The 115,343-nt window shown below is 49.5% G+C and carries 105 protein-coding genes and 1 riboswitch (2 of these 106 only partly in view); of the genes, 15 read left to right on the top strand and 90 right to left on the bottom strand.

What is annotated here, in order from left to right; translation table 11 throughout:
- A protein-coding gene (locus KJS63_RS09355; protein ID WP_068619053.1) for an ArsR/SmtB family transcription factor crosses the window boundary here: on the top strand, positions 1-233 show its 3' portion. Its footprint begins 685 nt before the window's first position; 233 of the gene's 918 nt are visible here — the last part of the coding sequence; the start codon falls outside the window, past its left edge; its stop codon occupies positions 231-233.
- Between the two features lie 131 nt (positions 234-364).
- Here the strand turns inward: KJS63_RS09355 and KJS63_RS09350 are convergent, their stop codons facing one another.
- From KJS63_RS09350 to KJS63_RS09290, 13 genes are all read right to left on the bottom strand, one after another.
- Positions 365-1,498 carry a sn-glycerol-1-phosphate dehydrogenase gene (locus KJS63_RS09350; RefSeq protein WP_213618839.1) on the bottom strand — a complete coding sequence of 378 codons (1,134 nt, stop codon included), beginning with the start codon at positions 1,496-1,498 and terminating at the stop codon, positions 365-367.
- 16 nt (positions 1,499-1,514) lie between these two features.
- Complete coding sequence (locus KJS63_RS09345; protein WP_213618838.1) at positions 1,515-3,185, bottom strand: ribulokinase; 1,671 nt, start codon at positions 3,183-3,185, stop codon at positions 1,515-1,517.
- Between the two features lie 39 nt (positions 3,186-3,224).
- Positions 3,225-3,914 carry an L-ribulose-5-phosphate 4-epimerase gene (gene araD, locus KJS63_RS09340; RefSeq protein WP_068619058.1) on the bottom strand — a complete coding sequence of 230 codons (690 nt, stop codon included), beginning with the start codon at positions 3,912-3,914 and terminating at the stop codon, positions 3,225-3,227.
- Positions 3,915-3,995: 81 nt separating this feature from the next.
- Complete coding sequence (locus KJS63_RS09335; RefSeq protein WP_213618837.1) at positions 3,996-5,081, bottom strand: GntR family transcriptional regulator; 1,086 nt, start codon at positions 5,079-5,081, stop codon at positions 3,996-3,998.
- A 71-nt stretch (positions 5,082-5,152) separates the two neighbouring features.
- Positions 5,153-6,643 carry an L-arabinose isomerase gene (araA, locus tag KJS63_RS09330; protein ID WP_213618836.1) on the bottom strand — a complete coding sequence of 497 codons (1,491 nt, stop codon included), beginning with the start codon at positions 6,641-6,643 and terminating at the stop codon, positions 5,153-5,155.
- A 239-nt stretch (positions 6,644-6,882) separates the two neighbouring features.
- Positions 6,883-7,926, bottom strand: coding sequence for a sensor histidine kinase (locus tag KJS63_RS09325; protein WP_068619063.1), 1,044 nt, complete (start codon positions 7,924-7,926; stop codon positions 6,883-6,885).
- A complete protein-coding gene (locus KJS63_RS09320) occupies positions 7,923-8,597 on the bottom strand; it encodes a response regulator transcription factor (protein ID WP_213618957.1) in 675 nt (224 codons plus the stop codon). The genes KJS63_RS09325 and KJS63_RS09320 overlap by 4 nt, the downstream gene beginning before the upstream one ends.
- Positions 8,598-8,599: 2 nt before the next feature.
- Positions 8,600-10,381, bottom strand: a complete 1,782-nt coding sequence (locus tag KJS63_RS09315) for an ABC transporter ATP-binding protein (RefSeq protein WP_213618835.1) — start codon at positions 10,379-10,381, stop codon at positions 8,600-8,602.
- Between the two features lie 103 nt (positions 10,382-10,484).
- Positions 10,485-11,195, bottom strand: coding sequence for an MgtC/SapB family protein (locus KJS63_RS09310; RefSeq protein WP_213618834.1), 711 nt, complete (start codon positions 11,193-11,195; stop codon positions 10,485-10,487).
- A 205-nt stretch (positions 11,196-11,400) separates the two neighbouring features.
- The gene (locus KJS63_RS09305; protein WP_213618833.1) at positions 11,401-12,027 is read right to left on the bottom strand and encodes an FMN-dependent NADH-azoreductase; all 627 of its coding nucleotides are present in this window, start codon (positions 12,025-12,027) and stop codon (positions 11,401-11,403) included.
- 249 nt (positions 12,028-12,276) lie between these two features.
- A complete protein-coding gene (gene metE / locus KJS63_RS09300) occupies positions 12,277-14,568 on the bottom strand; it encodes a 5-methyltetrahydropteroyltriglutamate--homocysteine S-methyltransferase (RefSeq protein WP_213618832.1) in 2,292 nt (763 codons plus the stop codon).
- 141 nt (positions 14,569-14,709) lie between these two features.
- Positions 14,710-14,912, bottom strand: a riboswitch (cobalamin riboswitch).
- A 57-nt stretch (positions 14,913-14,969) separates the two neighbouring features.
- Positions 14,970-16,199, bottom strand: coding sequence for a voltage-gated chloride channel family protein (locus tag KJS63_RS09295; protein WP_213618956.1), 1,230 nt, complete (start codon positions 16,197-16,199; stop codon positions 14,970-14,972).
- Between the two features lie 166 nt (positions 16,200-16,365).
- Entirely contained in the window at positions 16,366-16,728 is a 363-nt protein-coding gene (locus tag KJS63_RS09290) for a replication termination protein (protein ID WP_213618831.1), read from the bottom strand.
- Between the two features lie 112 nt (positions 16,729-16,840).
- On the opposite strand from KJS63_RS09290, the gene KJS63_RS26640 reads away from it, so the two are divergent.
- Positions 16,841-17,014 (top strand): hypothetical protein, encoded by a 174-nt coding sequence (locus tag KJS63_RS26640; RefSeq protein WP_244862543.1) that lies wholly within the window; start codon positions 16,841-16,843, stop codon positions 17,012-17,014.
- A gap of 269 nt (positions 17,015-17,283) precedes the next feature.
- Here KJS63_RS26640 and KJS63_RS09280 read toward each other — a convergent pair whose 3' ends face one another.
- The 9 genes from KJS63_RS09280 to KJS63_RS09240 form a co-directional block, all read right to left on the bottom strand.
- Positions 17,284-20,688, bottom strand: a complete 3,405-nt coding sequence (locus tag KJS63_RS09280) for a DUF5704 domain-containing protein (RefSeq protein ID WP_244862542.1) — start codon at positions 20,686-20,688, stop codon at positions 17,284-17,286.
- 28 nt (positions 20,689-20,716) lie between these two features.
- Positions 20,717-21,967 carry an S-layer homology domain-containing protein gene (locus tag KJS63_RS09275; protein ID WP_213618829.1) on the bottom strand — a complete coding sequence of 417 codons (1,251 nt, stop codon included), beginning with the start codon at positions 21,965-21,967 and terminating at the stop codon, positions 20,717-20,719.
- Between the two features lie 197 nt (positions 21,968-22,164).
- A complete protein-coding gene (locus tag KJS63_RS09270) occupies positions 22,165-22,818 on the bottom strand; it encodes a response regulator (protein WP_082926938.1) in 654 nt (217 codons plus the stop codon).
- Positions 22,819-22,820: 2 nt separating this feature from the next.
- A complete protein-coding gene (locus tag KJS63_RS09265; RefSeq protein WP_213618828.1) occupies positions 22,821-23,654 on the bottom strand; it encodes a sensor histidine kinase in 834 nt (277 codons plus the stop codon).
- A gap of 177 nt (positions 23,655-23,831) precedes the next feature.
- The gene (gene nagE / locus KJS63_RS09260) at positions 23,832-25,286 is read right to left on the bottom strand and encodes an N-acetylglucosamine-specific PTS transporter subunit IIBC (RefSeq protein ID WP_213618827.1); all 1,455 of its coding nucleotides are present in this window, start codon (positions 25,284-25,286) and stop codon (positions 23,832-23,834) included.
- Positions 25,287-25,314: 28 nt separating this feature from the next.
- Positions 25,315-25,815, bottom strand: a complete 501-nt coding sequence (locus KJS63_RS09255; protein ID WP_213618826.1) for a PTS sugar transporter subunit IIA — start codon at positions 25,813-25,815, stop codon at positions 25,315-25,317.
- A gap of 30 nt (positions 25,816-25,845) precedes the next feature.
- Positions 25,846-26,700: a BglG family transcription antiterminator gene (locus KJS63_RS09250; RefSeq protein ID WP_213618825.1), complete on the bottom strand. Its 855-nt coding sequence runs from the start codon at positions 26,698-26,700 to the stop codon at positions 25,846-25,848.
- A gap of 249 nt (positions 26,701-26,949) precedes the next feature.
- Positions 26,950-29,034, bottom strand: coding sequence for a glycosyl hydrolase family 18 protein (locus tag KJS63_RS09245; protein WP_213618824.1), 2,085 nt, complete (start codon positions 29,032-29,034; stop codon positions 26,950-26,952).
- A gap of 760 nt (positions 29,035-29,794) precedes the next feature.
- The gene (locus KJS63_RS09240; RefSeq protein ID WP_213618823.1) at positions 29,795-31,132 is read right to left on the bottom strand and encodes an outer membrane protein assembly factor BamB family protein; all 1,338 of its coding nucleotides are present in this window, start codon (positions 31,130-31,132) and stop codon (positions 29,795-29,797) included.
- A gap of 117 nt (positions 31,133-31,249) precedes the next feature.
- Here KJS63_RS09240 and KJS63_RS09235 point away from each other — a divergent pair, with 117 nt between their 5' ends.
- Positions 31,250-33,400 carry a YhgE/Pip domain-containing protein gene (locus tag KJS63_RS09235; protein WP_213618822.1) on the top strand — a complete coding sequence of 717 codons (2,151 nt, stop codon included), beginning with the start codon at positions 31,250-31,252 and terminating at the stop codon, positions 33,398-33,400.
- A 103-nt stretch (positions 33,401-33,503) separates the two neighbouring features.
- Here the strand turns inward: KJS63_RS09235 and KJS63_RS09230 are convergent, their stop codons facing one another.
- The 12 genes from KJS63_RS09230 to KJS63_RS09175 all read right to left on the bottom strand — a co-directional run bounded on the left by KJS63_RS09230 (position 33,504) and on the right by KJS63_RS09175 (position 48,086).
- Entirely contained in the window at positions 33,504-34,028 is a 525-nt protein-coding gene (locus KJS63_RS09230; RefSeq protein ID WP_213618821.1) for a general stress protein, read from the bottom strand.
- 74 nt (positions 34,029-34,102) lie between these two features.
- Positions 34,103-36,637 carry an ATP-dependent helicase HrpB gene (gene hrpB / locus KJS63_RS09225; RefSeq protein ID WP_213618820.1) on the bottom strand — a complete coding sequence of 845 codons (2,535 nt, stop codon included), beginning with the start codon at positions 36,635-36,637 and terminating at the stop codon, positions 34,103-34,105.
- Positions 36,638-36,810: 173 nt separating this feature from the next.
- Positions 36,811-37,176 (bottom strand): DnaJ family domain-containing protein, encoded by a 366-nt coding sequence (locus KJS63_RS09220; RefSeq protein WP_068619100.1) that lies wholly within the window; start codon positions 37,174-37,176, stop codon positions 36,811-36,813.
- 31 nt (positions 37,177-37,207) lie between these two features.
- The gene (locus KJS63_RS09215; RefSeq protein WP_213618819.1) at positions 37,208-38,014 is read right to left on the bottom strand and encodes an SDR family oxidoreductase; all 807 of its coding nucleotides are present in this window, start codon (positions 38,012-38,014) and stop codon (positions 37,208-37,210) included.
- A 162-nt stretch (positions 38,015-38,176) separates the two neighbouring features.
- Positions 38,177-38,977: a hypothetical protein gene (locus KJS63_RS09210; protein WP_213618818.1), complete on the bottom strand. Its 801-nt coding sequence runs from the start codon at positions 38,975-38,977 to the stop codon at positions 38,177-38,179.
- Positions 38,978-38,989: 12 nt separating this feature from the next.
- Complete coding sequence (locus KJS63_RS09205) at positions 38,990-39,742, bottom strand: vWA domain-containing protein (protein ID WP_213618817.1); 753 nt, start codon at positions 39,740-39,742, stop codon at positions 38,990-38,992.
- A gap of 37 nt (positions 39,743-39,779) precedes the next feature.
- The gene (locus KJS63_RS09200) at positions 39,780-41,813 is read right to left on the bottom strand and encodes a protein kinase family protein (RefSeq protein WP_213618816.1); all 2,034 of its coding nucleotides are present in this window, start codon (positions 41,811-41,813) and stop codon (positions 39,780-39,782) included.
- 43 nt (positions 41,814-41,856) lie between these two features.
- Positions 41,857-42,135 carry a WXG100 family type VII secretion target gene (locus tag KJS63_RS09195; RefSeq protein WP_068619109.1) on the bottom strand — a complete coding sequence of 93 codons (279 nt, stop codon included), beginning with the start codon at positions 42,133-42,135 and terminating at the stop codon, positions 41,857-41,859.
- A 29-nt stretch (positions 42,136-42,164) separates the two neighbouring features.
- Positions 42,165-42,947: a WXG100 family type VII secretion target gene (locus KJS63_RS09190; RefSeq protein WP_213618815.1), complete on the bottom strand. Its 783-nt coding sequence runs from the start codon at positions 42,945-42,947 to the stop codon at positions 42,165-42,167.
- A 2-nt stretch (positions 42,948-42,949) separates the two neighbouring features.
- Positions 42,950-43,780 carry a hypothetical protein gene (locus KJS63_RS09185; protein WP_213618814.1) on the bottom strand — a complete coding sequence of 277 codons (831 nt, stop codon included), beginning with the start codon at positions 43,778-43,780 and terminating at the stop codon, positions 42,950-42,952.
- Positions 43,781-47,752, bottom strand: coding sequence for a type VII secretion protein EssC (essC, locus tag KJS63_RS09180; RefSeq protein ID WP_213618813.1), 3,972 nt, complete (start codon positions 47,750-47,752; stop codon positions 43,781-43,783).
- Positions 47,753-47,804: 52 nt separating this feature from the next.
- Positions 47,805-48,086, bottom strand: coding sequence for a hypothetical protein (locus KJS63_RS09175; protein ID WP_213618812.1), 282 nt, complete (start codon positions 48,084-48,086; stop codon positions 47,805-47,807).
- A 361-nt stretch (positions 48,087-48,447) separates the two neighbouring features.
- Between KJS63_RS09175 and KJS63_RS09170 the strand changes: the two genes are divergently transcribed.
- Positions 48,448-48,687, top strand: coding sequence for a hypothetical protein (locus tag KJS63_RS09170; RefSeq protein WP_068619119.1), 240 nt, complete (start codon positions 48,448-48,450; stop codon positions 48,685-48,687).
- A 66-nt stretch (positions 48,688-48,753) separates the two neighbouring features.
- Here the strand turns inward: KJS63_RS09170 and KJS63_RS09165 are convergent, their stop codons facing one another.
- The 6 genes from KJS63_RS09165 to KJS63_RS09140 all read right to left on the bottom strand — a co-directional run bounded on the left by KJS63_RS09165 (position 48,754) and on the right by KJS63_RS09140 (position 53,202).
- Positions 48,754-48,891 (bottom strand): hypothetical protein, encoded by a 138-nt coding sequence (locus KJS63_RS09165; protein ID WP_187386141.1) that lies wholly within the window; start codon positions 48,889-48,891, stop codon positions 48,754-48,756.
- Positions 48,892-49,013: 122 nt separating this feature from the next.
- A complete protein-coding gene (locus KJS63_RS09160; RefSeq protein ID WP_213618811.1) occupies positions 49,014-49,577 on the bottom strand; it encodes a ferric reductase-like transmembrane domain-containing protein in 564 nt (187 codons plus the stop codon).
- Positions 49,578-49,607: 30 nt separating this feature from the next.
- The gene (locus KJS63_RS09155) at positions 49,608-50,597 is read right to left on the bottom strand and encodes an FAD:protein FMN transferase (RefSeq protein ID WP_213618810.1); all 990 of its coding nucleotides are present in this window, start codon (positions 50,595-50,597) and stop codon (positions 49,608-49,610) included.
- 17 nt (positions 50,598-50,614) lie between these two features.
- Positions 50,615-51,004, bottom strand: a complete 390-nt coding sequence (locus KJS63_RS09150) for a hypothetical protein (protein ID WP_213618809.1) — start codon at positions 51,002-51,004, stop codon at positions 50,615-50,617.
- Positions 51,005-51,158: 154 nt separating this feature from the next.
- Positions 51,159-52,370 carry an MFS transporter gene (locus KJS63_RS09145; protein WP_213618808.1) on the bottom strand — a complete coding sequence of 404 codons (1,212 nt, stop codon included), beginning with the start codon at positions 52,368-52,370 and terminating at the stop codon, positions 51,159-51,161.
- Between the two features lie 70 nt (positions 52,371-52,440).
- Positions 52,441-53,202 (bottom strand): GNAT family N-acetyltransferase, encoded by a 762-nt coding sequence (locus KJS63_RS09140; RefSeq protein WP_213618807.1) that lies wholly within the window; start codon positions 53,200-53,202, stop codon positions 52,441-52,443.
- Between the two features lie 134 nt (positions 53,203-53,336).
- Here KJS63_RS09140 and KJS63_RS09135 point away from each other — a divergent pair, with 134 nt between their 5' ends.
- A complete protein-coding gene (locus KJS63_RS09135) occupies positions 53,337-54,110 on the top strand; it encodes an alpha/beta hydrolase (RefSeq protein ID WP_213618806.1) in 774 nt (257 codons plus the stop codon).
- Between the two features lie 81 nt (positions 54,111-54,191).
- On the opposite strand, the gene KJS63_RS09130 is transcribed toward KJS63_RS09135, so the two are convergent.
- The gene (locus tag KJS63_RS09130; RefSeq protein WP_306432892.1) at positions 54,192-54,698 is read right to left on the bottom strand and encodes a DUF3939 domain-containing protein; all 507 of its coding nucleotides are present in this window, start codon (positions 54,696-54,698) and stop codon (positions 54,192-54,194) included.
- Positions 54,699-55,052: 354 nt separating this feature from the next.
- Positions 55,053-55,649, bottom strand: coding sequence for a DUF2087 domain-containing protein (locus KJS63_RS09125; protein ID WP_213618805.1), 597 nt, complete (start codon positions 55,647-55,649; stop codon positions 55,053-55,055).
- Between the two features lie 173 nt (positions 55,650-55,822).
- Between KJS63_RS09125 and KJS63_RS09120 the strand changes: the two genes are divergently transcribed.
- Both KJS63_RS09120 and KJS63_RS09115 read left to right on the top strand, forming a co-directional pair.
- Positions 55,823-56,815 carry a YpdA family putative bacillithiol disulfide reductase gene (locus tag KJS63_RS09120; protein WP_213618804.1) on the top strand — a complete coding sequence of 331 codons (993 nt, stop codon included), beginning with the start codon at positions 55,823-55,825 and terminating at the stop codon, positions 56,813-56,815.
- A 4-nt stretch (positions 56,816-56,819) separates the two neighbouring features.
- Complete coding sequence (locus tag KJS63_RS09115; protein WP_374706268.1) at positions 56,820-57,272, top strand: DUF441 domain-containing protein; 453 nt, start codon at positions 56,820-56,822, stop codon at positions 57,270-57,272.
- A gap of 205 nt (positions 57,273-57,477) precedes the next feature.
- Here KJS63_RS09115 and KJS63_RS09110 read toward each other — a convergent pair whose 3' ends face one another.
- On the bottom strand, positions 57,478-59,226 hold the full coding sequence (locus KJS63_RS09110) for an ABC transporter ATP-binding protein (protein WP_213618803.1): 1,749 nt from the start codon (positions 59,224-59,226) through the stop codon (positions 57,478-57,480).
- Positions 59,227-59,669: 443 nt separating this feature from the next.
- Here KJS63_RS09110 and KJS63_RS09105 point away from each other — a divergent pair, with 443 nt between their 5' ends.
- Positions 59,670-60,173 (top strand): ADP-heptose synthase, encoded by a 504-nt coding sequence (locus KJS63_RS09105; RefSeq protein WP_213618802.1) that lies wholly within the window; start codon positions 59,670-59,672, stop codon positions 60,171-60,173.
- Positions 60,174-60,238: 65 nt separating this feature from the next.
- Here the strand turns inward: KJS63_RS09105 and KJS63_RS09100 are convergent, their stop codons facing one another.
- Complete coding sequence (locus tag KJS63_RS09100) at positions 60,239-60,544, bottom strand: HesB/YadR/YfhF family protein (protein ID WP_374706267.1); 306 nt, start codon at positions 60,542-60,544, stop codon at positions 60,239-60,241.
- A gap of 514 nt (positions 60,545-61,058) precedes the next feature.
- Between KJS63_RS09100 and KJS63_RS09095 the strand changes: the two genes are divergently transcribed.
- Together KJS63_RS09095 and KJS63_RS09090 are read left to right on the top strand one after the other, a co-directional pair.
- Positions 61,059-62,804: an ABC transporter ATP-binding protein gene (locus KJS63_RS09095; RefSeq protein WP_213618801.1), complete on the top strand. Its 1,746-nt coding sequence runs from the start codon at positions 61,059-61,061 to the stop codon at positions 62,802-62,804.
- Positions 62,805-62,817: 13 nt separating this feature from the next.
- Positions 62,818-64,896, top strand: a complete 2,079-nt coding sequence (locus tag KJS63_RS09090; protein ID WP_244862541.1) for an ABC transporter ATP-binding protein — start codon at positions 62,818-62,820, stop codon at positions 64,894-64,896.
- A gap of 81 nt (positions 64,897-64,977) precedes the next feature.
- Here KJS63_RS09090 and KJS63_RS09085 read toward each other — a convergent pair whose 3' ends face one another.
- From KJS63_RS09085 to KJS63_RS09075, 3 genes are all read right to left on the bottom strand, one after another.
- Positions 64,978-65,850 carry a protease complex subunit PrcB family protein gene (locus tag KJS63_RS09085; protein ID WP_213618800.1) on the bottom strand — a complete coding sequence of 291 codons (873 nt, stop codon included), beginning with the start codon at positions 65,848-65,850 and terminating at the stop codon, positions 64,978-64,980.
- A 48-nt stretch (positions 65,851-65,898) separates the two neighbouring features.
- Positions 65,899-66,351: a hypothetical protein gene (locus KJS63_RS09080; protein ID WP_068619148.1), complete on the bottom strand. Its 453-nt coding sequence runs from the start codon at positions 66,349-66,351 to the stop codon at positions 65,899-65,901.
- Positions 66,352-66,491: 140 nt separating this feature from the next.
- The gene (locus KJS63_RS09075) at positions 66,492-67,568 is read right to left on the bottom strand and encodes a branched-chain amino acid aminotransferase (protein WP_213618799.1); all 1,077 of its coding nucleotides are present in this window, start codon (positions 67,566-67,568) and stop codon (positions 66,492-66,494) included.
- Between the two features lie 125 nt (positions 67,569-67,693).
- Between KJS63_RS09075 and KJS63_RS09070 the strand changes: the two genes are divergently transcribed.
- Positions 67,694-68,614, top strand: coding sequence for a LysR family transcriptional regulator (locus KJS63_RS09070; RefSeq protein ID WP_213618798.1), 921 nt, complete (start codon positions 67,694-67,696; stop codon positions 68,612-68,614).
- 111 nt (positions 68,615-68,725) lie between these two features.
- On the opposite strand, the gene KJS63_RS09065 is transcribed toward KJS63_RS09070, so the two are convergent.
- Together KJS63_RS09065 and KJS63_RS09060 are read right to left on the bottom strand one after the other, a co-directional pair.
- A complete protein-coding gene (locus KJS63_RS09065; protein ID WP_068619160.1) occupies positions 68,726-69,058 on the bottom strand; it encodes a four-helix bundle copper-binding protein in 333 nt (110 codons plus the stop codon).
- A 102-nt stretch (positions 69,059-69,160) separates the two neighbouring features.
- Complete coding sequence (locus KJS63_RS09060; protein ID WP_213618797.1) at positions 69,161-70,270, bottom strand: CobW family GTP-binding protein; 1,110 nt, start codon at positions 70,268-70,270, stop codon at positions 69,161-69,163.
- Positions 70,271-70,446: 176 nt separating this feature from the next.
- On the opposite strand from KJS63_RS09060, the gene KJS63_RS09055 reads away from it, so the two are divergent.
- Positions 70,447-70,962, top strand: a complete 516-nt coding sequence (locus KJS63_RS09055; protein ID WP_374706266.1) for a MogA/MoaB family molybdenum cofactor biosynthesis protein — start codon at positions 70,447-70,449, stop codon at positions 70,960-70,962.
- A 186-nt stretch (positions 70,963-71,148) separates the two neighbouring features.
- On the opposite strand, the gene KJS63_RS09050 is transcribed toward KJS63_RS09055, so the two are convergent.
- The 9 genes from KJS63_RS09050 to KJS63_RS09010 all read right to left on the bottom strand — a co-directional run bounded on the left by KJS63_RS09050 (position 71,149) and on the right by KJS63_RS09010 (position 78,869).
- On the bottom strand, positions 71,149-71,679 hold the full coding sequence (locus KJS63_RS09050) for a hypothetical protein (protein WP_213618796.1): 531 nt from the start codon (positions 71,677-71,679) through the stop codon (positions 71,149-71,151).
- A 107-nt stretch (positions 71,680-71,786) separates the two neighbouring features.
- Positions 71,787-72,785, bottom strand: coding sequence for an acrylyl-CoA reductase family protein (locus KJS63_RS09045; RefSeq protein WP_213618795.1), 999 nt, complete (start codon positions 72,783-72,785; stop codon positions 71,787-71,789).
- 221 nt (positions 72,786-73,006) lie between these two features.
- Positions 73,007-74,467, bottom strand: a complete 1,461-nt coding sequence (locus tag KJS63_RS09040; protein WP_213618794.1) for a nicotinate phosphoribosyltransferase — start codon at positions 74,465-74,467, stop codon at positions 73,007-73,009.
- 49 nt (positions 74,468-74,516) lie between these two features.
- Entirely contained in the window at positions 74,517-75,062 is a 546-nt protein-coding gene (locus KJS63_RS09035; RefSeq protein ID WP_213618793.1) for a cysteine hydrolase family protein, read from the bottom strand.
- A gap of 64 nt (positions 75,063-75,126) precedes the next feature.
- On the bottom strand, positions 75,127-75,906 hold the full coding sequence (locus KJS63_RS09030; protein WP_213618792.1) for an NUDIX domain-containing protein: 780 nt from the start codon (positions 75,904-75,906) through the stop codon (positions 75,127-75,129).
- A gap of 25 nt (positions 75,907-75,931) precedes the next feature.
- Positions 75,932-76,351 carry a PaaI family thioesterase gene (locus tag KJS63_RS09025; RefSeq protein ID WP_068619177.1) on the bottom strand — a complete coding sequence of 140 codons (420 nt, stop codon included), beginning with the start codon at positions 76,349-76,351 and terminating at the stop codon, positions 75,932-75,934.
- A 76-nt stretch (positions 76,352-76,427) separates the two neighbouring features.
- Entirely contained in the window at positions 76,428-76,883 is a 456-nt protein-coding gene (locus tag KJS63_RS09020) for a YlbF/YmcA family competence regulator (protein WP_187386142.1), read from the bottom strand.
- Between the two features lie 44 nt (positions 76,884-76,927).
- Positions 76,928-78,478 carry a tRNA (N6-isopentenyl adenosine(37)-C2)-methylthiotransferase MiaB gene (miaB, locus tag KJS63_RS09015; protein ID WP_068619179.1) on the bottom strand — a complete coding sequence of 517 codons (1,551 nt, stop codon included), beginning with the start codon at positions 78,476-78,478 and terminating at the stop codon, positions 76,928-76,930.
- Between the two features lie 184 nt (positions 78,479-78,662).
- The gene (locus KJS63_RS09010; RefSeq protein ID WP_068619181.1) at positions 78,663-78,869 is read right to left on the bottom strand and encodes a DUF1657 domain-containing protein; all 207 of its coding nucleotides are present in this window, start codon (positions 78,867-78,869) and stop codon (positions 78,663-78,665) included.
- A 175-nt stretch (positions 78,870-79,044) separates the two neighbouring features.
- Here KJS63_RS09010 and KJS63_RS09005 point away from each other — a divergent pair, with 175 nt between their 5' ends.
- Genes KJS63_RS09005 through spoVAD form a run of 3 tightly spaced genes read left to right on the top strand, consistent with a single transcriptional unit; the run spans position 79,045 to position 81,439 of the window.
- On the top strand, positions 79,045-79,905 hold the full coding sequence (locus KJS63_RS09005) for a DUF421 domain-containing protein (RefSeq protein ID WP_213618791.1): 861 nt from the start codon (positions 79,045-79,047) through the stop codon (positions 79,903-79,905).
- Positions 79,906-79,919: 14 nt separating this feature from the next.
- The gene (gene spoVAC, locus KJS63_RS09000; RefSeq protein ID WP_213618790.1) at positions 79,920-80,423 is read left to right on the top strand and encodes a stage V sporulation protein AC; all 504 of its coding nucleotides are present in this window, start codon (positions 79,920-79,922) and stop codon (positions 80,421-80,423) included.
- 2 nt (positions 80,424-80,425) lie between these two features.
- A complete protein-coding gene (gene spoVAD / locus KJS63_RS08995) occupies positions 80,426-81,439 on the top strand; it encodes a stage V sporulation protein AD (RefSeq protein WP_068619191.1) in 1,014 nt (337 codons plus the stop codon).
- Positions 81,440-81,961: 522 nt separating this feature from the next.
- Here the strand turns inward: spoVAD and pduL are convergent.
- From pduL to KJS63_RS08835, 32 genes are all read right to left on the bottom strand, one after another.
- Positions 81,962-82,534 carry a phosphate propanoyltransferase gene (gene pduL / locus KJS63_RS08990; RefSeq protein WP_068619193.1) on the bottom strand — a complete coding sequence of 191 codons (573 nt, stop codon included), beginning with the start codon at positions 82,532-82,534 and terminating at the stop codon, positions 81,962-81,964.
- Positions 82,535-82,651: 117 nt separating this feature from the next.
- Positions 82,652-83,518, bottom strand: coding sequence for a 2-oxoacid:ferredoxin oxidoreductase subunit beta (locus KJS63_RS08985; RefSeq protein ID WP_068619195.1), 867 nt, complete (start codon positions 83,516-83,518; stop codon positions 82,652-82,654).
- A 1-nt stretch (position 83,519) separates the two neighbouring features.
- The gene (locus tag KJS63_RS08980; RefSeq protein WP_068619197.1) at positions 83,520-85,292 is read right to left on the bottom strand and encodes a 2-oxoacid:acceptor oxidoreductase subunit alpha; all 1,773 of its coding nucleotides are present in this window, start codon (positions 85,290-85,292) and stop codon (positions 83,520-83,522) included.
- 213 nt (positions 85,293-85,505) lie between these two features.
- On the bottom strand, positions 85,506-86,492 hold the full coding sequence (locus KJS63_RS08975) for a dipeptidase (RefSeq protein WP_244862540.1): 987 nt from the start codon (positions 86,490-86,492) through the stop codon (positions 85,506-85,508).
- A 95-nt stretch (positions 86,493-86,587) separates the two neighbouring features.
- Positions 86,588-86,848 (bottom strand): stage V sporulation protein S, encoded by a 261-nt coding sequence (locus KJS63_RS08970; RefSeq protein ID WP_006286829.1) that lies wholly within the window; start codon positions 86,846-86,848, stop codon positions 86,588-86,590.
- 125 nt (positions 86,849-86,973) lie between these two features.
- Positions 86,974-87,768 (bottom strand): TIGR00282 family metallophosphoesterase, encoded by a 795-nt coding sequence (locus KJS63_RS08965; RefSeq protein WP_187386143.1) that lies wholly within the window; start codon positions 87,766-87,768, stop codon positions 86,974-86,976.
- A 99-nt stretch (positions 87,769-87,867) separates the two neighbouring features.
- A complete protein-coding gene (gene rny / locus KJS63_RS08960; protein ID WP_068619203.1) occupies positions 87,868-89,409 on the bottom strand; it encodes a ribonuclease Y in 1,542 nt (513 codons plus the stop codon).
- Between the two features lie 316 nt (positions 89,410-89,725).
- Positions 89,726-90,568, bottom strand: a complete 843-nt coding sequence (locus KJS63_RS08955) for a regulatory protein RecX (RefSeq protein ID WP_213618789.1) — start codon at positions 90,566-90,568, stop codon at positions 89,726-89,728.
- 81 nt (positions 90,569-90,649) lie between these two features.
- The gene (gene recA / locus KJS63_RS08950; protein WP_213618788.1) at positions 90,650-91,711 is read right to left on the bottom strand and encodes a recombinase RecA; all 1,062 of its coding nucleotides are present in this window, start codon (positions 91,709-91,711) and stop codon (positions 90,650-90,652) included.
- A gap of 265 nt (positions 91,712-91,976) precedes the next feature.
- On the bottom strand, positions 91,977-93,245 hold the full coding sequence (locus tag KJS63_RS08945) for a competence/damage-inducible protein A (protein WP_213618787.1): 1,269 nt from the start codon (positions 93,243-93,245) through the stop codon (positions 91,977-91,979).
- 57 nt (positions 93,246-93,302) lie between these two features.
- Positions 93,303-93,890 carry a CDP-diacylglycerol--glycerol-3-phosphate 3-phosphatidyltransferase gene (gene pgsA / locus KJS63_RS08940; protein WP_068619217.1) on the bottom strand — a complete coding sequence of 196 codons (588 nt, stop codon included), beginning with the start codon at positions 93,888-93,890 and terminating at the stop codon, positions 93,303-93,305.
- A gap of 231 nt (positions 93,891-94,121) precedes the next feature.
- Entirely contained in the window at positions 94,122-94,613 is a 492-nt protein-coding gene (locus KJS63_RS08935; protein ID WP_068619218.1) for a YajQ family cyclic di-GMP-binding protein, read from the bottom strand.
- A gap of 259 nt (positions 94,614-94,872) precedes the next feature.
- Positions 94,873-95,040 (bottom strand): hypothetical protein, encoded by a 168-nt coding sequence (locus KJS63_RS08930; RefSeq protein ID WP_213618786.1) that lies wholly within the window; start codon positions 95,038-95,040, stop codon positions 94,873-94,875.
- A gap of 97 nt (positions 95,041-95,137) precedes the next feature.
- Positions 95,138-96,256: a helix-turn-helix domain-containing protein gene (locus tag KJS63_RS08925; RefSeq protein ID WP_213618785.1), complete on the bottom strand. Its 1,119-nt coding sequence runs from the start codon at positions 96,254-96,256 to the stop codon at positions 95,138-95,140.
- 33 nt (positions 96,257-96,289) lie between these two features.
- Entirely contained in the window at positions 96,290-97,057 is a 768-nt protein-coding gene (locus KJS63_RS08920) for a YmfK family protein (protein ID WP_068619220.1), read from the bottom strand.
- A 230-nt stretch (positions 97,058-97,287) separates the two neighbouring features.
- Positions 97,288-97,542: a DUF3243 domain-containing protein gene (locus KJS63_RS08915; protein ID WP_068619221.1), complete on the bottom strand. Its 255-nt coding sequence runs from the start codon at positions 97,540-97,542 to the stop codon at positions 97,288-97,290.
- 96 nt (positions 97,543-97,638) lie between these two features.
- Positions 97,639-98,406, bottom strand: a complete 768-nt coding sequence (gene ymfI / locus KJS63_RS08910) for an elongation factor P 5-aminopentanone reductase (protein WP_244862539.1) — start codon at positions 98,404-98,406, stop codon at positions 97,639-97,641.
- Entirely contained in the window at positions 98,403-99,686 is a 1,284-nt protein-coding gene (gene yfmH, locus KJS63_RS08905; protein ID WP_213618784.1) for an EF-P 5-aminopentanol modification-associated protein YfmH, read from the bottom strand. The genes ymfI and yfmH overlap by 4 nt, the downstream gene beginning before the upstream one ends.
- A 3-nt stretch (positions 99,687-99,689) precedes the next feature.
- Positions 99,690-100,970, bottom strand: a complete 1,281-nt coding sequence (yfmF, locus tag KJS63_RS08900; RefSeq protein WP_213618783.1) for an EF-P 5-aminopentanol modification-associated protein YfmF — start codon at positions 100,968-100,970, stop codon at positions 99,690-99,692.
- A 150-nt stretch (positions 100,971-101,120) separates the two neighbouring features.
- Positions 101,121-102,005 carry a spore cortex-lytic enzyme gene (gene sleB, locus KJS63_RS08895; protein WP_068619225.1) on the bottom strand — a complete coding sequence of 295 codons (885 nt, stop codon included), beginning with the start codon at positions 102,003-102,005 and terminating at the stop codon, positions 101,121-101,123.
- 159 nt (positions 102,006-102,164) lie between these two features.
- Complete coding sequence (locus tag KJS63_RS08890; RefSeq protein ID WP_244862538.1) at positions 102,165-104,774, bottom strand: FtsK/SpoIIIE family DNA translocase; 2,610 nt, start codon at positions 104,772-104,774, stop codon at positions 102,165-102,167.
- A 67-nt stretch (positions 104,775-104,841) separates the two neighbouring features.
- Positions 104,842-105,072 (bottom strand): YlzJ-like family protein, encoded by a 231-nt coding sequence (locus KJS63_RS08885; RefSeq protein ID WP_213618782.1) that lies wholly within the window; start codon positions 105,070-105,072, stop codon positions 104,842-104,844.
- A complete protein-coding gene (locus KJS63_RS08880; protein WP_213618948.1) occupies positions 105,069-105,788 on the bottom strand; it encodes a ClpP family protease in 720 nt (239 codons plus the stop codon). Before KJS63_RS08880 ends, KJS63_RS08885 begins: the two co-directional genes overlap by 4 nt.
- A gap of 242 nt (positions 105,789-106,030) precedes the next feature.
- Positions 106,031-107,710 carry a ribonuclease J gene (locus KJS63_RS08875; protein ID WP_213618781.1) on the bottom strand — a complete coding sequence of 560 codons (1,680 nt, stop codon included), beginning with the start codon at positions 107,708-107,710 and terminating at the stop codon, positions 106,031-106,033.
- A gap of 300 nt (positions 107,711-108,010) precedes the next feature.
- On the bottom strand, positions 108,011-108,871 hold the full coding sequence (gene dapA, locus KJS63_RS08870) for a 4-hydroxy-tetrahydrodipicolinate synthase (protein WP_213618780.1): 861 nt from the start codon (positions 108,869-108,871) through the stop codon (positions 108,011-108,013).
- Positions 108,872-108,941: 70 nt separating this feature from the next.
- On the bottom strand, positions 108,942-110,162 hold the full coding sequence (gene dapG, locus KJS63_RS08865; protein ID WP_213618779.1) for an aspartate kinase: 1,221 nt from the start codon (positions 110,160-110,162) through the stop codon (positions 108,942-108,944).
- 73 nt (positions 110,163-110,235) lie between these two features.
- Positions 110,236-111,276, bottom strand: a complete 1,041-nt coding sequence (locus tag KJS63_RS08860) for an aspartate-semialdehyde dehydrogenase (protein WP_213618778.1) — start codon at positions 111,274-111,276, stop codon at positions 110,236-110,238.
- A 58-nt stretch (positions 111,277-111,334) separates the two neighbouring features.
- On the bottom strand, positions 111,335-111,931 hold the full coding sequence (locus KJS63_RS08855) for a dipicolinate synthase subunit B (protein ID WP_213618777.1): 597 nt from the start codon (positions 111,929-111,931) through the stop codon (positions 111,335-111,337).
- Entirely contained in the window at positions 111,928-112,824 is an 897-nt protein-coding gene (gene dpsA / locus KJS63_RS08850; protein ID WP_068619237.1) for a dipicolinate synthase subunit DpsA, read from the bottom strand. The genes KJS63_RS08855 and dpsA overlap by 4 nt, the downstream gene beginning before the upstream one ends.
- Before the next feature lie 148 nt (positions 112,825-112,972).
- Positions 112,973-113,425 carry a dUTP diphosphatase gene (gene dut / locus KJS63_RS08845; RefSeq protein ID WP_213618776.1) on the bottom strand — a complete coding sequence of 151 codons (453 nt, stop codon included), beginning with the start codon at positions 113,423-113,425 and terminating at the stop codon, positions 112,973-112,975.
- The gene (locus tag KJS63_RS08840; protein ID WP_213618775.1) at positions 113,397-114,665 is read right to left on the bottom strand and encodes a M16 family metallopeptidase; all 1,269 of its coding nucleotides are present in this window, start codon (positions 114,663-114,665) and stop codon (positions 113,397-113,399) included. The genes dut and KJS63_RS08840 overlap by 29 nt, the downstream gene beginning before the upstream one ends.
- A 92-nt stretch (positions 114,666-114,757) precedes the next feature.
- On the bottom strand, positions 114,758-115,343 hold the 3' portion of the coding sequence (locus KJS63_RS08835; protein WP_213618774.1) for a polysaccharide deacetylase family protein. The gene runs 425 nt beyond the window's last position; the window shows 586 of its 1,011 coding nt (coding positions 426-1,011); its start codon lies off the right edge, out of view — the gene reads right to left on this strand; its stop codon occupies positions 114,758-114,760.

The raw sequence follows: 115,343 nt of genomic DNA, 5'->3' as shown, positions 1-115,343 counted from the left end.
GCATGCTCAAGCTGATTCGCATCAACAATGAAGGAAGCTTCATCGACGGCTGCCGGATCTCGGATGTAACACTGGATCAGATTCAGTTAGACTACAAAAGTGAGCTGACTTTCCGTATTGCCGTCACGGATAATTCGGTGAATAAGCGGGGTCTGACCATCTACGGCAAATATTTCGGCAACTATGCCCAAGACTTGTCTGCAAGAATCTTGTATAACGTCGAGGAGCAATAAATGGACAAACAGTTAGTTGAAGCAGATCGTTATCAATCATGATCAATGCTGCCGAAATGAGGTAATCTTATAAAAGGATCACATCAACTTACACAAGAGATGTGATCCTTTATTACATAAGCAGCTAATTGTTAGGCCTCGTTCAGAGCTCTAAGCAGAGTATGGCGCGGGCGCAGCTTGTGAGCTTCGTTAAGGCTTCGCTCAAGCAGCTGGTCATCGATGCCGAGCTCCACTCTGCTTACAGGCCCATGAACCGTATTCAGCAACTGGCGAATCTCGGATTCTGACGGGATATCATCCACCCACTTGCGAATTTGGGCACCGAATTTCTTTAATTCCTCCGGTTCACTGCCAGGGTAGACGCCTTGGTCCACAGCATTATGATACAAGCGGGAGATTTCCGCACAAGCTACCCCCACCTTCGCTCCGTGAAGATGAGCTCTGCTTCCCCGCCTTAAATATTCCATCTCCCAGTAATGGGACAGATGATGCTCCGCCCCAGAGGCAGGATGAGATTGGCCAAATAAAAGCATAGCAATTCCCGATTCAATTAAAGCGGTCATTAAGGTATGAATACCCGCTTCTGTCCGGCTGCCGATCTGCTCCACGTGATCCACACACGACTTTAAAGCGCGCTCCGTAATGGCAGCCACTTGTTCATCATAGGGTTCGCCGGCGGTAAGATGGGAGAATTTCCAGTCGAACAAGGAAGTGTATTTGCCCAGCATATCTCCGAATCCTGCGGCAATCAGCGGCTGGGGAGCATTCATAAGAATGTCCAAATCAGCAAAAATCGCAGTAGGAGGAACCGCAGCCACGGTCGTTTTTACACCTCGAAGAATAAGTGGGGCCCCAGATGAAGTGAACCCGTCGACGGATGGAGCTGTCGGCACAGAGACGAAGGGGATTCGGGTCTTGTGACTGACAAAACGAACAATATCATGAATTGTCCCGGAGCCGACCGCAATCAGACAATCCGTCTGATCCGGCTCCAAGCTCTGAAGCACTTCTACAATTGTCTGTTCGTCAGCGGCATAATCCCCCGCTGTATTGGGAGTCAGCAGCTTGATCTTCGCTTGAACTCCCGACTGGGAAAGATGGTCAGAGAGAAGCTCCCCTGCCGCCTCGTATGTGTTCTTGTCAGCCACCATCAGCGGCTTCAAGTAGTTCCGTTCCAGCAGATAACCAGGTACTTCCCGGATGGCTCCCCGGCGTAATGATATCTGTTTAATAGCCGTAGCTGTTTCCTCAGATATACCGCTCATGGATATTCTCCCCCTTCTATTCTGCGGATTTCTTGATCGCTTTCAGCCGTTTCATCACATCATTCCCGCCCCGTCCAAAGTACTCATGAAGCTTGCTGTATTCCTGATACAGCCGTTCATAGATTTCAACGTGCTCGGGAATAGGTTTGAAGGTTTCTTCCTTAACTCTGGCCATGCTTGCAGCAGCCTCAAGAATGGTGTCATAACCGCCCGCTTCCGCTCCCGCTGCAACTGCAGCAAACATCGCGGCGCCGAGGGCCGGCGTCTGTTTGGAATCCGCAACAAAGATTTCGCGGTTCGTGACATCGGCATAAATCTGCATGAGTAAGCGGTTTTTCTGCGGCAGTCCACCGCATGCATAAAGAGCATCCACCGGAACCCCATTAAAGTGGAAGGCATCCACAATTTTACGGGTTCCGAACGCTGTAGCTTCAAGTAGAGCACGATAGACTTCCTGCGGCTTTGAGAGCAGAGTAAGGCCCACAATAAGACCAGTCAGGTCGGTATCAACCAGGACAGAGCGGTTCCCGTTCCACCAATCCAGCGCAAGCAATCCTGTCTCGCCCGGCTGATACTTCGCAGCCTCCCGTTCAAGCCATTGATGTACTCCAATGCCTTCTTTCTCCGCACTTTCTTGGACATATGCCGGAAGAGATTCCTCTACGAACCACTCGAAAATATCGCCCACCGCGGATTGACCAGCTTCATATCCATACAATCCTGGAATAATGCCGTCCTCAACAACACCGCACATTCCCTCCACCTGCTTCTCTTCGGTCCCAAGCAGCATGTGGCAGATCGAGGTGCCCATCGCCATCACCATTTTGCCCGGAGTTACAACGCCTACGGCTGGGACAGCCGCATGCGCATCCACATTTCCGACCGCAACCGCAATCCCCTTCTTAAGGCCTGTTAGCTCAGCCATGGCTTCCGTAAGTCCACCTGCTGAAGATCCTAGCGGGACCACCTCTCCACGAAGTTTCGTATCCGTTAATTGCTCAAGCCGTGGATCAAGCGCCTTGAAATATTCCCTGCTTGGGAATCCGTCCTGCTTGTGCCAGATCGCTTTATAACCGGCTGTACAGCTGTTGCGGACCACCTTGCCCGTCATTTGAGCAATGACCCAATCCGTTGCCTCCAGAAAAAGATCTGCCTTGTCATAAATTTCCGGAGCTTCATCCAGAATCTGCCAAATTTTCGCGATCATCCACTCCGAGGATATCTTCCCGCCATACCGCGGCAGAAAGGCCTCCCCCCGCTGAGCGGCAATCTGGTTGATCTTGTCTGCCTCAGGCTGCGCAGCATGATGCTTCCACAGCTTCACCCAGCTGTGAGGCTGGTCCGCATATTCCGAATGGAAGCACAGCGGCTTCCCTGCCTCATCAACTGGCAGCATCGTGCAGGCCGTAAAGTCAATCCCGATCCCGATAACCTCATCCGCATTGACTCCTGATTGCTGAAGCACCGCAGGCACTGATTTTCTTAACACTTCCAGATAGTCATCCGGGTGCTGGAGCGCCCAGTCATGCGGCAGCTTGATTCCCGAACCAGGCAGGTACTCGTCAATGACATGGTGCGGATACGGTGTGACATGATCGGCAACTTCGTTACCGTTCGACAGATCAACGAGAACAGCTCGCCCGGATTGTGTCCCGTAGTCAACTCCGATGGTATATTTTGTTCCCATGTCGGCTTCCTCCTCACAAATTACAGATTATAATAACAGCTACTTCTGACCGTAATAAGCGTTCACCCCGTGCTTACGCAGAAAGTGACGGTCCAGCAAGGCTTGATCCATAGGCGCTGAATCCGGATTCAACGCAAGCATACGTCCGGCAATCTTGGCTACTTCCTCCAGCACTACTGCATTGTGTACAGCATTATGGGCATCCTTCCCCCATACGAACGGGGCATGGGCATGAACAAGCACCCCAGGTACCTGGTTCGGGTCAAGATCCTTAAATCTTTCCACAATGACATTTCCGGTCTCCCGCTCATATTCCCCTTCGATTTCCGCTTTGGTCATCGGACGTGTTACCGGAATTTCCCCATAGAAATAATCCGAATGCGTAGTCCCATAGGCTGGCAGCGCTCTTCCTGCCTGTGCCCAGCTTGTTCCCCAAGGAGAATGGGTATGCACAATACCGCCGATATCCGCAAAAGAGCGATACAGCACGACATGAGTAGGTGTATCAGAGGAAGGGCGCAGGCTCCCTTCTACCACACGACCTTCCAAATCCACTACAACCATATGTTCTGGCCGGAGCTCCTCATAAGGCACTCCACTCGGTTTAATAACCAAGAGTCCCTTGTCCCGGTCGATCCCGCTTACATTTCCCCAGGTAAAAGTCACCAGACCGTGTTTCGGTAATTCCAGGTTGGCTTCCCAGACCTGTTGTTTCAGTGATTCAAGCATGTACAGACACTTCCTTTATCTTAAAATGTTGTACGTACAAGTTGGTGTAAAAGTCCGCATCGGGACTTCTTCGTTAACCATTTAGTTCCTTTTATATACCGACTGCCGTATAACCAGCTCCGGGTCAAATACGGTATCCTCAAATGAGCTTCCATGCTCAATCATAGCAATCAACTGTCTTGCGGCCAGTTCCCCCATCGCTGTTTTGGGATGAGTTAAAGTTGTAAGCCTTGTACCCGAAGACAGGCTGGAATCATCGAAGCCAATGAAAGAAACATCTTCCGGAATGCGCAGTCCGCACGAGACTGCCGCCTCCATTAAACTCACAGCCAGCTCATCGTTATAACACACCATAGCTGTTGGCCGGTCCTGTTCCCCGCTCTGCAGCAGCTCCAGTGCTTTTTGAAAAGGAAAATCCTGCTTCTGCTCTGTTGTGTATGTCACTACCCACTGCGGAGAAACGGTGATTCCATATTCGCGGTGAGCGGACAGGAAGCCTTTTAACCGGTTGACACCCTGCAGGTCGTCTCTCTTAAAGAAACCCGCAATCCGGGTATGCCCGTTCTCCAGCAAGTGAAGTGCGGCCTTATGTCCTCCGGCCTCATCGTTCACTCTCAGACTGGGGCACTCCAGTTCCCTATACTTCTCATTGATCATGAGATACGGAATGTTCTTCTGCTGCAGATCCAGAAAGTAACTTAGATTTGGATTGCCTTCCGCGCTCTTCGTCGGTTCGATAATCAGCCCGCTTAAGGGCTGGCTTGTCATAAGCTGAAGGCTCTCCATTTCCTTCTCCTTCTTATTGTCTGTGCTGGACAGTAAAAGACGGTATCCATAATTACGAAGCTCTGCCTCAGCTCCACGGACAATGTGCGGAAAAATATAGTCTGATATATACGTTGTAATAATCCCAATCGTCTTGACTTGTTCCCCTTCACGCCTGCCGGGATTTCTTGCAAAGGTCCCTTTGCCTTGAATCCGCTCAAGCCAGCCTTCTTTCTCAAGCTCCCCGAACGTCTGACGGACGGTCTGACGGCTAAGATTGAATTGTTCGGAGATCTCGTTCTCCGAAGGGAACTGTTTGCCTGGCTCCAGCTTTCCGGACTCCAGCCAGGACAGGAGTTCATCTTTCAACTGCAAATACTTAGGAATTCGTCTATTACTCATTACGTCACCTCAGCCACCGCTCTAGTTATCTACCGGTTATTGTAACACAGACTGGGTGAACGAAGCAGATTTCATCGCTGCAGACGGTAGGCTGCGTCACTCCATAACAGTTCTTTTTTAAATTGCTGAACCGTTGTGTTCTTATCAATAATGACCGCTTCGATTCCTGCCATATCTGCCAAATCGCTTAGATTCTCCGCACTAATCGCGTACGAGAGAACGGTATGGTGAGCACCGCCGGCCAGAATCCAGGCTTCCGCCGATTCACGAAGGGACGGCTGCGGCTTCCACAGCACCCGTGCAACCGGAAGCTTTGGCATCGGCTGCTGTACTTTGACACCATCCACAACATTGACGAGCAGACGGAACCGATGTCCCAGATCCACCAGGGAAGCATTGACCGCCGGCCCATCCTGTCCGTCAAAGACGATGCGCGCAGGATCTTCCTTGCCGCCAATTCCAAGTGGATGAACCTCGATAGAAGGCTTGGTCGCTGCAATGGTAGGACATACCTCAAGCATATGAGAACCAAGGATCATATGATTGCCGGGCTCGAAATGGTACGTGTAATCCTCCATGAAGGATGTACTCTTGTTGCCTGACAGCACTTTGAGTACTCGTGTCAGAGCGGCTGTTTTCCAATCTCCTTCTCCGCCAAATCCGTAACCCGCTTCCATCAGCCTTTGCACAGCAAGACCAGGAAGCTGCTTGAGTCCGTGCAGATCCTCAAACGTTGTGGTAAATGCCCCAAATCCACCCTCTGTCATAAATCGCTTCAGCGCAATTTCAAGCTTGGCCTGATAAGCAATTGAATCCCTTACGGGTCCCGCTGTTAAGCCCGCCTGGGTAATCGAGTATTGGTCCGCATATTCGCCAAGGAGGGAATTGATCTCTGCATCACTAACGTCATTCAGCACCTGCACCAGATCTCCAACACCATATCCGTTTACAGACCATCCGAGCTTAATCTGAGCCTCTACCTTATCGCCATCTGTAACCGCCACTTCACGCATATTGTCTCCGAACCGGGCGACTTTGAGCTTGCGGCTCTCCGCAAAGGCGGCCGCTGTTCGCATCCAACCCGCGATTCCATCACGGACCTCACCGTCCTCCCAGTGTCCAACTACGATTTTACGGGTAATCCCCAGCCTTGCTCCAATGTGGCCATACTCCCGGTCCCCATGGGCTGATTGATTCAGATTCATGAAATCCATATCCATTGTCTCCCAAGGAATATCCCGGTTGAACTGGGTATGGAAATGCAGCAGCGGCTTCTGCAGCTGGGACAGTCCGGCAATCCACATCTTCGCCGGGGAGAAGGTGTGCATCCAGGTTACAATTCCGGCACAAGACTCATCGCTGTTCGCTTCAAGAATCAGCTTATAAATTTCGTCCGGTGTAGTTACAATTGGTTTAAATACGATGGGAAAGGCGAACCTGGTATCCTGGTCGAGCTGCTCCGCAATGATTCGGGAATGCTCAGCGACCTCCTTTAAGGTCTCGGGTCCATATAAATGCTGACTGCCTGTAACCAACCAAAATGAGTGCGGTTTCAAAGCCATTCACTAACGCCTCCTACTAATCATTTAAATAGCTAAAGCTAATTCTTAAAAGTACGTACAAGTTATTTTGTTATGTAACAAATTTTCTATTTGTACGTACAAGTTGATGAGCTAATTGTAGCTCCTTAATCCAAAAAACACAACCCTCATTTTTCTAAAATTGCACAATTGGAAAAATAAAAAAAGCACCGTTCGGTGCTTGTGTGCTTGCCGAGGGTTATCCCTCTTCTATAGCCTTATTATTTGTATAAAGTTACTGTAAATTGAGTCCCTTCCCCCAGGACGCTTGCTGCTGACACCTCTCCCTCGTGAATCTCTACAATTTTCTTCACCAGGGAAAGTCCCAGCCCGCTCCCCCCCGCTTCACGGTTTCTGGATTTGTCCGCTTTATAGAAACGTTCAAAGATATGAGGCATATTCTCAGGCGAAATGCCTACCCCGTTATCGGATATCTTCACTTTGATCGAACCGGTTGTTTTCTTCAGTTCAATCCTGATCCATCCGCCTGGCTTCGTAAACTTGATGCTGTTGTGCAGAAGATTAATCCAGACCTGGCTCATCAGGTCCTCCTCGGCCTTGATGGTGGCTTCCTCCAGATCAAGCTCCACATTCAGCTCTTTAGCGCTCCACTGCGTCTCTGATGCAAGCACTACCCGCTGGATCTGCTTGTCCAGGCGGTAGGGGATCTTCTCAAAGATAGGCTCTGCCGATTCCAGAGCAGTCAGCTTAAGCAGATTATCACTAAGCTTGGATAGTCTTTGACTCTCCGACTCAATAATGTCCAGATAATGCCGTTTCGTATCGCTGCTAATCTTATCCTGCTCCAGAAGGACCCTTGCAAACCCTCCGATGGAAGTCAGCGGGGATTGAATTTCATGAGAGACATTTGAAATGAAGTCCTGCCGCATAGTCTCCATATTCCCCAGCTCGCTGGCCATCTCATTGATCATCTCAACCACTTTTTCGAATCCTTCATCGTGATATTCCTTGCTATCCAGCCGGACAGAGAAGTCCCCCTTGGATAAACGCTTCATCGCTTCAATAATTTTATTCAACTTGCGAATCTCCCGTCTCCGGAAGAAGAGGCTGATGATAACGATCGTGATAATAAATAAGAATAAACCCGAGCCAAAAAAGATTAAATCAAGCACATATCCCTCAATAAAGGGCCGGCCTTCGTACTTTGCAATAATATAATGAGCGACCGTCGCTGAGCAGGCGGCCAATATTGCTAATAAAATTAACCCGAGCACGTCCTTCATAACTTGTTTAAACTTTTTCAATCTATAACCTCCAGGCGGTAGCCTAGTCCGCGAATCGTACGTATTTTAAAATCGCACCTCTCTTCATCGAACCTCTCCCGCAGCCGGTTGATATGCACGTCCAGCGTCCGCTCATTCCCTTCGAAATCGTAGCCCCAGATTTCCTCAATCAGCTGATCCCGGGTCAGCGTGACTCCCGGGTAGCTTGCAAGCTTGAACAGCAGCTCGAATTCTTTGAGCGGCAGCGTCAACAGCTCATTCCCCAAAGTAACCTCATAGGTTCTCCGGTTCATCTGAACCCGGCCGGCGGCAACCACCTGGGAGGTAGAAATTTGATACCGCTTCAGCAGCGCCTTCACTCTGGCCACCAGTACAGGAGGCTCAAAAGGCTTGACCAGGTAGTCATCTGTCCCCAGATCAAAGCCTCGCACAACCTGAGAGGTTTCTCCTTTGGCTGTGAGCATAAGCAGCGGAAAGTCATAGTGTGCCCGAAGCTCCCTGCACAGCTGCCAGCCATCCATATTCGGCATCATGATGTCCAAAATGACCATATCAATCCTTTCCTTCTCCAGGAGAGCCAATGCTTCAAGCCCGTCAGAGGCCTCCACAATTTCCATGCCTCCTGCTTCAAGAAAGACCTTCACCAGTTCCCTGATATGAGGGTCATCATCAACGACCATAATCCGTGCCATCATTACTCACCTGTCTTCCCGGTAATTGGTTCCTCATCCAGACGGGAGTTCTGGAACTGCTGGGCAGCAAACTCTCTATACTTGCTGTGTGTCTCGAGCAATTCATTGTGCGTGCCTTTCCCTGTCAGCTTGCCCTTATCGATGAACAGAATTTGATCCGCTCTGACCACAGTGGACAAACGATGGGCAATTACTACGGTTGTTCTCCCCTGCATGAGATTTAAGAGAGCCTTCTGAACGACAACCTCAGATTGGCTGTCCAAGCTTGATGTGGCTTCATCCAGCATCAGAAGCTTGGGATCTCTCAGCAAGGCTCTGGCGATAGCCAGGCGCTGCCGCTGGCCACCTGACAGCTTAACCCCTCGTTCCCCCACATCGGTATTCAGCTTGTCGGGAAGCTCACGGATAAATTGATCTGCATAAGCCATCTCAGCAGCATGCCATATTTCCTGCTCGCTTACCTCTCGTTCAATGCCGTAACACAGATTTTCCCGAATGGTACCGGCAATCATCGGACTATCTTGTGACACATATCCAATTTGTCTGCGCCAAGCGCTTAGCGAGAATTCATCAATATTCTGCTCTCCAAGCCGAATTCTTCCCCCACTCGGAATATAGAACCTCTCCAGAAGGGAGAACATGGTCGTCTTGCCGCTTCCGCTTGGCCCAACAATGGCCGTCACTTTCCCAGGCTCCATTTCAAAGGAAACATTCGACAGAATGGTCTCTTCGGCGTTATAGCCAAAAGACACATTCTCCACCCGGATCGGCTGGTTAGCATCGAGAATCTCCTTGCCCTTGGTGTAATCTTCTTCTTCAGCATTTAAAGTCTCAATGATCCGTTCTGTTGCCCCTTTGGCTTTCTGAAACTGGGTGAAAAATGTGGTGAGCTGTGTCATCGGCATCACAATCTGAATCAGGTAAAGAATGAATGCTACCAGATCCCCTGCTGTAAATGCGCCGCTGGATACCTGCATGCCCCCATATCCAATAATGACCACAAGCAGCATCATCAGGACAAGGGAAATGACAGGGCCAATCCAGGCACTGACCTTGCCCTCACGCACCCCGAACCGGAACAGGTTATTAATGCCTTCCTTCCCGTTGGCATACTCACGCCCTTCGGCGTTGGATGCCTTTACCAGTCTGACCTCGGACAGCACCTGGTTAATCGTTGATGTAAAATCAGCCGTCTCATCCTGCATCCCCTTGGAGATTTTGTACATTTGTCGTCCCAGAGGCACCAAAATCAAAGCAGCAATAGGAATCACCGTGAACATAATAAGCGTCATCCGCCAGTTCAGGTATAATAGTACGCCTATCGATCCCACAATCGAAATGACTCCGCTAAAAAACGATGTGGCATGCTCGGAAATCAACGTTTTGAGGATCAGGGTGTCATTCGTCATCCGGCTGCTGGTCTCGCCAGTCCGGTTATTGTCATAATAAGAAACCGGGAGGACGAGCAGTTTCTTCCACAGCCTGTCCCGAAGTGTGGCAACCACTTTCTGGCCGGCATAATTCAGCAAGAAGATGGACACGCCTCCCGCAATCGTCTGGGCGATAAACGCGGCGGCAATCAGCACAATCTGAACAGGACTGATGGTAGATAGCGAGAAGCCGTCAACCAGATTTTTGGTGAACATTGGGATAACAAGCCCTACCAAGGTAGAAATAACACTGAGCATAATCGCAAAAGTCAGTGCGGGGATGGAAGGTTTGGTCTCCCGGATTAATCCCATCAATGAATTTTTTTTCTTAAGAACTGTAGTTGTATCGTTCATATTTCTCTTCCTTTCCTACACATAACAGGAGGCACCTGGTCCCCCACAGGAAAAGAATAACCGATCAATATTAACTGAACTTAAACCTTGACTTTCCCCAAGCTTACAACTGCTCAATCTCCACACTAACCACATGATCTATCTTCTTAATAAAATAGTAGATCTCCGTTGTGTACTCCTTCTCGGGTGCGGCAATCACCATATCAATCCGCTGTCTGCCGTCCTCAAGGTCCTTAATCCGCAGACGTCTAATCTTGTGCACGGGGCCTTCGGAGGGCTTGCCCGGTTCCCGCTTGCGCTCAATACAGCGGATCAGGTCGGTCATATAGTCGTTGGTTTCCATCACAATTTTGACAGAGACATCACGCTTGTTCAGCTTCTCGGGTCCAATTGATTTGATAAGATAGGGCACAAAGTTCACCGCAATGATAAGTAGAATCACGGCAACTATCGCTTCAACATAAAATCCGGCCCCGACAGAAATTCCAAGCCCTGAGGCGGCCCAGATCATCGCTGCCGAGGTAAGGCCTGAAATCGCATCATTGCTTCTTCTTAAGATTACACCGGCACCCAGAAAACCGATTCCGCTGACAATCTGCGCAGCCAGCCGCATCGGGTCCATATTCGGATGTTTAGGACCGGCAAAACGTTCAAAGGACTCTATGGATACAATCGTCACCAGGCAGCTCGCCACGCAGATAACCATACTTGTTTTGATCCCCAGCGGCTTCTGTTTAAGTTGGCGGTCGATCCCGATAAACAGACCGAACAACAGCGCAAGACACAGTTTAATTATCATTTCACTTTCAGTCATATGTGTGCATTCCCTTCGTTGGTATAGTGAGAGTATACGGTCATTAAGTCACTTTGGCAACTGAAACTAATGCGCTTTCACTTCTTGCTCATTAGCATGTTATGCTTCCTTGAATTCAAACCTCCCAACGTCATTTGAAACACAAAAAAGAGCCTTAGCGGCTCTTTTTCATGATCAATCTATTCAGCTAGGGATTAGAAAATGATTAGAATTTCGCAGCAAGCTCAGCGGCTCTTTTTACCCCATCCTGGATAATGGATTCCGCACGGTCAGGGAATTGGTTATGCCCTTCCACGATAACCGACTCAGGGTTTTTCACTCCCCAGAACGCCAGTGTATTCTTCACCAGGTTCATAGACATTTCTACAGCGTTCATTGGAGCTTCCGAATACACGCCTCCACGTGCTTGAAGCAGCGCAACCTTCTTCTCGCCAACAAGTCCGACTGGACCTTCTGCTGTGTATTTAAACGTCTTGCCAGCTTGGTTCAGGTAGAACATGTAAGTAAGCAGCTGGGCTGGGATTGTGAAGTTCCAAAGCGGGAAGGCGATCATCACTTTGTCGGCACCCAGGAATTGGTCAAGGTAAGTATTCGCCAGATCAGCCAGACGCTGCTCTTCAGCTGTCAGTTCAAAGCCGTTAGCGAGCTTGTATAGACCTGTCATCATGTCATTGTCGTAGTAAGGAAGATCTGCCTCAAACAGGTTAAGCTCAGTAACCAGATCGTCAGGATGATTTTCCTTATAAGATTTCACAAAGCTCTCATAGAGCTTTACAGTTACAGCCTGTTCTACAGGTCTGTTGTTTGCTTTGATAAATAGTACATGTGCCATTTACGAATAACCTCCTAAATGTATGTGTTCAACAACTTGAACTTTATAATGTAACTTTCATAAATAAAGTATCTGTTATTTTTACTATTTTGTCAACAAAAGAATTTACCCTCATTAGCCCCTTTAGTAATTTGCCCTTAACCTACCCGGATATTCGGGTGTAGTAGGCTTTGTTAATGTAAAAAAGCATGGCTCGTTAGTTGAGCCATGCTTTGCTGCCGGTAATACTGGACGATCACATCTGCGGTTCTATAATTGAACCTTCGCATAAGATTCGCGGAACTTCTCGGCAGCGGCCACCATATTCCGCAGGGAGGCGACGGTCTCTTCCGCACCCCGTGTCTTGAGTCCGCAGTCCGGATTGATCCAGAACAGCTTCGGATCAAGCACTTGAAGCGCCCGGTCGATCATGGAAACCATCTCATCCACGGAAGGAACACGCGGGCTGTGAATATCGTATACCCCGAGACCAATTCCCAGTGGGTAGGTGTGTTCCTCAAAGCTGTGAACCAGCTCTCCGTGACTGCGTGAAGTCTCAATCGAGATGACGTCCGCATCCAGAGCACGAATGGAATCAATAATATCATGGAACTCGCAGTAGCACATATGGGTATGGATTTGAGTTGTATCTTTTACTGTCGATGTGCTTAGACGGAATGCGAGTACGGCCCACTCCAGGTAGCTGTCCCAGTCAGATCTTTTCAATGGCAGCCCCTCCCGGAGAGCCGGCTCGTCCACCTGAATCATCTCAATGCCAGCTTGCTCCAATGCCTCTACTTCCTGACGCAGGGCAAAAGCGATCTGATAAGCGACGTTTTGGCGGCTGATATCACTTCTTACGAAAGACCAGTTCAGGATCGTAATCGGACCGGTCAGCATTCCTTTGACCGGCTTCCTGGTCAAGGATTGGGCATACACGGTCTCTTCCACCGTCATTGGCTCCAGGAAGTCGACATCCCCATAAATGATCGGCGGCTTAACACAGCGGGAGCCGTAGGATTGAACCCATCCCCCACTTGTAAATGCGAACCCGGCCAGCTTCTCTCCGAAGAATTCAACCATATCCGTCCGTTCAAATTCCCCGTGCACCAATACATCGATTCCGATCTCTTCCTGTTTCTCAATCCAGTCGCGGATCTGCTCTTTCACGAAATCGCTGTACTTCTCTTGAGACCACTCCCCCTTGCGCCATTTCTGACGGGCAGCGCGAACCTCCGAGGTCTGTGGGAAGCTTCCGATCGTTGTGGTCGGAAGAAACGGCAGCTGCCATCTTTGATCCTGAGCCACTCTCCGTACGGAGAACTCATGCTCTCTCTTCGAAGGCTGCTCAGAGATGTGCTCCAGCAGCTGTCTTACATTCGGCTTATTACGTGCTGGCGAGGATGCCAGGGCAGATAATGCATTACGGCTTTCCTGGAACGCTTCCTCAACCTTCTCTCCATTGGCCTCGCGAGTGAGCAGGACAAGCTCGGTTAGCTTCTCCTCTGCAAAGGCCAGCGCACCCTGCAGAACTGGATCCAGCTTGCTCTCTGTGCGCAGGGTTACCGGAACATGCAGCAGACTGTTTGAAGGCTGTACGATAATGTCGGCATCCTTGGCCAAAGTCTTAATTTCCGCCAGAAGTCCGGCCTGTTGATCCAGGTCCGCACGCCAAATATTCCGTCCATCAATAATCCCGGCCCCCAGCGTTTTGTCCTGCGGGAAGCCAACCTGACGGAGTGAATCCAGGTTATGGCCGTTATCATGAACGAAATCGAGGCCAATCCCTTGAACGGGGAGTTCCGTAATTTGGGCATAATGTTCGAGGGCTCCAAAATAAGTTTGAAGCAGCACGGACAACCCAGTTACCTGCTGATTTATTGCAGTATAAATATATTTTATATAGGCGAGGTCCTGATCATCGACACTGGTAACCAGAATCGGCTCGTCAATCTGAACCCACTGTACGCCTTCCTGCTTGAGCTCTGTAAGCACCTGAATGTAGAGAGGAAGATATAAATCAATGACTTCCTGAAGTTTGGACGTATCATATCCCTTGGACAGCTTGAGGAAAGTATACAGACCTACCAGCACCGGACGGCCTTCAATCCCCAGCTTCTCCTTGGCTTCCTTGTACGCTTGAAGAGGACGGTTCACAGTCAGCTCAGGTTTAATGCCTGATAATTCCGGAACGATATAATGATAGTTCGTATTGAACCACTTGGTCATTTCGCTGGCTGACGCTTCCTTGTTCCCGCGGGCAACTGCATAATAAGTCGATAGTGGAACTTCTCCTCCCTGGTAACCAAAGCGCTCTGGAATAACCCCAAACATCGAAGCAGTGTCTAAGATATGATCGTAATAAGTAAAATCATTCACAGGAATGATGTCCAAGCCCTTGTCCTGCTGAAGCTTCAAATTGCCAAGACGGATTGTTTCAAGCTGCTGATGAAGTTCCTGTTCATCTGTCTTGCCTGCCCAAAAAGCCTCAATGGCCTTCTTCCATTCCCGGTTCTCTCCTATACGTGGAAAACCAAGGTTACCGCTGCGTAAGTTACCCATGTCCTACCCCCATCATGTAATATTTGTAGTTAAACATAATCAAAAAAGGGCTCTCTCTAACCAAGGGTAGGTTAAAGAAAGCCCCATAAGTGCACGAAAGGGTGGCTGAACTTTAACACCTCCCTATCTCCCGTAGGTACATCAGTGCTGTTAGAATAGGCAGGTCTCCTGGCTCTCAGGATCAGCATCAAATACAAACCTTCCCAGCTTCATGGTATAAGCCAGTGGCAATAATTGTATTTGACTCCCCTGTTACAGTGGCGGGACCGCGCCGGGTTTACACCGGACTTCCCTATTAAGTCTTAAACCGTCTGGCTTAAGACACCTATTCCCTTTTATCCAATTATGTTTACTTGGATTAACTATACATCAACCTTTTGCACAATACAATTGATTTTTACTCATTCTTTCCTATTTAAATCAGACAGCGTCTCCCCGCCCTTCAAGATGAACAGCTTAGATTTGGACGCACCCACCTGCTGGGAGGTATAGATTCCCGTGTGCCCGGAGAACAAGTAAGCGACGATACAGGCAAGCAGCATGTAGACCGAAGCCCCAGAACCAAACAATTCGATTCCCATGACAAAACAAGCCAGCGGCGTATTGGCCGCCCCGCTGAATACTGCAATAAACCCGAGTGCGGCAAAGAATCCAAACGGTTCGTGAAACACTGCGCCTAGTGTACTGCCCAGCGTTGCCCCGATTACGAATAACGGGGTGACCTCCCCGCCGAGAAACCCGGCCCCGAGCGTTAGTGCGGTGAACAATAACTTGGCCAGAAACGCAAAATCCGGCACTTGTCCACCAAAAGCCTGCTCAATCAAAGGGATGCCGAGCCCCAAATAATCCCGGCTTCCGAAAATAAAGACCAGCAGGATGATAACAAGCCCCCCTACAAAGCTGCGCATGGCAGGATGTTTAATCCACTGGACATAAACTTTCTTGACCCAATGAGTTAGTGTGCTGAACAGAAGGGCAGTCAGCCCGAATGCAATTGATGCGATAAGCACCTTAAGCAGTACAAGCCATGACAGCGCCGGTACACTTCCTATGTTGAAATGCACATGGTGAATCCCCCAGGCATCAGTCACCACGCTGCCGACGAATCCGGCAATAAAACAAGGCAGCAGCGCTTCATAGCGCATCATCCCGATGGCAAGCACCTCCAGGGCAAACACCGTTCCCGCCAGGGGCGTGCCGAAGACGGAGCCGAATCCGCCGCTGATTCCGCACATCAGAATGATACGGGTATCTGCGGCATCCAGGCGAAGAAGGCGTCCAAGCCGGGCTGCCAAGCTGCCGCCCATTTGAATCGCAGTTCCCTCCCTCCCCGCTGAACCGCCGAACAGATGGGTCAGGATCGTTCCGCCAAGCACCAGAGGCGCCATGCGAAGAGGAATGGTTTCTTTGCCGTGGTGAATAGCCTCCAGAATGAGGTTGTTCCCTTTCCCGGCATTTTTTCCATATTTATAATACAGATAACTCATGAAGGCTCCTCCGACTGGAAGCAGGTACAGGAGCCATGGATGGCTCATCCGGCTGTCCGTAGCCAGCTCCAAGCCAGCCAGGAATAGGGCTGAGGCGGAACCCGCTAAAATCCCTACCATGCCCGCAATCAGAATCCATTTCATAAGAAAAACTACCAAGGCCGCTTGAATATAGCGGCTCGAAAATCCGTGAATCCGGTCACGGAGCAGTATAAATTTGTTGTTCACGTTTATATCTCCTTAAATGTACCGCTGCGGCAAAATCAAACAAACTAAATAACTCAAATCCCTCACTCGCCGCTATTGCCCGTTAACTGAAATTATCTTGCTCCGCTTTATGGAGTATCCCCAGGCACCGGTCGAGATCCATCTTGACCTGTTTGCGATAGAGATCCGCCTTGTCTTTTCCATCCGTTGTGAAATGATACAGAACGATCTCCTGAAAATCTACACTTGGATCGTTACCTTTAAGCTTCTTGGTCCGGTACAGCACGCCCTCCTGAACAAGCTCATGAAGCGCCCGGTAAATCTCGCTTTGGGGCGGCACATAACCATAAGGCTTAAACTCCTGCTTAAGATCCTCTAACATCTGATATCCATACCCACGGCGCTCTTCCACCATTTTGATTAAGTATAGTTTCAAAAAAGCTCTTTGAGCAATCATAAATGCCATATTTGTCCCCTCCTTATCTAAGTGTTGAGACTCGATAGAACTATTATATGAAATTTTCATAATAGTGGTCAATTCACTGTTTTTCTTCTTTGAGATGGATTGAGGAGGTGGATTGGCTGGATTAGGAGTGATAGTAAGTAGGGAGGGAATTAAAATTGTTTTTTCTATTGTGAATTTTTCATATGTTGTAACTTTCACTTATGTGGTTATTTCGTTTGTTCGTTTGAGTGTTGGTTGGTTGGTTGGTTGGTTGGTTGGTTGGTTGGTTGGTTGGTTGGTTGGTTAGTTTCATCGGTTCGTCGTTCGTGGCTTCTTAGTTGGTTGGTTACATTGAATCGGCGTTTGTTGATTGGTTCATTGATTGGTTAGTTCATCGGTTTCTCGTTCGTTGGTTCTTAGTTGGTCGGTTACATTGAATCAGCGTTTGTTGATTGGTTAGTTCATGGGTTTGTCCTTCGTTGATTCATTGGTACATCAGAAACACACCCCTCTCCTGCAAGGAAAGGGGTGTGTAGGTCAAGCTCTGCAGGCATATTCGCAGCAGGATGGCCACAACTAATGGGTAACATTTGACCGAAAATCATCCCGGCTTGACTTGTCCGCATGGTAGAACAGGGCGTCTCCATCAAGCAGCGAATACCGTTGTCCATACGGATTAACAATCTTTCGCGAATATCCCTCCAGCTGCCATTGATTCATAAGAGGAGCGTGAATATACTGTAAACGCGGTTCCTTGCTATTTCCCTGGTCAATAGTTTCAATATCAAAGTTGACGATCAAATAACCATGCTTTAAGAATATCGGACTTCTGTTTGTCAACCCGCCGTGAGTCCGCCCATACTCAGCCAGATTCGTACCGGCTGGTACCGCGTAGATATCAGCAGGAAGACTATATTCCCCGTACCACTTCTGTACCGAGGCATTTGCTCTATCCGGGTCAACTCTGGTAGGGATGCCCTCCTTAGGACCAATAAATGTACGGACTCCGTCTGGAAGGGTCAAGGCTCCATACCCTCCAATCGGTATTTTTTTCATGGACACCTTAGTCCTGTACTCTTGAGTGAATAGCTCTCTGCCAATATCGGCAACCTGTCCAAAATTGTAATAATGATCAAATTTATACCTGGCCGTATCATTTAACTCTTCCGCCGGAACGTTTCGCAGGGGTTCATTCAGAATAACGTACCGTTCAACCTTATCATCCGGCGAGCCTATTTTCACAAAATTCTGGGTGTCACTCTGATAATATACATCTACCAGAAACCTTGTCTCCCCATTCTCACTCGTATAGTAAAAGGTTGGTTTTATAAGAACCGAGTCACTTACGTCAAACATATTTCCTTTACTCTTCAAATCAAATTTGAAATGATAGCCTGTCTTGACGGCTACATTCTTATATCCCCAATCGGGGTGGCTGCCAGGACGGATAGGAAGTGTGAACGGAGAACTGTTCCCTCTACGCTCCCCATCAATTCCATTTAGACCAACCCAATAGGAATTCCCCGTAGGCACAGTGCTTCCTCTCTGCAGTCGAAATACTTGTTCCCATAAATAATCGGCAATATCAGTGACATGGAAATCATACACCCTCCCGATTACCTCGACTGGAATAAGTTCGGAAGCCGTATGATGGGCCAGATCAAGGTTTGCATTTTTTTGTTCCGTAAAAGAAGCAGGGGCATTCTCGGCAATATTCCGAAATTCCACATTATAGCTTCCCTCATCCACCCATACGGGCATTTGGAATGTCGTATATTCTTGGGTTATCGGGATGTCTATCCATGTGCCTTTGTAAATATAGCTCATCTTGTTTGCATCGTAGACATCAAACGGGAATCTCACCTGCTTGATCTTGAAATATTTAGTGAAATCACGATTCCCATAACCAGGCTCATTAATGTGCTGACCCGATGTGGGCATATGTATGACAAAAGGCCGGTCCAGAATTATAGCTGCTTTATCTTTGCTCGGCACGGTCTTCTGATTATGTGCCTGGTCATCCGATACGGAAGAATAGTTAACGACAGGTGTATGTACGGTTACATTGTTAATTCGCTCTATCGAAAATTCCCTATCTTCTCCACCGTCTACATTTTCGGGAAGCAGCTCGTAAAATATATTACCGCCGCTCTCAGTATTGGCTCTATTCTGCAAGCTGCTGCTGATTAACAGCCGATCCTGGTAAAGTACCTTATCCGGAATTTTTGTTGGGGCAGGAATAGTTCCAGGGGCCGGTCCTGAACCGCTCACGGTAGAATCGTTCATGATGGTCTGTCCGTTAAAAATCAACTTGTCGTTCTTAACATCAGGCTGACCGGTCTGGGCTTCGGCTATTCCTTTTAATGTACCTTCGTCATTAGGGACTTCCGGTGGGTCATAACCCGTCGTCTCGAGCACCGGAGGGGTATAGATAATTTCTCCCGTTTCCTTAGGAAATACATGATCGTTCACGTCACTGTGATTCTCAACCTCTAGGCTTGGAGGTGTATATCCAGAAGGTGTTAAAGTCACTTCACCCCCAGGCAGAGCATAGTTCTTGAGCTTCGCTCGATTGATCCCAAAGACCTCCAGCTTTTTGATCTCCCAGTAGGCGTAGTTTCGGGGAGTCAATTCAAAGGTATAGGGCTTATTGACTTCGTCATTCCTGTCTTTATCATCATGCTTGACCGGTTTCCCGTCAGGGCCTTTGGTGTCTGGAACCTTCTCTTTCCATTTGCGAATATACTTCACATCTACCTTGCAGCGGTAATCCACAGTCCCCTTCATGTTTGCGAAGGAGTTTTGGAATAAATAATTCAGGCCCCAGGCCTGTGCATATAGATGCTCACTGGTCGGGATAGCCTTAACAGCGTCAAAATGCCGGCCGTTCGCGGCATCATCGCTTAAAATCTCGCCGGTAGAGTTAGGATTCATGAACGAGGCCGTTGGGTTGGCTCCCATAGAGGGTGGATTGATAACTGGTGTACAGGAGCTGCTGCCAGATGGCTGCCCAGGGTGTGTGTTATCATCTACATCTACAGCTATAACTTTCTCGGTATGAAGCCAGTACTTCCCGCTCCTCCAGTCCACACTGATCGTAGATGTCCCCTTAGCTATCCCCCTCACTTCTCCCGTAGGACTCACCGTAGCCACACTTGTGTCACTGGATTTCCAATCCACATCACTTCTCGATGATACATCTGCAGGAGTGCCATATGGTTTTTTGGCTTCCGATGTGGCTACTCCTGCTCTATAATTTGTTGATTTATTTACGGCAATTCTATCTGCACCGGTGAGAGTAATTTTCTTTTTCTCAACATAGCTGGCTCGCCAAGTGACGTGGACCTGGGTGGTGTAGCCCACGCTCCACTTATTGCCTGAGAATTTTTCGTGTTTGTTGGTGAAATAGGCATCTGGCGGACTAGCGCTTTCGATGTCACCACCAATAACGGAAGTAATAATCAGGTTAGCGCTATCGGGGATATCTAAGGCTCGTGTGGTGCTGGTTTGATCTTCGAGAGGGGTTTTATTATTCGCCCCAATGATTTTAGGATCTGTCATTAGTAAAGCTGTCTTACCTGCTCCATCTAGTAAACTATAGTCCTTCTTCGGCAGGTATTCAGACTTAGTCATATTAATCTTATTTTCAAATACTGGTCCTTTCTCTGGATAAGGAGAACTTAATGATCCTACGGAGTTATAGAGCACTGTGCCCCGATACGTTTCTGCCATCCACTTTTTATCGTCTCGTTGAAAGAGATAAACTCCAGGATTTGCATCTGCATCTACTTCACCTTCTCGAACCCAGGTTTGTTCTGCCTTTCCTCCTTCAGTGACTGTCTCTTTCATTGGTTCTACATTTGGCAGCTTAGCGCTAACATAGCCGCCCGCATTGACGATTAGTGAACCCACCCATAAAAGATTAGGAATTAAGATCACACAGGTTAGTCCAACCATTAAAGTCCGCCTTAAGTATCTCATAAGTTAAACTCCTTAAATCGAAAAACTCTTAATCTTCCTTGTAAATACTAAATGTCTTACCACTGATCGTAATAACTGCGCCATTTTGTGTGTCGTAAATCGGGAGATTAGAATTCACAAATCCGTTCCCCCAGAACTTTGTTTCAAAGCCTTTCTTGAAGAACTTCTCTTTGGCAACTAGATCCATGCGTGGCATCGTCTTAATCCCATACTTACTGATCGCCCCACTCTTAAAGCCTATCAAATGCAAAAATGGGTCGTTGGATGAATTGAGATAAGTCATCACGTCCATATTGTCAACATTTGAGTTGACGGTATATTCTACAAAAAGCTCATAACGGTTCTTTTCCATCTTAAAAGCTGATCCATAATTCTTATCAACAAACATCTTCCCGTAAAGATTTTTTACTTCCGTTGCCTTTGAAGCGTTGACCAAAACAAAGCGATTCAATTTGATCGTGCCTAGATTGTTGTTAAGTTTGTAAGGAACGTTCCGAATGTTCGCAAAAGCAGCTTCCCTACCATCATCATATTTTCTATGTTTAAACCCCAAACTAATCGCATTCGTGCCCGTCAGTCCAACCTCCCGCATCTCCTTCAAATCCTGAAATGCCACCGGCTTCTTATCCTGAATCGCCTCAAACCTCCGCAGGATCACCGCTGCCTCTGCCCGGGTCGTCGTCTGACCAGGACCAAATCGGCCGTCCGGATAGCCTGCCATCAAGCCTGTTCCTAAAGCAACGGAAACATACGGATAGTCGGCCTTATTCAGCCCGCCCTTGTAATACTCCGCCACCGGAACAAGGGTATCCGCCGTATCGGCCAAGGCTTTCTTGAAGTCCTCATCTTTCGCCGCAAGACCGGAAGCAACCCATTTCGCCAGCTCCCTGCGAGTCAGCGGTGTGTCTGGATTGAAGCCATTAGGATAATCGCTTGGAGAGATAAATCCCTTGCTTACCGCCACATTGACCTCATTCTGACTCCATCCGGGAATACTGCTGAAGCCTGTTGTCCCCTCATCTGGCGTATTATTAGAGACGCGTGCGAGAATCGCCGCGAACTCAGCCCGGCTTATCGTAGCTTCCGGACGAAAATTTCCTTTCTCATTCCCCTTCATATACCCCTTTCCCGCAGCATATTCGATATCGGCTTTGGCCCATCCTGGAAGCTTGTCCTTGAAGCCGCTAAAGCCCTCAGCTGCTGCAATCCAAGGGCTAGCCGTGAGCCCTGATGTAAGAATCCCTACCGCCAACAGAGATAATGCCAACCTTTTTTTCATACCTGCACACTCCTCAATTATGTATTCACATCTCAAATAATCAGCCAAACGGGTTACAATATGGAAAATTATAGGATAGTACTTTATTACTTCTATGGCTTAGGCATACAGTCCTTCTTATATCTGTAAAAACAAAAAAAGCCGCCACCTTGTACCCAAGGAAGCGACTTGATGCTTTAAAGTCCTGCAACTGTGATTCAGTTAGTCGTACGTTTAGTAACCCAGCCCTGTTCCAGGGCATACCGGGTTAATTGAACCCTATTCTCCAATTGTAGCTTATGTAAAATATTTTTCAAGTGGTTTTTTACAGTTTGATCAGATATTTGTAATTCTCCTGCAATTTCCCTATTGGTTAGTCCCCTGGCTACCCAGTCCAGAATCTCCCTCTCCCGGCTGGTCAGTGGATGATCCCCTACCTCCTGCCTAGGGGCTGCCGGAAACTCTTGAAGAATTTGATGTGCCAAATCCCTGGACATCGGTGCTTCATCCGTCATAATGGCTCTTAAATATTCAACCCATGTGGACGGAGACAAGTTCTTCAGCAGAAAGCCCTGAGCCCCTTGCTTTAAAGCTTCAAACAAATGGGCAGCATCATCCGATACAGTGATCAGTACAATTTTGACATAAGGGAACCTGAGCTTGATCGTCCGGGTTGCCTCCAGCCCATCCATACCAGGCATATGAATATCCATCAGGATAAGATCAGGCATGTATTTCTCCGTAAGCTCCACGGCCTCTTTCCCGCTAGATGCCATTCCAATAACCTCAAATGAAGAGTCCTCCGCCAAAATATCACAAATTCCTTCCCTCGCATGGGCATGATCATCGACCACCAGTACACGTGCTTTCATCATCATTCCCCCTTTCTGCTCTCAATTCGAACCAGCGTGCTTCCCTCTTCCGAGCTTATGGACAGGTTCCATCCCATCTCCTCTGTTCGTTCACGCATAATCTTGATCCCATACTTATCGCGGTCCTCCAGATAGGATTTATTTCTGAATCCTGTCCCATTATCCCTGATGTCCACATGCCACGCCTGCCTGTTCCCTTCCCCATTCACAATAACCCGACTAGCCGAAGCGTGCTTTCTTACATTAAACAAGGCTTCCCGGATACACGCCAGAAGCTCCACTTGTTCTCTTGCTGTGAATCCATCCTCATCCAGGTTCCAGCTTACCTGCGCGTGGACCTGGGCCTCCTCAGCTAAATGACCGACCCGGTGTCCCATCGTCACCTGACCGTCTTCGCTGCGGTCTCCAGGATATTTCAGATTGGAGATCGACTGACGCACGTATCTGTTCACCTCATGTACAGTTTTTCGCAGTTCATCCAGACCTCCTTCCGCTCCTGCCTGGGTCATCTGGCGTTCAGCCTTGTCGATCTTGACCGACAGCAGGAATAAGGACTGGGCGATTCCATCATGCAGTTCTCTTGCAAGCTGCTCTCTGGCTTCCAGTTCGGCCTTATGAGCCCGCTCCACGTTCAATTCCTCCTGTACCCGCTCCAGCAGCGCAAACAGACGGTACAGAAGCGTAACACTGACAACAAACAAAATAACCGGGGTAATAAAGTTACCAAGTCCCATTGAGATATATGGTATTAAAAATTGGTGTCTAACAAACTCCCACAACCCTACAATAATGGAAGGCACAATCAATATAATCCATTTAATTTGCCTGTATGACACATAAATCCCCTGCCTAACCGTATGAAAATAACCTTCTCGTCCGAATATACGATATGGCCTGGGGTGAAGCAAGATAAATAAATGAAACTTATTTGTCGTTCTCACGTTCTAACTATTAAGCGAAAAAAACAGGACGGAACTGATCCGCCCTGTTTCTTGAGTACCCTGATAATCAACTTACATCAGTTTCTTAATATCGTCCTTGATCGCTTCGGATTGAGGTCCGAATACAACCTGTACCGCGCCTTTACCCAGACGCATAACCCCAGAAGCACCTAGTGCTTTCAGATTCGCATCGTTTACGGCTTTTTCGTCTTTTACAACCAGACGCAGGCGAGTAATACATGCATCAATGGATTGGATGTTGTCCGCACCACCGATGTTAGCCAAGATTTTGGCCGCTTTGCTGTCACCTGGAGCAATTGTATTAGAAGTGCCTGTTTCTTGGCCCTCTGAAACAAATTCATCTTCACGTCCAGGAGTTTTTAAATTCATTTTTGCAATCAATACTCTGAATAAGAGATAGTATACTGCTGCAAATACCAAGCCTACAGGAATTAGAAGGAGCGGCTTAGTTGCAAGCGGATAGTTTATTGCATAATCGAGGAAACCTGCTGAGAAACCAAATCCGAGTTTAACACCTAGTGCATACATAACGTATCCTGCAACACCTGACAAGATAGCATGAATACCATACAATACAGGTGCAACAAACATAAAGGCAAATTCAAGTGGTTCTGTAATACCTGTTAGGAATGAAGCAAATGCTGCTCCAATAAATATTGAAGCTACGGCCTTGCGTCTCTCAGGTTTGGCAGCATGAATGATCGCAAATGCTGCTGCTGGAAGTGCGAACATCATAATTGGGAAGAAACCTGTCATAAACATACCCGCTGATTTGTCGCCAGCAAAGAATCGGTGGAGGTCTCCGTGAATGACTTTACCCACTGCATCTGTGAAGTCACCAATCTGGAACCATACGATAGAGTTAATAATATGGTGCAATCCAAATGGAACCAATAAACGGTTTGCAATCATGTAGAATGCACTACCGATACCACCTAAGCTAACAATCCAGTTACCAAAAGTATCAAGTGCACTTTGTACAGGTCCCCAAATCAGACCAAATATCAAGCCTACAACAACCATCGTAAAGGCAGTAACCATGGGAACAAACCGTTTACCGCCAAAGAAGCCAAGCCAGTCAGGCAGCTTTATGTTATGATATTTCTTATATAGAAATGCTGCGATACACCCTACTAGGATACCACCTAGAACTCCCATGTCCAGCTTTGCATCTTTACTCATTAGGTTATCAAAAACAGTCGGAACCTTGGCAAGAACACGAAGCAAAATTTCATACCCAATGGCAGCGGATAGAGCAGCAACTGCGTCACCCACAAGACCAATGGCAACCCCGATTGCAAAGATTAGGGGTAAATTGTCAAAGATTGTAGATCCCCCCGCGTCAAGAAAAGGGGCAATATACTTGTTTAAAAATTCCCCCGCACTACCCATGTGGAAGTCCTTGACATAATCAATGTTACCAAACCGCATAAGAATTGCTGCTGCAGGTAGCGAGGCAACCGGGAGCATCAAGGACTTCCCGATTTTCTGAAGAAATGCCAACATCTTACTTCACCCTTTCAAATATATTGGCCTAAGCCTTTAAAATCGCTTTCAGAACGACGTCCCTGCCGGCCTGTACCGGTCCGAGGTTGTTCTCTAGTGTATCTGTCAGCTCATCAGCGTTTGTTACTATAACTGGTGTAACTACAGGGTAACCGGCTTCCTTGATCTTTTCGATGTCGAATTCGATCAGGGTCTGTCCTGCTTTTACCGCATCGCCTGTCTGTATATGACTTATAAAACCTTCTCCCTTGAGAGAGACGGTATTGACACCGATATGAAATAAAAACTGCAACCCTGTGGAATGCTCCATCATCACCGCATGTTTGGACTTGATGACATGTGCGATTGTTCCATCGAACGGGGCGATCAGCTTGCCCTCGGTAGGTTCAATAGCAATCCCTTTCCCCATATGTCCTCCAGCAAATGCTTCGTCCGGTACAGATTCCAGGGTAACGGCCGTTCCTGTCACTGGTGCTAAAATCTCCAAAACTTGCTGTTCAGTATGTTTCTTTCTCCATTTTGAAAACATATTGCGTCCCCTACCTTCATGTGTTTATGTTTAGTTAGTAGTCCGGTACAATCGGTACAAATGCATAGCAATATAACAGATCTCTTCTTCTGGTACTTTCTTGCCGAGCTCATCTTCCATCACTTTCCCCAGACGCTTCGCCATTGCATATTCTTCCCTGTACTCGAGGCGGATATGATTGACAAACGGATTATCCACTTTGGTATTAAGCAGGATACGCTCAAGCGAATAACGCAGATGAAGCATCAGGCGAACATGGCTCATGCTGCCCTGTTGAAAAGTAATCTTCTTCTCCTGCTGGATGATCTCCAGCAGCTGATTGACGATATTGGAAGCCTTCACAAGCTGACCGACAGGCACATTGCTCACAGCTGAGTACACGTGATAAGTCAGAAACCCCACTTCATCCTCAGGCACATGAATATTAAAAGCTTCGCTAATCATTTCCGCCGCCTTGGAAGCGATTTCAAACTCTTTAGGGAAGCACAGCTTCGTTTCCTGCAGAAACGGGTTAATAATGTCCATTCCGTTGCGAAGACGGTACACGGTGAACTGAATATGGCTTGGCAGAGCCAAGTATATTTTGTCATTGAGCTTTCCCGGAAGACTTGTGGAGATATAATTAATGATCTCATCCGTGATATGCACTACCTTGGGGTCAAAATCCTCCATCAAGCTTTCATACTGACTCCATTGTTCCCGGTCCTCAAGTTTAAAGCGCTTCTCAATTCGGGGATCATCTGCTTCAATAGTCCCTGTGCCCTTTACTGCGAATCCGATACCTTTTCCCAAGAGAACGTATTCTTTGCCGTTTTTCCCTCCTTGAGCCATAACGACATTGTTACCGATTACACGTTGAACTTGGAGAAGTTCCGGTTCTTTCATGATCTTGAAACCCTCCTTATTACGAAAAATCAAAAAGAGCCAAGGAAAGAGGACCATATAAAATAAGGTATACTTTCCTTGGCTCATGCCCGTTACGGTAACACGCCATTTAAGTGTTTTTCTTTTATGAGCTAATCATAAATCAATCGCTCATATCCGTCAACAGAAAAATGTAAGCGTTCATCATTTTCACGGTTCTTATTGCCTATATTCTGCAATATACCAGGGTCTACAGGAATAAAAATACCGTTAGTTCAACTGCCACAGCGCAGGAACATTGCTAGGTTCCCAGCCTGGAAGTGAAGTGTGAGGTTGAAGCGCTTTGTACGTTTTAGCGTTGTAAGTTACCAGTTGACCTGCTGTATAAGCTGTGTACGGAGCCCACTCCTTGATGGCAGAGCCGGAATCGCCCGTCTTCACCTTAAGCGCATTGCTCGCTGTAGATACATTACCCGCGGCATCCTTCGCTTTAACAGTAAAAGTATATTCCGTGTTCGCCGCAAGACCACTGATCACCGCACTTGGAGAAGTTACAGTTGCCGCGAGTGTGCTGCCGTTGTAAACATCGTACCCTACCACACCCACGTTATCTGTGGATGCTGTCCAGCTCAGGCTCACACTGTTAGCTGTAACGGAAGTGGAGACCAGGTTGCTTGGAGCGGAAGGAGCTGTTGTGTCGCTTGGTGTATTTGTGTTGTCCGTAGTCACACTTACGGCCGCGCTTGCAGCGGATACATTGCCTGCGGCATCTTTGGCTTTTACCGTGAAGGAATATGCCGTATTAGCCTTGAGGCCGCTGATTGTGGCCGTAGTGCCAGTTACACTTGCGGCAAGGGTAGAACCGTTGTATACATCATAACCAGTTACCCCTACATTATCCGTCGAAGCGGACCAGGAGAGAGTAACGGAACTTGCTGTCTTGGCTGTGGATTTCAGCCCGGTTGGAGCCGTTGGAGCTTGGGTGTCGCCAGGGCTCACAGGACCGCCGAGATCTGCGCGCAATTTGGCCTGAAGTGTTTTGTTACGGTCACTGCTCAGTTCCCAGAACATGCCGCCGCCAAGTCCTTTGGACTTGATATAAGCCGTCTTGTAACCGAGGGATTCCACATCGTCATAAGAAATGAACCGCTTGTTGGACGGATTGTAGAGATAAGGAACCTTGGCTGTATCGTTCCAGTACCTGGTGTATCCGTTTTTATTGATATAATTGGCTTCCAGGTCATTGAAATCAAATACGCCATTCTCCCAAGTTCCAGCTTGCGAAGCGCCGCTCGCAGTCTGATACTGGCCATTGTTCGCAGAACCTACACTATCCCAGCCGCGGCCGTAGAAAGGAAGTCCAAGAACGATCTTGCTCGCTGGCACGCCTGCGTTCAGATGGCCTTTAACGGCAGCATCCACGTTGAAGGTGTCAGCATTGGGAACACCTGCCGCTTGGGCAGCCGAATCATAGTACAGCGGTGCATTGTGGGCGGATACCTTCACCCATCCACCGTTGAAGTCATACGTCATAATGTTGATCCAGTCAACAATAGCACCGATTTTACCAAGCTCCGTGTTGTTGACAAAAGTAGGGCCTGCACCGGACGCGATCGTCAGATAGTAATGCTTGCCGTCCTTGGCTCCTGCAGCATCCAGCTTATTGCGGATTTCCTGCAGCAGAAGAGTGTAGTTTGTCTTATCCGCAAGACTTACGCTGTTGCCAGCAAGTCCGCCGCCCACCGGATATTCCCAGTCTAGATCCACGCCGTCGAAACCGAATTTGTGAATGAAATCAACGGCGGATTTGGCAAACGTCTCACGGGTAGATTGACTTGCAGCCACATCCGAAAAGCGGTTGGACCAAGACCATCCGCCGACCGAAATGATCGTTTTCAAATTTGGATTCTTCTTCTTAAGGACGTTCAGTTGATTGATATTACCGGCGATAGGCTGATCCCAGGTGTCTCCGGCAAAGTTCTTCTGGGTATCGATCCAGGGATCACCAAGAACAATCGTGCCGTTAGGAACATTGATCGTCTGCCCTTTCTCGTCCTGAGTCGGCCAAGTAGTCGGGTTAGGCCCCGTCGGATCTGGGTTTCCGTGACGTCCATTCCAGGCAATATCGGCAAATGCGTAATTGATGAAATCCACCTTGGAGGCATCAATATCCGTTACATTAAAGTTCCGACCGTAGGCCCCCCATGAAGGATAATACCCGACTACCTTATAACCATCAGCTGCGTCCGTCCTTTGCGGGGCAGCCGATAGCACAGGCACCACGAGCGCAGCCGTCAAAGCAAGAATAGCTAAGAAGCGGCCCGCTTTAGCGCCTTTGGTTTTAATTTTTGACATTAAAATCCTCCTTGTAAACTATGAAATGAATGAATGAACTTCATAGAGCAAAAAATGTGCACAAAAAAGAGCCCCTATCAAGCCAACCTAGAGTCTTAACAGTGATTAATACGGTTAAAGGCGTCCGGGTGAACTGTTCTTTAAGATCGCTGCTGTTCACCGATTTCTTGATCTAAACATCTCAAAACGGTAGAATCCCGTTCCCGTAGGCGAACGCAACGCCTTAAAAGAATCATTTCACCCTTTTGCCTCTTCCCCTGGTCTTTCTTTGGTTCAACTAATATAGCTTGTACTACCCGTCTTTTCTCTCGTTATTAACTCACCTTTCATTAGAAAATAGCTGCCTCTTCACGGCAGCGGTTTAAACCTGTTCACAGCACGGGCAACTTGTGCCTGTCCCGGTATCTGCCTCCTTTCATATCCACTATGAATGCGTTTACATTCTGCCCTAGCCACTATTAAGGCAGAAAAAAGCTACGAATGTTAAAAGGACTTTCATCACTTCAACTTGGTAGCTTTTACATCTTCATTTAAACATAATTGACCCGTCTAAAAAAGGATAAATTTCTATTTTTAGCGCCAGAATCTATGAGTTTTTAGTCAAATTTATCCCTAAAAATTTAGCGAAAATATAAAAAATGCTTGAAATAACTATCCAGTGGGGCATTTCGTAGACAAAGGCGGACGCTCCGCTTCTTCAGAATCATTCGGGATCGAAGCTGAGATCGGTTAATTCTAAAGTTCATTTTATATAGGTGTTTCAGTTTAGTTTATCCGGTATCTTAATCCCCAGAAATTGGCTATCAGTCTGGATTAGCATATACCCTTTCTCAAACAAAACAGGGCCATAATTGCGTGAGTCAGTCTCCACAGTAAACACCCCTGCGCCGCTGCCCAGTTCAAACGCCCGGAATTTCCCATCCATCTGCCCCACATATACTCCGTTCCCGAAGATACTGATCTGGGCAGCAGGATTGTCAATATTGTATGTCACCGTACTTTTGTCTTTAATATGGATCGACTTTAATAACAGATAAGGCAAACTTGATCTTGCTTCATAAAAAATCCGGTCACTGTAGCTGCCCGGCAAAACCTGTACAATGTCTTGAAATTGCCCGGTAAACATTTCCTTCGGCTGATCCCCGGCCCCGGTGTATTGGGAAAGCGCATAAATCACAGCCTGGCCGTTGTGGCTCGCGTACAGCAAATCCCCTTTTATAACAGCCTCTGCCGTATAGCCGCGCATCCCGGACAGCGGTCTTGGTGACCAGTTATACAGATAATTGTTCTTGATCTCCCCGCTCTTAACATGAAGCGCCGTCAGCTTTAGTTCAGCTTCAGGTTCGGCAAACGGACCCGGTTCACATACGGCATAGGCCGCACCATCCCGAATCAGGATAGGTACTTTAACTCCGCTTCGCTCCCAGAGCTTGACACCCGTACTGGCATCAAATGCTTTTAACGTACCCGCAGATCCGGTAATCCCCCCTGTATATGAACGGAATACGACACCCTCCTGCACGGCAAGTTCCATTCCTCCATCCGCAGCGAACGTGTCGTGATTCTCCCATCTGAGCTGTCCTGTGTGAATATTAAAAGCAAAAATATCAATTCCTCTAAGAACGTAAAGCGTATCACCTGACGACACCAGCTTGCCCGCTTTGGTAACCGTTCTTGCCGATTCCCATAGTTTCTTTCCTTTTGAATTTACCGCAAATATAGTCCCGTCCTCAGAGCTGCCGTACAAGCTCCCCTGGCTGTAAACAATTTTGGGATTCAAATCCGCTCCATAGCTCCACCGTACCTGTCCGTCAGCTGCATCCAAGGCCTTGAGCACACCCTGCTGAACGATATAGAACTGACCATCTCCTGCTGCAGCCCGGGATTCCCGCAGTTCCTTATTCTCCGGAATAGGCGAAGCTGCGGGAATGCTCCATAACGGACGGAGGCTTCCCTTCTCCGAGGGCTTAGTCCAATGATTCATAGACAGGCCGGACGCTTCCGCAGCAGCGTGAGAATATGAAGTTAACCCGCAGACAGTCACGCTCAGTCCAAGAACGGCTGCAACCAGAAATATCTTTTTAACGGAAATACTCAATGGGTTCACTCCTTTTCTTCATTTTCAGTAAGATTAAATTCTTTTTCATTCACATTGGAATGATCTGGGGCTAATTCAGCAATACTATGCAAAATTCTTACTAAATAGGCGGTCAGCATGTCAAAAATATGGTCGATCTACGAACAGGATATCCGTAATATTACAACCAATTGGGCTGCAGCAGTAATTATTCTGGGACTTGTGCTGCTTCCTTCGCTGTATGCCTGGTTCAACATCGAAGCCTCATGGGACCCTTACAGCTCCACGCAAGGGGTTCAAATTGCCGTAACCACACTGGATCAGGGGGCCGTCATCCAAGGCAAGCACCTGAATCTGGGTGATGAAATCAAAAAGTCACTTCAAGAAAACACCAACATAGGCTGGGTATTTGTCCCCCATGATGAAGCCCAAAAAGGACTTAGACACGGAGATTACTATGCCGCCCTTGAAATTCCGGCTGACTTCTCCACACGCATCGCCAGCGTGCTGACTTCCGCACCGGTCAAGGCTGAAATTCTGTACAGCGTTAACGAGAAGATCAATGCCGTCGCACCTAAGATCACCTCCAAGGGGGCAAGCTCCGTTACAGAGGAAGTGAACCGCAACTTTGTAAAAACCGCAAACGGCACCATCTTCAAAATTTTTAATGAAATTGGTGTGGAACTGGAAAAAGAGCTGCCTTTAATGAACAAAATGAAAGGACTGATCTTCCAGCTCGTCTCCATGTTCCCGGAAATTAACCAAGCGGCAGATACTGCGGTTCGGGATTTGGCAGAAGGCCAGAAAATCGTTGCTCAAGTGCAGCAAAAAATCCCTGATGCGGTACGGCTTGCGGGTCAAGGTGCTGACTTCGCATCCAGCCTCATACACTTCCTTGACCAGACCGGCTCTGCACTGGATCAAGCCGCCCCTCAAATTAAGAATGCGCTTGTTCAGACCAGAGACAGCCTCGGAGCGGCCAGCAGGATTGCTGCTGACCTTAAAGGCCTGAAGCCTGAAGAGCTAAGCGCGGAGCTGCCGAGGCTCGAAATAGCCTCGCAGGATCTCGCGAAGGCGAGAGATGCTGCCGGGACCTTCCTTTCCCTGATAGACAGGTTAAGCCAGCTGAATCCAGGCGGTCCGCTCAGCCGCGTTGCCGATCATATGCGGGGCATTTCGGACAGCGTACAGTCCCTGGGAACGAAGCTGGGCCAGCTCAAGCAGGCGGTACAAAATGGCAGTGCGAATGCCAACGATCTCGTTAATTCTTTTATTCAAACATCCAACCGGATCTCCGGAGACCTGGACCAGCTCGTCAGCAGCTATGACAGTGAAATTGTACCAGCCATCAGCGGAGCTGTAGGCCGGGCGAAGGAAACTGCGGCAACCAGCCGTTCCCTGCTGACCGATGCCCAGAACTCGCTCCCTAAGGTACAGAAAATTTTGACGGATGCGTCCAAGGGGCTTGCTGTCGGCACAAGAAATGCGGAGCTGATCAGAGGCCAACTTCCGTCAGCGGAAGCAAACATCAAGAAGATCAGCGAGCGAATCAAAGCGTTTGAGAAAGACGGGAGGCTGGAAGATCTGATCCGGCTGCTCCAGTTGAATTACCAGAAAGAGAGCGATTTTTTTGCGGAACCGGTGATTCTTACTGAGCACAAGCTGTTTCCGATTCCTAACTATGGATCAGCAATGTCCCCTTTCTTCACAACCCTTTCATTATGGGTGGGGGGACTGCTTCTTGTCTCGATGCTGACCGTGGAAGTTCACTCTCCTTCTGAATTCCAAAGCTATCAAATTTATCTGGGACGTTTTCTTACCTTTGGCACTCTGGCTCTGCTGCAGTCTGTCTTTGTGTCTACGGGGGATCTCTTCATTCTCGGGACTTATGCCAAAGAAAAGCTCGCCTTTGTCCTGTTCAGCCTGCTGCTCAGCCTAGTCTTTATGCTGATGATCTACACCCTGGTCTCCGTCTTCGGCAATGTGGGCAAGGCGATGGCCATCGTACTCTTGGTGCTCCAGCTTGCGGGGTCGGGTGGAACGTTTCCCATCCAGGTAACCCCTCTCTTTTTCCAAAAAATATATCCGTTCCTCCCATTCACTTACGGAATCGGACTGCTAAGAGAGGCTGTCGGCGGCATGGTGCCTGATCTGGTGATAAGGGATATCCTTATCCTTCTCATCTATGCCATGCTGGCCTTATTACTTGGGCTCGGCTTAAAGCAGCAAATTAACCGCCTCGCCGCTCCACTGGTAAGCAAAGCCAAAAAAAGCGGGATTATTCACTAACTGTTATACAAAAAGAGTCCGCCAAGATTCAGGTGGACTCTTTCGTATATTCATATGATCTCCAGCATAGGTGAATGCCGAAGTCTCTTGGTGTTCGGTAAATTTAGAGTCTCGGATTAGTATCCGTATAATTATTATAACGGGACGCGTTCAAGGAACGATTTGTCCGGAATGTATCATAGACCGTACGGCCCCGGTCATCCTCGTCCACCAGGACAAGAATTTTGCCGTTATCCACATAGTCTCCATATTCCTTCGCCTCATCCTCAGGGATACCCAGACCAACTAAACCGCCGACAAGACCGCCCGCACCAGCGCCCACTGCCGCGCCAGTCAATGTTGCCGCAATCGGCCCAGCCGCTAGGATCGGGCCAACACCCGGAACCGCGAGCAGTCCTAGTCCGGCTAGCAGTCCGGCTACACCGCCAACCACACCGCCCGTAGCCGCTCCGGTGGCTACACCTTCAGGTGCTTTAGAGCCTGTCTCCTCACTGATTGCTGTCTGGTCATCCCGGTTCTTGGTTACTACTGAAATTTCATCCGAACGGAACCCCTGAGCTTGAAGGGATTCAATTGCGGCAGTCGCTTCACGATCGGTATCAAATACACCAACAATTTTTTTAGCCATCTTAACTGCCTCCTTTGATTTGATCGTTCCCCCATCATTACCCGGCTCAGGCAGCAATCAACCAGGTCAACCTCTTATTTGTGCCCACCTTGAGGACGGACCCGCCGGGTCGCCGTCGCTTCAAATGGATTGTCCGGCCAGTAATGCTTAGGATAGCGGCCTTTCAAATCTTTCTTCACGTCAAAATAAGTACTCTCCCAAAAGCTTCGCAAATCTGATGTCACCTGCACCGGTCTGGAAGCCGGAGAGAGGATGTGCATAGTAACCGCTGCCGACCCATAGGCCAGAAGTGGCGTGTCCATCAGGCCGAACAGCTCCTGAAGACGGACGGATACATATGGCGCCTGCGGACCCTCATACTGGACTGGAATCCGTGAGCCGCTTGGAACTGTAATGTGCGTAGGAGCTTCCCTATCCAGCTCCTGCTTCTGCTCCCAGATCAGCAGGCTCTCAAGCACCGCGTGTAAATTCAGCTTCTGCAGATCAGATTTCCTACGGAAGCCAGCGGTGTACGGGGCAAGCCACTCATGAACTCCCCGCTCAAGTGCCGCATCAGAGACATCAGGCCAGTCACCACGCCCATGCTCCTTCATAAACCGGATTCTTGCCTGCAGCTGGCGCGATTTCGAATTCCATGGAAGCAGGGCAATTCCCCCGTCCTTAATGGCATCCAATAACGCATGCTGAATCTGTTCCTCTGTAGGCTGAACGTTGGAGTTCTCCCTGACGATTATTGCTCCAAGCTTAAGCTGACTCTTCGCCCGTACAGAGCCGGTTGAGTCATCCCACCTGATCTCAAGGTGCTTTGTCATCTCTTCCTTGTAATACTCATTCAGCTGCTCCTCTGTCAGGGGAGCGGCCAGCTGAACCGCAGTCTCCGGCCCATCATCATCCACCTCGGCGGCAACCAGATATTGCTCCCGGAATACGGATTTATCGCCAGCAACAGCTGCTCCTCTCCCGCTGCGGAGCAGATACCTGCCATCAGTGCGGCGCTGTGCAATCCTGTCGGGATAGGCAAAAGACAGCATCAGCCCGCATAGCTCATCGACCGCTTCCACAGCCACTTCGTCTTCGCCTTCATGGCCCGGAAGCCGGGACGCCCACTGACGGGCACGGGTTAACAGCCGCTGGACATCCTGCGGCCCGGCTCCGCGAAGATCCCCGCTTCCGCTTGGAGATCCCTTCCTCGCGGCTTCCCGAACCAGCACCTCCAGACGCGGCCTCAGATCCGCGTCCATGCCTTGCTGGCTTCGCGGAAATATGTCCCGCTCCTCCAACAGGGCCGCCAGATAACAGGCCAGCCTGCCATAACCGATTCCGGCGGAGATCAGCAGCATGTGGGCAAATCTTGGATGAAGGCCCAAAGCCGCCATTTGCCGCCCGTGCGCAGTAATAACACCGGCTTCATCCAAGGCTGACAGCTGTTCAAGCAGCTGTCGGGCGTAATTAAAGGCCGCCTCACCAGGCTCGTCAAGCCAGCTCAGCTCTGCAGGCTCCTTCACGCCCCATACCGCAAGCTCCAGGGCCACACTGCTGAGATCCGCCTCCAGAATTTCCGGCGCCGTCTTCTCGGCCAGCTGTTTGTCCTCCTGCTCCGTCCACAGCCGGTAGCACACTCCGGGAGCTGTCCGGCCTGCCCGGCCCCGGCGCTGGTCAGCCGAATCCCTGGCGGCTCTCACCGTCACCAACCGTCCCATCCCTGTGCGCGCCGAGAACTGCTCCGTTCTCCGGAGGCCGCTGTCGATCACGACACGAACCCCCTCCACCGTCAAACTGGACTCCGCAATTGACGTGGCAAGTACGACCTTCCTCCTCCCAGGCTTCGGTGCTTGGATCGCCTCGGCCTGAAGCTGCTGCGGCATGCCCCCATACAGCGGCACAAGGTCGACATCCCCAGGAATCCTGCCGCTGAGTGCCGCCTGAACACGGCGAATCTCCCGGATGCCGGGAAGAAAAGCAAGGATGCTCCCTTCCTCCTTAGCTAAAGCGGTACGGATGGTGTCTGCCATCAGCACCTCAACACCCTCCCGCGTGGGTGAGCTGAGATAAACGGTTTCCACCGGGAAGCTTCTTCCTTGGCTGCGGATAACAGGAGCTTCATTCAGCAGCTTCGCCACCGGCTCTGCCGAGAGGGTCGCCGACATCACCAGAATACGCAGATCCTCCCTTAGAATCCCCTGACTTTGCAGGGTCAGGGCCAGCCCCAGGTCCGCGTGAAGGCTGCGTTCATGAAACTCATCAAAAATAACCAGCCCAATCCCAGTCAACGCCTGGTCCGCCTGCAGCATACGGGTCAGAATGCCTTCCGTCACGACAGTAATTCGTGTTCGCTGACTCACCCGGCTGTCCAACCTGATCCGGTAACCTACCGTCTCGCCTACCTCCTCGCCGAGCTGCCGTGCCATATACGCCGCAGCTGATCTAGCGGCCAGCCTACGGGGCTCCAGTATTATAATTCCCTGCCCTTTAAGCCATGGCTCATCCAGCAGCGCAAGCGGCACCCGGGTTGTCTTCCCTGCACCCGGCTCAGCCACCAGCACGGCTGAATTGTTACCTGCAAGCGCAGCTTGCAGCCCGGGGATGACCTCATCTATCGGTAACTTCACTTTCGATCACTTCTCCTTGATATTCCGTAGGCTTGTACAATCATCATAAGTTCAATTAATCATAAAGGGAGCTAATCCCTACTGTCAAAATGAACAGTAAAAAGACCGCTGCGGTTATACCAACCTCAGCGGCCTTAGGCTAGCTATGTGATTTCTTATATTTCTGATATTTATTACTTCATACGTTCGGTTAATGCAGGCTCATACTGCCTGTACGCCGGATTATCGGACATACCCCGTTCGGCAATCATCATCCTCAGCCGCACGGTCTTCTCATTCAGCTTCCGGTACAACTGCTGCCTTTCCTGTGGATCTTCACATGCCTGCAGCAGATCTTCAAGATGAAGGCATTCACCTCTCAGAGTCAATTCCTCGGGGACATACCCCGCATTCTTCATCACTTTATAGGCGATCCGAAGATCCTCGGGGATATGTGACAAATCTTCAACGTGCAAAGGTTGTCCTTGTCCAGGGAGATCATCCAGCTCTCCCTTGTCGATCGCCTCTGTTATTCTCTGTTCCGCCAGCCAGGAGAACATGAAACCTCACAGCTCCTCTCTTCATAAAAGGTTACAGTAATGATTCTGCTCCATCAATTACGATTCTTGCACCTGTGATATGCTTGGATTCCGATGAGGCAAGGAAAGCTACCAGATCGGCTACATCCTCGGGCTGCCCCGGTCCGTCAGCCAGCGGCTGGCTGCCTTCCGGATATTCCACAGGGATGACGATCTCCTTCAATTCATCACTTGCTTCCGTGGTCTGGTCAATATTCGTTGCAATAGCACCCGGACAGATCACATTTACCCGGATCTTGAATTTGGCAAGTTCAAGCGCAGCCATCTTCGCGAAGCCCACCTGCCCCGCCTTTGTGGTGCTGTATGCCGACATGCCAAACCCGGCAAAACGGTCGCTTCCATTAATGGAGCTCGTAATTATGATGCTGCCTTCCCCTTTTTCCTTCAGGTAAGGGACCGTGTATTTCACCGTCAAAAAAGTGCCGTTCAGGTTAATGCGCAGCGTCCGCTCCCAATCCTCGAATCCCATTTCTTCGATGGGAGCAAGCACCCCGTTGATCCCGGCATTGGCAAATACGATATCAATTCCTCCAAAGTAGGAGGCAGCCTCATTTACAGCTTTCTCCATCCGCTGCGGATCGGAGACATCCACGTCAAAGGAGCGCGATACACCTCGAAAGATCTGGTTAATCTCATGTTCGGTCGACCGGGTGCGGTCGTTTTGCAAGTCGAACAGTGCGACCTTGGCCCCTTCTTGAGCCAGCCGGATTGCCGCAGCTTTTCCAATTCCGGAACCCGCTCCTGTTACTATAGCCGTTTTTCCTTGAAAACGTTGTCGATTGTTCTGATTATGGGGCATTATTTCTGCACTCCTTCTATCTATATTTTGGGGTTTAGTAAATGGACTTAGTTAGCATCCAGCTTCTGTCACAAGATTACCCAAAAACGATAGGGATTAAATCAACAATCCACTAATTTCTAGAAATAAAAAAACAGCACCCATCTGAATAGGTGCTGCTGCTTATGCAATCCAAGATATATCCAGCCAGGAGGCATCGTCCTCCAAAGGCAGCTTGGCTTGTATCCGGCGGTAAATATCCGACAGGGTCTCACAGCGGTCAAGCCGTTTCAACCCATCGCTGTAGACCATAAGCCTGTACTCCCGGTTATCTCCGGCAAGCGGCTGCTGGTGGAAGTGGGGTCCACCCCCGATGGTCCCTCTTTTGGCAGACCACCTCTCCCCGGTAAGGAAGCGGGCAGGGTCCATCACAAGCTCTCTGCCGGATAACCAGCACCTGAGCCGACTGTCCCCCTGCCAGGCCAGCCAGAGCTTTCCTTCAGACTTTCCCGCTTCAGGCAGTTCGATTCGTCCGCAGAGGTACATCGTCTCCGCCCCCCGCCGCCTTTTCTCTTCGAGAACCTCTCTCAGTAAGGATGGCATATCGGCCGGAAGCTTGAGCCGGTCCGTCTCTTCAGCGGCATCGGGCACTATTTGCGTAAGAACTTGGTCAAAAGCATGCCTGGACAGCTCCTGTGTATCCCCCAGCCACTCGAACAACCGGCTTCCCAAATACTTAGCGGCAAAGTCCCCACGGTAAGACAAGGAGACCCCGTCACATAAGACAAACCAGCAGACGTTCCCTCTAACGCCGACAGCCAGATAATCCTGGCTGTTCTCACCCGATTCCCAGCTCTCATCAGATGGGCTGAACGAGTATCGGCAGTTGAACCTTGAAGTTTCCACAGCGGCTGGAGGACATGGCTTAGCCTGATTGCAAGTCCATACAAAATTGGCGGTATCCGTTTGGGCATTTTTTTTCATCAAAATCTATCCTTACCGGACAGGCGTTGCTGCGGACATTTGGAATCCAACCGATACCAGCTCTGCGCAGTTCCCCGGCAGAAGCATTAGAGCACCTGGGGCAAGCTGATAATCCGCCTCAGTCAGCATTTCTCGGTAACTCTCCGGCAGCACCGATGACATCTCCCGCAGCTTCAGACCTGCCCCTTCCTTAAGCCGGGTGTCCCTGCCAATCCCCCTCCATCTTCGGGGCTCCTGAATAGGCTCTTCCAGCACATGGTCCGAGATGAATATATTCTCCACCAGCACATTCCCGTCCTCAACGCCCATACTCATAATCCGTTTCACAATCGGCTCAGGATCATCACCGGTGGTCACTCCATCCGTCATATGACAGATCAGAGGAGCTGGACAGCCCTGCATATCAGGCAGCTCAGCCTTAAGGATTTTCTCAGCCTGGGCAAAAGCTTTCGCCGAATCTGAGAATCTCTTCGGGGAAAGCTCCGGCAGTTTGCCGAGCAGCGCTACTTCATCGATGCCCTTCACCCCGCCAAGCAGGTCGTAAACTTCATCACTATAGGCTAGAATCGCTATGCGGTATCTGGGAGTAAGCCGGTTGCCTTTGGTCGAACGGAACACCATCTGTCTAACAGCAAGAGACAACGCCTCATATACAATATCAATCCGGCGGCGGCCTTCCATTAACAGGTTCATGGATGCGCTGATGTCAATCAGGTAAATGATCAAGGCAGGGGTTCGCTGTGAAGCCTGAACCGTATACTTCATACTACATATATCTCCTTTAGTCGTTCCAAGTTAGGACTTAAATATCGGGGATTCCCGCACTGCTCTTCGCCAGGTACTTCTTAAGCCCGGATGCCCGTTTGGCAAGCTTGGCGTTCTTTCCAAAGTAGGCGGAATCGTTATTATAAATATCGAAGAACTGCCAGGCATAAGCCCGGGCCAGTTCGTCTTTGCCACCCTTCCAAGCGTTATAAGCCTGATTGAACGAAGCATTCAGCTTCACCGACTGCTGGTCCCTCTTGGCCTGCAGGGCTTGGACCTTCTTCGCGTTCTCGCGTTTCTGCTGCTCCAGCTTAGCTTTACGGGCGGCCTCTGCTTTAGCCTGCGCGGCGGCCTCTGCTTTGGCCTGTGCGGCTTCTTTGGCCAGCCGCTCATCCCTGTCCTTCTTCCAAATCAAATATTTCTCATACTGCAGCTGACGGTCGAATTTCTCCTGCTGTGCTTTTTGGGCTGCAGCCTGCTGGGCCTTTTGTTTAGCCGCCTCTTCCTGCTTTTTCTTCTCCTGGGCTTTACGTTCTTCCTCCAGCTTAGCAGCCTTTGCGGCAGCTTCCGCCCTGGCAGCCGCGGCGATCTTCTCTGCATCCGCATTCGGCTTAGCCACCTGATCCCCGGAAGGCTTAGCGGCCGGAGCGGCCGGTACAGGGCGTTTCACCGACTGCTCCGCCTGATTCGTGACGCCGTCCCCTGTGCCTGAACCTGCCCAGGGACGGGTAACCACAATTCCAGCCAGAATCAACAGCAGAGCCGCACCCGCCGCATAAGCATAAAACCAACGGCGGTTCTTGGGCGTGCTGTTCGCGCTGACAGGTACGGGAGCTTCTTGCTGCTTGGGGGAAGCGGGTTCCTGAGCAGCCGAAATCTGGCTTAGAGCAGCCGTAAGCTCTATATGTACTTCCTCACTTGCGGAAGAATCCGCTAAAGCCTGTTGATAGCCCTGCCGGGCAAGCACCGTATTCCCGTTCATCTCCTGATTTCTTGACCATTCAATCAATTCAGGGAGCGTCAGATCATCGGGAACCTCTGATGGCCTATGATCAAGGACCAGCGGCTGCTCCTCATAAGCCAGGGGTTCGGCTTGCTCAGCCAGTACTGGCTTCTCGTCCAACTCTTGCGGGGTCATTCCCGAAATGACAACAAGCCATTCACCGAAGGTCGGGCAGCTCCGTACATCATCACTCTGCCAAGCCCGGGTGAACAGTTCTGCAGCCCCTTTCCCCCAACGGCTCTCCAAGCTCTCGGTCATCAGCGTGTACCGTTCACTCGGAGTCTGCATCTCATCCGGGTCAAAATAACTTTCCCCCCAGGCATTCGAGACAATCTGCGGATCAGACCAGCTCAGCATCTCGGCCAGAATAATCGCACCTGCGAACCGGTCGGCATAGGCATGCCAGGGTCCTCCTGTACTGCGGTGAACCGGAAGCCCGGAAGCATAACCCGGCGAGCCGGCAAAGTAAATATCGGGAGGATCGAGCCTGGCGCTGTACAGCTGTTCCACATCAACCAGCTCCACGGCGGACCCTTCCTCTTGATCGCTCCCCCTTCGCAGCCTTGGGAGGAGCACGTTCGGGGATGACAAGTCACAGTGGGCAAGCCCCTTCTGCTCCATACCTGAGCCTACCGCGGCGAGACCCTTGGCCAGCTCCCAGCTTTCCTTAGCGGTGAGCAGGTCCCCATGAGCCAGCACATCCATCCATGTAGACCCGTTCACCCATGGCATAAGAACCGCATACAGCATATCCGGGTACTGTGCAATCAGCTCCCCGTTCCTCTCAGGCGTAATCACCTCGCGCCGGCACACCTTGAGCCCGGGAAGGGTGCTGAAGACTTCCATCTTCTCTGATTGGTACACCAAGGCTGGATTGCGATACTTAGGATAGAATATTTTAAGCGCCTTGGCCCCCTGGATATCCCCCGATTCGGGCATAAGCTTATAGACCGTACCCTGCCTTCCGGCTTGGGCATATGCCATGCCGGGGGCTGCAGGATGCTGACCGACCACATATTTCATTTGATTAATAACGATTGCATCCCCCGGGTTAGGCTGAAACGACATTAATACTCCCTCTTTCTTCCGTATAGATTAAAATAAATTGTTCTTAATTATGGCTTTGATCGATGGAACGAAACTTTTGCGAAATAGCAATAAGCTCCTCACTGATGGAGTCCAGAATTTGCACGAACGATTTCATCTGCTTGTCCGCTTCCTGAAACTCCTTGATAAAGCGCTGCTTGGTTACGCCTTCCCATTCATGCTCCATTCCCTGCACCGCATTAGCGAGATTAGACACAATCTGCCTGCTCTCCTCACTGCTCATCTTAAATTGCTTGGCGATTTGCTCCACATGTTCGGGGCTAATTGTGATACGTCCTGCCATGTGTGTTCCTCCTTGCTATTTAAAGAAATTTATTGTTGATCTGAGCTCCGGTTATCCTCGATTAAGTTGCTGGAGTTCAGCTTACCCAACAGCTTGTCCAAATGTCTAATGCTTGTCTGTCTCCTTCCGCCTGGAACAACTCTGATTCTGCGCAGCTTCAAGGGGCCAGGAACTGCCGCCGCCGGATTCAGAAACTTCCAGGCATGAGGGTTATTCACCGCCGCCTGCAAAAGCTCCTGCTCCTCCCGGTCCATAGAACCTGGGCTGTTACCTGATAAGCCTGGATGCGGCAGGGACGAATTGCATGAATTCCCTTTATGTCCGGCTGAATGACCTGCCGAGGACGGATGAACCTCCCATCTCTGACCTGCGGGCGAACTCTGATGCTTCTCATTGCGGACAGCCTGCACGGCAGACTCCGGGTTGGATATCACACCCTGCATCTCATAGTTTCCGGGAAGAATGACATTTCTTACAGCAAAAAGTCCGGCGAACATCGCTGCAGCACTACCTACAGCCGCTATCTGAGCCCCATTCTGCAGCGTGCCTGGTTCATTCTCCAGGCTCTGGAATGCGTCAGCCTTCGTCTCTACAAACTGGCCAATCCGGTAAAGCTCGGCATGAACCTGCTCGGATATACGATGGGCGTGCTGCCATTGCTCTGAAACGGTTCCGAGAGTTCCACTCTCCTGATTGAGGGGATACAGCAATTGATTCAGGCTCGCGGCCATCTGGCGCAGCTGTTCAGCGGATTGGTACAAGTTTTTGCTAAGCGTCCGCATTTGCTCGGGTTCCATTCTTATACGCATCATAATCACCTTTCCTCTGTTTCAGAAGGTCGTTCAAACCACATCAGCAGCATATTTTGGAACTGCTCTCTAGTTGTCGGCGTAGCGATCAACCAGTCCTCATCATCTTTAGTACTCATACGAATGAGCCAGTTCATGGATTCATTCACCACAAATGCTGCCCCCTGAGTCTCCCAATCGGTACCACTCCACACAGACAGCTGAAGCTCCCCGTCGGATGTTCTTGTCTTGAGACACTTGGCAAGCGCCCAGGCTCCTTCCTGGTCATCCGTGGACTCCGCCAGCTCCGAGCTGATTTCTTCAACGCTCAAGTGCTCGCTGTTCTCATATAACTCGTTGAACTGCTTCCGGGATAACAGAAGGGCTGGCATGTTCTCTGGGGACCCGATATTCCACCGCATCCGGTTAACCAGATCATCGCTGGCCTGTCTGACATTTCCGATCTCCACAAGCTGATATTCCCGCGCAGCATCGGAAAGTTTGCGCACCTCCACAACCTTCTCATCGGTCACATGAAGGTATCCCTCAAAGCTGTCATCCTCGTTTGTGTATCTAACCCAGCAAGCGCGTTCGGCGAGCCCTGCTATGGCCACCTGGGAGAATACTTGGGGAGACATTTCCAATTCCACCCCGTTGTTCACCTGGGTCAGGTACCCTTTGCTTAATAGCGAATTCTTCGCACTCTCCCACTCCTCGGCAATTTCCTCCGATAGATAACCACGGAAAGGATCATCGATGCCAAGCAGCCTGTCTGAGCCCAGAATTCCCGCAAGGAAAAACAGCTCTTTGGTCTCTAGTGTAATTACAGCTTTCTGTGAGGCATTTGCCGTCACCATCTATCCCACCTCCTCTCCGACTAACACTTTCCACTTTTCGCTTATTGCCTTGATCCAGTCAGCTCTGGTCCAGGCACTGTCAAATGGCAGGGCTGCTTTGAACTTCTCATATTTCCTTCTCACATAATACCCTTGGCCCGGAGGCAGGACCGGCAGCTCACCTTGAACAGCCTGCGCCTCGGCGATTGGAATGCGGAAGAAGGATAAATCATTGGCATCCCTGCTGCCAAGCAGGAACCCGCTCTGACAGTTTTTGATTTCGCTGAACCAGTCGGCCCCGAAAGTCGGGAAATCCGAAGGTACACCTGAGAGAATAATATGCACACCCAGTTCCCTGGATTTCCGGACCAGACTGGTCAGCTTGTCCTTCAGGGCGAAGTCCTGCATCTGGCGTGCCAGCACATCCGCATCATCAATGAACAGCACTTTTCTAGCTGGTGAACTTAATTCGGAAGAATTCGGGGCTGCATTGGATTCCCCGCTGTCCAGCAATTCATCCACAATGGCTGCGAGTCCCTTGTCCCCACTTGCACAGCCTTTAACATGAGGCACCTGCGAGAGCCCGCTGATCTCCCGGCTGGAATGACGCCCATCGACAGCATATATAGCGATTTCCTCCGGTGTGTGACTCCACGCAAGCGATAAAATCCATGAGATCAGGAAGGAGGTTTTGCCGCCTTCCATCGGAGCCCCGACAATATAGTGGGGACCTGAGTCCAAATCCACCGCAAGCGGACTCAAATCCTCCACCCGGATTCCAAGAGAAGCCTGGGTATTCCCCCCGCCTTGTTCTAATAAGCTGTGCAGGGCAATCCATGCCGGCAGCTCGCGGATCGGCTGTGGACGCTTCCCGCTCCAACTGCTGTCGAGCTCAGCAATCTGCTGCTTCAGCTGCTCGTTAACCTCCGACTCTGTGCCTCCCGGCGCAGGGAGAGAGCATTGGAATTCAATGATCCTGCCGTCCAATTTAAAATGCCCTCTGCCCGGAGGCTGAGCGGACTCCAATCCGGCTCCAGCAATTCGGAGCCCCATATAAGGATAATCATGCGGATCTGCAATTTGGAAAGCCGCGGTTCGGGAGATACTGCTTCTGAACTTCTCTGGAATATCTCCAAGCCGGTTTGCACTAACAAGGAAACTCAATCCCAGAGCCGGCCCTTCCCGCAGAAGAACATCAAGCTGCTCATTCTGAGCGGGGAACGAAAGCTTGAACATATAGTAACCGTCAATCACCGTAACAACTTCAGGGAGCGGCTGATGGGCAAGCCTGCGGTACTCAGCCGCCGTCTTCACACCGGCTTCCATAAGCAGCTGTCTGCGCTCGTTGGACTCCTTGGCCAAATAACGGAACAGTCTCGCCATCCGGTCCTGGTCTTCAGGAGTGATTACATTGCCGATGTGTGGAAGATTGCCATACTCCCGCATCGTTCTTCCCATATCCACAATATAACCGGACCATTCCTCAGGGGTGTAACGTCTGGCGAGGGACATCAGGAAAGTCTGAATGAATGTTGTCTTGCCTGAACCTGGCATTCCATAGATCAGAAGATGACCTTCGCTTACAGCAAGACGTGCTGCAATCTGCTGCTGCTCGGCAACATCATCGGCCAATCCAACAACCGCAGTAAGTGGCTGATCCCCAGACTCTTCCCCGGAATCAACCAAAGGCCCAATCATCTCGGGAAGCGGCTCAAGCCATGGTCCTTTCAGCCTTTGAATTCCCAGCTGGCCGGCGGTTTGCCGGACATAATCGATAATGGCCTGAAGCTGCTTCGGCGCGGGATTTGCATTTGCCTCCCGGGTTGTCTGGCTTCCGATAGGAAGCTTTTCCCCATTTAAAGCCACTTTGTATACTTGTGTCTGCTTCGGTGCGCCTGATCTCTCATACGGCGCACCCGCCCAAGCGAACTGCAGCTGTTCAAACACCTCTCCGCTTCCCACTTGGAAGTAACCGCGACCCGCAGTATGAATCCAGGCTGCATCCGGCAGCTTGATCATATCCCGGCTGTCACTCTCGTCCTGCACCCGGAGACAAATGCGAAACCTCGCATTGCTCCATATTTTGTCATCCACCACACCAGACGGCTTCTGTGTTGCAAGAATCAGATGGAGCCCCAAGGTTCTTCCAATCGCGGCTATACTGATCAGCTCATCCATAAAATCAGGATGATCACGCTTAAGCTCGGCAAATTCATCAATGACAACAATAAGATGTGGGAGCGGCTCCTCTCTCTTCAGTTGGTAATATTCATCAATATGTTGAAGATTCCCAGCATCCTTCAAAATCATCTGCCGGCGGACGAGCTCCGCACGCAGTGAAATTTTCGCTCTTTGAATCAACCGCTTATCCAGGTTTGTCAAAGTGCCGACCACATGGGGGAAAGCCTCCAAGCTGTTAGACATTCCCCCGCCTTTATAGTCAATCAGCAGGAAATTAATATCATGCGGATGATAATTCATAGCAGCCGCGCTGACCAAGGACTGGAGCAGCTCGCTCTTGCCCGAACCGGTCATCCCGGCAATCAGACCATGGGGTCCATGGCCCTGATGCTCAATTTTGTCATGAAGCTGAAGCTGCATAACCTTTCCTCCCGCTCTAACTCCGAGCGGCAAAGGAAGCAGCCGGGGAAAGCGGTGACGCTCCCAGATATCTGCAAGTTGATGTCCCTCGGTCTCATGCACACCCAGGAGCTCCAAGAGCGTAACCGTTGAAGGAATTTCACCTGCCGCGGATTTTTTGAGCTCAATGGGAGCCATCGTTCTCGCAAGGGTGTCTGCTTGCTGTACAGACAAACGGTCGACTATCATCCGCCGGTTCATCACCGTACCATCCGGATTGCGGTACAAATACTCCGCTTCAGCCCCGTCACACTCGATAATCAGTCTGCACTGTCTAGGGAGATTCTCGGTAGAATCCGCCATAATTATGGTGCATGCCTGCAGGGATTCATCTTGATCAAGCAGCAGCGGGTAAAGTGCTTCATCCTCAACAAGACGACTATCTGTAATTACCGTTACATACCATGGACCCGCGTCCTGCAGCGTTTTGACCGGCTGATCTTGTCTTATACGCGGCTGGATCAAATGGTACAGCTTTTCAGCCAGCTCGTGGGCTTGCAGCCGGTTTCCCGCAAGAAATCTCCGCTTTTTGCCCTCATCCCATACATGGGGAAAGAAGCGCAGCCAGCTCCACTCCTGAAGCAAGCCTTCGTTAATAAATGCTGCAAGCTTGACCTCGTCCGGGGAATGACTGATGGCAATCTGGGCAACAACAGCCCGGATCAGGTTGCTCGTATCCTCCGGTTCCCCGACAATACCGATTACCTTTGCTTCCGGCAGCGGCAGGGTAACAGGACAATCCGGGATTACGCTAAAGCCCCCGGCGAGCTGCCCGGCAAGATGAGTTAGGGGGTCTTCGGTAAAGCCGTCCTTCTGGGGCGGTTGAATATCTACTTTAAAAGGCACGTCCCCTGTACCCGCTCTCACTTCAAGGAAGTCCGAATCTCTAGGAGACCTCTCCCACAGAGACGGTGATCTTTCGGACGCAACGAGAATCGCGGATTCCGGATGATTATGAACCTCGAGCATGGCCTGTCTTTGTTCATCGGCAAGCGCTTCAAGCTCAAGCTTTATTTTATCGAGACGTCCTCTATACTTGGCTTCTCTTTCGTCTGCGCTCAGGGCGTACCTTCGAAGCTGTGACCGGTGCACCAGAAAGGGCACTGCGAACAAGGAGCCAGCGAGCAGGATGCCGAGGATTTCGGATATGACCATCATCCCGCTGATTTCTGACCTTGAGAAATTAATATATATAATGAATGAAAGTACGGCTGCAGCAATGACCGAAGGTCCTACAAAAAGCAGTGGTGACATTACTGGCCTTGCAGGCAGATCCGGTGGCTTCACAATTTCGTACCGGGCGGCTTCAAGCGATTTTTTTATTCTGGGTGATCTTTGATAGAGCGTGCTCATGACACTCCTCCTGGCTGCATTTTACATTTGTTTAGCAGGATTCAACCTGGTGCTAAGGCTCCATGTCAACCGTGCCGTAGGTCCGCTGAATTCGGACGTAATCCCCGTCGGTAAGACCACTAAGACCTATTTCACAGTCCCCTTGAACCCGGAACCATGTACCATCAGGATGCCTGCCTTCAAGGATACATCCAACCTTCTCATCATCTAGAATGACTGAAAGCCCAGATTCGCTCTGAAGCTCTCTGATCAGGTCAATGGCCTTGGTCTCCAACGAGAGTTCAATATCGAACCAATTTGCCTGGTCCCTGCCGCTGCATACGGTCAATATCACGTGGTTAAGAACCTTCCTTCCTTAATGAAAATCTATGAAAAGATCCTATTCTTCTAATCATAGCACTGTTCCCCACCCCCTGGCTTGGTGCTCTAACTCCAATTGTTACAAAATGCCCATAAAAATGGGTAATTCCTCTTAGTTTCATCACGGTACGAAACCTTTAATATGACTTTAACGTTGACTACTTAGACGGGTGAAGAGTCAATTATATCCCATGCGGGTAAACAGCAAAAAGAGGCGGCAAGCCGTCCCCAAGATGATCACAATTTATTTAGAAACTTATAAGGTTCTTTTAAGCTTATTTTAATAATCGTGAATTAGTATTGTATTATGAAACCACTGTATAGAGGTGATTAGAATGAAAATCTTGATTAAATTCCAAAACAATCTGGTTCCCGTCTATTTCGCTGCTGAAAGCAAACAGCCTATTCAAAGAACACTTAGACTTTTGACAAGCGCACTTGAGAAGAAGTTCACAACAGGAAAGAGAGCCCTTAAAAAATGCTTAACTTCCTTAATCAGTATTGAAATTGAAGGCTCTGAAGCCATTTTGCACAGCAAAAGCGAATTTGACTCCCTGGCATTATCGTTGTATTAAAAAACTAACAGAACCCGCATGAAAAGAAACTCCCATACATTGTGGACAGGCCCATAGATAAGCTGGTTATACCGCTGTTCTATGGGCTTCTTCCTTGTTCCAGGCTTTCTCAACACGGATCAGGAATAATGCGAGTAAATTACGGCGGACTGACTCATGATGACAGCTCTCCAGCTTTCTGAGTATAAAACGGTCAATAGCCACGTCAACCCTCTCCTTATAGTTAGATAAACCGGGCAAAGGAACTATTTTCCTTCCGCCCGGTTATTTGTTATTTAACCGTTTTATTAGGTTTTAAACGCCTTGTCCGGCAAGGAAAAACCGGGTTATCTCGACAATTTGACAGGCTTCGAACGTCCACTCTTGAGCGTGAATCTGTATACGGTAACCCCTGCCAGTCCAATAGCGGTAAGAGCATACATCAGTTTAATGGGAGTCGAGCCGGTGTCGCTTCCTGTAAATAGTCCGTGAAATAAGGACATGAGAAATACAGGATAAGACAAAAGATGAATCATGTACCACAGAGGTTTTTTTATTTTATTCCGCAAATCACTGGTTAATAGAAGAATCAGCATGCCATACACAGCTAGTGTGCCAAGGCCCGAAGCTACCGGGTGGGTGTGGGCGGTAAATGGAATCCAGATTTCCTTCCAGGTAAACGGACTGTATTGATCCACATAGATAACCATTCCATGAGCAATTCCGATCAGGAATCCCGACCAGGTGCAGCGGGTATGCCATTTAAACATGGCCGCCCTCGTCCTTCCGCTATTTCCCGGCATTCCATGAAGAATCCCAAGCATCATTCCTGCAAACAAAAGCAAATAAGATAAAATTCCTGAAACTCTGATGATCCCCCAAAGGGGCAAGGACATAAACCAATCTGCCATAGTAAAATAACCTCCCTGCTGTAATCCTGCCTATATTTCCGGGTAAAAGTGAACGACTTCAGGTACCGCTTGGAATGCTTCCAGCTGGTATTGCTGCTCACTGCCCCGGTAATGAAGGCGCTGCTTATGATCCAACCAAAACATCTCGTGGGTTATATTCCTGCGGTTAAGCCAAGCCAAACCCTCCACCTCGCCTAGAATGCACATGCACTTAGCAATAACTTCACACTCGGGCAGACGGCCCCCTATTACCGTGCATTGGACAATATCACTTTCGGCGGAAGAACCCGTTCTCGGATCAATTAAATGATGACCCTCCCTGCCGCTGCGCGTTACCCATCGCCGCTTAAGCCGGCTTGATGTTGCTGCGCTGCCGTTTCTAATCTGCAGCCCTCCGAGGTCTTCATCCGGCTTGAACGGGTTCTCAATCCGAATGCTCCAATCCACCGGCTGGTTCGAACGGCTCCACACGGTTAGATCGCCGCCCGCATTGACACAGGCAGCCTGAACATCCTGCTGCCCTTTCAGCCATTGTGCGATCTCGTACACACACCAGCCTTTGACAATCCCACCCAGGTCAAGCGCTGTTCCAGATTCCCTCCTGAACATTCTGCTCCCAGCATCAAACGTCCACTCTCTGAAACCAGGGCTTGTCTCTTCGCTGTCATACACATCTTGTGAAAGATCAGCTGATAAGAGCTGCTCGAAGCTTTGAATGTATCCGGCCTGCCTTAGCTCGGGCAGAATTGCCGGTTCATAAATCCCTTCACTTAAGCTGGAGAAGTGTCTGGACAGGCTTAATACCTCCTTCATAGCCAGGGATACACTGACCCAGCCGCTGGAGCAATTCAGCCTGGAGAGCTCGCTATCAGGCAGAAATCGGCTGAATCTCTTCTCTTGGGTCTCGAACCAATGTTGTACCTTGAACACCAAATCTCTAAAGCGTTGTTCATCCCTAACGGCCAAATGAACCTCCACCGCTGTATTCATGGCCCGAAACGACGTCTTCCATGCCTTCACTTGAGGAAGCAAACCTCTCATGACCCGCCCGAATGAGTCTCAAAATTCGATGAAGGTGTGCTCCCCTGAGATGAGCTGCCTGAATCCCCGTTATTGGTGCCAGAATCGCTTCCGCTTAGGCCGGAGTCGCTGCTGCCAGACCCGAAATCGCCGCCTCTATGGTGTCCCCCATGGAATCTGGCCCCACTATCCTGATTGTTATTTTCAAAACCGCGGTCCCAATCATTGAGCGCGGTATCACTTGATGAATCATTTTGAGCGGACGTACTGCTGGAGGCCCCAGCGGCTGCCACCTGCTGCGCGGTGTCGAAGGCAGGCGTGGATTTGACCCACTGCAGGGCAAGTCCTGCCGCAAGGATTCCAGCCGCACTTGCTTTCCATTTCGTCCATTTATTGTGCTTTGCCATATTCAAGCTCCTCTCGCTGGCTATATTCCCTGAATAAGTTCATTGTAGAGGAGTCTCCTTAATAAAGCCTGAATGCCACCTGAGAATATACCAAAAATCCCGCAGCCTTGGTCTGCGGGATCGGTTAAATCCAGGTTAGCGGGTGTTTAATCTTTTACAACTTGGCAGCCGTATTCTTTTTAAGCACCATTCTTCGGGTATGATTCAGCTTAAGCACCCCAGCGGTCATCAGAAGCAGCAGCCCGTTCAACACAAAGACGACGGGGATTGGAATGAAGCCAGCCGCCGCTCCACCGGCAATAGGTCCAGCCATGCCTCCAAGTTGGTTGGCGGACTGATTCAGACTGAAAGCCCGGCCCCTGAAATCAGGGGTTGTGGTCTTCACAATCAAGGCATTTAAAGAAGGATACACTGCCGCAAAAAACAACCCATACATAAATCTGAGAATACCAAAGCCGTAAAGATTGTGGAACAACAGCTGCAGTAAATTACCGAGTCCTCCGCCGACCAGACCGATAATCAAGGTGTTCTGGTAGCCGATCTTCTGGCCGATCTTTCCCCATATCGGGGCAGCAATGACCGTGGCAATACCTACGGCAGAGAATATAATTCCCGAGCTAAGGGACGCATTGCCCATCGAAGCGCCAAGATCCAGCACATACAGGGTCAGCAGCGGTTCAAGCACCATGACGGAAGTGGTTACAATCAGCACGACCGTCAGATGCCTGATCAGCGGCCGGTTGGCCACAGCCTCTCTGAAGTCATCCAGCACATGCGACCGGGCTTGGTCCCTGTGGAAGTTCTCTTCTTTGACAAAAAACAGGGCGATCAGTGCGGAGACCAACACCACCCCGCCTGCTACCAGAAAACATTCCCTGTAACCAATATACTTGCTCAGGAAGCCGCCGATCATCGGGCCTACGATATTCCCAGCCGCACTTGCCGTTGACATGATGCCCAGAGAATAGCCCACCTGCTTCTCCGGTGTATTGGTCGCCACCAGGGCAATCGCTGAAGGAACATACCCTGCCAGCAGCCCTGACAGAATACGTACTCCAAGCAGCTGATAGGGGTCTTGTACCAGGGAGGTCAGAACATATACCAGGCAGAGACAAAACCCCGAGCGCAGCAGCATGGGCTTGCGGCCATATTTATCGGACAGCGAACCCCAATATGGCGCGATTAATGCTCCGGCCAGAAAGGTAATTCCAAAGGTGAGACCTGACCATAAAGACACGTTCGTGCTCACCTTCAGATCATGACTAATGAATAAAGACAGGAAAGGGATAACCATTGAATATGCCATACTGCAAAAGAATACGCCGCTCCATAGAACGTACAGATTCTTTTTCCATGAAAACTCCATTTTGTTCACCTCGGTGTGATCTTCCTGCTGTTCGCAGTTCCTCGTTCAATCAGGCTCTAATCCATGGGGATCAGATAGACGATTTCACTCGGTACCCATATTTGTATAACTCACTGAAATCAAGCTTCTCGTACAACTTTCTTGCAGCCAGATTATCTTCCACCACCAACAAATAAGCGTGTGCTGCTCCGTTTGCCTGTGCCCAAACCAGCATTCGCTGAATCAGCTCCTGAGCATACCCGCGTCTTCTGCGCCGCGGATCGGTTACAATATCATAAATACCCGCATGCCCAGCCTGTACAACACAAAAGCCGCAGGCTGCCGGCTCTTCCCCGTCATACAAAGTGAAAAAGCCCTGCTGAAGAGGGCTTGCCGTGAGCATCCGATAGGCAGTGTCCATATATTCCCGCTTCAGGCTGTTGAACTGACACAGCTGCTGCAGCCAGGAATGACTTACTCTACTCTCTATTGTAACATGCTTCCGCAAGGTTTCCCCCAGCCACCGGTCCCTAATCGTATTTTCGGTCAAGTCACAGATCAGTACCAGGGTAATATCCACGGATTGATATCCTCGTTTATGGAGAGCCAGATCCAGTTCCGAGGTTTCAAACGGCGTGATTTTAAATACAGGGGGAAGATTGTTACGCTGGTACATAGACTCACATTCGTCAATTTTGGCCGCTATGTCTTCCTTCCTCGAAGGGTATAGAGGCGTGACCGAATTCGACCGTTTGGAATAACCCTCCGCAAAGCGAAGCACCCAACCGTCATACAATACAGTTTGCAGCGCTGGCCAAGCATTCAAATTCATTTCTTCAATCCATTCCTTCATTTCCGGTTTCACCCTCTCTCTAAATAATGTATTGAATAAACATATATAAACGTGAATAGAAACACAATAGTAGATTTCACTCTAAGGATTTATAATGGAACTGTACATACACTATAGACAGGAGCTGATTATACATGGCTTATATTCAATGCCGCTTCTTCTCCGAGGTCCTCGGGCTAAACACCTCAATGTCCGTAATCCTGCCGGAACCGGGTCCGGCAGATTCACCGCAGCAATCCGGCCCATATCGGGTCCTCTATCTGCTTCATGGGCTATCTGATGATGACTCAGCCTGGGTTCGGCAGACAGCAATCGAGCGTTATGTGGCAGGTCTTGGCATCGCTGTGGTCATGCCTCAGGTGTTTCACAGCTTTTATACGAATATGACAAATGGGGGTATGGTCAGCGGTGGACGCTTCTGGACCTTTATCAGTGAAGAGGTGCCTAGAATCGCTCAATCTTTCTTCCCTATATCGGCAGCAAGAGAGGATAATTTTGTGGCAGGCCTGTCCATGGGCGGATATGGCGCGTTCAAGCTGGCCCTCAGCCATCCGGAACGGTATGCGGCAGCGGCTAGCTTATCCGGTGCCCTTGATGTCAGAACGGCCAAGCAGCGTACACCTGAGCTATATACCCAGTTGTTCGGGGATAAGGATATTACCGGAACTGGAGATGATCTGTTCCACCTGCTGGAGCGGACCTCGTCAACGGCTTCAGTCAAGCCAAAGCTTTATCAGGCCTGTGGGACCGAAGATTTTCTTTATGAAGAGAATGTGGCATTTCGTAATGCCTTAAGCACGTCGGGGATGGATTATATTTATGAAGAGGGACCTGGCGAACATAACTGGGATTACTGGGATGCCCGGATCAGAGATGTCCTTAAATGGCTCCCGATGAATAATAAATAACAAAATTAAGGACATAAACAAGGCGCACATAAGCAGGGTTAACTGCTCATGTGCGCCTTCTTTTATCCTGCAGTCCGAAGTCTACAGTTCGAGGATCGTTACCGAGGAATCCTGCTGATTCCCTTGTACCCCGGCTCTTTCCAGCCGATGGGTCAGCATCAATTCTTGCTCAGTCACATACAAAGGAATGGTTGGCATTTCCTTGAGATAGTGCTCCTGCATCAGAACCTTGAAATCAACCTCCAGCTCTGGAGAGCCTTCGACCACCGGCATTTTGCCCGTTTCGTTCAAATAATCATCCACGGCGTTCTGCACCATATCCAGGTAATACGGGATATGACGTTCTTCCTCTGGGAAGATCTCATAGGTCTCCCTGGAAAGATAGAACTTCTGATCCGGCACTCCGCCCAGATACCTGCTTAATCTGGATACGTCCAACGTTCCATCACTCTGAAGCAGGGAAATACGGTTAATTGGAGCGGGCATTTCGTCTTCATACTTCAATACAGCTCTTCTTATGTCTTCCAGTGACGCATGAATGACGGCACGATCGGATGATTTTCGTTTCTTTCTCCAAAATAGCATCATGGATACCTCCCTGTATTAAAAGTCTGTTCAGGAAGCGCTTACATTATTATTGTATCCCGAAATGCCTGTTTTGGATATGGTATATGACTAACTTGTAACCATTGTTCTCACAATTGTGCGAAATCACCCATTTATTTACAATTATATAAGATGAACTTTAGAATTCACCGGTCTCAGCTTCGATCCCGAGTGATTCTGAAGAAGCGGAGCGGCCGCCTTTGTCTCCGAAATGCCCCCACTTTGATATCTAGTTCAAGCATTTCGGAGACAACAGTGGTCGTAAGAACACTCGGCATCGCAGCGCCCCTAAAAGGTAACCTTCATAAGTTCGTTTTATATAGTTCACTGAAATGACTACTTTAAGGACTCCCAGGACGCCCACATTTCTTTCGGATTCAGTTCATACTGTTCCTTCTCCCGGTACATGAACTGATGCATGATCAACTCCCGTCTTAATGTGGCATAGTCATCATGGTACGGTTTAATATATTCATTGATTTCCTTCTCCGTGTACTTGCGTCCTGGTTCAAGCTTGGATACCATATGCTCAAGGACAATCAGCTTCTTCTTGAGCTGTGCTGGTATTTGCTTCAGACGCCCGTTCTTATCGATAAAATTGCGCAGCACGGTATCTTTCAGGGCTTCGTTCTTCTCTTCCATCCCTTCCACCTTCTCCTTTCTATTATAAATAAACTGACGCGTGGCCTCAGCAAAGCTATCCATAAAATAAGCATTAATCGAAAAGTAAACCGTATTCTTATCCCGTCTCTCGTTCAGCAGCGAGGCCTGCCGGAGCTTGGCAGCATGATGCGTGATCGTTGGCTGGGATAAATTCAATCTTCGCGCAAGCTCTTGACCACTGGCTTCTCCCTCAGACAACAGCATCAGCAGCCGCAGCCGGGTCGGATCTCCGAGCGCTTTATGGTAGGCTACGAGTTTATCAAGCTGCATGGGTCTGTCTCTCCTTTTGTGGAATTTCATCTAATTCGATGTACATCTAATTAGATATTAATCTAAACAACCTACTGCTGTCAACGCTGGAAATTCATTTTCAATTGCTGTAGGATTAGAGTGTTTCATTATGAACGTTTAGAACTTGACTTACCCAAGAAGGAGGACTTCCATTGGAAGATGTAATTATTATCGGAGCCGGACCTTGTGGGCTCTCGGCCGCAATTGAATGTCAACGTCAAGGCTTATCTGTACGCGTAATTGAGAAATACAATGTGGTACATTCCATTTACTTGTACCCTACCCATATGCAGTTCTTCAGTACGTCAGAGCTGCTTGAAATTGGCGACATTCCTTTTGTGACGCCGGCAGATAAGCCATATCGCCATGAAGCGTTAGCCTATTACCGGAGAGTCGCCTCTCATTACAATTTACGTATTAATTGTTATGAAGAAGCCGTGTCGATCGACCGTCAGCAGGACGGGACCTTCATCGTGCGCACAAGAACCCGCTCAGGCGAGGATTTGGAATATGCGGCAGAGCATGTGATTCTATCCTCAGGTTATTTCGATCATCCTAATATTCTTGGAATTCCGGGTGAAGAAACGGATAAAGTGACCCACTATTTCCGGGAAGCCCACCCGTATACCGGAATGAAGGTAGCCATCATTGGAGGCAGTAATTCAGCGGTGGACGCCGCTATGGAACTCATCCGTGTAGGTGCGGAGGTCACGATCGTATATAGAGGTGAGGGCATTTCAAGCCATATCAAGCCATGGGTAAGGCCTATCTTCGAAGCCATGATTGAGAAAGGCCGCATTCAAATGCGCACCTCCTCGCGGGTCACATCCATCCTTCCTGACCGGGTCATCATTGAATCCTTGCAGGACGGGACAACCACAGAGCTGGCTAACGATTTCGTCCTGGCCCTCACCGGATTCCGGCCGGACCGCAAGCTGCTTGCTTCGGCAGGAGTTGAAATGTCCGAGGATATGGATAAGCCTGTCTTTAATCCCGAGACGATGGAGAGCAACATCCGCGGCTTGTATATCGCCGGTGTGGTAGCTTCAGGCCGCAACGCCAATGAAGTGTTTATCGAAACCGGACGCGGTCACGGCAAGCTCATCGCAAGCCATATCACATCCATTCGCAATACGGAGGATTAACACGATGGCCCCGATTGATATCACAGCACTTCTGCTGCTTCTTATGGCAGCCCTGGGCATCTTCAGCGGAAATGCCCCGATCACCATCGCGATGATTGTCCTGCTGCTGCTCAGGGTTACCAAGGCTAACCAAGTGTTCCCCTGGCTGGATAAGTACGGGCTGACTATTGGCATCATTGTCCTCACCATAGGAGTGATGTCCCCTGTAGCCAGCGGCAAGCTGTCTCCCCAGATGCTGTGGGCTTCCTTCTTCCATTGGAAGTCACTGTGCGCGATCGGGGTCGGTGTTCTTGTCGCTTATCTGGGCGGGCGCGGCGCCTCTCTTATGACCACACAGCCTACGGTTGTGGCCGGTCTGCTGATTGGCACCGTCCTCGGTGTTGCCTTCTTCAAGGGCGTGCCGGTTGGCCCGCTGATCGCGGCGGGACTGTTATCCCTGCTGATTGGCAGAGGGTAAGCTTAAATTGCGATATATCGATATATAAGGTGAACTTTAGAATTTACCGATCTCAGCGGAGAGGACAGGTGATTCGTAACCTTCATAAGTTCATTTTATATAGATCCTAATTGCGATTAATTATAAAAAGTGAAATAGCCTTCTCTTCCGCAGTGCGGCCAGAGAAGGCTATTTGTAATCCATTTCAGTTGTTGTATCCGGCTTCTTAAGCCTGGAGATTCTGAATGCTGTAAAGACCGGCGTAAACGCCATTCTCAGCCATTAGCGCTTCGTGTGTCCCCGACTCCACTACCTCGCCATCCTTCAGTACATAAATCCGGTCAGCATGTGTAATGGTGGATAGACGGTGCGCCACTACCAGTGTAGTCCGGTTGGTGGACAAATCCCGAAGGGACTGCTGGATTAAATGCTCAGATTCCAGATCCAGCGCAGAAGTCGCCTCATCCAGTATAAGAATCGGCGGATCTTTCAAGAATACACGGGCTATGGCGATCCGCTGCTTCTGTCCGCCCGACAGCTTGACTCCACGCTCCCCAACCTCGGTATCGTACCCCTGAGGAAGCTTAAGGATAAATTCATGGGCATTGGCCGCTTTGGCTGCAGCTATCACTTCCTCCTCACCAGCTCCGGGATTCCCGAGCAGGATATTATCCTTTACAGAACCGCTGAACAAGAAATTGTCCTGCAGCACCATGCCGACGTGGCTGCGGAGACTCTGCATTGTATACTCACGAACATCCCTTCCGTTTACCTGTACGGAGCCCTCTTGGATGTCATAAAACCTGGGGATCAACCCCACCAGGGATGACTTGCCTCCCCCGGACATGCCAACAAACGCAATCGTCTCACCCGGATTAACGTTCAGCGAAATATCCTTCAGCACCCACCCGCCATCTTCATGGTATTTGAACCAGACCTGCTTAAAGGCTACATTGCAGGAATCTGCCTTCAGCATACCCGAGCCAGGTTCGTCAACCATATCATAAGGCTCGCTAAGCAGCTCATCCACCCTCTCCCACGAGGCGGATGCCTGAGTGAGTACAGTAGATGAATTGATCAGACGCTTGAGCGGGGCATACAGCCGGTCCAAATAACCGAAGAACGCAACGAAAGTACCTAAGGTCAAATGTCCTTGGATCACCTGATATCCCCCATAACCAATAACAAGCAGCGGAGCAATATCGGTAAGCGTGTTAATGATGGCGAAGGTCCAGGCATTCCAGCGGCTTTGAGCAAGCCCTTTTTGCAGGAAAGCGCCGTTCGTACCCCCAAACTGCTTGCGGTCATAATTCTCCAGCGCAAAGCTTCGGATCACAGAGATTCCCTGAATCCTCTCGTGCAGATAAGCCTGAATCCCGGCCAGCGCCGCAGACCGGTCCTTGGTGAGCTTCTTAAGGCGCTTGTACAGCACTTTCACCGATATTGCGTATAAGGGCATAATTGCGATGGATACAAGCGTAAGCACCGGATCCAGGTAAAACATAAATCCGAGTACAAAAATGAGCGTAAACAAGTCCAGCCATACGTTCATCATCCCAACTTCCACAATATTCTTCGTCTGCTCGGCATCGTTGATGAACCTGGAGATGATCTCCCCAACCTTCGTATTCTGATAGTACCGCAGAGACAGACGCTGGAGATGCTCGTACAGCTTATTTCTAAGGTCATACAGAATCCGGGCCGTGATGTACTGGGCAAAATATTGGCGCATATACTCAACCGGCCCGCGGACGATCACGAACAAAAACAGGGTAATCCCCAGCACAATCAGCAGATGCTGAACCTGCTGCCCGGTGCTTAAGCCATGATTAAGCACCACATCGTCGACCACATACTTAAGCACAAGCGGCAGCAGCGAGGGAATCCCGAACTTCAGAATTCCAATCAATAGTGTTACAATAATCCATTTCGTATAAGGCTTCACAAATCTAAAATATGATTTCCAATGACTCAAAAGGTGCGCACTTCCCTCAGTTGAATTATTTTAATCCCGTGCAAATCGAAATCCCCTCCCAGCCCTTACCCAATTATATAGAGGCCCATTCCCTTATCGGGTTCATTAAATTATGATGAATTCAAAAGACTCCCGCATCTATATAAAATGAACTTATGAAGGCTGCCCTTGTCGGGCGCTGCGATGCCGAGTGTTCTTACGACCCCTGTTGTCTTCGAAATCCTTGAACTAGATATCCAAGTAGGGGCATTTCGGTGACAAAGGCGGACGCTTTGCTTCTCAGAATCACTCGTCCTCTCCGCTGAGTCGGTAAATTCTATAGTTCATTTTATATAAACCACTTGTCCTCATGGCTGCCCTTCCCGTGGAATGCAGGCACGGCTGTTTTTGAAGCGGGGTTATGTTATACTCTAGTCGATAAATTGAAGAATGCGAGGATGTTCATGTCACGTCGATTTGTAATTGAAGCCGTCATGCTGGCGATTTACGGGGAGCTGACCGCTCCGTCCGCCGCAGTCGAATATATTGTGCCCTACCCTACCATTATGGAGTTATACGAATTCCAAAGCAGTCCGGAGCCCTTAATGGGGGACCCGAGCGATGACCAGTATGTGAAGAACAAGATTGCTGAATTGACAGCCTATCTGGAAGAACCGCTTAACCGCAAAAAGCTGGAACGGGCCCTCAGCATTCCCTGGTCCAAAAGCCCTTCCGTTCTGCTCGGACCATCGGTTACCTTAACGATCGTACATGCACTGGATAACGAGCAATACGGCGAATTCCTTGACCCGATTGAAACCGTCATTGTTCTGACCGCCCAAAGGGAAGGAATTCCGGTTCTAACAGACCAGCCGGAAATGATCAGCCGCATCATCGAGGCAGAAATCCCGGTTCAGGTTTATGATATCCAGGACTTTCACTTTGCGTTGGAGGAACCGGTGGGGTGACAGCCGCCAGACATGATAACAGGCCCGCAGCTTGCGGGCCTGTTAAGGCTGCTTCGAGAATATAATCAGGCTGTTTTGTCCTTGACTTTTACATATTCATAGGCGATATCGTCCAAAGCTTCATCGTAAGTAACCTTCAGATCGTACCCTTCCAAATACCATAAGTCCTGTTCTTCCATATAGAACTTGATGCCTTCCGCTTCAATCTCACATCCCGGCGTATCCGGGTTCTCCACTCCAATACCTAGGGAAAATCCGGGATGAATATGGCCGCCGGCACTATAGCGGGCGAAGAAACGGACCGCCTGCCCCTCCTGAAGCTCCAACTCTTTTTTGTACCACTTTGCTGCTGATTCGGTCACGTGGATCATCAGTTCATCTCCTTCGTTTTCACTCTGTAATGGAACTATTCCTAACTGTTCCTACATGGGCCTTCCCCATCTATTCTAGACCATCGGGATAAGAATGCCAAACGTCCTTTTTTAAAAAACACACAAAATAAGTTTGACAGTTTTGCAAATTTTCTGATAAAATCGTCTGCATACGAAGCAATTTGAACAAATTTCCAAAAAAGAAAGGGTGATTACGGTGTTTAGAATTGCAGATATGAGCGCATTTGTGCATGCGGGCAACTCAAAACAGAATACCGGAAGTAACCCTGCAATGGACCGGAATGGCTTTAGCTGAACTTGAGTCCTGCTCATCTCACGGGCATCTTAATTGTTCTGCGGCGGTTACTTGTTGTCAAGTGGCGTACGCATGCTATGTGACCTTAAATTAAGAAGGCATATCGTTTACGGACGATATGCCTTTTTTGTGTAATTTCCGTCGTTTTGCAGTGTTCAAACCAACAAAATTTACAAATGAACCAAAGGAGGGAACCCTATGTTCTCAGTTCTCAAAAACCTGGGCTGGTTTTTCAGAAAGGAAAAAAAGCGGTATACCATCGGGCTCGTGCTGTTGATTATTGCCGGGATTGCCGAGCTTGCCCCACCTCGCCTTCTGGGGAACGCCATCGATGAAATTGTTAACGGATCGATTACCTGGTCCTCATTAACTCAGTACATTCTAATGATTATTGGCATGCTTCTATTTATTTATCTGATCACGTACATATGGATGCGCGAATTGTTTGGCGGATCTAACCTGGTCGAACGGCTGCTCCGCTCAAGATTCATGGACCATCTGCTTCGGATGACGCCTCCTTTCTTCGAGCGTAATCGTACCGGGGACTTGATGGCCCGCGCTACAAATGATCTTCGGTCCGTGGCTCAGACTGCGGGCTTCGGGATACTTACGCTTGCCGATTCCACCGTCTTTCTGGCCGTGATCTTCATCGCGATGAGTACAGTGATCAATCTGAAGCTGACTTTAGCAGCCATCATTCCACTGCCGTTCATTGCCCTTGCCATGAGTATCTATGGTAAAGTCATCCACCAGCGTTATACAGTTGCCCAGGACGCTTTCGGGGATATGAATGACCAGGTGCTGGAATCAGTTGCCGGAATCCGTGTCATCCGTGCCTATGTACAGGAACGCAATGATGAGAAACGGTTTGAAGAGGTCACGGATGATGTATACAAGAAGAACCTGGCTGTCGCCCGGGTTGATGCTTATTTCGAGCCTACCATCCGGCTGTGTGTCGGAATCAGTTATGCGATCGGGCTCGCTTACGGAATTTATCTTGTATTCCACAATGAGCTCACACTCGGCGAGCTCGTCTCGTTCAATATGTATCTCGGGATGATGATCTGGCCGATGTTCGCCATTGGCGAACTGATCAATATCATGCAGCGCGGCGGGGCTTCCCTGGACCGCGTGAACGAAATTCTGTTCACCAAACCGGATGTGGAAGATCAACCCCAGCCTGCAGAGGTCCAGCAGCCTGAAGGAATTGAGTTCAAGGATGTAACCTTCCGCTACCCTACATCATCCACGGATAACCTGAAGCATATTAACTTGACGCTTCGCCCTGGTGAGACGCTGGGCGTAGTAGGGCGGACCGGCAGTGGCAAATCCACACTGCTTAAGCAGCTGCTTCACGAGTATCCCCTGGGTACCGGTGAGATTCTGATTTCCGGGGAGCCGCTGCAGAACATCGCTGCAGATCAGCTGCACTCCTGGATCGGTTACGTGCCTCAGGAGCAGATTCTGTTCTCCAAGACCGTACGCCAGAACATCCAGTTCGGTCTTAATGAAGCTTCGGACGAACGAATCATCGAAGCGATCCGCACCGCTGCATTCGATCAGGATCTGCAGACGCTGTCGGACGGACTGGATACACTTGTCGGAGAGAAGGGCGTTGCCTTGTCCGGCGGACAGAAGCAGCGCGTCTCCCTCTCCAGAGCGTTTATCGCAGATCCGGAGATTCTGATCCTGGACGACGCGTTATCCGCAGTCGACGCGCGGACCGAGGCACGGATCATTGAGAATATCCGGAGCCAGCGTTCCGGTAAAACTACTTTAATCTCAACCCACCGCCTCTCGGCCATCGAGCATGCGGATCATATTATTGTCCTGGAGAAAGGACAAATTACTGAACAAGGAACCCACGAAGAGCTGCTCGCACAAAACGGTTGGTACCGTGAACAGTACGACAGGCAGCAGGTGGAATCCAATCTTACAGACTAAGGAGGTGTCTTAATTGCACACTAGCACGGGAAAATCACTCTTTAAATATGCTTTGACCGCCAAGAAAACATTTATTCTGGCTTTGATTATGCTGGCGATCGGAGTTGCGGCCGACCTGGCCGGTCCGTTCATCGCCAGGACCATGATCGATGATCATGTGCTTGCCATTGAGAAATCTTACCTGCAGACGAATAAAGCAGATGCGTATACCGTCTCGTTCAACCACCAGCTGTACAAACGGGAAGACCGATTTGCCCCTGGGGAAACCTCCGGGCAGGCGATTCAAATTCTTCAGGTGGGCAGCCAGTATGTTGCCGTGACAGGCCAAGTCAGCACCAAGGACGGCGAACGGAGTTATGAGAACGGCAAGCTTTCCATCGTCCACGGATCACAGACCGATACCTATACGGCCGTACCCTTAAGCCGGTCGGAGATTTTTGCATTTTACAAGCCGGAATTTCCGGGTGTCCTTCAGCTTCTCGGCTGGTATTTGGCTTTCCTGGCTGTAACCATTGTGATGGAATTCGGGAAGACCTACTGGCTGCAGTCCTCCGCCAACCGGGTCATTCAGAAGCTGAGACTGGACGTATATGCCCACATCCAGCGACTGCCGGTTCATTTCTTTGACAACCTGCCTGCGGGCAAGGTCGTGTCCAGAGTAACCAATGATACCGAGGCGGTAAAGGATCTGTTTATCGCTGTATTGTCCAACTTCTTTACCGGCATTATTAACATCGTTGGGGTATACGTCGCCCTGTTCCTGCTCGATGCCCGGCTTGGACTCGTCTGTCTGTTCGTTGTGCCGATTCTTATCGGCTGGATCGTGCTGTATCGTAAAATTGCCACCAAATACAATACCATCATCCGCTCCAGACTTAGTGAGATTAATGCAATCATTAATGAATCCATCCAAGGGATGTCCATCATTCGGGTGTTCCGCAGGCAGAAACAGACCAAGGCCGAATTCGAAGCCCTGAACAACGATTATATGAAATATCAGAACAAAATGCTCAATCTGAACTCCTTCACCTCCCATAATCTTGTGAATGTGCTGCGCAGTGGTTCGTTCGCGATTATCCTGTGGTACTTCGGCTCTTCCGCACTCGGCGCATCAAGCGTGGTATCTCTCGGCGTCCTCTATGCCTTTGTGGACATTCTGGGCCGTCTGTTCCAGCCGATTACAGGCATGGTTAACCAACTGGCTGCGCTGGATTCCTCCATGGTGTCCGCAGGACGCGTCTTTACCCTCATGAACGAGTCAGGGGAAAATGTAACGGACGGTTCCATGCCCCGCTACAAGGGCAATGTGGAGTTCAAGGATGTCTCCTTCGCTTATAAAAAAGACTATGTGCTGAAGAACATCAATTTCACCGCCAAGCAAGGTCAGACGGTAGCCCTTGTCGGTCATACCGGTTCGGGTAAAAGCTCGATCATCAACCTGCTGTTCCGGTTCTATGACCCTCAAAAGGGTATGATTACGATTGACGGCAAGCCCGTCACCGAGCTGCCTAAGCAGTGGATTCGCCAGCATATGGGCATCGTGCTCCAGGATCCATACCTGTTCACAGGCACTATTGCCTCCAATGTGAGTCTTGGAGATGCAAGGATCTCCAGAGAGACCGTGCAAAAAGCACTTCGCGATGTTGGAGCCGAGCGCATTCTCTCCCATCTTCCGGGAGGTATCGATGAGCCTGTAATTGAGAAAGGCAGCACCCTCTCGGCAGGGGAGCGTCAGCTGATCTCCTTCGCCAGAGCGTTGGCCTTTGATCCGGCCATTCTGATCCTGGATGAAGCTACCGCCAACATCGATACAGAGACCGAGGCCCTCATTCAATCCGCACTCGAGGTGCTGAAGAAAGGCCGGACGACGTTCATTATCGCCCACCGGCTGTCCACGATCCGCAGTGCCGATCAAATTCTCGTGCTGCACCGCGGTGAGATTGTCGAGCGCGGCACCCACGAAGAGCTGCTGGCCATGGGCGGCAAGTATCATCAGATGTACCAGCTTCAGCTTGGCGCAGCCGCAGAGAAGGCTACCGAGCCAGCTCAGCCGGAACCGGTGGCCCTCAATACAGTCCCGCGCGGAGTCTAAATAGGTAAGAAGCACTCATACAATATTAATGTGCTGATGCAAATAAGATAAGCCGCTCCTGTATGACAGGAGCGGCTTATCTTATTTGGAAGGCTCAATTTCAACTTTGTACTGACTGGAGATATACGTCTCCGCCTTTGATTCCGTAACCACCTGCGGATACATCATGCCCGGTTTAGGAGAGGTCAGTTCATAGTATACGACCGCGTTAGCTTCATCCTTGAATTCAATTTTATTGATATGGATTCCGTATCCTGGATTCGGCTGCATCCCGCGGGATAGAACAATCTTGTTCACACCATCATTAACCTTCTCAGAGGTAAAAGTGACCTCCTGCTGTTCGCCAGTCTGGTTCTCCTTATGACTGTTCACAAATTGAATCGCTTTATACGTCATAACAGCAGCCTCAATTCTTGTAATCTTCTGCTTAGGGTGGAAATTCAACTTGCTATCAAGCGTTGTGATCTTCGACAGCAGCAGGTTCTGAATGCTTCCTTGATACTCCGGATTCCCCTCCGACTCATCCGCCACCTTAATGTACATCTTAATCAGCGGATAATTACCTGTAGCCCGAATACCTTTATACAAAATATGTGCAAATTGCTCCTTAGTAAGCTCAGCTGAAGGATTCGAGGCCAAATCCACCGGAATGTCGTTATCCTTGGCGATTTGAACCGATTCACTGTACCAAGGAGCCCCTTTCTTCGGTTCCGAATCCTGCTTCGGTTTAAGCTGAAGCGCCTTTACTATCAAATGAATGCCTTGAACCGTAGTCAGCTTCCCTTGTGGGGCAAATTTATCCTTTGTAATGCCCTGAATAATATTTTGGCTTTGCAGAGACTTGATCACCTCAGAGTCCTGTCCCTGAACATCCGAGAATGCGGAAGCCGAGGAGACGGTGAGCAGCGAACAGCTGAGGATCAGTGCCGCCAAGGTTTTAGTTTTATTTTTCATTATGAACACCTCCACCCTCCTAACGGCTTTTCCATTCAAAAGGTTGCATTAATCTTCCACCTTGACGAGTTCATACAGCTGGGCCGAATACTGCTGCAGCTTACATTCCAGAGCACGGGCCTCATCCTTGAACGCCTTAAGCTCCTCAATCATAGCGGCTCTTCCAGACGCCGTGAATGTGTCATGAATCCGCTCCTTGAAGTAATCATGCACGATATAGTTTCTCTGCTTCCACAGTCTTGTAAGCTGCTCTGTCTCTTCTGTAGAGAACGAAAAGTTATGCTGAATCTCTCTCACCAGCTGCCCAAGTGAATTGCTCAGCTTAAGCTGAAACAGCTCTTCGAGGTCCTTCTCTGTAAAGACTTTGCCATCCGCCACCTTCATCAGCATAATCAAGTTGGCCAGCTGGTGCTCCAAGGCCTGGGAATAATATACGGCAAGGCCGAAATAGGAGAATAATTCTTTGGCCTGGCTGCTGTCCATCCCATTAACATCCTTCATTACCGAACCATCCTTCAAATTACAAGAGTTTCTATAATCATAACAGGAAGGAGAAGCCGTTCCTATCCTTTTCAAAAACGTATGATTTTATCAATAAAGAAAAACCCGTCCGCCATCATGGCAAACGGGTTACCAACCTATTATGAGTTTGAAAGCTCAACCACCCAGCCTTCAGGACCTTCGATACGTCCCAGTTGGATGGAGGTCAACAAATCGTAAAGCTTGGCCGCAAGCTCTCCGGTCTGCCCGTTATGGATGACAAGCTTCTCATCCCGCCACTGCAGCTCGCCGATCGGTGAGATCACAGCGGCAGTTCCAGTACCGAAGGCTTCTTCCAAAGTGCCATTTTGGTAAGCCTCATAAACCTCTTCCATAGAAATCTGGCGTTCTTCCACCGGAATCTGCTGCTGCTTGATCAACTCAAGTATTGAATTCCGGGTAATGCCGTCCAAGATACTTCCATTCAATGCTGGCGTGATGACTTTGCCGTTAATCTTAAAGAAGACGTTCATACTGCCAACCTCTTCAATATATTTCCTATGAACCCCGTCCAGCCATAGAACCTGGGAATACCCTTTGTCCGTCGCTTCCTCCTGGGCTCTCAGGCCAGCCGCGTAATTGCCGGCGGTCTTCGCATGTCCCACACCACCCGCAACCGCACGGACATAACTGGATTCCACGTGGATTTTCACCGGATGAATGCCTTCTTCGTAATAAGATCCGACTGGCGAGAGGATAATCATAAATTTGTACTGGGTGGACGGAGCAACACCAAGCGCCGCTTCCGTTGCAATGATGAACGGTCTGATATACAGGGAAGTCCCTTCTGAGGACGGAACCCAGTCCCGGTCCACGTTTAACAGCTTGAGCAGCGCCTCAAGCGCCAGCTCCTCATCCAGCTGTGGGATGCTCAGACGGACGTTGGACAGATTCAGCCGTTTGAAATTCCGGTCGGGGCGGAACAAAAGAATCCGGCCGTCTTCGGCACGGTAAGCCTTAAGGCCTTCAAACACACTTTGCCCATAATGAAAGATTTTGGCGGCAGGGTCCAGCGTAATCGGCTGATAAGGAACCACGCGCGGTGAGTGCCAGCCTTGACCCGCATCATAATCCATAATAAACATATGATCCGTATAATATTTGCCAAAACCGAGCTCATGATCTGCAGGCTTCTGTTTCTTGCTATGGGATTCTTCAATTTTGATTGTATATGCCATATTCTTAACGCTCCTTCAACTGCTGCACTTTAGTTAGTTAAATGGTATCATTACTTTATACATATTGAAAAGGATTAATTTTGTCGGGTTTACATACCTTTTAAGTATATTAGGGGGGAATGCTTATGGATTTGAGGCAAATGCGCTATTTTCTTGCCATTGCAAGGGAAGGCCAGATTACAAAGGCGGCTAAATCCCTGAATATGGAACAGCCCCCGCTCAGCAGGCAGCTCAAGCTTATGGAGCAAGAGCTTGGCGTAACCTTGTTCGACCGCAGCGGCAAGAATCTGCGTTTGACCCCGTCCGGCGTGCTGCTCCAGCAGCGTGCCGAGTCCCTGCTGAACCAATACAGTGAGGTGCTCAAGGAAGTGAGAGAGCTTGACGAAGGAATCCACGGGTCGCTATCCATCGGCTCCGTCGTCTCTTGTATTTCCTTATTGCCTAAACCGATCGAACTCTTCCGCGAGCAATACCCCCAGGTTACTTTTAAAATTATAGAAGGAGATCATTTTCTTCTGGGTGAACAGTTAATCCGCGGTGCCATTGAGCTTATCGTTGCACGCCTCCCCTTTGAGGCAAAGCTGCCCGAACCTGTTGAAATTATGCCCCTTCCTTCCGACCCCTATGTGGCTGTAGTTCCAAGCGCCGCATTTACCCGGGATGAGTCCGAAGGCATGAAGATGCGGGAACTCGCGGGCCTGCCGTTTCTCACCTTGAAGACGGATCATACGATCCGGATGCATAAGCAGGTGCTTGAGGAGTGCCGCCGGCACGGGTTTGAGCCGCAGATTATCAGCGAATGCTCCAGCGTTGCAATTATAATCGCCTTGGTGGCCGCAGGCATCGGTTCCACTGTCCTGCCTGAGTCCGTCATGAGTGCATTTCCTATAGAGCAGATTAGAACAATCCGCTTGACTGACGCTGATTTCCATTCCGATGTTGGAATCGTATGGATGAAAGAACGTTATTTAACTAAAAGTGCAAGGCGTTTTATCAACCATTTCGCCTCGACTGCTGACCCTGAAGATGATGGAGCATTGGCGTAATAAATCGGATGACAACCCTTGAGTGTATTTAGTAATCATAAATAAAAGCAATAGCCTGAAACCCCGCTTCCTACAGGGGGTTCCAGGCTATCGGCTGCATATAAGGTTCAATTAAACGGTATGTAGGCAGCTGAGTTCGATCATGCGTCTGCAGGCTTCCGCACACTTCTGACAGTGGTCATGCTCATGCTTGGAGCACTCGGCAACACATGCCTCACAGGCTTTTGCACAGAGTTCCATAATCTCCTTGGCAAAGATGGTTCCCCGGGACAAAGAATCGGCTGTAAACATACATATATCCGCGCACTCCCGAACCAAGCGAATGCAATCTCTTAATGAGGCCAATTCATATTCCTTCAAGCTGGAGACATAGCAATAATTACAAGCATTCATGCACTGAAGACTGGCTTCGATATATTCCCGATATTGCAGATCATGAGTCATGGTATTCATCCTCCTGAAAAGTTCATATTCTCGAACATGCTCGGTTTCGTATATATTTAATTACCGTTCTCTGCGTGAATTGAAACGAAAATCAGGCTGTTGTCACTGTTTCCCAGCCGCATGCTCCCCGGCTTCCAACGCAGTCAGCTTATCCGCCAGCTCCTGCTTATCGAAATGCTCGCCAATAAATACGGCGACATCCGGGATATCTCCTTGCGGGTTAATCTTCATGTAATCCGATTCCCGGTAAGCATACTGGAACAAGAACCGGCTTGACGTGTCCGAGAAGGTTAACACCCCTTTGCCCCGGTATATATCTCTTGGCAGGTCCCGTATCAGCTGTTCAAACTGTTCACTGTGAATGGGACCGTTAAAATAATGGGTGTACACAGTAACATGGTCATGCGAAGCATGGCTGTGACCGTGCGATAACCGGCCATCCCCGTGTGAATGGCTGTCCGCGTTCGAGGTGTGGCCATTATTGCGCTCCGCCCAATTGCCCCTCTCGTGATTCAAGCTCGAACCCATATCCTTGAAGCCAGCTTCCTGCTTCCCCTGACTCCCACTAAAAGCATTCTCGTGTGAACTGATCTGCCCTTTCATTTGAAGCGCCTGCTCCAGATCGATCTGGCAATGAATCGCAGGAAGGATCTCCGCATACGGGTTCCAGCTCCGGATTTGGCGCTCAAGCTCTACCGCTTCCTCCTTGCTAACCCGGTCTGTCTTATTTAGCACTAGGATAGAGCCACAGCGGATCTGATCCTGCATTAACCGGAACGTCTTACCCTTCTGTGACCTTGCCAGTTCAAGCAGGTGCGGGGCGTCCACCACCGTGATCATCGGTTTGATCTCCAGCTTCTGATACAGGGCCACCTCGGCCACCCCATCCAGGATCTCCATCGGGTTGGCAGCTCCGGTTGCCTCAATTACAATCACATCCGGACGCTCCTTCATGATCAACTCGGCCATTTCACCAGCCAGGTCCGCACGGATCGAACAGCAGATACAGCCGCTGAGCATCTCGGCCATGGGGACCTCCTGCTGGACAAGCAGCCCATCCAGATTCACATCCCCAATCTCATTCATAATGACAGCAGGACGCAGCCCCTGCTCCTTCCAGAAGGTTAACAACTGCTGAAGCAGTGTAGTTTTCCCACTCCCCAAAAATCCGGATAAAATATATACAGGCAGCTTGTGCTCTTGCTCACGCATTTGGTAGTTCCCCCATTACTATTCCAATTCCTTGAAAGGGAGTTTACTATATGCTGCACTTGGATGCAAGCGGGGCATCCCCTTACGACAGAAAGCGCCTTTTTTTGAGGGCACAAAAAGGAATGTGCTAAAATGAGGTGGATTAATCATCTTTTCTTAGAAAGTGGGACTCGATCATGCTAAGATCCGTAGATGAACACCGGAGCCAAGCCCCAGACACGGTGAGGTGCAAAGTCATTACTGTTTCTGATACCCGAACCCCGGATACCGACACCAGCGGTTCGCTAATGAAGACTCTGCTGGAAGAGCAGGGATATATCATTCACAGCTACCAAATTGTGCAGGATGATTATGAGGACATCCGCCGGCTGCTTAGTGAAGCGGCCGTAGACCCTTCGGTAGAGGCGGTGCTGCTTACCGGTGGGACCGGAATTGCTCCGCGCGACACCACATATGAGGCCGTACGCAGCCTCCTGAGCAAGGAACTGCCAGGCTTCGGGGAAATATTCAGGTATCTCAGCTTCACAGAGGATATCGGCTCTGCCGCCATTTTAAGCCGGGCTATTGCCGGGACAATCGGGAATACCGCCGTCTTCTCCATGCCGGGTTCCAAAGGAGCGGTTAAGCTGGCCATGCAGCGCATTATCCTCCCGGAGCTGAGACATGTCATGCGGGAGATTTATAAGAAATAGGACAGAACTGAACCTTGTTCAAGAGCACAGCTCCCAGCACGCGAGTAGTGTTGCATGATGGCGAAGGCATCACGGGGCATCGCAGAGGGCATCCGGAGGCATCACTGAGGCATGACAAAGCAAACCACCCCCGGGTAAGGAGGTGGTTTGCTTTGAACTTTTATATAGACCAGACCTGTACTTTACTTAGGATGAACCCATTAACAACCTGAAGATCCGCTCAATCCGCTTGCTGAACGGACCGGTCTTCTCAGCTTGGGAAGCATACACAAGAGCTGTATTAGACCGGGCATACAATACCGAAGCATTGGAAGCTTTGTGATGGGCATTTCCGCTCGCTTCCAGACCGCTATACATCTCCGCCATTTTGCGTACCCTCATCTCTTCGGACGGGAAGGCATGGGCAATCACAAAATGCCGCGGATCTCCGTTAATAAAATAGCTGTAGCTGATATGGCCGTTTGTTCCTTCAGCATAGGTCTCGTGTGTAAGCGGCATGCCTTCCCTGCCGAACTCGCTCTTCAGCTTGGACAGGAATGCGGTATTCAGCCCATGTCCCGCATTTTTTGCTCTCTGGTTGCCCTTCTGGTAATCCGCCATATTGTAGCGGTTATTCTCGCTTTGGGCAATATTTTTGACCTTTCTGCTGCAGCCCAGGCTGACAGCCAGCATGCATATGCATATTAAAAACAGCACGAAGGCTGCCTTCTTCCTCATCTCGGCTCCCCCCCCTTTACCCGGATTCTGTTATAATCCTGATCAAGATTAGGATGAACCGGAGAACAGGGAATTATCCTGTGCGGAAGTCTTTTCCGGCGGCCGTTTTAGCTTATGCGGACAACCTGCCTGCCCACAGACCTTCCTGCAAGAACAGCTTCCAGCGCCTGAGGCAGCTGTTCAAGCTCTACCTCCGTAACGGCCTGCTTCAATGCGCGAACCGGCTTCCATTCCCCGGCAAGCCGGTCCCATATGCTCTGTCTCAGCTGGGCCGGGCACATGACAGAATCGATCCCAAGCAGCTGCACCCCGCGCAGAATAAAAGGAAATACCGTCGACTCGAACTTCCCGCCGCCGGTCATCCCTGATACGGCGATGGCACCGCCGTATCGGACCACCTTGAGCAGCTCACCGGTGCCCGGCCCGCCGACCGGGTCTACGACGGCGGCCCATCTCTCGCGCCCGAGCGCGCCCGCCGCCGCGCTCGCAGCCAGATCCGCGCGGCTGATCACCTCCGCCGCGCCAAGGCCCCGCAGCAGCGCCTCCTGCGGGGCTTTGCCCGTGCTGGCCGTCACCTCGAAGCCCAGCTTCGAGAGAATGTCGACGGCCATGCTGCCCACACCGCCGGTAGCCCCGGTGACCAGCACCGGGCCATTCTCCGGCGCAAGTCCAGCGCGCAGCAGGCGGTCCACTGAGAGCGCGGCGGTGAACCCCGCCGTGCCGATGGTCATCGCCTCCTTCGCGGTAAGCCCTTCCGGCAGCCGGACCAGCCAGGCTGCCGGGAGCCTTGCATATTCGGCATAACCGCCTTCATGGGAGACCCCAAGCCCGTAGCCGGTGCAGAGCACCCGGTCGCCGGGGCTAAATTCACCGTTTGCCGACTCGATTACCTCGCCGGCCAGGTCGATTCCGGGAATGAACGGATATCGCTGGACGATTTTGCCATCGGGTATGCTTGCCAGACCATCTTTATAATTCACACTGGAGTATTGAACGCGGACTAATATATCGCCCTCCGGCAGGGCGTTGATCCCCACCTGCTCAACCCCCGCTCTAAAACCTGATTCATCCCTGGCTACCACAAATGCGCGAAAAGCTGATTGCATTTCTTATACCCCCTAATCATGATTATTCACTCCATCTCTATATCAAATTATGACACAAACCGCCATAAAATTCGGCATATCGAGTGAACGCTCCATCCTCCCTGCCGATTTAACCCGGTAAATCAGGAATCCTGCGCTTTCCCGAGAAATATTTCATGGACATATAAGAAAAGACCAGCAGAAGTTATTCTACTGGCCTGGTTAATCTTATTTTATATATGTTATTCCTCGGTATCCAGCTGGCTCATATGCTCTTCAAGCAGCTTTTGCTTCAAATCCAATGTCATCTGACTCAGGCTGACCCGGTAGATCTCCGGATTGAGCTTGCGCAGATATTCCGGCCAGAACAGCTGAAGCTGCTCTTTATGATATTGTCTGATCTGATCCAGATCCGGCAGACTATACACAAGCTTGCCTTCCACGAAGATAGGCTCAAGCATTTTTACCGCATAAAAGTGCTTGACCGTCTTCTGGATATAAGGATGAAGCGGATTAATCAGCTTCAGCTTGCCACCAGACCGGGGATTGTCCTCATGAGGCAGATTGATATAATCGGCAATGGCTTTGTTGCTGTTGCTGCTGATGATGCGGTACACTTCTTTTTTGCCCGGCGTAGTCACCTTCTCCGGGTTCCCGGAGATCTTGATGGTCGGCTCCATTCGGCCGTCCTTCTCACGCTCAACCAGCTTGTACACTCCGCCCAAGGCTGGCTGGTCCGCTGCTGTAATCAGCTGGGTCCCGACACCCCAGATGTCGATCTTGGCACCCTGTGCTTTAAGGTTGAAGATCGTGTTCTCATCCAGGTCATTGGAGGCCACAATCTTCACATAATCCAATCCAGCCTCATCCAGCATCTTGCGGGCTTGAATCGACAAGTAAGCAAGGTCACCGCTGTCCAGCCGGATTCCGACCATTTTTTTGCCGATCGATTCCAGATGCTTGCCCGTCTGTATCGCGTGCGGCACCCCACTTCTTAGAGTATCAAACGTATCCACAAGCAGGGTCACCTGGTCCGGCATAGCCTTGGCGTACATTTCGAAGGCTTCCTGTTCGTTATCAAACAGCTGTACCCAGGAATGGGCATGTGTTCCCCTTGTAGGAATATTGAACAGCTCCCCCGCCAGCATGTTCGAGGTTGCATCGAATCCGGATATGTAGGACGCCCGGGCTCCCCATACGGCCGCATCTGCTTCCTGAGCTCTGCGTGTGCCGAATTCGAGCAGACTATCCTGCTCTGCCACCTGCTTGATCCGGGACGCCTTGGTCGCAATCAAGGTCTGATAATTCATGAAATTAAGTATGGCGGTCTCAACGAGCTGGGTCTCCATAATAGTTCCCTCAACCCGGATCAAAGGCTCATCTGGAAACACCAACGCGCCTTCCTTCATGGAATACAGATTTCCGCCAAATTTGAAATTGCGGAGCAGCTCGATGAATTCGGGTTTATAGTTCTCTTCCTGCTTCTCCAGATAACGGAGGTCCTGTTCCGTAAATTTAAGATTTGTAATATAATTTACAATTCGCTCAAGTCCGGCAAATACGGCATATCCGTTGCCAAACGGCAGCTTGCGGAAATAAGCCTCGAACACCGCTTTTCTAAGATGGGTTCCATTTAGCCAATGGGCATAAATCATATTTATCTGATACTTATCAGTATGCAGTGCCAAGCTGGTTGTTTGCATCGATCTCTTCCTCTCTGCTTCCATTGCAGTTGTTGCGGTTCATGAGTGGTTAATCCTGACTTCGGCGTACTTCGGCTCCTAAGCTGCCTTTAAAATGCTCTAGCGCCCAGACATGCCCTGCCGGGTTAAAGCTGGCTACGGCGTCCTCAAACACGGTGATGTTAAAGCCTTTATTGTAGGCATCCACCGCGGTATGTAATACACAAATATCCGTGCACACCCCCACCAAATGAACGTCCGTAATCCCCCGTTCTCGCAGCTTTAATTCCAAATCAGTGCCGCAGAAGGCGCTGTATCTTGTTTTGTCCATCCAATAAATCCGGTCTTGGTTCTTCTCATATACATCCTTTAAAGAACCGAACAAATCACGGCCCTTCGTCCCCCGGAGGTTATGCGGCGGAAACAGTCTCGCTTCAGGGTGGTGAATGTCGTTGTTCTCATGAAGATCCACCGCCATAACAACGAAGTCCCCCTGGCTCACATACTGCTCTGTCAACCGGGTAATAACGGGCTCAATTACCACCGCTGGTTCCCCAACAGGCAGGCTCCCGTCCACAAAATCATTCGTGAAATCAATCACGATTAAGGCCCTCATGTTCTCATCTCCTTAAACCTATGGAATGAAGTCCCCTTCATTTTACCTTCGTTCCATAAATATTTTAAGTATAAATGGACAGCTGCGGGGTGAACCCGGTAAACCGGTACAGCTGTGCAGGACGCTGGGAATACTGATTGGACAGCAGAGGTTCACCCTTCTCGTCCCTGGCTTCCTCCAGAATCCCTTGTCTGCTGCGGGTTGAGGTGATTTTGCGGATGAAATTCAGCTCGGCAAAATCCGGCACAACCGTCTGTATAACCTGGTACAGCTCGCTTAGAGTAAAATGCTCTGGAAGAAACTGCTTGGCAATAGTCGTCTGCAGCATCTGCTGCTGAATCCTTTTATAAGCATCCTGCAAAATTTCACGATGGTCAAACGCGAGCTCAAGCTCCTCCAGCGCTTCCTTCATAGTGAATAGACCCACCTGCTGAGCGTCATCGGCCGCCTTCCGCTTCTCCAGCACCCATTCCTCAACCAGAGCAAAAAATGCATGAGAGATGATCCATCCTCTGGGATCACGTCCCGGCTTGCTGTATACGCCTAAGTACTCCAGATGTCTGGCTTCAACTCCCGTCTCCTCTTCGAGTTCTCTACTCGCGGTTTCATACAAAGACTCATCCTCCTGGGAAAAGCCTCCCGGAAGTGCCCAAGCCCCCGCAAAAGGCCAACTCTTCCGCCGGATCAGCATAACCTTAAGATCGAACTTCGGAAGCGATTTGGTCGCTGCCCTCCTCTCCTGCCGCGTCAGGGTGAACATGACGATATCGGCCGGAATTCCGTCAGGCGTTCTATATTTCTTCGCATCATAGGCTGGCGTATTCTGTTCCTGTTCACTTGTCATTACAATCACCACGTCATCTTATTTGTTAAGCTTCCGGCTGCTTCTTCGGTGTACTTCGGGGCAGCCGGAAGGTGCCGGTAGCCATACAGCCAAGCTCCCCTTTCGCATTCCTGATCTCGGCGTGCAAGGTCATTGTTCTGTGCGTCTCATGTACCGGATAGGCCGTAATTATTAGCTCACCCACACCCAAAGGAGCTAAAAAATTCACATTCAAGTGAGTGGTTACTCCCTGCAATCCACCTTTTGCCGCTATTACGGCAAAGCCCATAACCTGATCCATCAACGACGACAAGACTCCCCCATGGACAATACCTACTGAATTCAAATGCTTGGGCTGCGCTGTAAGTGCCGCTTCAACCTTGCTTGGACTGACACTGAGCACTCTTCCTCCCAGCAGTCCCCAGAACGAATCCTCACTCCGCTGTATGATCTCTTCCCATTCCAAGTTGTCATCCCTCCAGCTGTCAGATCATCCCTAATAGCCAAAAAAGTGCGGAAGCATCCTCCCGCACATTCCTTCCTTAATCACAGCTGCTTGGCGCAGCTTCACTTCCCGCCTCGACATTAACTTTCTCCGACACAGTATCACGGATCACAGATACCACCAATTGCAGCAAGTAGTTGATGTCGCTCTGGCTTTGTTGGAATTCAGTTACCAGCGGAATGCTGTCAATTTCATCCTGAAGCTCCTCAATTTCCTTCTCGATCTTAGCCACCATCGCTTTGTTCTCAAAGCTTTCGAAAGCCACAATTTCCTTCTGCTTTTTCTTGATGCTCTGGATCAGGCCTTGTACCCGCTCGTGCTGACGTATCTTCTCTTCAGCCTTCTTGAAATGCTGAACTTCTTCACTTGTGCCGATCAGCTCAGCCAGCTCTTTGGCTTTGGCCATAATATCTTCCCGGATCACCAGATCCCGTGTATCGTATGTCGGCATTCCGCAATCGTTGTATTTAACATTATTAGCCTGTTCCATCATACAACTCCCCCCAACTTAAATATATCCAATTCTCGTAAAGCTCATTAAACAGCTTCAACCTGTTCGGGAACGATATGCCCTTTGATATACCAGGTCATGGAATCCGTAATCTCGACATGCACAAAGGTTCCGATCAGATCGGCAGATCCTTCAAAGTGAACCAGCTTGTTGCTGCGGGTTCTCCCCGCAAGGACATTTGCGTTATTCTTGCTCTGGCCTTCGACCAGCACTTCCACAACCGTACCAGCAACCTTGTCGTTGCTTCTGCGGCTGTTCTCATTGATGACCTCATTTAAGCGCTGCAAGCGTGCCTTCTTCACATCCATCGGAACATTGTCTTCCATCACAGCCGCCGGTGTACCTTCCCGGGGAGAATAAATGAAAGTATACGCCGAGTCATATCCCACTTCGCGGACCAAGGATAGGGTATCCTCAAACTGTTCGTCCGTCTCCCCCGGGAAACCAACAATGATGTCTGTAGTGAGCACCACATCGGGAATGGCCATTTTGATCTTACGGGCAAGCTCAAGATAATGTTCCCTTGAATATTTCCGGCTCATTTTCTTCAGAATCTCCGTGCTGCCGGATTGGACCGGCAGATGGATATGCTCCACAAGATTGCCGCCTTTGGCAAGCACAGCAATCAAATCATCGTCGAAGTCACGCGGATGCGAGGTCATAAAGCGGATACGGGGAATATCGATAAGTCTCAAATCATCCATCAGATTGGCGAAAGAATACTGGATATCTGTAAAATCCTTACCGTAAGCATTCACATTCTGTCCAAGCAGAGTAATCTCCTTGAACCCTTGTCTAGCCAAATCCCTGACTTCGGCGATAACGTCCTCTGGTCTTCGGCTGCGCTCTTTGCCTCTGGTGAACGGAACTATGCAGTACGTGCAGAACTTGTCGCAGCCGTACATAATGTTTACCCAGGCGCGCATACCCTCGCGTTTTTTCGGCAAATTCTCAATAATGTCGCCTTCCTTGGACCACACCTCAACCACCATTTCCTTACTGAACATGGCCTCCTGGATCAAGTGGGGAAGACGATGGATATTATGGGTGCCGAAGATCATGTCCACGAACCCGTGCTTCTGCAGGATGCGGTTAACGACATTCTCCTCCTGGGACATACAGCCGCATACACCCAGCAGTAATTCGGGATTTTCGAGCTTCAGCGTCTTCAAATGACCCAGCTCACCGAATACCTTATCCTCAGCGTTCTCACGGATTGCACAAGTATTGAGCAGAATAATGTCCGCTTCTTTGCGCTCTTCAGTTGGCATATAGCCCATTTCTTCCAAGAGCCCTTTAATCGTCTCTGTATCATGCTCATTCATTTGGCAGCCGTAAGTATAAATCAGATAATGCTTACCTTTGCCCAGCTCCCTGAATCCTTCAGGAACCGTATTCTCATATAGCACTTTAACCTCTTCCTTGCCGCGCTGCTTCTCCTGGCGGTGGTTAGGTTCAGACATAATATGAATTTCACGACCGCGAATCCGAATCTTCTTCCCGGTTTCGTCTTCGGAAATCACTTTGGCATCCGAGAAATCGAAATATTTGGAGTAATCCTTCTTATTCTCTGTCATGCTCCGGTTCACTCCTTTAAATCATCTATCTTTTTCCTGTTTGAGGGGATTATACTGCAAAAAAGCATTGCATCAAATTATACCATATCTGATAACGCTAATCTAGGTTACAGCCCCTAAGCGCAAGTCAAAGAACCGCCCGGTGACCGGGCGGCTCTTTGGAACAGTAACTCATATTCTCGGATTAAAATCCTTTATATTGAGGCTCTTCATTTTCAAGTTGTTGTACGCGGCTTTCCACCTGATTCACAATCTGCTGCGTCTGCGCAGCTGCTTCTGTGAACAAGTTTTTGGCTTCCTGATTTTGTGTGTTCAGCGCGAACTGCTCAAGGTTGGCTTGAGCGCTTTTTAGCGATGCAACAGTCGTTTTTACCTGGGATGCTACGGTCACCTAGAATCACCTCCTTAACTTCTTCTAGGTGATAATTTACCCCCTCGGCCATCTTTTCATCCCATGGAAAAAAGTTGATGGATACCCACTTAATACTTTGTTAGAAAGCCGCCCAAAAACAAATAATGCAAAGGAAGAGTCCAACACCGCCATAAGTAGGAAGGGAGTTACTGTAATGCCAGATTGGTTACAAGTTATAGTTAGAACGCTCGCCGCCGTCATCTTCCTCTTTATCCTGACCAGACTGCTCGGTAAGAGACAAATATCGCAGCTCTCCTTTTTTGAATATATTACCGGGATCACTATCGGGGACCTGGCCGCCACTATTTCCTTGGAGCTGGATGGCCATTGGTCTCTTGGTGTAATTTCGTTATCGGTCTGGGTTGCGGTGTCTTTAGGTATAGAATATCTCCAGCTGAAGAGCAAGAGAGTACGGGGAATTATAGACAGCAGCGGCACGGTTCTGATCAAGGACGGTAAAATACTTGAAGACAATCTGAAGAAAGAAAAGCTAACGAATGAAGAACTGATGGAACAGCTTCGGAAGAAAAGCATTTTTAAAGCAGCCGAGGTTGAATTTGCGGTGATGGAGCCAAATGGGGAAATTAACGCTTTGCTCAAGAAAGAAAACCAGCCGCTTACCCCTTCCATGCTGGGGATCAAGGTTGCACCGGAGATTGAACCCCAGGCCGTAATTCTTGATGGTGTAGCTATGGAAGAGCCGCTGGCCACAATCGGGAAAAGCATGGGCTGGCTGAAGACAGAGCTTGATAAGCTTGGCGTATCCTTGGATAACGTGTTCCTCGGCCAGGTAGATGCATATGGACAATTGTATGTCGATTTATACGATGATCAGATTAAAGTTCCACAGCCCCAGGAGAAGCCTGTCCTGCTTGCCAATCTGAAGAAATGTGAAGCGGATCTGGAGCTGTTCGCTCTCTCGACCCAGGATGAGGCAAGCAAGAAGATGTTCGAGCAATGTGCGGCAAAGCTTGAAAAGGTTATCCAGAACACCAAACCGCTGCTTAAAAGTTAGGAGTCAGAGAAATCATGTCGAATAAAAAGCACAAACAAAAAAGCCAAAACAAAAAACTGACCCCTGTCCAGCAAGATTACAAAAAACTGTCGGACAAACACGAACCCAAACGTCCTGTATTCACCAACTGTATTCGGGCATTTCTTGTTGGGGGACTCATTTGCCTTATCGGAGAATGCATCCGTCAGGCATTTATCCACTATGGAGGCTTTGATGAAAAGAAAGCTGGTGATCCGACAGTCGCTGTGCTTATCCTGATCTCGGTTATCATCACCAGCCTTGGCTTCTATGACAAAATCGCCCAGTGGGCCGGAGCCGGAACTGCTGTGCCGGTAACCGGATTTGCCAACTCGATGGCCTCCTCGGCCATCGAACACCGCAGAGAAGGTATTGTGCTTGGAATCGGAACAGGCATGTTTAAGCTCGCCGGCTCCGTTATTGTCTTCGGTACTGTTGCTGCCTTTGTTATTGCCTTAATCCACTTACTGTTCATACCTGGATCGACTGGAGGTTCCTAATTATGCTAAAAGGCCATCAAAGCTGGGTTTTCGAGAACAAACCCCGCATCATATCCACCTCGACCATTGTAGGTCCATTTGAGGGACAAGGGCCACTGGCCAAAGATTTCGACATTGTTCATGGGGACTTGTATCTGGGTCAGGACAGCTGGGAAAAAGCCGAGAAGACCCTTATCGAGGAATCCTGCAAGCTTGCGATCGAACATGCGGGTCTGACCAAAGAGGATATCCAGTTCCATTTCGGCGGGGATTTAATGAATCAGATCATCAGCAGCAGCTTCGCTGCCCGTACGCTCTCCATCCCCTATTTCGGTTTGTTCGGTGCCTGTTCCACCTCGATGGAATCACTAGCGCTCGCAGCGTTAGTAGCGAACAGTGGAGGAGCCAACTATGTGCTCGCCGGAACCTGCAGCCATAACGCGAGTGCTGAGAAGCAGTTCCGCTATCCGACGGAGTACGGCTCACAGAAACCTCCTACCGCGCAGTATACGGTTACCGGAGCGGGTGCCGCGGTTGTAGCTGGATCGGGAGACGGGCCTGCGATCACCTCGGCTACAATTGGACGGGTAGTGGACATGGGCATCAGCGATCCGTTCAACATGGGGGCAGCTATGGCTCCGGCCGCAGTTGATACCATACAAGCCCATTTCCGCGATATGCAGCTTGAACCTGGTTACTATGACCTAATTGTCACCGGGGATCTGTCCAAGGTTGGATACGCTATTGCCAATGAGCTGTTTAAAAAGCATAATTTCCCGATCGAACAAACGACATACCAGGACTGCGGCATGCTGATCTATGATTATGAGAAGCAAAATGTCCAGGCCGGGGGTAGCGGATGCGCCTGCTCTGCGGTGGTAACCTACGGGCATCTGTTAAGAAGAATGCGCAGGGGTGAGCTTCGTCGCATTCTGGTTGTAGCGACCGGAGCCCTGCTTTCCCCTCTTTCCTCGCAGCAAAAAGAAACGATTCCTTGTATCGCCCACGCGGTTGCGATTGAGCGGCAGGAGAGTTAAGAGTGCCCAAACACGGCTTGTTATGATGCTTACCTCACACCTCTTCCCCACACAAAGACAGACGGAATTTCTCCCTCTGTCTGTTCTTTGTGTCCACCGAAGCCGGTGAGGAAAGTCATGAAGAGGCGGTTTGGGACTGAAGAAGCGACAGCGTTCGCCTTTATCCTCCGATTTCTACTACTGCCTAGTTCAATCAGGAAATCGGAGGATAACAGCGATCGGAAGCCCAAACCTTCTCGTAATGACGCTTAGCTCACCACCTCTTCCCCATACAAAGACAGACGGGAATTCTCCGTCTGTTCTTTGTGCTGACGGTGAGGAAAGGCATGGAGAGACGTTTTTGGGACTGAAGAAGCGACAGCGTTCGCCTTTATCCTCCGATTTCATCCGCTGCCCTAGTCCAATCAGGAAATCGGAGGATAACAGCGATCGGAAGCCCAAACACGACTCGTAATGACGCTTACCTCACCACATCAGCACATAAAAAAAGACGGGACATGAATGTCCCGTCTTCTCCATACCCTATTCGATAATTTCAGCCGTATCGCCAGTCTTGGCTCCTGCCGCATTGGCTTCGTCCGTGTCAATATGCATGTCCAGCGCATAGGAATCCGATACACGGGCGATCACATTCTCCAGAATCAGTCCACGCTCACCGCTTAAGCGAACTTTAAGCAGCTGCTGATCCTTGATTCCCCATTTTTCCGCATCTGAAGTATGGAAATGAATATGACGGGCAGCTACAATCACTCCCTGCTCCAATTCCACTTCACCCGCTGGTCCTTTAACGGTGATGCCTGGAGTACCTTCAATTTTACCGGATTCACGGACAGGCGCCTTCACACCGATCGCGAATGAATCTGTACGGGAGATTTCAAGCTGGGACGCGGGACGAGCCGGCCCAAGTATACGAACCTTATCGAACTGGCCCTTAGGACCGATCACTGCTACAGTTTCGTTCGCAGCGAACTGTCCCGGCTGGGATAGAGGCTTAAATTCCGTCAACTGGTAGCCTTGTCCGAATAGAGCTTCAATGTGCTCCTGGGTTAAATGAATATGACGTGCAGATACACCTACTGATACAGTTTTACTCATGGTAGAGTGCCAACTCCTCTTTTTATCTCTATAGTCTTTCAAATCGATACCCATTATACAACTTTCTTAAACAAAAGGAAAAGGCAGCAGAGAATTCTGCCGCCTTTTGCCATAATATTATTTGAATTCTGCCACAAGCTTGTCGAAATCGCTCTCGCTCAGCTGCAGGTTCTGACTAACCAGCGGCTCTTCGCGGAAGCCTGGAACCAGGTTCTCGTAGCTCTTCTTCTCTTTGTTCTGGTAGATCAGGCCCGTAATCATGCTGTTGGTCTCCATCAGTTTGGTCATGGCCATCACCCGGTTGCTCGGATCGTAATCCGGCACGGTCTCCAGATTGATAATGTTCTCTTTGAACCAATCATAAGTATTCACTTTATTGAACGTCACACACGGACTGAATACGTTGATCAAGGAGAAGCCTTCGTGCTGAATTCCCTGCTCGATAAGGGAAGTGAGCTGCTTCAGGTCGCTGGAGAAGGACTGGGCAACAAATGTCGCTCCTGCGGACAACGCAATTTCAAGCGGTGACAGCGTCGTCTCGATTGAACCTTCTGGAGTACTCTTAGTCTTAAACCCTTCACCACTACGCGGGGATGTCTGGCCTTTAGTCAAGCCGTAGATCTGGTTATCCATGACGATGTAAGTCATGTTGATATTACGGCGAATCGCGTGTACGGTATGACCCATACCGATCGCAAAGCCGTCACCATCCCCACCGGACGCAATGACAGTCAGATCGCGGTTAGCGAGCTTAACACCTTGGGCAATTGGCAACGCACGGCCATGGATACCATGAAGACCGTAGGCATTGATGTAACCTGAAATCCGTCCGGAACAGCCAATACCCGAAATTACGGCAAGCTGCTCAGGCTCCAAACCGACGTTCGCAGCTGCGCGTTGAATCGCCGCTTGTACGGAGAAGTCGCCGCATCCTGGGCACCAGTTCGGTTTGACGTTGTTGCGGAATTCTTTAAAAGTTGCCATCTTACACCAACTCCTCACTTAATTTCTGAGCAGATGGTCCATCGCTCAGCACTTTCTTGCTCTCAGCATAAACCTCTGAAGGCAGGAACGGATTACCGTCATATTTCAATACACTGTTGATTTTCTCGTGTCCAACATTAAGTTTAATCAGGCTGGCAAGTTGTCCGGTCGCATTATTCTCAAGAACAACAACCTTCTTAGCCTTTTTAATCTGAGGTAGAACTTCTTTTACCGGGAACGGATGCAGCAGGCGAACAGTCATATGATTAGTCTTTACGCCTTCGGCTTCCAGATGCGTGCGCGCCTGATCGATTGTTCCACCGGTGGAACCCATTCCGATAATCAGAAGATCCGGATCCTCGTAAGGCGCCTGAACATGAACCGGGTTCTCCACTTCGATATTATCCAGTTTGCCAAGACGCTTATCCATCATCTTAATGCGGTTAACCGGACTTTCCGAAGGACGTCCTGTCTCATCGTGCTCTACGCCGGTTACGTGGTGAATTCCATTCTTCGTTCCTGGCAGGGAGCGGGAAGAAACGCCACTTTCCGTTAATTCGTAACGCTTGAAGAGGGAGCCGTCTTCACGGGCTGGAATTTCAGTCACGATATCTCCGCGATCGATTACGATTTTGCTGTAGTCCAACATTTCGCAGGACTGTTTACCCAAGGACAACTGAAGATCTGTCGCGATAATAACAGGCACCTGGTATTTCTCAGCGAGGTTGAAAGCTTGAACGGTGTCGTAGAAGCACTCTTCAATAGAACTTGGGGACAGCACGATCTTAGGAATTTCACCGTGTGTTCCGTAGATCAGAGCATGAATGTCACTTTGCTCCTGCTTCGTTGGAAGACCTGTACTTGGTCCCCCGCGCTGGGTGTCGACGATAACGACTGGTGTCTCTGTCATACCAGCCAAGCCGATAGCTTCCATCATAAGGGAAAGACCAGGGCCTGCTGAAGCTGTCATCGTTCTTACGCCCGCATAGTTCGAGCCGATCGCCATAGTAATGGCTGCGATTTCGTCTTCAGTCTGAACAACTGTACCGCCAAATTTCGGCAGTTTCTTGATCAGATATTCCATAATCTCGGAAGCTGGAGTAATCGGATATGCACTCATAATGCGGCATCCGGCAGCAAGTGCTCCCAGTGCGATCGCATCGTTACCAATCATGAACAGCTTCTGCTTGCCGTCAGCAGGCTCGAGCTTGAACTCTTCCAGCGGTCCGCCTGCAAGTTCCAGAACGTATTCTGCTCCGCGGCGCACAGCCTCGATATTCTTCTCAACAATAGCCGGACCTTTGCGTCCGAACTCTTCTTCAACCGCTTTATTAAATACTTCGAGAGGCAGTCCAAGCAGTGCCCAGGATGCGCCCGAAGCCACCATATTCTTCATCAAAGATGTTCCAAGCTCTTCGGCAATCGCCGTAATTGGAACTGCAAACAGTTTAGCCGTTGTTCCTTCCGGAACAGTCGGATTGAATTTAGCGTCAGCCACGACAACTCCGCCATCGCGAAGCTCATGGGCATTAAAGTCAATGCTCTCTTGGTCAAATGCGACCAGTATATCCAAATCGTCTGAAATTGCACGAATCGGGCTTGTGCTGATGCGAATTTTATTGTTTGTGTGTCCGCCTTTAATCCGTGAGGAGAAATGACGGTAACCGTACAGATAGTATCCCAGTCTGTTCAGAGCTGTAGAGAAAATCCGGTCGGTACTTTCAACGCCTTCACCTTGCTGTCCACCGATCTTCCATGATAATTGACTAATCAAGATCGCCCACCCCTTCAATCGTATCACTAGGAGATATAAATTTGCTTGATTCAAAGAATTAGAGGCATTGGTATATCTAAAGACCTATGCCAGTTATGAAAATTCTGTTTCATAACCATGTCAATTTTATGTCTACCGCGTTTAAAAAGCAAGCGTTTTCTCGACATTTTCATATAGTTGTTTTCGATCGAAACGATCTCTACAAAAGATTGATTAAAGCGTTTTCTTTCTTTTGGGAAGATGGGTCCGCAGGAAGGATTCGGCATTCCCAAAAAGCCAACTTTTAACCAATGTTTCAGGGTAATACCTTAACAATTCCCCGATCAAACCCGGGTAACATCCGGGATTCTCAAGTCCCGTTATATAAGAGTCTATCCCATCGAAATCCGAACCAAACATAAGCTGCCCGCTTCCACCTAAGGAACAGATGTGCTCGATATGACGAATCAGATCATGAATATGGACTGGGCCGCCCGCTTTGACAAAATACGGGACGAAAGTTATGCCTATTCTCCCATCCATCTCAATAATCGCTTGAATCTGATCATCCCTCAGATTTCTCGGGTGGGCATAAATTTGATAGGCATTCGAGTGGGATGCAATAAACGGCTTCTGTGCCTTGTTTGCCATATCCACCAGCTCCCAGAAGCCTTGGACGGACAGATGCGAAATATCCAGCGTTATCCCAAGTCTGTGACACTCAGCAATCAATTCCAGGCCTTTGTTCGTAAAGCCGGCCCCCCGCCGCTCCATCACGCCGTCAGCGGCCCAGTTCGCAAAGTTCCAGGTTAACCCGAGGAACCTGACACCCTGCTCAAATGCAATGCGCAGATACTGCATATTTCCTTCCAAGCCGTCTGCGCCTTCTATGGACAACAGCCCCAAGGGCTGATTAACTTGACGAAGCTGGTCCAAATCCTCCCGCCAGCATAGCGGTCTTACCCCAGCCCCGGCAACCTTTTTGTTGAAAATATCAAGCTGATCAAGCACGTGATGGAATCTCGCGGGTCCCAGCCTCTCTGAAATATAAATTGCAAAGGTCTGGATCTGTACACCGCCTTTAATCAGTTTGTCCAAATCCACATCAAGCCGGGAGTCTTGGCTGAAGGAAATCCCGGAGTCGAACTGCATTTTGTAAAGTGCATCACAATGAAAATCGATAACTTCGTAAGACAATAGAATCACAAGCCTTTCATTCAAAATTTAGGCGCTTTCCCCTATACTCTAAGGCCAGAGTGTGCCAAAACGCAAAAAAGCCCGTCTACGAATGTAAACAGGCCGAATTTTTGTACGGATTATCTCGGCTCTACGATCAGCTTAATCGCCGTCCGATCTTCTCCATCAATGACAATATCCGTAAAGGCGGGAATACAAATCAAATCCACTCCGCTAGGAGCTACGAATCCCCGGGCAATTGCAACGGCTTTGATGGCTTGATTCAAGGCACCCGCTCCGATAGCCTGAAGTTCAGCAGCGCCACGTTCTCTGAGCACTCCTGCTAGCGCGCCGGCAACGGAGTTGGGATTGGATTTTGCTGAAACTTTTAATACCTCCATGGTAAGTACCTCCTGGGAATGATGGTTTGCTTCCACTAATTAATCCTATTCGGGTAAAGTGAAAAAATTCCTTCTTTATCCATCCTGTTATTTCCAGTAAAGTACTTACCCGCAAGGCGGCTTCTCTAATCCATCACCCATTCATCTTCACGGAGACGGATTTTCTTGATGCTGACGGCCCGCCCGCTGGCATCGTCAATGTCAACAAGGACCGCATGGAAGTGCCATTTTCCCGAATCCACCTGGAATCTGACTGGAAGCTGGGTCTTGAACTTGCGCAGTACAGCCTCCTTCTCCATGCCCAAAATGCCTTCACGCGAACCTACCATGCCCACATCAGTGATATAGGCTGTTCCCAAGGGGAGAACCACATCATCATTGCTCTGCACATGAGTGTGCGTCCCAACGACCATGGACGCTCTTCCTTCGAGATGCCAACCCATCGCAATCTTCTCGGAGGTTGCCTCTGCATGGAAATCCACAAGAATGTTCTTATGCTTCTGTCTCAACCGGTCGACGATTTCATCGGCCGCACGGAACGGACAATCTATCGCTGGAAGAAAAGTTCTGCCCTGGAGGTTCACAATGGCAAGTTCTTTGCCCCCTGCCTTAATGACCGTGCTTCCTAGCCCTGGAGTACCCGGAGGGAAATTCGCCGGCCGGACCATTCTTGGCTCATCATCGATAAAATCAAAGATTTCTTTATTGTCCCAAGTGTGGTTCCCCATGGTCAGGCCATGAATCCCCATATCAAAAAAATCCTTGGCAATGGCTTCCGTAATTCCGCGTCCAGCTGCCGCATTCTCCCCGTTGGCGATAATGATGTGGGGATTATATTTCGTCTTCAGCGAAGGCAGTGTCTCCTTAAGTGCCTTGCGGCCTGTATTCCCTACGATATCCCCTATAAACAGCACTTTCATGTACTTCATTCCCTTCTATGTAGGGAGACCTGAATTTCCCCCTCAAGTCCCCCTCAATGAAAAAGCGGCCCCATACAGGGCCACTTCTCAGCATATCCTTTACTTTGCGTATTCAACCGCCCGGGTCTCACGAATGACCGTTACTTTAATATGTCCCGGATAATCCAGTTCACTTTCGATCATCTTCGTAATATCTCTGGCCAAGCGGAAGCTTTCAGCATCATCAATTTTCTCTGGTTGAACCATTACACGGACTTCTCGTCCGGCTTGAATTGCATACGATTTCTCAACGCCTTCGAACGATTCGGAGATTTCCTCCAATTTCTCAAGACGACGGATATACGTTTCAAGGGTTTCACGGCGGGCTCCAGGTCTTGCTGCAGAGAGGGCGTCAGCCGCACCTACCAGCATAGCAATAACTGAAGTAGCTTCCACATCACCATGGTGCGAAGCAATACTGTTAATCACCACCGGATGTTCCTTGTACTTCTTCGCCAGCTCTACGCCAATTTCAACATGAGAGCCTTCCACTTCATGATCAAGCGCTTTACCAATATCATGCAAAAGTCCGGCACGTTTTGCGAGAACGATATCCTCGCCGAGCTCTGCTGCCATAAGTCCAGTCAGATAAGCTACCTCCATAGAGTGCTTCAGCACGTTCTGTCCATAGCTTGTCCGGAACTTCAGTCTTCCAAGAATTTTGATCAGATCCGGATGCAGAGCATGTACTCCTACCTCAAATGTGGCCTGCTCGCCGTATTCACGAATCCGCTCATCCACTTCCCTGCGTGATTTCTCAACCATTTCTTCGATTCTCGCAGGGTGAATCCGTCCGTCCGCAACCAATTTCTCAAGTGCAGTCCGTGCAATCTCACGGCGGATCGGATCAAAGCCCGACAGAATAACCGCTTCCGGAGTATCATCGATAATAAGGTCGATCCCCGTAAGTGTCTCTAGAGCCCGGATATTCCGTCCCTCACGTCCAATGATACGTCCCTTCATTTCTTCGTTAGGCAGGGTGACAACAGATACTGTAGTTTCAGCTACATGGTCTGCAGCACAACGCTGAATCGCGAGTGTAATGATCTCCCGGGACTTCTTATCCGCTTCCTCTTTTGCCTGCTGTTCGATATCTTTGATCAGTTGAGCTGATTCATGGCGCACTTCCTGTTCCACGTTAGTCAGAATAATGCTGCGTGCATCTTCCATTGTGAGATTGGAAATACGTTCAAGCTCGGAGACCTGGTTTTTGTAGATCAAATCGATTTGCTGTTGAGTCTCCTCAATTCGTTTCTCTTTGTTAGCCACTTGCTCTTCTTTGCGTTCCAGTGATTCTAATTTTTTATCCAGCGACTCTTCCTTTTGCAACAGTCGTCGTTCCTGACGTTGGGTTTCATTCCGACGTTCACGAATGTCTTTATCAGCTTCGGCTCTGAGCTTGTGGATTTCATCCTTAGCTTCAAGAACCGTTTCTTTCTTCAGCGCTTCTGCATCTTTTCTTGCGTTATCCAAGATCTGACTGGCAGCATGTTCAGCACTGGAAATTTTAGCTTCTGCAAGAGATTTGCGAATAAAATATCCGATCACGAACCCAAAGAATAGTGCGGCTACAACGAGAATAATCGAAATCCAAGGTTCCATTTCTGTTCACCTCCTCGTTGATTAGTCCAAGGCATTCCCTGGGATGTGTGCAGTTGTCAATAATGTTCCATTCATCATCATACAAATAAAACGATGTACACATGCCAATTTCAGAAAGCTGCTCATGTTGAATTCTGTGGAAAACCCACAGAACCTGTCAGGCAGTATACCATCCTAATTGGTAACTAGAATCCTCATATAGAAGTCACATTCTTTGGAAGGAAAAAGGGACTCTATGCTTACAGATTCATGTTCATTTTATTATTTGGTGAAAGAAATTGTCAAGCATATGACAGGCTTTTGACTATCTGTAGAGTCAATCGAGCCTGTCCAAATCGGCCTCTTCTTCCTCCGAATCCGCCTGATCCTGTATCAATGAGCGCAGTACCCTGGAAACAAGTGCTCCCGAGAAGCCCCTTCTCATTAGATAAGCACCCGTCTTCCGCTTCCGATCCATGACTTCCCCACTGGTCTGCCGCCACTTCTTGGCACCCATCGCCAAGGCGCTATCGTATTCCTCCTCTTCAGGAACACCCCCGAGAGCTTCCTCTATGAGAGGCTTGGAAACCCCTTTCTGACGAAGTTCCTGCCTGACCCACATCTTACCCTTGCCCCGGTTCCGAACACGCTGAGCAGCCCATTCCTGTGCGTATAGGGCATCATTAATCAGCCCCTCTTTCTCTAGCCGTGCAACCGTTTCTTGTATAATGCCTTCTTCCCGGCCTTTCTCCTTAAGCCTAACCGAAATCTCCTTGCTTGTCCGGGGCTTGCGGCTTAGGTAGTTCAGGGCCTCCACATAAGCCTGCTGCTTCTCATCGGCGGCTATAATTTCCAGCAGATCATATTTGGTAAAGGAGTTCCCTTTAATCATTCTATACTTAATCATGACATCTTCATGAACCTCAAGATCATGCGGGCCAAACCGGATAAGATAACGGTACTTCTGCTTCTTCAAACTTTCAACAGAGGTAATGCTCAGAGCCTCGTCTTCAGGAAAATCAGCAAGACCGTCCCTCTTCTCCTCCTCAACAGTATCCTCCGGACTATCAGGAAGGTATTCTGAAATATCGTAAATCCCCCGCTCGGTAAGCGAAGGCTCTGATTTCCGGCTGACCGGAGATTGTTGGCCGCACTCTCTTGTCTTGAATCGCTCATCCATAAGTCTGTCTCCCCGAAATTAAATAGAAGACGCCCTGTCTCCGGTAGATACCTTCGATCAGAGCGCCGTTATTTATATGATTTATTCGTCTGCAAACAGTGCAAGTTCTTCCTTGCTATCTTCCTCAAGTTCACTTGCTGAAGCCACAGGCACCACATTCGTCAAATTGCTGGCCTCACGAATTTTATTCTCAATGACATCCGCTACTTCCGGATGTTCTTTCAAGAACTGCTTGGCATTCTCGCGGCCTTGTCCAAGACGTTCACCTGAGAAGGAATACCAAGCACCACTCTTATCAACAATATCTTGTTCGACACCGATATCGATAAGACTTCCTTCCTTGGAAATCCCTTCACCATACATGATATCAATCTCCGCTTGCTTGAATGGAGGGGCCACCTTGTTCTTAACGACCTTGATTCTTGTACGGTTACCTACCATGTCATTGCCCATCTTGATCGTTTCAATACGGCGCACATCAAGACGAACCGTGGAATAGAATTTCAGAGCGCGTCCACCAGGAGTGGTCTCCGGATTTCCGAACATTACGCCCACCTTCTCACGAAGCTGGTTGATAAAGATCGCAATCGTCTTGGATTTGCTGATTGCACCCGAGAGCTTCCGCAGCGCCTGGGACATCAATCTTGCTTGAAGCCCTACGTGGGAATCCCCCATCTCGCCTTCGATCTCCGCCTTAGGAACCAACGCGGCAACGGAGTCAATAACAATAATATCAACCGCGCCACTGCGTACCAGAGCCTCGGCAATTTCCAGCGCCTGCTCGCCTGTATCAGGCTGGGACAGAAGCAATTCATCGATATTAACGCCCAGCTTGCCGGCATAAGATGGATCAAGGGCATGCTCCGCATCAATGAATGCAGCTTGTCCACCGGTCTTCTGCACCTCTGCGATCGCATGAAGGGCAACCGTTGTCTTACCGGAAGATTCCGGTCCGTATACTTCAATAATCCGGCCCCGAGGAAGTCCTCCAGTGCCAAGTGCTATATCCAAAGCCAATGAACCACTGGGAACAATTTCCACCTGCATATGAGTAGATTCCCCAAGTTTCATGATAGATCCTTTACCGAATTGCTTTTCTATTTGACGAAGCGCCATATCTAACGCTGCACGACGATCTGACATTAGCTCACATCCTTCAAAATGATAAATACAGGAAAGCTTTACATATATAATTGTATCGTGTTTAGAAGCGTTTGCCAAGCATTTTTTAGAACATACATTCGTTTTTTTTGAAATGGACACCTCTCTCCCTGATGCCGCACTTCTCAAACAAACAACAAAAAAGAACCGCAGCAATCGCTATTCGTTCGCCACGGTTCTTCCGTATTTAGATTATAACTTAGAATGACTTCGTCTGCAAGAAAAGGGCAGGCCCTGTTTCTTGGGCTTAATCAGCCTGGGCGTTCAATTCTTTCAAACGGCGCCACAGGTGATACAGCACGGATTTGGCTGATCTTAAACGGATCGTATCTCGATTTCCTTTAAGGTTTAGTTCAATGGATCTCGTCGCTCCATTCCGTTCCGAGATGCCGATATACACCAGTCCCACAGGCTTGCGTTCCGAATAAGCAGGACCGGCAACCCCGGTAACCGAAAGACCGAAATCCGTATCGGTAATGATCCGTACCTGCTCGGCAAGCACTTCTGCGGTTTCTTTGCTCACTGCCCCCGGCGCGTTCTCACCTTCGAGCAGCTCAGCCGGCACATTCAGCAGCTTCTTCTTCATTTCATTGGAATAACAGACAATTCCGCCAAAGAATACGGCTGCGCTCCCGGGAATCGAGGTGATCGCTTCCATAAGAAGCCCCCCTGTGCAGCTCTCGGCTGCGCTAACGGTCAGATTCATCTCCGTCATCATTTCAACGATGACCTGCTCGATAGGCACGTCCCGGTTGGCGTACAGGAATTCGGGCAAGCGCTGCTCTATGATCTTTTCCATGTCATCCAATTTGTCCAGCGCTTCACTTTCAAGCGAAGCCTTGGTAGAGAGGCGTATGGTCACTTCGCTCTCCTTGGCGTAAGGAGCAATCGTCAGATCGCCTTGGGCTTCAATCAAATCCAGCAGCTGTGTCTCAAGGGCCGATTCCCCGATACCGGCGAACTTCAGCATTTTAGAATAAATCGGGGTCTCGTCCGTAAGCACATGGCTCAGAATCCACGGCTTGGCCTGCTGTTCGAACATAGGGATCAGCTCTTTGGGAGGGCCCGGCAGGACAATGTAATGTTTCCCGGCCTGTGAGACCGCATTTCCGACAGCAAGGCCTGTCTCATTGGGAAGCGGGGTTCCCCCATCGATAGCGAGCGCCTGACGGCGGTTATTCTCTGTCATTGGACGGTCTCTGTCCTTAAAGAAACGGTCAACATGATCCATAGCCTGACGGTCAATATGCAGCCCGCGTCCAAGACTTGCCGCCAAGGCATCCTTGGTCAGGTCGTCCTGGGTCGGTCCGATCCCGCCGGAGAAAATAATCAGATCCGCACGTTCCTCGGCAATTCGGATTGCCTGCTGGAGACGACCCTGATTATCACCGACAACCGTCTGAAAGTACACATCGATTCCTAATGCGGCAAGCTCCGCCGACAAATACCGGGCATTGGTATTTACAATTTGGCCGAGCAGCAGTTCTGTTCCTACAGCAATAATTTCTGCTTTCATTTGAACGTCACAACTCCTTCATAAGAAGGGCACACAAATATCCGCTTCTGAATTGGTTTAGACTTTGGAGAAAGATAGGATTTTCTTGTTCTTAATAAAATAATCGATTCCCGAATAGATCGTAATCAAGGCTGCAATCCAAATCGCAATCTCATCAAACGGGAAAGATACCCACGCAAACGGAAAGTTATTAAGCATCAGCGCTGAAATCGCAATGATTTGGGTTATCGTTTTTAATTTACCCCACTTGCTGGCGGCAATAACAGAACCTTCAAGAAGCGCCACTTCCCGAAGCCCGGTAACCGCAAATTCCCTGCTGATTATAACTACCGCAATCCAGGCATCACATTTGCCTATTGCCACCAATGAAACCAATACTGCCGCCACAAGCAGCTTGTCTGCCAGAGGGTCCAAAAGCTTCCCCAAATTGGTCACCATATTGTTCTTGCGGGCAAGATAACCGTCGATTCCATCGGTACTTGCAGCGATAATAAACAACAACGCTCCAATGAGATGATTTAGTGGAAGCGTGTAAGAGCCCCATGTTAACGGGTAGGACCACCAATCGAAGTCCACAAGCAGGAAGACCAGCATGATCGGTATCATAAATATACGGGCCAACGTAATCCGGTTGGGCAAATTCATTGGACACCCTCCCCTGGCATATCATCGATTGAATATGTAAAAAAATGAACAAAGTTCCCTTCAACAATTCTTTGCACAGTACAACCGTATCTATCTGTCATTTTGTACCCCCAATGATCTGATGCCGTTCCCGATTTAATCCCTACAAGTATAATATACGGTCTATACCCTGTCAAAATGAAGCAGGGCCTCATAAATATGCAAAAGCAGCATATCAAGAGACCTCATACTTTATTTCAGATTTGTAAATTGAAGGTCCAATGGCAGGTCTGCCTTCCGAAGCATTTGGATAACACTTTGAAGGTCATCACGGCTTTTGCCCGTTACACGAATTTGATCTCCCTGGATCTGGCTCTTCACTTTCAGTTTGGAGTCACGGATCAGCACATTGATTTTCTTCGCATTATCCTGGTCTATTCCGGATTTCAGGGTAATCCGTTGACGAACAGTACCTAGTGAAGCCGGCTCCACCTTGCCATATTCCAGGTTTTTGATTGGCAGGCCACGTTTGATCATTTTGGTCTGCAAAATATCGATAACCGACGCCAGCTTATATTCATCGTCGGATACTACTACAAGGACATCCTTCTCCACGGTTACGGAGCTCTTGCTGTTCTTGAAGTCAAACCGGGTCTCGATTTCCCGCTCTGTCTGCTGCAGCGCATTGGTCAGTTCTGCCATATCCACCTTGGATACGATATCAAAAGAACTCTCATTACTCATTTAATCACAACTCCTTCTTACTCTTATGTTTTAATATTATAAGAAAAACTGGATTTGAAGTCCAACCGATACTCTTAAGGTTGTTTTTCTTGCGTTTCACTCGTGGTCTTCCCCCGAGGCTTTGCTCGTTCATCTAAAACAAAAACTGGATTTGAAGTCCAACCGTTTCCCCTAAGGTCGTATTTTTTGCGATTCATCGGCTACCTTATAAAAACAAACAGGCGTCCCCCGGCTTAAGCCGTGAAGGACGCCTGTCTGATTAATATTTCTGCTGCCTAGATATCCCGCGAAGTAGATCAAACGCTCCGCATAGTACAAGGGCAAGGCCGAAGCCTGACAGCCCGTACCCCCACGCATCAGGTGTTAAGTAATACCCAAGCAAAGTGAGGATGATACCAAGACCTGTGATAATCCAGCTAATAGTCATTTGAAGGGGACACCCTCTTGTACCGATATAAGATGCTGTGTACGGCCAACCTTAGGTTTAGGGTATCCGTCCGCCAGCACCGTTATGCGCGGCTAAATTATTGAGTATTTGTCCCGCTCTCTGTACCGGAACCTGTCCCAGTTCCTCCAGTGCCGTTATTCGTGCTGTTTGTGGAATCATCTGTTGTGGAGCCATCGGTTGTGGAGTTGGATGTTTGGGTACTTCCATCGCCCGAACCTTGATCCCCTGTACCATTATCGAGTTTTAATTGAATTCTGGTCGTGTTCTTCCCGTCTGTGACTACTTGGCCACCGACAGTGATGACCGTATTATTCGAGTTACCCGACTTGATGTAGAGCCCTTCCGGTCCCAGATCAAAGGTCTGCACTTCTCCATCCTCAATACTCTTATAATAAAGCTTCTCCCCGCGGGAAGTTCCTTTGCGGATATCCATCCAGCTTTTACCGGAAGCTTTGATTTCCACTTTAACCGGTGTATTCCCGGTATTTGCAACCTTGAACACAGTCGTGCTGCCCTTCTTGCCGTCAGGCGTTACTGTTACGGCTCCCGTACCTGTGGTGTCCGTTCCAGTACCCGTCTGGCCTCCATTTGTCCCGTCGCCTGTTCCAGTACCTGAATTATTCTGGCCTTGGTTAGCCCCGGTCTGACCTTGGTTATTGGTTCCGGTCTGGCCTTGTCCCGTATTCTGATTACCACCCTGAGCCGGTGGTGTAGTCGTCTCTGTCTTAGGTGGTGTAGTGTTGTTAGGGGTCTTCGTATTCGTCGTCACCGGTGTTGGGTCCGGGGTTTTGTTATCCTTCGAGCTGTAATTACTTGATATTACAATGTAAATTACAATCACGATAATCGCCGCAAAAGACCACATCAGTGTCGTTGACAGCCATTTCGAATTCCGCTCATTTGCCGCATGACTGCTTCTTCTCTTCTGAATCACCGGTTCCATAGTTGGTTCCGGCTCAGTTACCGGCACATCCTTGCGGTGTTCTTCTAGCAGCCCATCGGCATCCACACCAACTGTTTCCGCATAAGTCTTAATAAAAGCACGCACATAAAAGCTTCCTGGAAGAACCTTATAATCTCCAGCCTCGATGGCTTCGAGATATCTCTTCCTGATTTTTGTCATTTCCTGAACATCGTCCAGCGACAAACCTTTTTGAAGTCTGGCCTCCTTCAATTGCTGGCCCAGATCCGACATGCCATCACCTCCTGTAAATATTTGATCAAGCTGTTATTCATCAACCGAATAGAGTGTGGTGAACGTATCATACACGATTTCCTCTTCCGGATTGTTTCGAAGTTCAATAATAATGTCAAAATCACTGTATTCGTACTTGGATTCTTTAATGAAAATATCCGGATGTTCAATAACCTTCGTGGAAGGCATGGACATGATATCCTCAAGCAGCTGGTAATGCTTCTCGTTGGACCGGATCGTGCTGATGATCCCATCGATAATAAACACGTTGTTAGGATTGTTCTCGTCCTCAGACAACTGGCTTCGAACCGTCTGCCTCAGCAGGGTTGACGAGACAAATGTCCATCTTTTCATCGAACACACACTGCCAGCGATAATCGACTCCGTCTTGCCCACTCGGGGCATACCCCTCAGGCCAATAACCTGATGTCCATCCCTCTTAAATAATTCACCCAAAAAGTCAACAAGCAACCCAAGCTCATCGCGGGTAAACCTGAAGGTTTTACGGTCGTCGCTGTCCCTATCTATATAACGGCCGTGTCTCACAGCCAAAATATCCACAAGCCTTGGACTACGCAAAGCTAGCACCGTGATACTCTCTACCTTCGCAAGCATCTGGCCCAGAAGCGCAATCTTCTCGTCATCCTCACATTCCAACAACATACCGCGGGTCTGTCCTTCTACCCCGTTAATCGTCAGGATATTTACTCCAAGCATACCGAACATGGATGCAATATCCCCCAAAAGTCCCGGCCGATTTCTATGTATTTTGTACTCCATGTACCATTGAGTTTGTTTCAACCGGCTTCACCTCTCCCTATCCATACTGCTGCATATTTCGACAAAACCTAATTCAAATCCTGCCATCTCTACATCAATCGCTAAAAACAGCCAAAAACGATGGCTCATTTCCTAACCATCTTGGATTGAACACATATACTTGTTAATGATATATAAAATAAAATTGAAAGGCAAGTGCAGCTCAGTATATGGCAGAAAAGCCCCCAAATGGGAGCTTTTCCAATGCTGAACTACGAGTATTTCTTGGCAAGCTTCACCATCAATCGGGCAATGGTTCTGCGCTCTTCCTCATTACCAACATCCCAGATCTCTTTGAGAGCCCGGTTGGACGCATTCTGAGGATCGACCTTCTCTTCAAGAAATCCGCCGATTTCATAGGCCAAGTTGGAAATGCTGTCCTCACTTAGACCTGCTCTTTCCGCATGTTTCACCCTGTCACCAAGGAACTTCTTCCATGAATCGAAATTGCTCAGCACTGTTGACATGATAAATCCTCCTTCGCACTGCGTTAAGATTTAAGATCAACAGTTGTAATATGTGATTCTTGGAACCTAATTATGCAATGCGGCGGCTGGATATGATTATGTAATCCAGCCCCCGTTAGGGCTGATAATCTGTCCTGTAATATAGCTTGATTCGGGAAGAGCCAAGAAATACACCAGCGAGGCAACCTCATCTGGGTCAGCAAGCCGGCCGGCCGGAATCTCTTCCTCCAGCCGGCGGATCTCAGATTCCTCAAAGCTGTTCATCATATCCGTGCGGACCGCACCCGGAGCTACAGCGTTCACGGTAACCATCGAAGGGGCCAACTCTTTGGCCAGCGCCTTGGTGAATGCATTCACGCCACCTTTGGCCGCAGAATAAGCAACCTCACAGGACGCTCCCGACATCCCCCAAATTGAGGATACATTAATAATTCTTCCAAACCGCTGCCGAATCATAAAAGGCATAAATGTCTGTGTACACAGAAAAACACCTTTTAAATTCACGTTCATCATTTCGTCCCACTGCTCTTCCGTTAAGTCCTCCAGCATGCCATACCCGGCAATTCCTGCATTATTGACCAGAATATCCGGGTATAGACCATGGTCATCCAGCTTCTCTTTCATCCGCAGGATATCATCCTTCGATCTTAAGTCAGCACTAAGGGTAAGTACCTTTACTCCATGTGCCAAACATTTGCGGGCGGTTTCATTCGCTTTCTCATGGGACTTGCCATAGTGGATAATCACACTTAATCCTTCCATGGCAAATCGTTCAGCAATGGCCGCGCCAATTCCCCGACTTGCTCCCGTAATTAATACGGTCATATTCTTGATGCTCTTCTCTCTCCCAGCTTCCAAAATCATTCCGGACTCACCACAAGCGACACCGCCAGCTGATCCCAATTAATGTGATCTCTCAGGCGCTGATTGACATCTTCAAGCGTGATCGACTCATAAAGCGGAAGCACGTTAAAAAAGTCCCCACCCCGCAGCCGATAGCGGGTAAACTCATGGGCAATATTCTCCGGAGAATTCATCATCCGCAAATAACCGCCGATCTTCTTCTTGCGGGCCCTTTCAAAATTCTCTGCCTTAAATCCGGCTTCCATCAATGTATTGATCTCCTCAGTCACCACGCGGAGCAATTCATCCGGATCACGGGTATCTCCTCCTATAGCGGAGAAGGCATAGTTCGGATCGCTGTTATACTCGTGGCCGAAGCTGTCTGAGATCAGATCCATATCGTACAGCTTCTGATACAGCTCCGTGCTTGAACCGAATAGCAGATCCAGCACCAGCTTGGTGGTCAGGTCCTGCTTGACTCGTTCTTCCCCCGTAATCCCTAGGCGGGTTTCTTTGAACCCGAAGAGACACTTCGGAAGTGATACCGGGAGCCGGGTAACACGGCGGCGCTCATTTACTCCTGCAGGCTCATCCTCAAACAGGCGATCGATCTCACCCTGCGGCTGATAGTTTTTCTTCGCTTGGTTCGTTCTTACCAGCTCAAATACTTCCTCAGGCTCCACTCCTCCAACGATGAAGAGCAGCATATTGCTTGGATGGTAAAAGGCGTTATAACAAGTGTACAAAGTTTCCTTGGTAATCGTACCAATCGACTCCACCGTTCCTGCGATATCAATATGAACCGGATGCGTCTTATACATCGCCTCGATTAGTCCGAAGTATACACGCCAATCCGGATTATCCGCATACATCCCGATCTCTTGGCCAATAATTCCTTTTTCCTTCTCCACATTCTGGTCTGTGAAATAAGGGTTTTGAACGAAATTAATCAAGGTCTCCAGATTAGCCGGGATATTCTCAGTAGCCGAGAACAGATAAGAGGTCTGATCGAAGCTGGTAAACGCGTTGGCTGAAGCGCCTTGAGAGGCAAACGTGGCAAAAATATCACCTTCAGGCTCCTCAAACATTTTGTGCTCCAGGAAATGGGCGATTCCATCAGGCACGGAGATTTCCTCCTGCCCCTCCACCCGGAAATGATTATCTATAGAGCCGTATTTAGTTGTAAACGTGGCATAGGTCTTCTTGAAGCCCGGCTTCGGAAGGACGTAGACTTGAAGTCCGTTATCCATGACTTCGTGATACAGTGTCTCTTGAAGCTGTTCGTAATGAATTTTGTCCACAGCCTATTCCTCCTTTTCGCCTTTTAAGAAGTATACCGTATTTAAGTGGAACGTTTGAGCCGCTTCCTTCACATCGCTGGCTGTAACCTGCTCTATTTGGGCCAACAGCTCTTCCGGGCTGCGTTCCTTACCTGAAATGACCCTGTTAAAATCATAAGCGATCATCTCAAAAGCGGAATCCTGCATCTCCACAATATGATTCCGAATCATCGCTTTCGTCTGATTCAGCTCCAAATCACTGATTTCCCCTTGGCGCATAGCCTCAAGCTGATTTTTAATAATTTCAAGCGCCTTCTCATAATTGGCAATTTCAATCCCGGATTGGATCGTCGCCATGCCTTTATGACCGTCATATCTTGAGGAGGCGTAATAAGCAAGGCTTTCCTTCTCCCGCACATTAATGAACAGCTTGGAATGCGGATAACTGCCAAGAACGCCATTATACAGCAAGGCGGTAGCATACTTGTCGTCCCCGTATGTAATCGAGGTTCTGAGTCCAAGATTCAGCTTGCCCTGATTCACGTTAAGACGCTCTTCGACCGTATGCACATCCCCTGTCTCAAAGCTCACATTCGTTGGGGTGTATTGTCTGGCTTCCGTCCGTTTGATCTTAAAGCTCTTTTCCACAAGCTGGGTAACTTCTTCAAGCGTTGTATCCCCGACCACATAGAGATCCAGATTCGCATTCTCCACCCAGCTGCCAAAGGCGGAATACAAGCTTTCCGGTGTAATGGCGGCCAACTCTTCCCTGCTGCCAAGCGGATGCAGACGGTAAGGATCATTCCGGAACATCTCTTCGAGACAGCGCTCGGCCGCGTAGCGGATCTTGTCATTGATAATCGATTCCAGCTTCTTACGAACGGTCTCCTTCTCTGCTGCTACATAAGAGGCACGGAAGCTTCCAATCTCAGTTACCGGCTCAGTCAGCACTTCTCCCAGAAAGGAGAAGGACTGCTCCAATAACGATTCATTACTCTGTACAAAGCTGTCATTAATCGTATCCATGCGGAGCTGCACGATCTGGTGATCGCCTCTCTTGTAAATATCGAAACCGAAGCCGGCGCCATACAGATTCTCAAGCCGCTCCCTGAATTGTGTCGTTTCCGGATAGGACACCGTACCTCTGCGGAGAACAAACGGAATCAGACCGGTTGTTGCCACCGTTTTTTCTTCAAGGGGAATCCCGGCATATACAGAAATCGCAAACGTTTTAAACCTTTTTGTCGGCATTACATGAATTCGGATATGGTTTACGCTTCCGCGCTCAAACAAAATCTTATTCAAGGACAAAACCCCTTTACGAGAGACTGTTGATGAAGTATATTGTCACATCATCTGCATAATAACGGCAAATTTAAATCCATTCTATACCATTCCAAAGTAAAGAAGCAACCAGGGGGACCCTGAGCTGCTCTTCGTTGTCAAGCTTTACTTTTACATACAGAAAATATGTTTGCCGATCGTTTTGATCTGGGGTCTTGTCCAGATCCATTTCGATGTAGCCGTTTCCGGGTTAAAATAATACAGGCATCCTCCGGACGGGTCCATGCCGTTCAAGGCCTCCCTTACAGCTTTTCGTGATGACTCGTTCGGCTCAAGCCAGATCTGTCCGTCTGCCACGGCTGTAAAGGCACCGGGTTGAAAAATAACACCCGATACGGTATTCGGGAAACTCGGGGATTTTACCCTGTTTAAAATAACCGCGGCCACTGCAACCTGTCCTTCAAAGGGTTCCCCACGGGCTTCTCCGTTTACCGCGTTTGCCATAATCTTCAGGTCATTCTCCGAAAGCCCAAGCGGGTTGGAAGAAGAAAGCTCACCCGTGTTGCTTTCCTTATTACTTGTGCTGCTCTCATTATTACTTGTGTTCTTGCCTGTCTGATTGTTGCCCGCATTTTGCTCTTCCGTATTCTCATTTGTATTCTGGTCTGGATTCGGATTGTAGGAGGACGCCTTCGGCACCCAATCCTTGGTCGCATTGTACAGCATCAGCTTTGTTTTCGCACCAGCCAAGCCATCCGGAGTCATTCCGAATTCGGATTGGAACCATTTCAAAGCTTTTTTGGTGGTTTCACCAAAATGGCTGTCAAGCTCCCCATGATAATATCCCAGGAAGGCAAGCCTGCCCTGCAGCTCATATACATCCTGCCCGAACGACCCCAGCTTAATCACCTGGGAGCTGAATGCCGGGAGGGTGTTCTCCTGCTTGTCACTCGCAGCCGGTGTCATATTTGTCTTTCTAAGCTGGTAGGTTCCATACAGGGTGCAAACCAATAAAAAGACCAACCCGGCTGTCAACCAGATTTTCTTGTTGTTCATACGTCAAGTCCGCCTTTCTCTTGTTTGGTAAGATGGTAACTTTAGTATGACAACAGCTGCCTTTTCCTATGCACTGACTTAGGCCCTGCTCTCGCAAATAAAGAATATGCCAAAAAAGAGCGCGCATCTTCATGCGCACTCTAACTTAGATATACAAGCCTATGAGCTCACTCTATTCTGCTGTTTGTACTGCTCTATAGAGGTTAACACTTCCCTCGGCTTGCTTCCTTCATATGGCCCTACAACGCCTCTAGCTTCCATGGAGTCAATTAATCTAGCCGCACGTGTGTATCCTACCCTCATGCGTCTCTGAAGCAGGGAGACGGAAGCCTGCTTCGCCTCCAGCACAATTTGAACCGCCTGATCATACAGTTCATCAAGCTGCTCCTCAGGTTCTTGGACAGAGTCGTCCACTTCAGGGATTAAAGTCTCATCGTATTCCGCTTCCGCTTGACCGCGGACATAATCAACGATGGCTTCAACCTCCTGATCACTCATAAACGCACCCTGTACACGAATAGGCTTGGAAGCGCCCATCGGCATGAAGAGCATGTCGCCGCGTCCCAGGAGCTTCTCAGCTCCCGCCATATCCAGAATCGTCCGGGAATCAACCTGCGAAGACACGCCAAACGCAATACGTGATGGAATATTCGCCTTAATCACCCCTGTGATAACATCTACAGAAGGGCGCTGAGTCGCAATAATCAAATGGATTCCAGCCGCCCGCGCCATCTGGGCCAGACGGGCAATAGCATCCTCCACATCATTGGCGGCCACCATCATCAAGTCGGCAAGCTCGTCAACAATGACTACAATATAAGGGAGAACGGCTGCCGGATTGTCCTTCATCATATTGTTATACCCCTCAACATTACGTGCCCCTGATTTGGAGAACATCTCGTAGCGCTTCTCCATCTCGACAACGATCTTCTTCAAAGCCAGCGAAGCCCGTCTGGGGTCGGTGACGACAGGAGCCAGCAGGTGGGGAATTCCGTTATACATATTAAGTTCAACCATCTTCGGGTCTACCATGAGGAATTTAACCTCATCCGGCTTGGCTTTATACAGAATGCTTGTGATGATGCCGTTAATACACACGGATTTACCTGAACCCGTGGCACCGGCAACGAGGAGATGGGGCATCTTGGCCAAATTGCCAACGATCGTCTGACCTGAAATATCCCTTCCGAACGCAATGGACATTTTGGACTCCGCATCCTGGAAGGTTGGTGTTTCCATTACCTCCCGCATGGTGACCACCGACACCTCGCTGTTTGGAACCTCAATTCCAATCGCCGATTTACCCGGGATAGGCGCTTCCATCCGGATATCCTTAGCCGCAAGAGCAAGCGCAATATCGTCCGTTAAGTTCACAATCCGGCTTACCTTAACCCCGATATCAGGCTGGATTTCATAACGGGTTACTGCCGGACCCCGGACTACCTCGAGCACCTTGGCACGTACCCCAAAGCTCTCAAGTGTAGCCTCGAGCTTGCGGGCCGTCTGCATATAATCCGCCTGATCTCCTGCTTTGGCTCCGCTTACGCCTTTAGACAACAGTTTAAAGGAAGGAAGCTTGTACGGCTTGGGTACAGGCTTCGGAGGTGGTGTGGGAATAGGGGTAAGGTCTTGGGCCGCACCCGGCAAATCGCCGTTCTCAGGCCCCTCTTCCGCATGGGCAGAGGGCGATCCGACAGCGTCCGGATCAAATGGAGTGTAGGAATGGGAATCTTCCCTATCATCCATGTCTGCCGTCTGGTCGTCCTTGTCTTCCTCCCGGACATCTTCGCGTTTAATCTGGTCAAAGAAGTCCCGGATGATGAGACTCGGCTCCTGATTCTGATTGGCGGTCTCCGTTTCTAGAGGAGACGGCCCCGCATCACCCGAGGTATACACCCCGTCCCAGTCCACATCCTCAGGCGCATCCCCAGATGTCCCGTTCTCTGCAGCTGTTGAATCTTCCTGCTTGTTCTTCTCCTTAAATCCGAGCAGTTGGAAGAACACCGGCTTCTTGCGAACGCGCTCCTGTTCCTGCTCAGGGAAGTGATCCTCATCTTCCTCCATCTCATCAACAGCAGGGGTAATTTTGACCGGCCGTTCCTTAGATTTGGTGCCTTGAGCAACCGGGGTTGGGCGAAGCAGCCGATACTTCTTGCTTAGAAGTGCAGCCGTGCGGCTTGTACGATCTTTAATGATACTAAACAGCTCAACATAGGATAAGTTCGTAATTAACATGAAACTGATCGCAAACATCACCAGCATCATTAATTTGGCTCCCGTGATCCCAAACAGAACATAAAGCAAGATAAATTCCAGCGCCCCAACATAACCTCCGCTAATATCCAAATTGAACATGGACGCTACTCCCGTACCTACCTGGGTCAGCGCAAACTGAAGATCATGGTGAATCTGACGTAAGATATTAGTCGGAGTCAAAGGCAGCACAGGAGCAAGCTTGGTCTGCATAGCCGAAATCGTGCTCATCAATGTAAAAGCAAGAACGAGGAGAACTCCACCGGTTCGTCTTGAGCTCCATTTGGATGGCCACTTCCGGTGAATCATTACGGTAAGTCCTACATATATTCCTATCAGGGGAATGACAAAGTAAAACTTGCCAAGCACCATCGCGGACATCTTAAACAATGTATGTCCAACAGCGGCTTCTCCAGCAAGTCCGATAATTGATAATGTGATCAGGATGATCCCGTAGATTTCATACTTCAGCACACTGCCCAGTGTGGCTTTTTTCTTTTTTCTTTTTCTGGCCAAAAGGACCACCCCCAGAAGATTATTATACCATAATCCTCCGGGGCTACCTATAGAAATAAGCTGTCGCTTAGCGTCGATTCAGGAGTGTAGGAAGGTAGACAATTTCCTGGCCGGGCGCATAACAGGGATTCAGGTAATCCTCTAAACCCCCGCGAAGGATACGGACAATGGTCGCCCTGCTGCCGGCTTCCAAACGAACCTGAAGAAGCACTCCGTCCATCTCTACTTCGGTGAAGACCTCCTCCACGTCCGCATTTTCCCATATCAGTTCCCAGGGGATAACAGTATAATGGGTCATTGGGTTAAGCCCCCTGCCTGAACTTCTTTACGCTCCTTAATAAGTTTGTTTAAGTGATTCAAAGCCTCACCAATTCCTCCAAGGCCGTCAATTAGGCCATAGTTCACCGCATCCGCCCCTCCGACAGCGGTGCCGATATCCCGGTTCAGATCTCCGGTTTTAAACATCAGTTCTTTGAAGAGCTCCGCAGAGATTCTGGAGTGTGAAGTCACAAACCGCACCACCCGCTCCTGCATCTTCTCGATATATTCGAACGTCTGCGGTACACCAATGACCAGACCCGTCATACGGATCGGATGAATCGTCATCGTGGCGCTCTCCGCGATAAAAGAATAGTCCGAAGAAACCGCAATAGGCACTCCGATGCTGTGTCCGCCTCCAATCACCACCGTGACTGTAGGCTTGGATAGCGAAGCGATCATCTCGGCTATGGCAAGTCCTGCCTCCACATCTCCGCCAACAGTATTGAGGATAATCAGAATGCCCTCAATCTGCCTATTCTGTTCAGCAGCGACAAGCTGAGGGATCAAATGTTCATACTTGGTCGTTTTATTTTGGGGTGGGAGCACAATATGTCCCTCAATCTGCCCGATTATGGTAAGACAATAAAGATTGGATACCTCAGCTACTGGAACTGAGGTTTGTCCTAACTGCTGAATATAATCAATGACAGGGGGCTTCTTCTCAGCCGGGGCTTCCTGTGGAGGAAGCTCCATCCGGAACTCAGGATAACCATGGGATAATTGCGGTTTGTACATCATCTTCATCCTTCCGCTCTGTTGGTTTGCTGTATGCACGATCTACAGCTTCCTGAGTAGTATGCCGCCAACCTTTACCACCCTATGCATCGCCCATCTTCCCCCGGCTGTGGGCATAGAAAAGCCCCCTTTCCCGCTAGGAACCGTCCAATATTACCGGCAGGAAAGGGGGCGACTGTGTGCCCGTCTAATCAGTTGTATTATACTTCCATAATAATTGGAAGAATCATAGGTCTGCGGCGGGTCTGCTCATACAAGAAGCGGCCCAGCGCATCCTTCACATTCGTTTTTAGAGAAGCCCATTCATTGACGTTCTCACTCATCAACCGTACAAGGGTGCTGGTTACGATGCGGTTCGCTTCTTCAAGAAGACCTTCCGACTCTCTTACATATACAAATCCGCGGGAGATAATATCCGGACCGGATACGATCGTGCCATCCTGTTTGCTTAGCGTAACTACTACGACTAAGATACCATCCTGAGAGAGCAGCTTGCGGTCACGAAGTACGATGTTGCCGACATCCCCAACACCTAGTCCATCAATGAGGACATTGCCTGCAGGAACCTTGCCGGCTTTGCGTGCCACGCCATTCTGGATTTCTACCGTATCCCCGATTTCAATCAGGAAAATATCCTCACGCGAAATCCCAACGGATTCCCCGAGCAGAGCGTGCTTGCGAAGCATACGATACTCACCGTGGATAGGTATAAAGTACTTCGGCTTCATCAAGTTAAGCATCAGCTTAAGCTCTTCCTGGCTGCCGTGACCGGAGACGTGAACCCCGGAGTTGGAACCGCTGTAGATCACCTCTGCCCCAAGACGGAACAGCTCATCAATTGTGCGTCCAACATATTTCTCATTACCTGGCACCGGTGTAGCCGCGATAATTACCGTATCCCCTGGCAGGATGTCAACCTTGCGGTGTGTGGAACGGGCCATCCGGGTCAGCGCTGACATGGGCTCGCCTTGGCTTCCTGTAGACAGGATAACAACCCGGTCGCTGGCCATCTTGTTCACTTCTTCAGGCTCAATCAGAATGCCATCCGGCACATCCAGATATCCAAGTTCAGATGCGATGGATACCACATTCACCATACTGCGTCCGATAACCGTCACCTTGCGGCCGGTTGCGAAAGCGGCATCAAATACCTGTTGAATACGATGGACATTTGACGCAAACGTTGCAACTACAACACGCTGCTGTGCCTGACGGAAGATATCTCCAAGAACAACGCCGACATTCTTCTCCGAAGGCGTAAAGCCTGGTTTCTCCGCATTTGTACTATCGGACAGCAGGGCAAGTACACCTCTTTGTCCAATTTCAGCCATACGCTGCAAATCCGCAAATTGACCATTGACTGGTGTATGATCAAACTTAAAGTCCCCGGTATGCACAACATTACCTTCCGGTGTCTCGATGCAGACGCCTACGGAATCCGGAATACTATGGTTCGTCTTAAAGAAAGTGGCTTTCAGTGTTGAACCCAGTTGGATTTCCGAATCCGCGTTGATCAGGATACGCTTTGTATCCCCGAGAAGGTTGGCTTCTTTAAGCTTATTCTCCACCAATCCCAAAGTCAGCTTCGTTCCGTACACAGGAACATTCAGATGCCTCAAAACATAAGGCAATCCGCCAATGTGATCTTCATGCCCGTGAGTCAGGACAATGCCTCTTACTTTATCACGGTTCTCCGTTAAGTAAGTAATATCAGGAATTACGATGTCGATCCCCAGCATATCCTCCTCTGGGAACTTAAGGCCGGCATCAATGACAACGATGTCATTGGCATACTGAACCACATACATGTTCTTCCCGATTTCTGCAACGCCGCCCAGTGCAAAGATCGTTAGTTTATCGATGTTATTTTTTTTAGACAAGTGAATCTAACCCTCCTAAATGTATTGGACGTCGTATCATTTCGATTTATGCAGACTGAACTAAATCCTAAAGATTCTCTTTAGAACAAATCCGCACATAATTAATATTCAAAAATATACCGCACCCAGTCACTTGACCCCATTATACATGATCAAATTGGCAAAAAACAAGTCAGTCAAGGATCACCCGTTAACGTTACCTTGCACAACAACAAAAAAACCGATGCCTGAAAGAGCGCAGCGGTTTTTAACATTCGCGTAATTATTTAACTTTTGAGACCGGATTTAACGGTCCTAAGACTACAGAATTTCACGCAGACGGGCAGCTTCCGCGTCTGTCGGTGGCACAAGAGGAAGGCGAACAGAGCCGACTTCAATTCCCCGCTCGTTCAGAGCGGATTTGACGAGAACAGGATTTGGGCATTCAAACAAGCCCTTGAAAATAGGCAGGAGCTTCTGATGGAGCTTGGCTGCCTCAGCAGCCTCACCCTCAAGGTAGGCATGGATCATCTGCTGCATCGGCTCGCCGATAAAATGGCTCGCGACACTCACAATTCCATATGCACCAACGGCAAGTGCCGGAAGTGTAGCCGCATCATCGCCAGAATATACTTTGAAACCTTCTGGTGCCAGGCCAGCTACCTCGGCTAACTGGTCGAGCGAGGAACATTCTTTGATCGAAGTGATATTAGGAATTTCAGCCAGACGAAGGATCGTCTCAGCAGTCATATTAATGACTGAACGGCCAGGAATATTATAGAGCATCACCGGAAGCTTCGTTGAAGCGGCTACAGCTTCAAAATGCCGGTATAAGCCTTCCTGATTGGTCTTGCTGTAATAAGGAACAACCAGAAGCACTCCATCAACACCAAGCTTCTCAGCCTCAGCGGTAAGATGGATCGAATGCGCCGTATTGTTGCTGCCTGTTCCAGCTATGATTTTGCAACGGCCCGCGGCATGTTTGACCGCGAATTCAAACAACTGCAGCTTCTCCTCATCGTTGAGCGTAGGAGACTCTCCTGTAGTTCCGCATACCACCAAGGCATCCGACTTTTGTTCCTCGATCAGATAGTCTATAAGCTTAGCCGTTTGTTCCAGGCTGACATTCCCTTGTTCATCAAATGGCGTGACCATGGCTGTGATTAGTCTTCCGTAATCCACCTTAACTCCTCCTTAAGCATTGTTATGAAGCCTTCATTATTTAACAAGCATGCAGCCTGAATATCGTCGACTACCGGTGAAGCTCAAATTTCGTATGCAGGGCACGGAGCGCCTGAACCATATCATCTTTGTGAACCAGTACCCAAATCGTCGTGTTCGAATCTGCCGATTGCAGGATTTGGATATGATGCTCTGTTAAGGCTTCAACGATCTTGGCCATAATTCCCGGTACTCCGTTAATGCCGCCACCGATGACCGAGACCTTAGCACACCCATTCAACACCTTAGGTTTGAACCCAAGTTCTTCAAGCACGGCAACCGCTTTGATGCTGTCGCTGTCAAATACCGTATAAACTGCCCCCGCAGGGGTTACATTAATAAAATCCACACTAATGGAGTTCTCAGCCATAGCCTTGAACACATCCAGTTGAAGATGATGCGGTCCCTGCTCGCCGGCTTCTACCGTGATCTGGGTCACGTTGCTTACATAGGCAATACCCGTCACGAAACGGTCCACAATGCCGGTCTGAACATCTTTGAAGCCTTCCGGATTTGCCACCAGGGTACCCACATTATCTGAGAAGGTCGAGCGGACACGTACAGGAACACTGGACTGCATAGCGATCTCTACAGCCCGAGGGTGAATGACCTTGGCCCCTTGATGGGCCATGTTGCAGATTTCCGCATAACTTACATAAGATAGCGGCTTAGCATCTTCTACGATCCGGGGGTCAGCTGTCAGAATCCCATTAACGTCCGTATAAATATCCACAATCTCCGCATGCAGAGCCGCACCCAGCGCGGTTGCCGAAGTATCGCTTCCTCCTCTGCCCAGGGTTGTGAAATCTCCGTTTAAGCTCTGCCCTTGGAAGCCGGTTACAATCACGACATCCTTGCTGCTGAGTTCATCGAGTACTCGTGCCGGGACCACATCCAGAATGCGTGCATTGCCGAACTGCTCATCCGTGCGGAATCCAGCCTGAGCTCCTGTGAGAACTACAGAAGAGATCGACTCCCGTTCAAGCAGCCCGCACAGTGTTGTTGCAGAGATGATTTCACCGCAGATCAGCAGCAGATCCTTCTCCCGTACCGGCAGATTCCCCCCATTCTCCGCTGCCCATTCCAGCAGGGTGTCCGTCGCATAAGGGTCTCCCTTCCGGCCCATGGCGGATACAACGACGACGAGACGGTATCCTGTCTCCAGCTCTCTGCGGATATGACGTACGACATGTTCCCTTGCTTCCGCAGTTGCAAGAGATGTGCCTCCAAATTTCTGCACCATGATGCGCATTGCTATTCCTCCAGTATGTTGTCAAAAGAAGACATACGCCACCTATCCGAAGAAAGGAGCGTATGACATAGGGTTACTTCGATTTATTTGCAGCGATAACCTCTGCAATCTGTACCGCATTCCAAGCGGCGCCTTTAAGCAGGTTATCGGACACGATCCACAGATTCAGACCACGCTCATTGGTAAGATCACGGCGGAGACGTCCAACGAAGACATCGTTCTTCCCTGCGGCATCCGTCGCAAGCGGGTACACTTGGTTAGCCGGGTCATCCACAACAGTTACTCCTGGCGCATTATCGAGCAAAGAGCGGACTTCATCCAGATTGTAATCTTCCTTGAGTTCCACATAGACAGACTCCGAGTGCCCATAAACAACCGGAATGCGGACACAGGTTGCTGTAACAAGCACGGACTCATCGTTCAGAATTTTCTTGGTTTCGCGGACCATCTTCATTTCTTCCAATGTGTATCCATTATCCTGGAACTTATCAATTTGCGGGATCGCGTTAAAAGCAATTTGATGTTTCACAGGAAGGGAACCTACAGGCAAAATATCCGGATTTGCCGCATTTCCGTTCAAAACTTCACCAGTCTGGCGGTGAAGCTCGTCGATAGCACGGCTGCCCGCGCCGGATACCGCCTGGTAAGTCGATACAATAATGCGTGAGATACCGTAACGGTCATACAGCGGCTTTAGTGCAGCTACCATCTGGATTGTGGAGCAGTTCGGATTCGCAATGATTCCCTGATGCTCGTCAATTTGGTCTGCATTGACCTCAGGGACAACCAGCGGAGTATTTGGATCCATACGGAATGCGTTCGTATTATCAATAGCTACAGCTCCATGGCGTACAGCATGGGGAGCAAGCTCCTTGCTCACATCTCCGCCTGCGCTGAATAAAGCGATGTCGATTCCTTCAAAACTGTCCGGGCCAGCTTCTTCAACGGTAATCTCCTGTCCCTTAAAAGTCACGCGGGTTCCTGCAGAACGGGCCGAAGATAAGAGCTTCAGCTTATCGATCGGGAAATCTCTCTTCTCCAATAGTCCGATAATTTGTTCTCCTACAGCACCCGTCGCGCCTACAACCGCGACATTCAATTTCGTTTTACTCATCTGGCACGTCTCCCCTTCTCTAATCGTTACTATATATAATAAGTCATTATTACAGTAGTCAGGCTTGCTGTGAGTGTTCAATGATGACAGGCTGGAGCTGCTGCCCCTGCAATGCTGCGTAACACGCTTCAGGGACCAGATCCATACGGGATACAAGCGAATTTGGTTTTCCGGTTGGATTGTCCTGCCCGAAAGGTACGAAATAAACATTTTTGGCTACAATCAGCTTGGCGATGTTGGCCAGATTGAAGCCAAGACCATCATTCGTGGAGATAGCCAGAACCACCGGTCTGCCGGTTCTAAGCTGTGCCTTGGCCGCCATCAGGACCGGACTGTCTGTCATGGCGTTCGCCAGCTTGCTGGTAGTATTGCCCGTACACGGCGCAATGACCAGCACATTCAACCGCTTGGAAGGACCCAGCGGTTCAGCCTCGACAATTGTAGAAATGATATCATTCCCTGTAATATCTTTCAACTGTTTTTGCCAACTCTCAGAAGTACCGAAACGCGTGTCCGTAGTCATCACCGTCTGTGACACAATGGGGATTACGTTTGCTCCGCTATCCACCAAACGCTGAATTTGAGGCATCACTTCCGCAAATGTGCAGTGTGAGCCTGTTATGGCATAACCTACCGTTATTCCCTGCAAGTTCATTGAACATCCCCCCGTATCTTCTGTTCCATGATCGACTGACAAATACAATTTGCCATAATAATTCCAGCCGTTTTAGGAGCGACGATTCCGGGTAAGCCGGGAGCCAAGAGCGCCTTGACGCCTCTCTTCTCCGCGTAACGGAAATCCGTTCCTCCGGGAGCAGAAGCAAGGTCGATAATGACTGCCTGGCGGGGCATCTGTGCAATGATTTGCGCTGTGACTATCATAGTCGGAATTGTATTAAAAATCAAGTCGATATCCGAGGCCTGGTCGGCCAAATCCGTTGTCATAAAAGGCTTCCAGCCCATCTCAACCGCCCTGGCGAAATGGTCGTGCCGCCTGACTCCTGTCTTAACTACCGCACCCAATGACTGCAAATTCCTGGCTAAAGTGAACCCGGTCCGGCCAAGTCCAAGCACCACACAATTGGAACCATGAATGGTGATATCCGTATTCTGGATCGCCATCATTAACGCACCTTCAGCCGTTGGAATGGAGTTATAGATCGCAACATCGTCGCGGTCCAGCAGCTCAAACAGCTGCAGCCCATACTTGGCCGTATGCCTGCGCAGGAACTCCTTGGCCATACCGGTGTAAATCATGACATCCTTTGGCATTGCCGCAAAATGTTCTTCAAGAAGAATAATCGGGTCCTTGGAGAAATGAACCGGGACCGATCCCTTCTCGTCACTTCCAACCACCGGCAGCACAATCACGTCTGCAGATGCAAGCAGCCCGGTGGTGAGTGTCTCCAGAGTGACGCCTCCTGGAGGCTCCTCAAGCTGGTCGAAACCCACAATTCTCACATTGGCATCAAGCTCCGCACATTTGCGGATCACTTCGATTTGGCGCGCATCTCCACCGAGGAACACAATAGTCAGCCCCGTAAACATGAAGGAGATCACTCCTTTCCTAACAGCACATATAGAGCATCTTATGCACCTGCCGGGAAAGGGGTGAAAGCCGTCTAAGCCCGAAAGCAAAAAAAGCCTGCAGCCAGGTTATTACCGTGGCATGCAAGCTCTTAACATCCATAAACTTCTATTTCCCTGTATGTCCGAAACCACCCGCACCGCGGATGGTATCATCCAGCTGATGCACCTGCTCCAGCTCCACCTCGGGAACCGTCTGGAAGACCATCTGGGCGATGCGCTCATTCCGGTTGATAGCAAAAGCATCCTCTCCAAGATTAATCAGCAGGACTTTAATTTCTCCTCTGTAGTCGGCGTCAATAGTCCCAGGAGTATTCAAGCACGTAATCCCGTGCTTAAAGGCCAGTCCGCTGCGGGGACGGATCTGTGCCTCCAATCCACCGGGCATCGCGATAGCGATTCCTGTCGGGATCAGCTTACGCTCACCAGGCGCCAGAACCACGGGTTCTTGTACTGCGGCATGCAGATCAAAACCCGAAGCAAGCTCAGACATTTTCATCGGAAGCTCCACGTCCTCATTGCCTGGAAGACGGTTAATTTGTACCAGATACGACAAGTTCATCTCTCCTCAATCCATGTATTACCTTGTCCGATCCTCCCACCATAGCCAGGGAGTACGGATGTTCAAACATTTTGTCAATCACATAGCGAATGTCACTCATCTGCACAGCTTCAATCCGCTCAATCATCTGATCCAGTGTGTAGTGCTTGCCGAGCATCAGTTCGTTCTTACCCAGCCGGTTCATCCGGCTGCCGATGCTCTCCAGGCTAAGGATCAGACTGCCCTTTAGCTGCTCTTTGCCTTTCTTCAGCTCGCTCTCACTAAGCCCCTTAACGGCCGTCTCATGCAGAATTTCCTTAGTCAGCTCAAGCACATCCTTGGTCTGCTTCGGCGCCGTTCCTGCATAAACCGTGAACAATCCGCTGTCCGCATGGGAGCTGTGATAAGAATATACCGAATAAGCCAAGCCGCGCTTCTCGCGGATTTCCTGGAAAAGGCGAGAGCTCATTCCGCCGCCGAGGGCGTTGTTCAGCAGAACCATCGCATACTGCCGGTCATCATCGATCGGAAGTCCCTGGAAGGACAGACAGATATGATTCTGTTCAGTCTTCTTCTTGTGGTAGCGAAGTCCGCCTAGAAAATCAGGAGCTTCCAAGACCGAGGGGCTGCCTTCTTCTGAGAACGCGCCAAAATGGTGTTCAAGCAATTCGGTAATCAACTGATCGTCGAAATTGCCCGCTACACTGATGACCGTATTCGAAATGGTGTATTTCTCTTTCATATAGTCTCTGAGATCACGGGGCCCCATTCCAGACAATCTTTCCTCTGTTCCGAGAATCGGATAAGCCAGCGGATGACTCCCGTAGGCTGCCTCGGTCACCAGATCGTGCACCATATCATCCGGAGTATCCTCATACATAGAGATTTCCTCCAAAATGACATTCTTCTCCTTGGCCAGCTCCCCCTCATCAAATAATGAACGGAAGAACATGTCCGAGAGTACATCTACAGCGATGGGCAGATGCTCATCAAGTACCTTGGCATAATAGCAGGTGTACTCCTTGGATGTAAATGCGTTGACATTCCCGCCAATTGCATCGAACTGCTCTGCTATATCCTTGGCACTAAAGCGTTCTGTGCCTTTAAACAGCATGTGCTCAATAAAGTGGGAAATCCCGTTAATCCCCGCCGTCTCATTGCGCGATCCTGTCTTCACCCATATGCCAAACGAGACGGAGCGGCAAGTGGGGATTTTCTCCAAAACCACCCGAAGGCCGTTTTTCAGCTGTAATCTTCTCACGATAGGCCCTCCTAAACATCCATACCACCGTTAGGCGGTTATAATCAAGTTCTATAAATGCACCATTATCCTATCAAAAAAAGGCAAAATGCTCAACTCTGCGGCTTGCCAAGCCGGGCCGGGGACAGAGTCTCCTCCACGGTGCCAAGCTGCAGCCCCTTCTGACGAACCACGTCAATCATGCCTTGAAGAGCATTCATGGAAGACTTGGTCGGATGCATAAGAATGAGAGAACCTGCCTCTACCTTCTTGCCAATCTTGGTGACCACACTGGACGGAAGCGGGTTCATCCAGTCAACCGTGTCAACCGTCCAGAGCACCGTTCTCAGACCTTGAGCGGCAGCAAGCTGAACCGTGTTCTGATTGAAATCTCCTGAAGGCGGAGCAAACCACTTATTGTCTACCCCCAGCGATTCTTTGAGCAGGTCTTTGGTTTTGGTGATTTCCAGGGTAGCTCTGCTCTCATTTAACTGGCTCATATTTGGATGGGAATAGGCATGGTTCTCAATCTGGTGCCCCCGTTTCTGAATTTCCTTTGCAAGCTCCACGTTCTTCTTCAGCCAGCTTCCATCCAGGAAGAAGGTGGCTTTCACTTTTGCCGCATCCAGTGTATTCAGCATCGGAACGATGAATTCGTTCCCCCAGGCCACATTGATCATAAAAGAGACCATCTTCTTG

It is taken from the genome of Paenibacillus sp. J22TS3, from assembly GCF_018403205.1.
In the GTDB taxonomy this organism is placed as follows: Bacteria; Bacillota; Bacilli; order Paenibacillales; family Paenibacillaceae; genus Fontibacillus; species Fontibacillus tuaregi.
Note: the sequence above shows the minus strand (reverse complement) of the source record. Positions and strands in the feature narration are given on the sequence as shown.

What these genes read in the sequence shown, in the direction of transcription:
- KJS63_RS09350 (WP_213618839.1), bottom strand. Translation starts at nt 1,498, where the DNA reads ATGAGCGGTATATCTGAGGAAACAGCTACGGCTATTAAACAGATATCA.
- KJS63_RS09345 (WP_213618838.1), bottom strand. Translation starts at nt 3,185, where the DNA reads ATGGGAACAAAATATACCATCGGAGTTGACTACGGGACACAATCCGGG.
- araD (WP_068619058.1), bottom strand. Translation starts at nt 3,914, where the DNA reads ATGCTTGAATCACTGAAACAACAGGTCTGGGAAGCCAACCTGGAATTA.
- KJS63_RS09335 (WP_213618837.1), bottom strand. Translation starts at nt 5,081, where the DNA reads ATGAGTAATAGACGAATTCCTAAGTATTTGCAGTTGAAAGATGAACTC.
- araA (WP_213618836.1), bottom strand. Translation starts at nt 6,643, where the DNA reads ATGGCTTTGAAACCGCACTCATTTTGGTTGGTTACAGGCAGTCAGCAT.
- KJS63_RS09320 (WP_213618957.1), bottom strand. Translation starts at nt 8,597, where the DNA reads ATGGCACGGATTATGGTCGTTGATGATGACCCTCATATCAGGGAACTG.
- KJS63_RS09315 (WP_213618835.1), bottom strand. Translation starts at nt 10,381, where the DNA reads ATGAACGATACAACTACAGTTCTTAAGAAAAAAAATTCATTGATGGGA.
- KJS63_RS09310 (WP_213618834.1), bottom strand. Translation starts at nt 11,195, where the DNA reads ATGACTGAAAGTGAAATGATAATTAAACTGTGTCTTGCGCTGTTGTTC.
- KJS63_RS09305 (WP_213618833.1), bottom strand. Translation starts at nt 12,027, where the DNA reads ATGGCACATGTACTATTTATCAAAGCAAACAACAGACCTGTAGAACAG.
- metE (WP_213618832.1), bottom strand. Translation starts at nt 14,568, where the DNA reads ATGGGTAACTTACGCAGCGGTAACCTTGGTTTTCCACGTATAGGAGAG.
- KJS63_RS09295 (WP_213618956.1), bottom strand. Translation starts at nt 16,199, where the DNA reads ATGAAATGGATTCTGATTGCGGGCATGGTAGGGATTTTAGCGGGTTCC.
- KJS63_RS09290 (WP_213618831.1), bottom strand. Translation starts at nt 16,728, where the DNA reads ATGGCATTTATGATTGCTCAAAGAGCTTTTTTGAAACTATACTTAATC.
- KJS63_RS09280 (WP_244862542.1), bottom strand. Translation starts at nt 20,688, where the DNA reads ATGAGATACTTAAGGCGGACTTTAATGGTTGGACTAACCTGTGTGATC.
- KJS63_RS09275 (WP_213618829.1), bottom strand. Translation starts at nt 21,967, where the DNA reads ATGAAAAAAAGGTTGGCATTATCTCTGTTGGCGGTAGGGATTCTTACA.
- KJS63_RS09270 (WP_082926938.1), bottom strand. Translation starts at nt 22,818, where the DNA reads ATGAAAGCACGTGTACTGGTGGTCGATGATCATGCCCATGCGAGGGAA.
- nagE (WP_213618827.1), bottom strand. Translation starts at nt 25,286, where the DNA reads ATGTTGGCATTTCTTCAGAAAATCGGGAAGTCCTTGATGCTCCCGGTT.
- KJS63_RS09255 (WP_213618826.1), bottom strand. Translation starts at nt 25,815, where the DNA reads ATGTTTTCAAAATGGAGAAAGAAACATACTGAACAGCAAGTTTTGGAG.
- KJS63_RS09250 (WP_213618825.1), bottom strand. Translation starts at nt 26,700, where the DNA reads ATGAAAGAACCGGAACTTCTCCAAGTTCAACGTGTAATCGGTAACAAT.
- KJS63_RS09245 (WP_213618824.1), bottom strand. Translation starts at nt 29,034, where the DNA reads ATGTCAAAAATTAAAACCAAAGGCGCTAAAGCGGGCCGCTTCTTAGCT.
- KJS63_RS09235 (WP_213618822.1), top strand. Translation starts at nt 31,250, where the DNA reads ATGTCAAAAATATGGTCGATCTACGAACAGGATATCCGTAATATTACA.
- KJS63_RS09230 (WP_213618821.1), bottom strand. Translation starts at nt 34,028, where the DNA reads ATGGCTAAAAAAATTGTTGGTGTATTTGATACCGATCGTGAAGCGACT.
- KJS63_RS09220 (WP_068619100.1), bottom strand. Translation starts at nt 37,176, where the DNA reads ATGTTCTCCTGGCTGGCGGAACAGAGAATAACAGAGGCGATCGACAAG.
- KJS63_RS09215 (WP_213618819.1), bottom strand. Translation starts at nt 38,014, where the DNA reads ATGCCCCATAATCAGAACAATCGACAACGTTTTCAAGGAAAAACGGCT.
- KJS63_RS09210 (WP_213618818.1), bottom strand. Translation starts at nt 38,977, where the DNA reads ATGAAAAAAAATGCCCAAACGGATACCGCCAATTTTGTATGGACTTGC.
- KJS63_RS09205 (WP_213618817.1), bottom strand. Translation starts at nt 39,742, where the DNA reads ATGAAGTATACGGTTCAGGCTTCACAGCGAACCCCTGCCTTGATCATT.
- KJS63_RS09200 (WP_213618816.1), bottom strand. Translation starts at nt 41,813, where the DNA reads ATGTCGTTTCAGCCTAACCCGGGGGATGCAATCGTTATTAATCAAATG.
- KJS63_RS09195 (WP_068619109.1), bottom strand. Translation starts at nt 42,135, where the DNA reads ATGGCAGGACGTATCACAATTAGCCCCGAACATGTGGAGCAAATCGCC.
- KJS63_RS09190 (WP_213618815.1), bottom strand. Translation starts at nt 42,947, where the DNA reads ATGATGCGTATAAGAATGGAACCCGAGCAAATGCGGACGCTTAGCAAA.
- KJS63_RS09185 (WP_213618814.1), bottom strand. Translation starts at nt 43,780, where the DNA reads ATGGTGACGGCAAATGCCTCACAGAAAGCTGTAATTACACTAGAGACC.
- essC (WP_213618813.1), bottom strand. Translation starts at nt 47,752, where the DNA reads ATGAGCACGCTCTATCAAAGATCACCCAGAATAAAAAAATCGCTTGAA.
- KJS63_RS09170 (WP_068619119.1), top strand. Translation starts at nt 48,448, where the DNA reads ATGAAAATCTTGATTAAATTCCAAAACAATCTGGTTCCCGTCTATTTC.
- KJS63_RS09160 (WP_213618811.1), bottom strand. Translation starts at nt 49,577, where the DNA reads ATGGCAGATTGGTTTATGTCCTTGCCCCTTTGGGGGATCATCAGAGTT.
- KJS63_RS09150 (WP_213618809.1), bottom strand. Translation starts at nt 51,004, where the DNA reads ATGGCAAAGCACAATAAATGGACGAAATGGAAAGCAAGTGCGGCTGGA.
- KJS63_RS09145 (WP_213618808.1), bottom strand. Translation starts at nt 52,370, where the DNA reads ATGGAGTTTTCATGGAAAAAGAATCTGTACGTTCTATGGAGCGGCGTA.
- KJS63_RS09140 (WP_213618807.1), bottom strand. Translation starts at nt 53,202, where the DNA reads ATGAAGGAATGGATTGAAGAAATGAATTTGAATGCTTGGCCAGCGCTG.
- KJS63_RS09135 (WP_213618806.1), top strand. Translation starts at nt 53,337, where the DNA reads ATGGCTTATATTCAATGCCGCTTCTTCTCCGAGGTCCTCGGGCTAAAC.
- KJS63_RS09130 (WP_306432892.1), bottom strand. Translation starts at nt 54,698, where the DNA reads ATGATGCTATTTTGGAGAAAGAAACGAAAATCATCCGATCGTGCCGTC.
- KJS63_RS09125 (WP_213618805.1), bottom strand. Translation starts at nt 55,649, where the DNA reads ATGCAGCTTGATAAACTCGTAGCCTACCATAAAGCGCTCGGAGATCCG.
- KJS63_RS09115 (WP_374706268.1), top strand. Translation starts at nt 56,820, where the DNA reads ATGGCCCCGATTGATATCACAGCACTTCTGCTGCTTCTTATGGCAGCC.
- KJS63_RS09105 (WP_213618802.1), top strand. Translation starts at nt 59,670, where the DNA reads ATGTCACGTCGATTTGTAATTGAAGCCGTCATGCTGGCGATTTACGGG.
- KJS63_RS09100 (WP_374706267.1), bottom strand. Translation starts at nt 60,544, where the DNA reads ATGATCCACGTGACCGAATCAGCAGCAAAGTGGTACAAAAAAGAGTTG.
- KJS63_RS09095 (WP_213618801.1), top strand. Translation starts at nt 61,059, where the DNA reads ATGTTCTCAGTTCTCAAAAACCTGGGCTGGTTTTTCAGAAAGGAAAAA.
- KJS63_RS09085 (WP_213618800.1), bottom strand. Translation starts at nt 65,850, where the DNA reads ATGAAAAATAAAACTAAAACCTTGGCGGCACTGATCCTCAGCTGTTCG.
- KJS63_RS09080 (WP_068619148.1), bottom strand. Translation starts at nt 66,351, where the DNA reads ATGAAGGATGTTAATGGGATGGACAGCAGCCAGGCCAAAGAATTATTC.
- KJS63_RS09075 (WP_213618799.1), bottom strand. Translation starts at nt 67,568, where the DNA reads ATGGCATATACAATCAAAATTGAAGAATCCCATAGCAAGAAACAGAAG.
- KJS63_RS09070 (WP_213618798.1), top strand. Translation starts at nt 67,694, where the DNA reads ATGGATTTGAGGCAAATGCGCTATTTTCTTGCCATTGCAAGGGAAGGC.
- KJS63_RS09065 (WP_068619160.1), bottom strand. Translation starts at nt 69,058, where the DNA reads ATGACTCATGATCTGCAATATCGGGAATATATCGAAGCCAGTCTTCAG.
- KJS63_RS09060 (WP_213618797.1), bottom strand. Translation starts at nt 70,270, where the DNA reads ATGCGTGAGCAAGAGCACAAGCTGCCTGTATATATTTTATCCGGATTT.
- KJS63_RS09055 (WP_374706266.1), top strand. Translation starts at nt 70,447, where the DNA reads ATGCTAAGATCCGTAGATGAACACCGGAGCCAAGCCCCAGACACGGTG.
- KJS63_RS09050 (WP_213618796.1), bottom strand. Translation starts at nt 71,679, where the DNA reads ATGAGGAAGAAGGCAGCCTTCGTGCTGTTTTTAATATGCATATGCATG.
- KJS63_RS09045 (WP_213618795.1), bottom strand. Translation starts at nt 72,785, where the DNA reads ATGCAATCAGCTTTTCGCGCATTTGTGGTAGCCAGGGATGAATCAGGT.
- KJS63_RS09040 (WP_213618794.1), bottom strand. Translation starts at nt 74,467, where the DNA reads ATGCAAACAACCAGCTTGGCACTGCATACTGATAAGTATCAGATAAAT.
- KJS63_RS09035 (WP_213618793.1), bottom strand. Translation starts at nt 75,062, where the DNA reads ATGAGGGCCTTAATCGTGATTGATTTCACGAATGATTTTGTGGACGGG.
- KJS63_RS09030 (WP_213618792.1), bottom strand. Translation starts at nt 75,906, where the DNA reads ATGACAAGTGAACAGGAACAGAATACGCCAGCCTATGATGCGAAGAAA.
- KJS63_RS09020 (WP_187386142.1), bottom strand. Translation starts at nt 76,883, where the DNA reads ATGATGGAACAGGCTAATAATGTTAAATACAACGATTGCGGAATGCCG.
- miaB (WP_068619179.1), bottom strand. Translation starts at nt 78,478, where the DNA reads ATGACAGAGAATAAGAAGGATTACTCCAAATATTTCGATTTCTCGGAT.
- KJS63_RS09005 (WP_213618791.1), top strand. Translation starts at nt 79,045, where the DNA reads ATGCCAGATTGGTTACAAGTTATAGTTAGAACGCTCGCCGCCGTCATC.
- spoVAC (WP_213618790.1), top strand. Translation starts at nt 79,920, where the DNA reads ATGTCGAATAAAAAGCACAAACAAAAAAGCCAAAACAAAAAACTGACC.
- spoVAD (WP_068619191.1), top strand. Translation starts at nt 80,426, where the DNA reads ATGCTAAAAGGCCATCAAAGCTGGGTTTTCGAGAACAAACCCCGCATC.
- pduL (WP_068619193.1), bottom strand. Translation starts at nt 82,534, where the DNA reads ATGAGTAAAACTGTATCAGTAGGTGTATCTGCACGTCATATTCATTTA.
- KJS63_RS08985 (WP_068619195.1), bottom strand. Translation starts at nt 83,518, where the DNA reads ATGGCAACTTTTAAAGAATTCCGCAACAACGTCAAACCGAACTGGTGC.
- KJS63_RS08970 (WP_006286829.1), bottom strand. Translation starts at nt 86,848, where the DNA reads ATGGAGGTATTAAAAGTTTCAGCAAAATCCAATCCCAACTCCGTTGCC.
- KJS63_RS08965 (WP_187386143.1), bottom strand. Translation starts at nt 87,768, where the DNA reads ATGAAAGTGCTGTTTATAGGGGATATCGTAGGGAATACAGGCCGCAAG.
- rny (WP_068619203.1), bottom strand. Translation starts at nt 89,409, where the DNA reads ATGGAACCTTGGATTTCGATTATTCTCGTTGTAGCCGCACTATTCTTT.
- KJS63_RS08955 (WP_213618789.1), bottom strand. Translation starts at nt 90,568, where the DNA reads ATGGATGAGCGATTCAAGACAAGAGAGTGCGGCCAACAATCTCCGGTC.
- recA (WP_213618788.1), bottom strand. Translation starts at nt 91,711, where the DNA reads ATGTCAGATCGTCGTGCAGCGTTAGATATGGCGCTTCGTCAAATAGAA.
- KJS63_RS08945 (WP_213618787.1), bottom strand. Translation starts at nt 93,245, where the DNA reads ATGAAAGCAGAAATTATTGCTGTAGGAACAGAACTGCTGCTCGGCCAA.
- pgsA (WP_068619217.1), bottom strand. Translation starts at nt 93,890, where the DNA reads ATGAATTTGCCCAACCGGATTACGTTGGCCCGTATATTTATGATACCG.
- KJS63_RS08935 (WP_068619218.1), bottom strand. Translation starts at nt 94,613, where the DNA reads ATGAGTAATGAGAGTTCTTTTGATATCGTATCCAAGGTGGATATGGCA.
- KJS63_RS08930 (WP_213618786.1), bottom strand. Translation starts at nt 95,040, where the DNA reads ATGACTATTAGCTGGATTATCACAGGTCTTGGTATCATCCTCACTTTG.
- KJS63_RS08925 (WP_213618785.1), bottom strand. Translation starts at nt 96,256, where the DNA reads ATGTCGGATCTGGGCCAGCAATTGAAGGAGGCCAGACTTCAAAAAGGT.
- KJS63_RS08915 (WP_068619221.1), bottom strand. Translation starts at nt 97,542, where the DNA reads ATGTCAACAGTGCTGAGCAATTTCGATTCATGGAAGAAGTTCCTTGGT.
- ymfI (WP_244862539.1), bottom strand. Translation starts at nt 98,406, where the DNA reads ATGATTTTGGAAGCTGGGAGAGAGAAGAGCATCAAGAATATGACCGTA.
- sleB (WP_068619225.1), bottom strand. Translation starts at nt 102,005, where the DNA reads ATGAACAACAAGAAAATCTGGTTGACAGCCGGGTTGGTCTTTTTATTG.
- KJS63_RS08885 (WP_213618782.1), bottom strand. Translation starts at nt 105,072, where the DNA reads ATGACCCATTATACTGTTATCCCCTGGGAACTGATATGGGAAAATGCG.
- KJS63_RS08880 (WP_213618948.1), bottom strand. Translation starts at nt 105,788, where the DNA reads ATGGAGCTTCCTCCACAGGAAGCCCCGGCTGAGAAGAAGCCCCCTGTC.
- dapG (WP_213618779.1), bottom strand. Translation starts at nt 110,162, where the DNA reads ATGCGCATCATGGTGCAGAAATTTGGAGGCACATCTCTTGCAACTGCG.
- KJS63_RS08860 (WP_213618778.1), bottom strand. Translation starts at nt 111,276, where the DNA reads ATGAGTAAAACGAAATTGAATGTCGCGGTTGTAGGCGCGACGGGTGCT.
- KJS63_RS08855 (WP_213618777.1), bottom strand. Translation starts at nt 111,931, where the DNA reads ATGAACTTGCAGGGAATAACGGTAGGTTATGCCATAACAGGCTCACAC.
- dpsA (WP_068619237.1), bottom strand. Translation starts at nt 112,824, where the DNA reads ATGTTTACGGGGCTGACTATTGTGTTCCTCGGTGGAGATGCGCGCCAA.
- dut (WP_213618776.1), bottom strand. Translation starts at nt 113,425, where the DNA reads ATGAACTTGTCGTATCTGGTACAAATTAACCGTCTTCCAGGCAATGAG.